We start from the raw sequence: 112,323 nt of genomic DNA on the forward strand, positions 1-112,323 counted from the left end.
GGTGACTGCACCGGTCGCGTCGAGGACGTCGAGCTGGGTGTCGGTAGCCATGACTACTTCCCCTTCACTGCGTTGCGGACGAAGACGATGCGGCCACGCGCGCCGGGCACTGCGCCCTTGACGAGCAGGAGGCCCTTCTCGGCGTCCACGCTGTGGACGACGAGGTTCAGCACGGTGACGCGCTCGCCGCCCATGCGACCGGCCATGCGCATGCCCTTGAAGACACGGCTGGGGGTCGAGGAGGCGCCGATGGAGCCGGGCTTGCGGTGGTTGCGGTGCGAACCGTGCGAAGCGGAGACGCCCTTGAAGTTGTGGCGCTTCATGACGCCGGCGAAGCCCTTGCCCTTGCTGGTGCCGACGACGTCGACCTTGGTGCCGGGCTCGAACGCGCCGACGGTGATCTCCTGGCCGAGCGTGTACTCGGCGAAGTCGGCCGTGCGGACCTCGGTGAGGTGGCGGCGCGGCGTGACGCCGGCCTTGTCGAAGTGGCCGGTGCTCGGCTTGTCGGCCTTGCGGGGGTCGATCTGGCCGTAGGCGATCTGGATGGCGCCGTAGCCGTCGACCTCGGGCGTGCGCACCTGGGTGACGACGTTCGGGGTGATCTGCACGACGGTCACGGGGATGAGCTTGTTGTTCTCGTCCCACACCTGCGTCATGCCCAGCTTCGTGCCGAGCAGACCGGTGAAAGTCCTGTTAGCGGTAGACATGGGTTCCCTTAGAGCTTGATCTCGATGTTGACGTCGGCCGGGAGGTCGAGTCGCATGAGCGAGTCGACCGCCTTCGGCGTCGGGTCGACGATGTCGATCAGACGCTTGTGCGTGCGCATCTCGAAGTGCTCGCGGCTGTCCTTGTACTTGTGGGGGGAACGGATCACGCAGATCACGTTCTTCTCCGTGGGCAGCGGCACCGGGCCGACGACCGTGGCGCCCGCGCGGGTCACCGTGTCGACGATCTTCCGGGCCGAGGAGTCGATGACCGAGTGGTCGTACGACTTAAGTCGGATGCGGATCTTCTGTCCCGCCATGTGTGACTCTCTCTCTTTCGTGCGTCATGCGGCCTCGGACCGTATTGGACGCGTGTGTCCCTCGCTCGGACGGTCGCGCCTCCTGGCGCGCCCGATCCGTCGTGCACCCGGGCGCGCATCGTGGGACGCGGCCTCGGGCAGCTCGTGCACCCGCCCGCATGCGGGCGCGGACGAGCGGTGCTCATCCTGTGGGTGTCGTGTGCTTCTGCTCTGCTGCCCGCGGCCTAACCTGCTCCGGGAGCGACGAGCGCTCCGGGCGGCTATGCACTGCCTGGCAGTGATCCGGTGTCTCGCGCGCAGGGCGGCGTGCACCGGAATGTTGAACTAGACGAGTTTGTCATAGTCCGGCCATGCGTGCAACCCGGGCGTGTCGCGCCCACTCCCCCGTGTTTCCGGGGCTCTCGGCGCCTCGCGCGGAGGGCGCGGAGCTGGCGCTGCGGTCACCGGAACAGCAGGTTCCTCAGCTCCGTCTCGCCCGAGGCCAGGCGCTGCGGGTCGATCGTGCGGCCGTGCACGTACTCGTCGACCAGCCGCGGATCCACGTAGCTGTTCTTCGCGACGGTCGGGGTGTTGCTGAGCACCTCGGCGGCGTCGCGGTACGCCTGCGCGAGCGCCCGCTGCCGCTTGCCCTTCGTCGCCTCGGGGCCGTGCTTCGCCAGGCTGATCGCCGCGGCGACCGTGCCGTGCAGCGTCCGGAAGTCCTTCGCGGTGAAGTCGCCGCCCGTGCGCTCGCGCACGTAGTCGTTGATGTCGGCCGCGCCGAGCGGGTGCCACTCGCCGCCGTCCTCGTAGGCCAGCAGCCGTGCGTTCGGACCGCGTTCCTGCAGACCGCCGACGACCTGCACGAGGTCGTGGTCGCGGATGTCGCTCGACCACTCCTGCCCGCTCTTCGCCGGGAACTCGAGGTGCACGGTGTCCTCGTGCACGGTGACGTGCGAGCACAGCAGCGTCGACAGGCCGTGGCTGCCGTTCGACTCCGTGTAGCGCTCGCTGCCGACGCGCAGGCTGCCCGTGTCCAGCATCCGGAAGCCGGCAGCCAGCGCGCGCTCGCGCGTGAAGCCGTCCTGGCGGAGGTGCATCGTCACCTGACGACGCGCGGCCGGGAGCGACTCGGCCAGCTGCAGCGAGCGGTCGAACTTGATCCGGTCCTTCTGCTCGCGCCAGGTCGGGTGGTAGATGTACTGCCGGCGGCCGGCGCTGTCCATGCCCGTCGCCTGCACGTGCCCGTTCTCGTAGGGCGCGATCCAGACGTCGGTCCAGGCCGGCGGGATGCCGAGGTGGTCCATGCGCGCGCGGAGCGCCTTGTCGGTGACGCGGTTCCCGTCGGCGTCGAGGTAGGTCCAGCCCTTCCCCGCCCTCTTGCGCGTGTAGCCCTTGCCGGTGGCGTCGCTGCGCCGGAGTCTGACCATTGGTAGAACCTACGCGCACCATCGCCATTGGTTAGGGCACGATGCGACAGCTCCCGGCCAGCTGTGACACCTCATGGCGCGTTAACGGCCGACAGGGCCGGGCCATGACGGCCCGACCCTGTCGGAGGTGGTGCTGGTGGAGCTGGAGCTGGAGCTACTTGACGATCTTCGTGACCGTGCCGGCGCCGACGGTGCGGCCACCCTCACGGATGGCGAAGCCGAGGCCCTCCTCCATGGCGATCGGCTGGATCAGCGCGACGTTCATGTCGGTGGTGTCGCCGGGCATGACCATCTCGGTGCCCTCGGGCAGCGTGATGACGCCGGTGACGTCGGTGGTGCGGAAGTAGAACTGCGGACGGTAGTTCGCGTAGAACGGGTTGTGACGCCCGCCCTCCTCCTTGGAGAGGATGTACGCGGTGCCCTCGAAGTCCGTGTGCGGCGTGACCGAACCCGGCTTGACGATGACCTGGCCGCGCTCGACGTCCTCGCGCTTGGTGCCACGGAGCAGGAGCCCGCAGTTCTCGCCGGCCCAGGCCTCGTCGAGCTGCTTGTGGAACATCTCGATGCCCGTGACGGTGGTCTTGACGGTGGGACGGATGCCCACGATCTCGACGTCCGAGTTGATGGCGAGGGTGCCGCGCTCGGCGCGACCCGTGACGACGGTGCCACGACCGGTGATCGTGAAGACGTCCTCGACGGGCATGAGGAACGGCTTGTCCTTGTCGCGGACGGGCTCCGGGATGGACTCGTCGACCGCGTCCATGAGCTTGACGATCTGCTCGACCCACTTCTCGTCGCCCTCGAGCGCCTTGAGGCCGGAGACCTGGACGACGGGGGCGTTGTCGCCGTCGAAGTCCTGGCTGGAGAGCAGCTCGCGGACCTCGAGCTCGACGAGCTCGAGGATCTCCTCGTCGTCGACCATGTCCGACTTGTTGAGCGCGACGAGCAGGTACGGCACGCCGACCTGCTTGGCGAGCAGCACGTGCTCGCGCGTCTGCGCCATGGGGCCGTCGGTGGCGGCGACCACGAGGATCGCGCCGTCCATCTGGGCGGCGCCCGTGATCATGTTCTTGATGTAGTCAGCGTGACCCGGGGCGTCGACGTGCGCGTAGTGACGCTTGGGCGTCTCGTACTCGACGTGCGAGATGTTGATCGTGATGCCGCGCTGGCGCTCCTCGGGAGCGGAGTCGATGGACGCGAAGTCGCGCTGCACGTTGGTCGCCGACGGGTACTTGTCCGCCAGGACCTTGGAGATCGCTGCCGTCAGCGTCGTCTTGCCGTGGTCGACGTGACCGATCGTTCCGATGTTGACGTGCGGCTTGGTCCGCTCGAACTTGGCCTTACCCACTGTGGGTCCTCCTCAGGACTCGGTTGCGGGGCGTCCGGGTGTTCCCGGACGCCCTGCGTGTTGGAGATCTTGCTTATGGTACTGAAACGGCGGATGCCGCTCGAACTGGAGGGCTACTCGCCCTTGTTCTTCTGGACGATCTCGTCGGCGACAGCCTTCGGGACCTCGGCGTAGCTGCCGAAGCTCATCGAGTACACCGCGCGGCCGGAGGTCTTGCTCCTCAGGTCGCCGACGTAGCCGAACATCTCCGACAGGGGGACGTTCGCGGTGATGACCTTCACGCCGCTCGCGTCCTCCATGGCCTGGATCTGGCCGCGCCGGGAGTTCAGGTCGCCGATGACGTCGCCCATGTACTCCTCGGGCGTACGGACCTCGACGGCCATGAGCGGCTCGAGCAGCACGGGCTTCGCCTTGCGCGCGGCCTCCTTGAAGGCCATCGAGCCGGCGATCTTGAACGCCATCTCCGAGGAGTCGACGTCGTGCGCGGCGCCGTCCAGCAGCGTCGCCTTCACGCCGACCATCGGGTAGCCGGCGAGGATGCCGACCTGGAGCGCGTCCTGGATGCCCGCGTCCACCGAGGGGATGTACTCCCGGGGGACGCGACCGCCGGTGACCTTGTTGTCGAACTCGTAGGTCTTCTCCGCGGTCACCTCCATGGGCTCGATCTTGATCTGGATCTTGGCGAACTGCCCGGATCCACCCGTCTGCTTCTTGTGCGTGAAGTCGTGCTTGTCGACCGTGCCGCGGATGGTCTCGCGGTACGCGACCTGCGGCTTGCCGACGTTTGCCTCGACGTTGAACTCGCGCTTCATGCGGTCGACCAGGATGTCGAGGTGGAGCTCGCCCATGCCCTTGATGACCGTCTGACCGGTCTCCTGGTTCTGCTCGGTGCGGAAGGTCGGGTCCTCCTCGGCGAGCTTCTGGATGGCGACACCCAGCTTCTCCTGGTCGGCCTTCGTCTTCGGCTCGATCGCGACCTCGATGACGGGCTCGGGGAACGTCATCGACTCGAGGACGATCTGGTCCTGCGGGTCGCAGAGCGTGTCGCCCGTGGTCGTGTCCTTGAGGCCGATGACCGCGTAGATGTGACCGGCGGTGACCGAGTCGACCGGGTTCTCCTTGTTGGAGTGCATCTGGAAGATCTTGCCGATGCGCTCCTTCTTGCCCTTGGTCGAGTTGATGACCTGCGAGCCGCTCGCGATGGTGCCCGAGTAGACCCGGACGTACGTGAGGCGACCGAAGAACGGGTGCACCGCGACCTTGAACGCGAGCGCCGAGAAGGGCTCGGTCGAGTCGGGCTTGCGGATGATGATCTTCTCCTCGTCGCGCACGTCGTGGCCCTCCATGGGGGGCACGTCGAGCGGGCTGGGGAGGTAGTCGATCACCGCGTCGAGCATCGGCTGGACGCCGCGGTTCTTGAACGCGGAACCGCAGAGCACGGGGTAGATCTCGCTGTTGACGGTGAGCTTGCGGATGGCGGCCTTGATCTCCGCCACCGTCAGCTCCTCGCCGCCGAAGTACTTCTCGAGCAGCGCGTCGTCGGTCTCGGCGACGGTCTCGAGCAGCTTGGCCCGGTACTCGTCCGCCTTGTCCTTCAGATCCGCGGGGATCTCCTCGATGTCGTACTTCGCACCGAGCTCGACGTCTCCCTTGGAGTCGCCGCGCCAGGTCAGCGCGCGCATCTCGACGAGGTCGATGACGCCCTCGAAGCCGCCCTCCGCGCCGATGGGCAGCTGGATGACCAGCGGCTTCGCGCCGAGGCGGTTGATGATCGTGTCGACCGTGAAGTAGAAGTCGGCACCGAGCTTGTCCATCTTGTTGACGAAGCAGATGCGCGGCACGTCGTACTTGTCGGCCTGGCGCCACACCGTCTCGGACTGGGGCTCGACGCCCTCCTTGCCGTCGAACACGGCGACCGCGCCGTCGAGGACGCGGAGCGAACGCTCCACCTCGACGGTGAAGTCGACGTGCCCGGGGGTGTCGATGATGTTGATCTGGTTCTTGTTCCAGAAGCACGTCGTCGCGGCGGACGTGATGGTGATGCCGCGCTCCTGCTCCTGGGCCATCCAGTCCATCGTGGCGGCGCCGTCGTGGACCTCGCCGATCTTGTGAGTGATGCCCGTGTAGTACAGGATGCGCTCGGTGGTGGTGGTCTTGCCGGCATCGATGTGAGCCATGATGCCGATGTTGCGGACCTTGTTCAGGTCGGTGAGCACGTCCTGTGCCACAGGTTCCTCCGAAAGGGGTTGGTGGTGCTGTCGAACGAGGTGGACGACTACCAGCGGTAGTGCGCGAAGGCCTTGTTCGACTCGGCCATCTTGTGGGTGTCCTCGCGGCGCTTGACCGCGGCACCGAGGCCGTTCGACGCGTCGAGGATCTCGTTGGTGAGACGCTCGGTCATCGTCTTCTCGCGACGCGACTTGGCGTACGTCGTGAGCCAGCGGAGCGCGAGGGTGTTCGCGCGGTGCGGCTTGACCTCGATCGGCACCTGGTAGGTGGAGCCACCCACGCGGCGCGAGCGGACCTCGAGTGCCGGGCGGACGTTGTCGAGCGCCTTCTTCAGCGTGACGACGGCGTCCTGGCCGTTCTTGGCAGCTACGCCGGCGAGGGCGTCGTAGACGATCTTCTCGGCGAGGCCCTTCTTGCCGTCGAGCAGGATCTTGTTGACGAGCTGGCTGACGATCGGCGCACCGTAGACGGGATCTGCGACGACAGGGCGCTTGGGGGCGGGACCCTTGCGAGGCATTACTTCTTCTCCATCTTCGCGCCGTACCGGCTGCGAGCCTGCTTGCGGTTCTTCACGGCCTGGGTGTCGAGCGCGCCGCGGACGATCTTGTAGCGCACGCCGGGGAGGTCCTTCACGCGACCGCCGCGGACGAGCACCATGGAGTGCTCCTGCAGGTTGTGGCCCTCACCGGGGATGTAGGCCGTCACCTCCTGGCCGTTGCTGAGCTTGACGCGGGCGACCTTGCGCAGGGCAGAGTTCGGCTTCTTGGGCGTGGTCGTGTAGACGCGGGTGCAGACGCCGCGCTGCTGGGGGTTCGCCTTCAGGGCGGGCGCCTTGGTCTTGACGACCTTGGGCGTGCGGCCCTTGCGGACCAGCTGCTGGATGGTGGGCACTACGGGACTCCTCGATGCTGCACGGTGACAGCGGGTTGATGGTCAGCATTCGACGCCCGCGAGCGGGGATCGAGTTCAACTGGACCCGCACGTCCGTCGCCCACGGGAGTGGGAGGCGCCGGCGGGTATGCCGTGGGGGCCGGCCGAATGGACGAACCCTGATCGGTGCGCTCCTGGCCCGCCCGGCGCACCGACTTCACGGCACGACACGAGCGCACGCCTGAGCGCACACCCCCGCTACGATACAGTTCCGCGACTCGCCGGTCAAACGGTGGACGAGGGGCCGCGGGCGGCCAACGCGACGGCGCCGAGGCCCAGGAGCACCGAGATCCCCAGCACGGCGACGCCGAACGGATCCACGAGGTGCCTGAGGGCGAACGCGAGGCTCGCGAACACGTCCGCGCCGGCCAGGAGGTAGAGGACGGCGCCGAGGATCCCGTACGCGAGCCAGGCGCCCACGCCCCAGCCGATGACCGGCAGGACGGGGATCCGGCGCTCGCGGTCGGCCTCGCGCGTGGTGCGGATGAGGCCGACGGCGAAGACCAGCGTGGCGCTCACGACCATCACGGGTCCGAGCAGGACGCCGGCATCTCGCTCGGGGATCACCTCGTCACCGCCGAGCAGGGCGACGAAGCCGAAGACGCACACGACGAGCGCGACGTGCATGACGGCGGCCAGGAGGGGGATCACTCCCCCAGCCTGACACGCGTCAGCGGTGGTCCGGCTGCTCCGCCAGCTTGCGGTCGTACTCGGCGCGGGCCTCGGCGTTCTTGGCCTTGATGCGGCGGCCGCGCGCGCTGATGCCGGCGCCGAGCCACGTGACGAGCTCGCGGGCGAGGAAGCCCGCGAGGATCCCGTCGGGGAAGGTCACCGTGCGCTGGAGCAGGAGCGCCTGCTCCGACGGGGCCAGGTCCACGACGCCGCCCTGGAGGAGGCGCGTGCCGACGTACGCGGCGTAGACGAGGATCGCGACCGGCAGGCCCCCGAGGACGAACGCCCACCACTTGCCCCGGTTGACCAGGAGCGCGAGCAGGACGAAGAACACGAGGAACGCGATCGTGGGCACGTAGAAGACGGGCGACGCGATGTAGCGGCCGAAGACGTCGCCGAACGCGTCGGGGTTGCGCACCGAGGCGAGGAGCGCCGTGCCCAGCGAGTAGAGCAGGGCGAAGAGGATGGCGGCGACGACGGCGATGAGCACGCCGAAGCCGCGGTTGCCGCGCTTCTCCGGCGGGACCGGGGCCTGCACGTAGATGGGCTGCGACTGCGACTGGCGCGCGGTCTCCTCGTCGCGGGCGCGGCGGTCGCGCTCCTCGCGCTCGCGGGCGTCGGCCTCGCGGGCCTCGCGCTCGCGGCGCTCCCGGTCCTCGACGTCGCGCTGGCGGGCCTCCGCCTCGCGTGCTCCTGCCTCACGCGCCTCCGCCTCACGCGCCTCGGCCTCGCGGGTCTCCGCCTCGCGGGTCTCGCGCTCGCGGTCGTCGCGCGCCCGGGCCTCGGCGACACGGGCCTCCGCCTCGCGTCGCTCGCGCTCGCGCGCGTCGTGGTCCTCGTCGACGGGGGCGGCGAACGCCGTCTGGTCGAAGGTGGAGGTGTCGGAGTGCGCGGACTCGGCGCTCCGGTCGGCGGGGCCGTCGTCGAAGGCGGCGGCGGCGCGCTCGTCCGGGGTGCGGGGATCCAGCGGCTGGTCGGCCTCGTCGGGCTGTCGGTGCGGGGCGGGCCTGTCGTCGGTCATGGCACGAACCTACCTCGGCGGCGCTCCGCCGCCCGGGCGGCGTGCCGGTGAGCGGCCAGTTGGCGGCGAGCGGCTAGAACGGCTCGAGGAGCCGCTGCAGGAAGCGGCGCGTGCGCTCCTCGGTCGGGTGCTGCAGGACCTCGGACGGGTGCCCGCGCTCGACCACGACGCCGCCGTCCATGAACACGACCTCGTCGGCCACCTGGCGGGCGAATGCCAGCTCGTGGGTGACGATCACCATGGTCCACGCCTCGTCGGCGAGCTCCTTGATGACGCTGAGCACCTCGCCCACCAGCTCAGGATCGAGGGCGGACGTCGGCTCGTCGAACAGGAGGATCTGCGGTCGGAGCGCCAGCGCGCGCACGATCCCCACGCGCTGCTGCTGCCCGCCCGACAGCTGGAACGGGTGCTGGTCGCGCTTGTCGGCGAGGCCGACGCGGGCGAGCAGCTCCTCGGCCTCGCGCGTCGCCTCGGCCACGGGGCGCCGCTGGACCTGCACCGGGCCCTCGATGACGTTCTCCAGCACGGTCTTGTGCGGGAACAGGTTGTACTGCTGGAACACCATCGCCGAGCGGTCGCGGAGGGCGAGCAGCTCGCGGTGCCTCGGCTTGGCGGCGAAGTCGACGCGGAGGGGGCCCGTCGTGCGGGACCGGGAGTCGGCGTCGGCAGCGGCGACCTCGACGACGCCCTCCTCCGGCACCTCGAGCCCGTTGAGGGAGCGCAGGACCGTGGTCTTGCCGGATCCGCTCGGGCCGATGAGCGCGGTCACGCCGCCGCGACGGACCTCGAGGTCGATGGAGCGGAGCACCTCGTTGTCGCCGAACGACTTGCGGAGGCCGCGGACGGTGAGGACGGGCTCCCCGGGCGTGCGGTGCGGGGCGGGCGCGGCTGCGGGGTCGACGGGATCAGTGGGCGACATACCGGTCGAGCCTCCTCTCGAGGCGGGTCTGCGCGAACGACAGCACGAGGCAGACGAGCCAGTAGATCAGGGCCGCCTCGAGGTACAGCAGCATGTACTCGAAGGTGGACGAGGCGATGAGCTGGGCCTGCTTGAAGAGCTCGGTCACGAGGATCACGGAGGCGAGGGACGTGTCCTTCACCAGGCTGATGAACGTGTTCGACAGCGGCGGCACCGACACGCGGGCGGCCTGCGGCACGATGATGCGGCGCAGCGTCAGCGCGCGGGACATGCCGATGGTGTGGCCGGCCTCCCACTGCCCGCGCGGCACCGAGAGGATCGACGCGCGGATGATCTCCGCCGCGTAGCCGCCGACGTTCACCGACAGGGCGATGACCGCGCTCGGCCACGGCGGCAGCACGACGCCGATGGACGGCAGACCGTAGAAGATCACGAAGAGCTGCACCAGGAGCGGGGTGCCGCGCACGACCGAGATGTAGAAGCGCGCGATGCCGGACACGAGCCGGTTGCCGTAGAGCCGCATGAGCGCGAGCCCCAGCGCGATCGCGAGGCCGAGGGCGAAGGTGACGAGGGCGAGCGGGATGGTGCCGCGGATCGTCTCGAGCGCGAGCGGCCCGAAGGACGACCAGAACAGGTCCCACTCCCTCGACATGCGATCCCCTCGTCTCGTCCTCGTCCGTCAGCGTACGCGGCGGTCTACTGCGAGACGTCCGCGCCGAAGTACTTCTCCGAGATCGACGCGAGCGTGCCGTCGGCGCGCAGGTCGGCGAGGGCCTGGTCGACCGCGGTCACGAGGTCGTCGCTCCCCTTGCGGAAGACGAGCGCGCTGAGCGACGGGTCGTCGGTCTCCGCGGCGACCTCCAGGTCGGAGTCGCCCTGCTGCTTCTGGTAGTCGAGGAGCGTGAGGCGGTCGTTGATCGTCGCGTCGACGCGGCCCTGCTGGAGGAGCGTCACCGCCTGCGCGAAGCCCTCGACGGCCTCGACCTTGGCGCCGCTCTGGGTCGCGAGATCGTTCCAGTTGCTCGTGAGCGACTGGGCCGTGGTCTTGCCCGCGAGGTCGGCGAACGAGCTGATGCCCGAGTCGGAGCCCTTCACGATGATCACGCCGGGCGAGACGGTGTACGGCTCGGAGAAGTCGTAGACCGTCTTGCGCTCGTCCGTGATGGAGATCTGGTTGGCGATGACGTCCCAGCGCCCGGCCTCGAGGCCCGCGAAGATGCCGTCGAACTGGGTCTCCTCGAAGACGAGCTTCACGCCCAGCTTGTCGGCGACCGCGGTCGCGACCTCGACGTCGTAGCCCGTGAGCGCGCCCGACCCGGATCCCTCGTGGAAGGAGAACGGCGAGTACGTGCCCTCGGTGCCGATGACGAGCTCGCCCTTGGCCTTGACGTCGGAGAGGCTCGTCGCGGCGGCGGGGGTGCCGGAGGTGCCGTCGGCGGATCCGGTGCCCGCGTCGCCCGAGGCGCAGCCCGCGAGGCCGAGGGCGGCCGCGGCCAGGAGGCCGGTGAGGGCGAGGGAGGGGCGGAGGCGGGAGCGGAGCGTCATGGGGGTCCTTGCGGTCACGGCGGACCCCTGGTGCGGGGTCGCCTCGTGCGGGTGCTGTGTTCGCGGTGATGGGGCGTCGGATGCCCGGAACCCGTCCGGGTGCGCCGACCGCCATGGTCTCAACGCCCTCGCCGTGTCGGTATTCCCGTGTCGCCGGATGACGGGCGGCGTCCGCCGGCCCGCTCGCCCTGTGGCTAGAAGAGCGGCTCGGGCTCGCTCCCGTCGCCGTCGTCGGCGACCTGCCCGATCTCGCCCTCGAGCTCCTGGAGGCGCAGGGCCACGAACCGGTCGAGCGCCTGGCGGATGACGGGCGCGAGCGGGGCGAGCTCGCGCGCCATCGCGTCGTCCACGACCCGCTGGATGTCGTCCTCGCGCTCCCCGTAGTCGACGAACGCGGGCATGCCGAAGGGGTGGTCGCGGTAGAGGGGACCCCGGGTCTCGCGGTAGAGGCGCTCCGCGGCATCGCGGGCCGCCTCGGCGCGTGCGACCTCGAGCGCGGCGACGAGCGGGTGGATCGCCGTGTGGGGCGCGTCTCGCGGGATCGCCTCCTGGTCCGTGAACGGCGATGCGTCGCAGGCCGGGCAGGAGCCGGATCCGCTGCCCGACGAGGTCGAGGTGTCCGTGGCGTAGCGGAGAGCGTGCGCCCGCCACGCCAGGACCACGTCCTCCAGCATCCGCACGACGCCTCCTCGGGTCCCCGTGCGTCGGCCGGCGCCGGGTCCGCCCACTGTATCGCCGGGACGGGCCCCGATCCGTGAGCCCGGCGGTGCGGGGCGGAGCGCGCGACCCGCGCCCCCGGGAGACGAGGAAGGGCCCCGCCGGAGCGGGGCCCTTCTCATCGTGCGCTCACGCGCCGGCGGTCCTAGTTGTAGGTGCCGGGCGTGTAGTCGTCCGAGCTGAAGCTGTCGAAGTCGACGAAGCTCAGGTCGGACTCGTTGAACACCGACTCATCCGTGAAGATGCGGTTCGGGTAGCGCTCGGCCTTGGCCTCCTCCGTCGCGGTGACGGTGACGTCGCGGTACTTCGCGAGCCCCGTGCCGGCCGGGATCAGCTTGCCGATGATGACGTTCTCCTTGAGGCCCATCAGCGGGTCGGACTTGCCCTCCATGGCGGCCTGCGTGAGCACGCGGGTCGTCTCCTGGAAGGACGCGGCCGACAGCCACGACTCGGTCGCGAGCGAGGCCTTGGTGATGCCCATGACCTCCTGGCGGGCGGAGGCGGTCTTCTTGCCCTCCGTCAGCGTGGCGCGGTTGACCTCGTTGTAGCGGGCCCGGTCGACCAGCTCACCGGGGAGGAGGTCCGTGTCGCCGTGCTCGACGACCGTGACCTTGCGCAGCATCTGCCGCACGATGACCTCGATGTGCTTGTCGTGGATCGGGACGCCCTGCGAGCGGTAGACGCCCTGGACACCGCCCACGAGGTGCTTCTGCACCTCGCGCACGCCCTTGACCCGGAGGACCTCCTTCGGGTCGATGGCGCCGACGTGCAGCTGCTGCCCGAGCTCGACGTGCTGGCCGTCCTCGACGAGGAGGGTCGCGCGCTTGAGCACCGGGTAGATGTGCGGCTCGTCGCCGTTGTCCGGGGTCAGGATCACCTTGCGGCTGCGATCCGTGTCCTCGATCGTGATGCGACCCGCGGCCTCCGCGATGGGCGACGCGCCCTTGGGGGTGCGGGCCTCGAAGAGCTCCTGCACGCGGGGCAGACCCTGCGTGATGTCGTCCGCCGATGCCACACCACCCGTGTGGAAGGTGCGCATCGTGAGCTGCGTGCCGGGCTCGCCGATCGACTGGGCCGCGATGATGCCGACGGCCTCGCCGATGTCCACGAGCTTGCCGGTGGCGAGCGAGCGGCCGTAGCAGGCCGCGCACACGCCGACGGCGGACTCGCACGTGAGGACCGAGCGCACCTTGATCTCGTGCACGCCGGCCGCGATCAGGTGGTCGATCAGGACGTCGCCGACGTCGCTGCCCGCGGGGGCGACGACCTCGCCTGCCTCGTTGACCGCGTCGGCGGCCAGCGAGCGGGCGTACACCGAGTTCTCCACGTTGGAGTCGCGGACGGACGAGCCGTCGGCGCCCTTCGTGGCGATCGGCAGGTCGAGCCCACGGCCCGTGCCGCAGTCGTCCTCGCGGATGATGACGTCCTGCGACACGTCCACCAGACGACGGGTGAGGTACCCGGAGTCGGCGGTGCGGAGCGCGGTGTCGGCCAGTCCCTTGCGAGCACCGTGGGTGGAGATGAAGTACTCCGCCACCGTCAGGCCCTCGCGGTACGAGTGGACGATCGGGCGGGGGATGATCTCGCCCTTCGGGTTCGACACGAGGCCGCGCATGCCGGCGATCTGGCGGACCTGCATCCAGTTGCCTCGTGCCCCGGAGGACACCATGCGGTTGATGTTGTTGTCGGCGGGGAGGTTGTCCTCCATCGCCTTCGCGACCTCGGCGGTGGCCTTGTTCCAGATCTCGATGAGCTCCTGACGACGCTCGGCGTTCGTCGTGAGTCCCTTCTCGAACTGGCCCTGGACCTTGGCGGCCTGCTTCTCGTAGCCCGACAGGATGGCCGCCTTGGTGGGCGGGGTCAGCACGTCGGAGAGGGCGACCGTGACGCCGGAGCGCGTGGCCCAGTAGAAGCCCGCGTCCTTGATCCGGTCGAGCGCTGCTGCGACCTCGACCTTGGGGTACCGCTCGGCGAGGTCGTTGACGATCTCGGAGAGCTTGCCCTTGTCGGCGACGGCCTCGATGTAGGGGTAGTCGACCGGCAGGGTCTCGTTGAACAGCGCGCGACCGAGGGTGGTCTCGAGCAGCACGGGTCCGACCGTCTTGCCCTTCTCGTCGAGCTCGACGCCCTCGGGCGCCTCGCCCTCGCCGAAGTAGATGTCGTGCAGGCGGATGCGCACCTTGGCGTTGAGGTCCAGTGAGAGCTGGTCCTTCGCCAGGATGGCCTCGGCCACCGAGCTGAACGCGCGACCCTCACCGGCGACGCCCTCCTTGAGGGTGGTCAGGTGGTGCAGGCCGATGATCATGTCCTGCGTGGGCAGGGTGACCGGGCGTCCGTCCGACGGCTTGAGGATGTTGTTCGAGGCGAGCATCAGGATGCGCGCCTCGGCCTGGGCCTCGACCGACAGGGGCAGGTGGACGGCCATCTGGTCGCCGTCGAAGTCCGCGTTGAACGCGGCGCAGACGAGCGGGTGCAGCTGGATGGCCTTGCCCTCCACGAGCTGGGGCTCGAACGCCTGGATGCCCAGGCGGTGGAGCGTGGGCGCGCGGTTGAGCAGCACGGGGCGCTCGCGGATGATCTCCTCGAGCACGTCCCAGACCTGTCCGCGGCTGCGCTCGACCATGCGCTTGGCGGCCTTGATGTTCTGGGCGTGGCTCAGGTCGATCAGGCGCTTGATGACGAACGGCTTGAACAGCTCGAGCGCCATCTGCTTGGGCAGACCGCACTGGTGCAGCTTGAGCTGCGGCCCGACGATGATGACCGAGCGGCCCGAGTAGTCCACGCGCTTGCCGAGCAGGTTCTGGCGGAACCGGCCCTGCTTGCCCTTCAGCATGTCGCTGAGGGACTTGAGCGCGCGGTTGCCGGTACCCGTGACGGGACGACCGCGGCGGCCGTTGTCGAACAGCGCGTCGACGGCCTCCTGCAGCATGCGCTTCTCGTTGTTGACGATGATCTCGGGGGCGCCGAGGTCAAGCAGACGACGGAGGCGGTTGTTGCGGTTGATCACGCGGCGGTACAGGTCGTTCAGGTCGCTGGTCGCGAAGCGGCCGCCGTCGAGCTGCACCATCGGGCGCAGCTCGGGCGGGATGACCGGGACGACCTGCAGCACCATCGCGGCCGGCGAGTTGCCGGTCGCGAGGAAGGAGCTGACGACGCGCAGGCGCTTGATGGCGCGGATCTTCTTCTGGCCCTTGCCGGTGGCGATCTGCTCGCGGAGCAGCTCCCCCTCGGCCTCGAGGTCGAAGGCCTCCAGGCGCTTCTGGATCGCCTCGGCGCCCATGTGGGCCTCGAAGTAGATGCCGAAGCGGTCCTGCAGCTCGTGGAAGACGGCGTCCTCGGGCTTGAGCTCGCCGACCTTGAGGCTGCGGAACTCCTCCCAGACTCGCTCGAGACGGGAGATGTCCTCGTCGAACGCCTTGCGCGTCTGACCCATCTCCTTCTCGGCGCCGTCCTTCGCGCGGCGCTTCTGGTCGCTCTTGGCGCCCTCGGCCTCCAGTGCGGCCAGGTCGGTCTCCAGGCGCCCGAGGCGCTCGGCGATCTGGCTGTCGCGCTGGTCCTGCAGGGTCTTGATCTCGAGCCGGAGCTCGTTCTCGAGGCCGGGCATGTCCTCGTGGCGAGCATCCTCGTCCACGCTGATCACCATGTACGCGGCGAAGTAGATGACCTTCTCGAGGTCCTTCGGCGCCATGTCGAGCAGGTAGCCGAGGCGCGACGGGACGCCCTTGAAGTACCAGATGTGCGTGACGGGCGCGGCGAGCTCGATGTGGCCCATGCGCTCGCGGCGGACCGCGGACTTGGTGACCTCGACGCCGCAGCGCTCGCAGACGATGCCCTTGAAGCGCACCCGCTTGTACTTGCCGCAGGAGCACTCCCAGTCGCGGCTGGGTCCGAAGATCTGCTCTCCGAAGAGGCCGTCCTTCTCGGGCTTCAGCGTGCGGTAGTTGATGGTCTCGGGCTTCTTGACCTCACCGTGCGACCAGCGGCGGATGTCGTCGGCCGTGGCCAGGCCGATCCGCAGCTCATCGAAAGTTGTTACGTCGAGCAATTTTCCTTCTCTCCTTGGAAAGCTTCGAGTCGAAAGTCTTGAGCGGGCTTAGATGTCGTCGATGCTGGACGACTCGAAGCGGGTGGAGATGTTGATGCCGAGCTCCTCCGCCGCGCGGAAGACCTCGTCATCCGTGTCGCGCAGGCTGACCGCCTGGCCGTCGGCCGAGAGGACCTCGACGTTCAGGCAGAGGGACTGCATCTCCTTGATCAGGACCTTGAAGGACTCGGGGATACCCGGTTCCTGGATGTTCTCGCCCTTGACGATGGCCTCGTACACCTTGACGCGGCCGAGGATGTCGTCCGACTTGATGGTGAGGAGCTCCTGCAGCGCGTACGCGGCGCCGTAGGCCTCGAGCGCCCAGACCTCCATCTCGCCGAACCGCTGGCCGCCGAACTGGGCCTTACCGCCCAGGGGCTGCTGCGTGATCATCGAGTAGGGACCCGTCGAGCGCGCGTGGATCTTGTCGTCCACCAGGTGGTGCAGCTTCAGGATGTACATGTAGCCGACCGAGACGGGCTCGGGGAACGGCTCGCCGGAGCGGCCGTCGAACAGGCGCGTCTTGCCGCTGGACCCGATGAGGCGGTCGCCGTCGCGGGTGACCGTCGTCGAGTCGAGCAGGCCGGCGATCTCCTCCTCGAGCGCTCCGTCGAACACCGGGGTGGCGACCTTCGTGCCGGCCGGGGCCTGGCGCGCGTGGTCCGGCAGGCGCTCGGCCCACTTCGGCTTGCCCTCGACCTCCCAGCCCTGCTTGGCGATCCACCCGAGGTGGGTCTCCAGGACCTGGCCGAAGTTCATGCGGCCGGGGATGCCGAGCGGGTTGAGGATGACGTCGACCGGGGTCCCGTCGGCGAGGAACGGCATGTCCTCGACCGGCAGGATCTTGGAGATGACGCCCTTGTTGCCGTGACGGCCGGCGAGCTTGTCGCCCTCGGTGATCTTGCGCTTCTGGGCGATGAACACCACGACCCGCTGGTTGACGCCGGAGCCGAGCTCGTCGTCGCCGTCCTGCGAGTCGAAGACCTTGACGCCGATGATCGTGCCCTGCTCGCCGTGGGGCACCTTCAGGGACGTGTCGCGGACCTCGCGGCTCTTCTCGTTGAAGATCGCGCGCAGCAGGCGCTCCTCGGCGCTGAGCTCGGTCTCGCCCTTCGGCGTGACCTTGCCCACGAGGATGTCGCCGGGGCGGACCTCGGCGCCGATGCGGATGATGCCGCGCTCGTCGAGGTCGGCGAGCAGCTCCGGGCTGACGTTGGGGAGGTCGCGGGTGATCTCCTCCTTGCCGAGCTTGGTGTCGCGCGCGTCGACCTCGTACTCCTCGATGTGGATGGAGGAGAGGGTGTCGTCCTTGACCAGGTTCTGGCTCAGGATGATCGCGTCCTCGAAGTTGTGGCCCTCCCACGGCATGAACGCGACGAGCAGGTTCTTGCCGAGCGCGAGCTCGCCGTTCTCCGTGGCGGGGCCGTCGGCGATGACCTCGCCGGCCTCGATGCGGTCGCCGGCCGAGACCAGGACGCGGTGGTTGTAGCTCGTGCCCTGGTTCGAGCGGTCGAACTTGCGCAGGTAGTAGGTCTGCGTGCCGCCCTCGTCGAGCTGGATGGTGACGACCTCGGCCGACACCTCCTGCACGACGCCCGAGGCGTCGGCCGTGAGGACGTCGCCGGCGTCGACCGCCGCGTAGCCCTCCATGCCGGTGCCGACGAGCGGGCTCTCGCTGCGCAGCAGCGGGACGGCCTGACGCTGCATGTTCGCGCCCATGAGGGCCCGGTTCGCGTCGTCGTGCTCGAGGAAGGGGATGAGCGAGGTCGCGACCGACACCATCTGGCGCGGGGAGACGTCCATGTAGTGGACGTTCTCCTTCGCGACGAGCTCGACCTCACCGCCCTTCGGGCGGACGAGGACGCGGTCCTCCGCGAAGCGGAAGTCCTTCGTGAGGGGCGCGTTGGCCTGGGCGACGAGGAACTCGTCCTCCTCGCTGGCCGTGAGGTAGTCGATCGTGTCCGTGACCACGCCGTCGACGACGCGACGGTACGGGGTCTCGATGAAGCCGAACGAGTTGATGCGGGCGAACGACGCCAGCGAGCCGATCAGGCCGATGTTCGGGCCTTCCGGGGTCTCGATGGGGCACATGCGGCCGTAGTGCGACGGGTGGACGTCGCGGACCTCGACGCCGGCGCGCTCACGGGACAGACCACCCGGGCCGAGCGCCGAGAGGCGGCGCTTGTGGGTGAGGCCCGCGAGCGGGTTGTTCTGGTCCATGAACTGCGACAGCTGGCTCGTGCCGAAGAACTCCTTGATCGCGGCGACGACGGGGCGCACGTTGATCAGGGTCTGGGGCGTGATGGCCTCGATGTCCTGCGTGGTCATGCGCTCGCGGACGACGCGCTCCATGCGGGACAGGCCGGTGCGCACCTGGTTCTGGATGAGCTCGCCGACCGCGCGGATGCGGCGGTTGCCGAAGTGGTCGATGTCGTCCACGTCGAGGCGCAGCTCGACGGCCTTGCCGTCGCGCGTGCCGTTCATCTTCGTCTCGTTCGCGTGCAGCGAGACGAGGTACTTGATGGTCGCGAGGATGTCCTCGACCGTGAGCACCGAGTCGGTGAGCTGCTTGTCGATGCCGAGCTTGCGGTTGATCTTGTAGCGACCCACCTTCGCCAGGTCGTAGCGCTTGGGGTTGAAGTAGAAGTTGTCCAGCAGCGCGCGGGCGGCCTCGGCGGCGACCTGCTCGCCCGGACGGAGCTTGCGGTAGATGTCCTTGAGGGCCTCCTCCTTGGTGAGGATGGAGTCCTTCTCGAGCGTGAGCTCGATGGACGCGACGCCCTTGAACTCCTCGAGGATCTGCTCGCTGGTGAGGCCGAGGGCCTTGAGGAACACGGTGACCGACTGCTTGCGCTTGCGGTCGATGCGCACGCCGACCTGGTCGCGCTTGTCGATCTCGAACTCGAGCCAGGCGCCACGGGAGGGGATGACGCGGGCGGAGTAGATGTCCTTGTCGGAGGTCTTCTCCTGCTGGCGCTCGAAGTACACGCCGGGCGAGCGGACGAGCTGGGACACGACGACACGCTCGGTGCCGTTGATGATGAACGTGCCCTTCTCCGTCATGAGGGGGAAGTCGCCCATGAAGACCGTCTGGGTCTTGATCTCACCCGTGAGGTGGTTCATGAACTCGGCCTCGACGTAGAGGGGAGCGGAGTAGGTCTTGCCGCGCTCCTTGCACTCGTCGATGGAGTACTTCTGCTCCTCGAGGTACGGGTTCGTGAACCCGAGCTGCATGGTCTCGCCCAGGTCCTCGATGGGGGAGATCTCCTCGAAGATCTCCTCGAGGCCCGAGTTGAGCGCCAGGTCGGTGCGACCCTGCGCGGTGCCCTCCTCGACGCGCCGCTTCCACGCGTCCGAGCCGACGAGCCAGTCGAAGCTCTCGGTCTGCAGGGCGAGGAGGTCGGGGACGGTGAGGGTGTCAGTGATCTTCGCGAACGAGAGCCGCGATGCGTCGCGACCGTTCTGGGGAGTGGGAGTTGCGTTGCGCGCAGCAGCCAAGGAAATTACCTCCGTGGGCCCCGTCGGGCTCCGATGTCGTCGATACGCCGAGACCGACCCGGGACGTGACCCGTGCCGATCCTGATGGAGTTGCTCGCCACACCTCGCGGGATGGGCTCGGGATGGACCCGAGCGCACACGATGACCGACCGCAATATGAAGGCAAAAGGGAGTGGGAGCGCAAAGGATCACCATACGGGTCGCGACGCGCCATGTCCAGCGGAATCTTGCATCCTCGGCGTGTCTCGGTGTATAACCTGCGGCTGCCCTGCCGGGCGACCCCTCGGGCCGCGTAGCGTCGGGGCATGAGCGCACCCTGGCACGTGTCCCCCGGCGGCCCCTCGCACGTGCACGTGGCGGGCGACGTGGAGGTCAGGAAGGCCTCCGTCGGGCCCATGGACAACGACGCGTACCTCCTCACCGACCTCGACTCCGGCGAGCGCCTGCTCGTCGACGCGGCGGCCGACGTCGACCGGCTGCTCGCCCTCGTGGAGGAGCCGGATCCCGCGGGCCGCCTCGCCGTCGTGGTCACGACCCACGGCCACGCCGACCACCACGGCGCGCTCGCAGCCGTGCTCGACGCGACCGGCGCGTCCTCGGCCGCGGGCGACGCCGACGCAGGCGACCTGCCCGTCGACGTCGACCGTCGGCTCGCGGACGGCGACCGGGTGGCGTTCGGCGGCGTGACGCTCGAGGTCGTCGCCCTCCGCGGGCACACGCCGGGCAGCGTGGCGCTCGTGCTGCAGCCGGGCGACGGCAGCACGCACCTCTTCACGGGCGACTCGCTCTTCCCCGGCGGCGTCGGGAGCACGCAGGGCGACGCCGGCCGCTTCCGGCAGCTGATGGACGACGTGGAGGAGCGGCTCTTCGCGCGCTTCCCCGACGACGCCCACGTGCACCCCGGCCACGGCGACTCGACGACGCTCGGCGCGGAGCGCGGATCCCTCGCCTCGTGGCGGTCGCGCGGCTGGTGACGGGTCGCCCGGCACCCGGGTCCCGGCGCCGGGCGGACGCCTAGGCTGAGGAGATGCCCGAGCACCCGTCGACCGTCCTGTCCCTGAGCGGGCACAGGGCCGTCATCGAGCCCGACCGGTTCGTGCCGGGCGCCTACCAGCTCGTGGTCGACGGCACCCCCCAGTCGCACGTCAACATGGACGACCCGGGCGAGCTGTTCTTCGAGTACGTGCAGCGCATGGGGCACGTCATCGACCTCGTCGGCGACCCGGGGCAGCCGATCACCGCCCTGCACCTCGGCGCCGGCGCGCTCACCATCCCGCGGTACGTCGAGGCGACCCGGCCCGGATCCCGCCAGCAGGTCATCGAGCTCGAGCAGGACCTCGTCGACCTCGTGCGCGAGCACCTGCCCTGGTCCAGGAAGGCCTCCATCCGGCTCCGCTACGGCGACGCGCGCGAGGTGATGGGGCGGCTGCCCGAGGGGCTCCGCGGATCCGTCGACCTCGTCGTGGTGGACGTCTTCAGCGGCGCGCGCACGCCCGCCCACATCACGAGCCGCGACTTCTACGCGGACGCCACGGCCTTCCTCGCACCGGGCGGGATCATGACGGTCAACGTCGCCGACGGCCACGGCCTCCGGTTCGCGCGCGGGCAGGCCGCCACGATCCAGGACGTGCTGCCGCACGTGGCCGCGCTCGCCGAGACGCAGGTGCTCAAGGGCCGCAGGTTCGGGAACGTCGTGTTCGCCGCGTCCGCGACGCCGCTGCCCTTCGACTTCGTGCCGCGCCTGCTCGCCGGGGGCCCGCATCCCGCCAAGGTCGTCGAGGGCCGCGAGCTCGCCGACTTCATCGCCGGAGCGTCCGTCGTGACCGACGCCACGGCCGTCCCGTCCCCCTCCCCCGCCCGCAGCGTCTTCCAGACGAAGCCGTGACCGGTCCGGGCACCGAGGCCCGCCGAACCACCGGAGTCCCCATGAACCGCCGCTCCCGCACCCGCCCGGCGCGCGTCGCCGCGCTCGGCTTCGCCGCCCTCGTCGCGCTGACGGGCTGCACGAACGACGACGGCTCGCCCGTGGACGTGCGCGCGACCGAGCCGCCCGCGCCCTCCCCCACCAGCACGGACGCCGCGCCGGCCGGCGTCGCGCCGTCGGGCACGCCCACTGCGCTCGCGTCCGACCTCGTCTCGCCGTGGTCCGTCGCCGAGCTGCCGTCCGGATCCCTGCTCGTCAGCGAGCGCGACACGTCGCGCATCGTCGAGGTGCTCGGCGACGGCACCACGCGGGTCGCCGGCACGATCGCGGGCGTGGGGCCGCAGGGCGAGGGCGGCCTGCTCGGGATAGCGGTGCGCGAGGCGGACGGCGGCACCCAGCTCTACGCGTACTACACGAGCTCCACCGACAACCGCATCGTGCGCATGGACGTGACGGGCGAGCCGGGGTCGCTCGGGCTCGGGGTGGCCGAGGACGTGGTGACGGGGATCCCGCGCGACACGACCCACAACGGCGGCCGCATCGCGTTCGGCCCCGACGGCATGCTCTACGCCACCACGGGCGACGCGAACCTCCGCGACGCCGCGCAGGACCCGTTCTCGCTCGCGGGCAAGATCCTCCGACTCACGCCCGACGGACAGGGGGCGGCCGACAACCCGACGCCGGGGTCGCCCGTCTACTCGATGGGCCACCGCAACCCCCAGGGCATCGCGTGGGACGCCGAGGGGAACCTCTGGGCGGCCGAGTTCGGGCAGGACACCTGGGACGAGCTGAACCTGATCGAGCCCGGCGGGAACTACGGCTGGCCGGTCGTCGAGGGCGCGACGGACGACGCAGCGGACGACGCGTACATCGACCCCGTCCGACAGTGGGCCACCGACGACGCGAGCCCGAGCGGCATCGCGATCTCCGGCGACACGATCTTCATGGCGGGGCTCGGCGGCCAGCGCCTCTGGGTGATCCGGCCGGGCGCGGTGGTCACCGACCCCATCCCCGACGACCGCGTGACCGAGTTCTACACGCGGGAGTTCGGCCGGATCCGGGACGTGCAGGCCGCGCCCGACGGCTCCCTGCGCATGCTCACCGGCAACACCGACGGCCGCGGGACGCCGCGCCCGGGCGACGACAAGCTGCTCCGGGTCGAGCTCATGCCGATCCAGGCGGGATAATCTCTAACTCGTGACAGGCACCGCGATCATCATCGGCTACGACAGGGACACCCTCCGGGAGAAGGTGGACCTGCGGGCGGCCGGCGAGCGCCTGGACGAGCTGGAGGCGCTCCGGAGCCTCTCCGCCATCACCGAGAAGGTCGCGCTGCTGCGCATGCTGGGCCGCCTCGACGAGGCGTGGGACATGGCGAACGCGGCCGTCCGCCAGGCGCGCTTCACGGGCGACCGGGAGACGCTGCTCGCGTGCCGGATCCGCCGCGCGCAGGTGCAGCAGTACCAGGGCAAGCTCGACATCGCGCTGCAGGACCTCGGCGGCTGCGTCGACGAGGCCCGCGCGCACGAGTGGTACGCGCTGGAGGCGTTCGCGCTGCAGCACCGCGGCAAGGTCCACTTCGACCGGGGCGACTACCGCCTCGCGCTCTCCGACTTCGAGGACGCGTACACGCTGCGCACGCGCGAGGGCCTGCCGAGCGACCAGCTCGAGAGCTCGGCGCTCGCGATCGACGTCGCCAAGGAGCGCATCGCCGCCCAGCCGGCGTGATGGGCCCGCTCGCTCCCCGGCCGACGGCGGCCGGCCGTGGCTGACCTCGCCCGGGTGCGGATCTGGGCCGACGCCCTGATCGCGCTGCACCTCGACCCCTCGTGGACCTTCGCGTTCGACCACGCCCGCACCCGCGCCGGCGCCTGCCACTACGGCGAGAAGCGGATCACGGTCTCCCGGCACCTGGCGGGGCGGTTCGAGGACGACGAGATCCACCAGGTCCTGCTGCACGAGGTCGCGCACGCGCTCGCCGGATCCCGCGCGGGCCACGGGCCGAGGTGGAAGGCGACGGCCGCCGAGCTCGGCTACGAGGGATCCCGGCTGCACTCGGGCGCCGTCGCCGAGGAGCTCGCCCCGTGGGTGGGCGCCTGCCCGGCCGGCCACGCCCACTTCCGCTACCGGAAGCCGACGCGCCCGCTCGCCTGCGGGCTGTGCTCGAAGCGGTTCGACAAGGCGCACCTCATCGCGTGGACGAAGCGCGAGGTGCCGTCGGGCGCCGCCGTGTCGCGGGCATCGGCCACCGATCGCCGCGAGGGGGCCGCGTGAGCCGGGCGCCGGGATCCGAGCGGCCCACCGGCCAGTGGATCACCGACCCCGACGGCCTGCGCTGGTTCCTCGACACGGGCGTCGTGAGCCTCGACCTCGCCTACACGGGCGCGCTCGGGGATCCGGAGCCGCGCGAGACGCTGCCGGACGCCGCGGCCCTCGGCGCGTGGCTGAGCGAGCACCTCGCGCCCGTCTCCGAGCCCGGCGAGCGCGACCTCGCGGACATGCGCACGCTCCGGCAGGCGATCGGCGACATCGCGGCGGCCATCGCGGACGGCGGGGAGCCCGCGCCGCGGGACGTCGACGTGCTCAACCTCTACGCGGCCACGCCCGACCTGCCGCCCGCGCTCGGCGGCGGATCCCGCCAGGCCGGCCGCGCGCTCGCCCGGCCCGCGCAGGCGCTCGCGTCGGCGGCGCGCGACGCGGTGATGGTGTTCGGGGCGGGATCCGAGCGGATCCACCGCTGCTCGGCCGACGACTGCACCGTGCTCTACCTCGACACCACGCGCTCGGGCACCCGGCGCTGGTGCTCGATGCGGCGCTGCGGCAACCGCGCGAAGGTGCGCGCCCACCGCGCCAGGCAGCTGCGGGAGCGGCGGACGGGGATCCCGGCGCGCGTCGCGCCCGCGCGTCCCGCGGCCTCCCCCGGGTACGACGACGGCCCGGGAGCCTGAGCCCCCGGGCCGTGCGCGCGGATCCGCGTCACTCGCTGACGCGGACCTCCTTCCAGAACGCGACGTAGCCGCTGTAGTCACGGCCGACGCGGTCGAACGACGACGGGATGGGCGTCGGGTACGACCAGGCGCGGTCCTGCAGCACGGTGTCGCCGTCCTTGACGGAGTAGTACTGCGTGTCGCCCTTCCACGGGCAGTGGTACGGCGTGCTGGTTTCCGCCAGGAGCGACATGTCGACGCTCTGGGGCGGGAAGTACCAGTTGCCCTCGATCTCGATGAGCTCGTCCTTGGGCGCCTCCGCGACGGTGACGCCGTTGATGAGTGCCTTCATGTGATGACCTTCCGGTTGCGTGGCGTCGTCCCGGGTGCGGCGCCTGATGCACAGGGGAACACACGCTCCTGGGTGCCCATTCCGGACGGGCGCTGAGCGGATGCCGCGCGGCGGCGCGCGGACTCAGGCGTCGCGGTGCAGGCGGTGCACGACCACGTCGACGGGGCCTGCGGCGAGCGCCTCGGCGACCAGCCCGTCGTGTCCCGCGGCGTCGAGCCGGCGCGCGGAGACGCTCGCGGTCACCAGGTGGCCGACGGCCGGCCGGAGCTGCTGGAACGCGGCGCACGCGACGGCGGCCTCGGGCGAGGTGGCGTCGATCCCCAGGGCGGCGAGCGCGTCCACCACGGCGCCGGCGGCGAGCTGGTCCTCGGCGCACGCGCGCCAGGATCCGTCGGCCTCCACCGTGCCGGCGGCGACGACGGCCACGAACGCGCGGCGGCCGAGCGCGGTCTGCAGGGCGAGGATCCAGTCGGCGACGGCCGGGGCGTCGGCGAGCCCGGCGCTCACCACCGCCGGGCGCGCGGGCATGGTCGCGAGGACCTCGTCCCTGCGGGCGGCCGTGGGCGGCGGGACGGAGGGCAGGGCGTCGACCCAGACGATGACGTCGGCCCCTGCGGCGATGCGGCGGGCGCCGGCCACGCCGCCGTCGAGCCGGACCTGGTAGCGGGCCTGCGTCGACGGGTCGGGGTGCGCGGCGTCAGCGGAGGAGGTCACGATCCGATGCTACGGGCGTCCACGGACCTGACCCGCCGCGGATGACGCGGCGCGACGGCTCGGGCGCCCCGCGGCGCATGGCCTGGCGGATCACCTCGAAGTCGTCCCGCGTGATCTCGAGGAGCCCCGGCGCGAGCTTCCGACCCCACTCGAGGGAGTCGCGCGTGAAGTCGAGTACGGGGACGAGCGGGCGGATAGGGGCGTCGACCGCGCCGAGGTCCCACTCCATCCGCCGGCGCCACGGCCGCCACTCGCCCACGCGACCCTGGTACGGCGCGGCGTCGGCGACACGGCCGATCGCGGTGAACGCACGGAGGAGCTGCCCGTCGGGGTACGACTCGCGCGGCGAGTAGTAGACGAACCCGTCGGCCTCGCCGAGCCGCTCGACCGGCTCGCGGGCGCCGCGGTTGACCTGCGCGATGCCGAGGTCCAGGCCGTCGAGCACGCGGTCGCGCGAGACGACGCCCACCCAGTACCTGATCATGTCCGTCCCATCCTGTCCCACGGCGGCGGGACGCCGGGCACGCCCAGCCGGGCGGAGCACACTGGTCCCATGCGCGTGCTGCTGAAGACCATCCTCGACTGCGATCCCGACGCCGCCTGGCGCGCGCTCCACTCGCCCACCGTGATGCGGGAGGTCGCGGGCCCGCTCGTCGACTTCGTGCCGCTCGAGGACGGCGGCTTCCCCTCCAGCTGGGACGGCCGCGAGCACGTCGCCGCGATGCAGACCGGACCCTTCACGGCGGGACGCCAGAGCATCCGGCTCCGCGACATGAAGCCGCGCGTCGAGGGCGTGCGCATCGTGCGCGACGACGGCCACGGGCTCTCGGGGCTCATGTCGATACCCACGAGCATGCGGCACAGCATGGCCGTCTCGGCGGATCCCGCCGGCCCCGACGCCGATGGCCGCGTCAAGACCCTCTTCCGCGACCAGCTCGAGTTCGAGGCCGGACTCCTCGGCCCCGCGATGTGGCCGACCTTCTGGGCCTTCTGGCAGTGGCGCGCGTTCCGGCTCCGCCAGCTCGCGCCGACGTGGGCGTACGACTGGGAGCCCGAGGCGGATCCCGACGCGGACCCCGCGGCCTCCGACGCATAGCGCCGGGTCAGCCCTCCGTCGGCCGCTGCTGGAGGAGCTCCCGCGACCCGACCGGCTCCGTGAGCGGGATGCGCGCGACCATCGGGAATCCCGCGTCGCCGCACGCGGCTCCACCGGCGGCGGGGCGCCGCTCCCCCCGCTGCAGGTCCACGACGACGCGGTCGCCGGTCTCCTGCACCCGCGCGCCCTCCACCTGCTCGCCGCAGCGCGGATCCCCTGCGATCCACGAGATGTCCACCCAGGGGCCGTCCGGCACGGCATCCGACGGGTTCCACGGCACGATCGCGTCGCCGTCGATCGGCGCGGAGGCGTCGAGGAGCTCGGGATCGGCGAACGGGACGCCGGCCGGGATCGGCCGTGCATCGCGGGCGACGAGCGGCTGGTCGTCGACGCCTGACCCCTCGGCCGTGCATCCCGCGAGGGCGGCCGCGAGCGCGGGCAGGGCGACGACGAGCAGCAGGCGGGGAGCGCGCATGGCCGGCATCCGATCCGCGGCACGACCTCCCGCGGACCCGCGCCGCCCGTCCGCGTACGGTGGGCGCATGCCCTCCGCCGTCACCGCCCTCCACGTCGCCGACTGGCGCCGCCGCACGCACGAGATGTACGCGGAGGTGCGCTGGGTCGCGCAGACGGATCCGGCCGCCGCCCACGACCTCTGGCGCCGCACGCGCGACGACATGTTCCGCGGCCACCCCGCGACGCCGCTCCTCCCCGAGCACCGCGACGGCTTCGACCGCCTGGACGTCAAGGACTACGACCCGGCCTGGCGGTTCGAGCTGGAGATCCAGGACGACCGCGGCGACGAGCGCCACGACGTCGAGACCGGCACGGACGGCGTCGTGCCGTTCGAGCTGCTCGGCTCCGTGCACCTGCCCGCCGCCGACGGCCGCGAGGCCGGCAACCTCGACGTCTGGCGCCTGGCGAGCTACGGCGGCGGCCTGCACCTGCCCGTCAAGGACGCGTCGCACCGGCGCGAGGGCGGCACCTACGGGGGCGGACGATACCTGCTCGACACGGTCAAGGGATCCGACCTCGGCCCGGGCGCGCCGGGCTCGATCGTGGTCGACCTCAACTTCGCCTACAACCCGTCGTGCGCCTACGACCCGGAGTGGGCGTGCCCCCTCGCACCGGCCGGCAACGTGCTCGGCTTCGAGGTCCCCGTCGGCGAGATGGGCTTCTCCCCGGCCTGACCTGCTACGGTGGGATGACTTGCGAGCACATCTGTGCTCCCTGCGTCGAGAGAACGCGTTCCCTCCTCGCCCCGATCAGATCGCCGAACAGGCCGACGGGGTCGAGTGACATCTTTCTTTTGGCGAACGGATGCGCCCATCGGCGCCTTCGCCATCCTCCGCTTCCGTGCGTCTCACGCACATCCCGAGAACGCACACCGGGGCGGACCCCTGCCTGGAAGGCAACTCCCCCGCATGACCACTGACACCTTCGGCGCGCTCGGCGTGCCCGCCCCCCTCGTCTCCGCCCTGACGGCGAACGGCATCACGACGCCGTTCCCCATCCAGGTGGACACGCTCCCCGACACCCTGAACGGCCGCGACGTGCTCGGCCGCGGCAAGACGGGCTCCGGCAAGACGCTGGCGTTCGCCATCCCGATGATCGCGCGCCTCGGCGGCGGGCTCGCCGGCGGCCGTCGTCGTCCGGGCCGCCCGCTCGGCCTGATCCTCGCGCCGACCCGCGAGCTCGCCACGCAGATCACCGCGGCCATGGCGCCGCTCGCCGAGGCCTACAACCTGTCCACCACCACGATCTTCGGCGGCGTCTCGCAGCAGCGCCAGGTCGCGGCCCTCAAGGCCGGCGTCGACGTGGTCGTGGCCTGCCCCGGCCGCCTCGAGGACCTCATGAAGCAGGGCTTCGTGAACCTCGACGCCGTGGAGATCACCGTGCTCGACGAGGCCGACCACATGGCCGACCTGGGCTTCCTGCCCGTCGTCACGCGGATCCTCGACAAGACCCCGAACACCGGCCAGCGCATGCTGTTCTCCGCCACGCTCGACAACGGCGTGGACAAGCTCGTCCGCCGCTACCTGCACGACCAGGTGCTGCACTCCGTCGACGAGGCGAACTCGCCCGTCGCCGCCATGACGCACCACGTCTTCGAGGCGACCGACGTCGAGGCCAAGCGCCTCCTCGTCCAGAAGCTCGCGGGCGGCACCGGCCGCCGCATCCTCTTCATGCGCACCAAGCACCACGCGAAGAAGCTCGCGAAGCAGCTCACCGACGCGGGCATCCCGTCGGTGGACCTGCACGGCAACCTGTCGCAGGTGGCCCGCGACCGCAACCTCGCGGCGTTCTCCGCGGGCGACGTCAAGGTCCTCGTGGCCACCGACGTCGCGGCGCGCGGCGTGCACGTCGACGACATCGAGCTCGTGATCCACGTCGACCCGCCGGCCGAGCACAAGGCGTACCTGCACCGCTCGGGCCGCACGGCGCGCGCGGGCTCCGCGGGCGACGTCGTCACGATCATGCTGCCGGCGCAGCGCAAGGACGTGCAGCTCCTGATGCGCAAGGCCGACATCCACGTCACGCCGCAGCAGGTCACCGAGTCCTCCCCCGCGGTGGCCGAGCTGACGGGCGCCGTCGCGGCGTACGTCAAGCCCGCGCCGCGCGAGACGAAGTCGGTCCGCGAGTCCACCCAGCGCCAGTCGCAGGGCGGCCGCGCGAACGGCGGCGGACGCTCGCAGGGCGCCAACGCGCAGCGGAAGCGCGCGGCCCGCGACGGCGCGCCCGTCGGCGGCGGTCGTCGTGACGGCGCCTCGTCCGGTCGCCGCGACGGCGCCTCGGGCGGACAGCGCGGAGGTGCGCCCCGCAACTTCAGCACCTCGTCCGAGGGCTTCGGCGGCGGCTCGTCCGTCGGCACCGCCCGTCCCCGCCAGGAGCGCCCCGCGGCGTCCGGCGGCGCCTCGGCCGGCGGCCGCGAGCGCACCCACCGCCGCGTCTCCAGCGGACGCTAGACCGCGCGGCGCGCACCGCGCGCGGGCATGACATCGAGGGCCCCCGTCCAGGGACGGGGGCCCTCCGTCGTGCCCGGAGGGACGCACGACGACGCGTCCGTGCCCCGAGTCCCCACAGCTGAGGCAGCGCCTGTTGACGGTCGCGCGGACGCCCGGCGGCATCCGGTTACGGTGAGCCAATGACTCGCGCCGCCCTCGCCACCCGTGGCCCGTACCGCAAGGGCGTGGAGCGCAGGGAGCTCCTCATCCGCACCGCCATCGAGGTCTTCGCCGAGCAGGGGTACCGCAGCAGCTCGCTGCGCGAGATCGCGTCCCGGGCCGAGATCACGCCGGCCGGCCTGCTGCACCACTTCAGCGGCAAGGAGGAGCTGCTGCTCGCCGTGCTCGAGCGCCGCGAGGAGCGTCTCGCCGCGGCCATCGAGCTGCACCGCCCGCGCAGCGTCGCGGAGCACGCGGCCGTGGTCATCGCGGACGGGGAGCAGAGCGCCTGCCTCACGCGCGTCATCGCCGTCGTCTCGTCGGAGGCCTCGGCCGCCGGCCACCCGCTGCACGAGCTGTTCCGCGAGCGCCGCGCGCGCGAGCTCGAGCGCATCACGGCGGGCGTCGTCGTGGACCAGGCGCGCGGCCTCATCGACCCCCACCTCGACCCGGAGGCGGCGGCCGCCGTCGTGCTCTCCGCCATGGACGGCCTGCACGTGCAGCGCTGCTACGGCGTCGGCGCAGCCGCGAGCCAGGCCTTCGAGGACCTCCGCCGGCACTACCTCGAGCCGCCGCAGTTCGCCGAGCGGGCCGCCGCCGTCTGATCCCGTCGGGCGCCAGCAGGCCGCCCGACCCCGGCCCCCGGCGTCCGGCCCTCCGAGGTCCCGGGTCCGCGGTCCGCCTAGGGCAGCACGCCCACCGAGGCGAGGGCCGCGCGGAGCAGCGCGCCCCGGCCGCCCTCCATGTCGGCCGAGACCGCATCGGACGCCGCCTCCTCGGGCGTCATCCACGTGATCTCGAGCGCGTCCTGGCGCGGATCGCACGTGCCGGTCACCGGCACCACGTACGCGAGCGACACGGCGTGCTGCCGGTCGTCCGTGTACGGGCTCGCGCCGGGGAACGGGAAGTACTCGGCGACCGAGAACGGCGTCGGGCTCGCGGGGAGCTGCGGGAACGCCATCGGCCCGAGGTCCTTCTCGAGGTGGCGGAAGAGCGCGTCGCGCAGTGTCTCGCCGTACATCACGCGGCCGGAGACGAGCATGCGGGTCATCTGGCCGGTGACCGTGGCGCGCAGCAGCACGCCGATGTCCTTCACCTGGCCCATGCCGTCGACCCGCACGGGCACGGCCTCCACGTAGAGGAGGGGCAGCCGCTGCCGGATCTGCGCGAGCTCCACGTCCGACAGCCAGCCGGAGTTCGGGTCGGGGATGTTCGGGTCCGGGGTGCGAACGGTCATGGTCCATTGTGACCCACGGCCGGAGCGCGGCGGCCACCCGGCGCGCGGACCGGCTGCCGGGGGCGGATGCGAGGATGGGCGGGCCCGACGACCCGCATCCCACCCGAACAGGACACCGTGACCGCTCTCCCGCTGGATCCCGACGCCGTCCTCTGGTCGGCCTCCTCCGCCGAGCTCGCGGACCGGCCGCTGCTCGTGCTGCTGCACGGCTACGGCTCGCACGAGGGCGACCTCTTCGGGCTGTCGCCGTACCTGCCGCTGGGGCCGGTCGTCGCGTCGCTGCGCGCGCCGATCCCGCTGCAGGGCGGGTTCGCGTGGTTCCCGATCGTGCCCGGATCCACCGGCAACCCGGATCCCGATGCCGCCGACGCCGCCGCGCAGGGCGTGCTCGACTGGCTCGACGCGCTGCCCGAGCCGCCGCGGTCGGTGGGTCTCCTCGGCTTCAGCCAGGGCGGCGCCACCGCGCTCCAGCTCCTGCGGCTCGCGCCCGGGCGGTTCTCGTACGCGGTGCAGCTCAGCGGCTTCTCGGTGCGGGGCGATCACGCGGGGGACGCGGCCAACGCCGCCGCGCCGACGCCGGTGTTCTGGGGCCGCGGCACTGCCGACCAGGTGATCCCGGACGAGGCGGTCGCGCGCACGGCCGCGTGGATCGGCGACCACAGCGCCCTCACCGAGCGCATCTACGAGGACCTCCCGCACTCCGTCTCCGCGGCCGAGCTGCGGGACGTGTCGGCGTTCATCCGGGAGCACGCGGGCTGAGGCGCGGGGCGGCCCGCGCGGCCGTCGTCCGCCGAGCGCCCGGGCGGACGCGTTGTCGGTGGTCCGGAGGAGGATGGGCAGATGGATCCCGTCCTCGCGCGCTTCTCCCCGGCCACCCGGGAGTGGTTCCAGGGCGCGTTCCCCGGCCCCACCGCGGCGCAGACCGGCGCGTGGGACGCCGTGCAGAAGGGGTCGCACGCGCTCGTCGTGGCGCCGACCGGATCCGGCAAGACGCTCGCGGCGTTCCTGTGGTCCATCGACCGGCTGGCCTCGCGGCCCGCGCCGGAGGATCCGATGCGGCGCACGCGCGTCCTCTACATCTCGCCGCTCAAGGCGCTCGCGGTCGACGTGGAGCGCAACCTCCGCTCGCCGCTCGTGGGCATCGTGCAGACGGCGAAGCGGCTGGGAGCCGAGCCGCCCGAGGTCACGGTGGGCGTGCGCTCCGGCGACACCCCGGCCGGAGACCGGCGCGCGCTCGCGAAGACGCCGCCGGACATCCTCATCACCACGCCCGAGTCGCTGTTCCTCATGCTCACCTCGGCCGCGCGCGAGACGCTCGCGGGGGTCGAGACGGTCATCGTCGACGAGGTGCACGCGGTCGCGGCCACCAAGCGCGGCAGCCACCTCGCGCTCTCGCTCGAGCGGCTCGACGCGCTGCTGGAGACGCCGGCCCAGCGGATCGGGCTGTCGGCCACGGTGCGGCCGCCCGAGGAGGTGGCGCGGTTCCTCGGCGGACGCTCGCCCGTCTCGATCGTGTCGCCGAAGAACACGAAGGAGTTCGACCTCCGCGTCATCGTCCCGGTCGACGACATGACCGAGCTCGGCACCACGGCGCCGCTCGAGGGGTCGGCGGCGCAGGGGGACGCGCCGCAGCAGGGATCCATCTGGCCGCACGTGGAGGAGGGCATCGTCGACCTCGTGCTCCAGCACACGTCGTCCATCGTCTTCACCAACAGCAGGCGGCTCGCGGAGCGGCTCACGGCCCGGCTCAATGAGATCTACACGACGCGCATCGAGGACGGGCGCATCGACGCGGCGGGGAACGCGGTCGTGGGCGGAACCGCGGCGGGTTCCGCGACGGCCGACGCCGTGCCCGTGCTGGCGGGCGCCGCGGCAGGATCCGGGTCGTCGCGATCCGCCGACGCCACCGCGTTCTCCGCCACGCGCCGCACCGCCGCCCGGCCGCCCGCCGAGGTCATGGCGCAGGCCGGGAGCACGGAGGGCGCGGATCCGGTGCTCGCCAAGGCGCACCACGGATCCGTCTCGAAGGAGCAGCGCGCCCTCATCGAGGACGACCTGAAGTCCGGCCGGCTCCGCTGCGTGGTCGCCACCTCGAGCCTCGAGCTCGGCATCGACATGGGCGACGTGGATCTGGTGGTGCAGGTCGAGGCGCCGCCCTCGGTCGCGAGCGGCCTCCAGCGCGTCGGCCGCGCCGGGCACCAGGTGGGCGAGGTCTCGCGCGGCGTCATCTTCCCCAAGCACCGGGCCGACCTCATCCACTCGGCCGTCGCCGCGGAGCGCATGGCGAGCGGGCAGATCGAGTCGCTGCGCGTGCCGGCGAACCCGCTCGACGTGCTGGCGCAGCAGACGGTGGCGGCCGTCGCGCTCGAGCCGCTGGGCGTCGAGGAGTGGTTCGACATCGTGCGGCGGAGCGCGCCGTTCGCGACCCTGCCGCGCTCCGCGTACGAGGCCACGCTCGACCTCCTGAGCGGCCGCTACCCGTCCGACGAGTTCGCGGAGCTGCGACCGCGCATCGTGTGGGACCGCGACGAGGGCACCATCGAGGGGCGGCCGGGCGCGCAGCGGCTCGCGGTCACCTCGGGCGGCACCATCCCGGATCGCGGCCTGTTCGGCGTATTCATGGTGGGCGAGAAGGCGTCGCGTGTGGGCGAGCTCGACGAGGAGATGGTCTACGAGTCGCGCGTCGGCGACGTGTTCGCGCTGGGGGCCACGAGCTGGCGGATCCAGGAGATCACGCACGACCGCGTGCTCGTGACGCCCGCGTTCGGCGAGCCCGGCAAGCTGCCGTTCTGGAAGGGCGACGGGCTCGGCCGGCCGCTCGAGCTGGGGCGCGCCATCGGGGCGTTCGTGCGCGAGCTCTCCGGATCCGCGGCGGACGACGCCAGGACCCGCGCAGGCCGCGTGGGCCTCGACGACCGCGCCGTGAACAACCTGCTCGCGTTCCTCGACGACCAGAAGAAGGCCACCGGCCACGTGCCGAACGACCGCACGCTCGTGGTCGAGCGCTTCCGCGACGAGCTGGGCGACTGGCGCGTGGTGCTGCACTCCCCGTACGGGATGCAGGTGCACGCGCCGTGGGCGCTCGCGGTCGGCGCGCGGGTCACCGAGCTGTACGGCATCGACGGCGCGACCATGGCGAACGACGACGGCATCGTGGTGCGCATCCCCGAGACCGACGGCGAGCCGCCGGGGGCGGACCTGTTCGTGTTCGAGCCGGACGAGCTCGACGCGATCGTCACGCGCGAGGTCGGCGGATCCGCCCTGTTCGCGTCGCGCTTCCGGGAGTGCGCCGCCCGCGCGCTCCTGCTGCCGCGCTACAACCCGGGCCGCCGCTCGCCGCTCTGGCAGCAGCGCCAGCGCGCGTCGCAGCTGCTCGACGTCGCGCGGAAGTTCCCCGCGTTCCCGATCGTGCTCGAGACCGTGCGCGAGGTGCTGCAGGACGTCTACGACCTGCCCGCGCTCACGTCGCTCGCGAAGGACATCGAGGCGCGACGCATCAAGATCGTCGAGACCACCACGGAGGACGCGTCGCCGTTCGCACGCAGCCTCCTCTTCAGCTACGTCGGCGCGTTCATGTACGAGGGCGACAGCCCGCTCGCCGAGCGCCGGGCGGCCGCGCTCTCGCTCGACGCGGGCCTGCTGTCCGAGCTGCTGGGGCGGGCGGAGCTGCGCGAGCTGCTGGATCCGGCGGTCATCGCGCGGACCGAGCTCGAGCTGCAGCGCACCGCACCCGACCGGCGCGCCAAGGGGCTGGAGGGCGTGGCCGACCTGCTGCGGATCCTCGGGCCGCTCGACGCCGAGGAGGTCGCCGCGCGGCTCGAGCCCGAGGAGACCGGATCCGCCGCCGAGCACCTCGACGCGCTCGTCGCCGGCAGGCGCGCTCTCCGGGTCTCGTTCGGCGGGAAGCCGCGGGTCGCCGCCATCGAGGACGCCAGCCGTCTGCGCGACGCGCTCGGGGTTCCGCTGCCCATCGGCACGCCGATGGCGTTCGTCGAGCCCGTGGCGGATCCGCTCGGCGACCTCGTCGGCCGGTACGCCCGCACGCACGGCCCCTTCACCATCGCGGACGCGGCCACCGGCATCGGGCTCGGATCCGCCGTCATCGCCGACACGCTCGCCCGGCTGGGCGCGCAGCGGCGCGTGGTCGAGGGCGAGTTCCGACCGGGTGCGTCCGGCAGCGAGTGGTGCGACGTCGAGGTGCTGCGGCGCCTGCGCAGCCGCTCGCTCGCGGCGCTCCGCAGCGAGGTCGAGCCGGTCGAGCGGGCCGCGTACGCCAGGTTCCTCCCGGCGTGGCAGCACGTGGCCGGCGCGGATCGCGAGCGCGGGCTCCGGGGGGTGGACGGCGTGCTGCAGGTCATCGAGCAGCTCGCGGGTGCGCCCGTGCCCGCATCCGCGTGGGAGACGCTCGTGCTGCCCGCGCGGGTGCGCGACTACACGCCCGCCATGCTCGACGAGCTCACGTCCACGGGCGAGGTCATCTGGTCGGGCGCAGGCACGCTCGCGGGCGCCGACGGCTGGGTGAGCCTGCACCTCGCCGACCAGGTCGCGCTCACGCTGCCCGAGCCCGACGCGCACGATACCGACGAGCTGCAGCGCGAGATCCTCACCACGCTCGGCACGGGCGGCGGCTACTTCTTCCGGCAGCTGAGCGACGCCGTCGGGTCCACGGACGATAAGGCGCTCGTCACCGCGCTGTGGGACCTCGTGTGGGCGGGCCTCGTCACGAACGACACCCTGTCGCCGCTCCGGGCGCTGCTCGCCGGCGGATCCACGGCGCACAAGACACCGCAACGGGCGCCGCGCGGGCGCATGTACCGGGGCGGACGCATGCCGCGGCCCGACATGCCCACCCGCACCGGACCGCCGACCGCGGCCGGGCGCTGGTCCATCGTGCCGCTCGCGGAGACCGACGCCACCGTGCGCGCGGCGGGCACGGCCGAGCTGCTGCTCGAGCGGTACGGCGTCGTCACGCGTGGATCCGTGATGACCGAGCGGGTGCCCGGCGGGTTCGCGCTCACCTACAAGGTGCTCGCGGGCTTCGAGGACACGGGACGCGCCCGACGCGGGTACTTCATCGAGACGCTGGGAGCGGCGCAGTTCTCCACGGGCGGCACGGTCGACCGGCTGCGCGGGTTCACGCGGGATCCGGACGCGGGCGAGCAGCCGCTGGTCGCGCTGACGCTCGCGGCCACGGATCCGGCGAACGCGTACGGGGCCGCGCTGCCCTGGCCGCGGCTCGACGGGTCGTCGCCCGACGGGGACGGCGGTGCGGTCACGGGCGCCGGCACGGAGGCGGGCGTCGACGCAGGAGTCGGCGACGCGTCGTCCGCGATCGCGGAGTCCGGCAGCGTCGACGCGCGCGGCGAGCGGCCCACCGGCCACCGCGCCGGCCGCAAGGCGGGCGCGCTCGTGGTGTTGGTCGACGGCGAGCTCGTGCTCTACGTGGAGCGCGGCGGGAAGACCGTGCTGCTCTTCGACGACGACGAGGCGGTGATCCGCGCGGCGGCCGAGTCGCTCGGCGGCATCGTCCGGCGCGGCGGGGTCGCGAAGCTCGCGATCGAGAAGGTCAACGGCGCGTTCATCCTCGGCACGCCGCTCGGCACCGCGCTCCAGGAGCACGGCTTCTCGGCGACGCCTCGCGGGCTGCGGATGCGGTCGTGAGCGGCCGCTCGATGACGGGATCGGCGCGTGCCTGAGGGCGACACCGTCTGGCGCACCGCGTCGCACCTGCACGAGGCCATCGGCGGCCAGGTGCTCACCCGCAGCGACTTCCGCGTGCCGAAGTTCGCGACGCTCGATCTCGCGGGCCAGGAGGTGGACGAGGTGGTGAGCGTCGGGAAGCACATCCTCCATCGCGTCGGCGACCTCACGATCCACAGCCATCTCAAGATGGAGGGCTCCTGGCACATCTACCAGCACGGCACTCCGTGGCGGCGGCCGGCGTTCGAGGCGCGCGTCGTGCTCGAGACGGCGGAGCGCGTCACGGTGGGCTTCGCGCTGGGGGTGCTCGAGGTGATCCCGCGCGACCAGGAGCACACGGTCGTCGGGCACCTGGGACCCGACATCCTGGGGCCGGACTGGGGCGACGAGGCGGCCGAGGAGATCGTGCGCCGCATCAGCGCTCAGCCGGATCGGGCGATCGGGCTGGCGCTGCTGGATCAGCGGAACGCCGCCGGCATCGGCAACGTCTACCGGGCCGAGCTCTGCTTCCTCCGCGGGGTGCTGCCCACGCGGCCGGTCGCCGAGGTGCCGGACCTGCCCGCGATGATCGCGCTCGCGCGCCGCACCATGCGCGCCAACCGCGACCGCATCGAGCGCACCACCACAGGCGACCTCCGCCGCGGCCGCACCGACTGGGTGTACGGGCGCAAGGGCAAGCCGTGCCTCCGCTGCGGCACGCGGATCCAGCAGGGGCAGCTCGGCGACCCCGTGCGTCCCGGCATGGGCGCGCAGGACCGGGTCACCTACTGGTGCCCGCGCTGCCAGACCTGAGGCGCGGCCCGCGGATGGATCAGTCCCGCGGCGTCGACGCCGTCGGCAGCTCGGGCGCGGGCGCGCCGCCCGCCGCGATCCGCGCCTCCTCCTTGCCGACCAGCGAGTGGCGGCGGCCGTAGAGGAAGTAGACCGCGAAGCCGAGTGCGAGCCAGGCGACGAAGCGGACCCAGGTGAGGGTCGTGAGGTTGAGCATCAGCCACACGCAGAGCACGGCCGAGAGGATCGGCAGCCACGGCATGAGCGGCACGCGGAACGACGCGCGGATGTCCGGGCGCTTCTTCCGCAGCACGATCACGCCGATGCTCACGAGCACGAACGCGGACAGCGTGCCGATGTTGATCATCTCCTCGAGCACACCGACGTCGGTGAACCCGGCGAGGGCCGCGACCACGACGCCCGCGATGATCTGCACCCGCACCGGCGTGCGGCGCTTCGCCGACGTGCGGCTGAGGCCGCGCGGCAGCAGCCCGTCGCGGCTCATCGCGAAGACGACGCGGGCGAGCCCGAGCAGCAGCACCATGAGCACGGTGGTGAGGCCGAGCAGCGTGCCGATGGAGATGACCTGCGCCGCCCATCCGGCGCCGACCGCGGTGAAGGCGGTCGTGAGCGACGGCTTCTCCGCATCCGCGAGCACCGTGTACGGGACCATGCCGGTGAGCACGAGGGTCACGAGCACGTAGAGCACGGTGACGACCGCGAGTCCCGCGAAGATCCCGCGTGGCAGGGTGCGCTGCGGGTCCTTCACCTCCTCGGCGCTCGTGGCGACCACGTCGAAGCCGATGAACGCGAAGAACACGAGCGAGGCGCCAGCGAGCAGGCCGTAGAGGCCGTACTGCGTGGGCTCCTGGCCGCTCGCCCAGGAGAAGAGGGACTGGGTCCAGACGTCGGCGGACGCGCCCTCGGCCGGGCGCTGCGGCGGGATGAACGGCGAGTAGTTCTCCGGCCTGACGTAGAACGCGCCCACGACGATCACGAACAGGACGACCGCGACCTTGAGCACGGTGAACACGCTCGAGACGCGGCTGGAGAGCTTGGTGCCGAGCACGAGCAGCACGGTGAAGATCGCCGTGATGAGCACGGCGCCCCAGCTGATCCCGAGCCCGAACACCGTGATGGTGGACGGGATGTCGAGCCCCGCGAGCTGCAGCGCCGACTCCAGGTAGATGCCCCAGTACTTGGCGATGACCGCGGCCGCCGTGAGCATCTCGAGGATGAGGTCCCAGCCGATGATCCACGCGAGGAGCTCGCCCATGGTCGCGTAGGTGAAGGTGTACGCGCTGCCCGCGACGGGCACGGCGGAGGCGAACTCGGCGTAGCACATGATCGCGAGACCGCACGTGACGGCGGCGAGCACGAACGCGAGCGTCACCGAGGGACCGGCGTAGCTGCCCGCGGCCTTCGCGCCGACGGAGAAGATGCCGGCGCCGACCGCGACGGCGACGCCCATGAGCATGAGGTCCCAGGTGCCGAGGGAGCGGGTGAGGCTGCGTTCGCCTCCCGCGGCGTCGGCCAGCGACGACTCGATGCTCTTCGTGCGGAACAGGCTCATGGGGCGTCCGTTCGATGGTGGCGGCTCGGGGAACGGGGATCGAGCCTACCGGCGGGCGGGCAGCGCCCCCGTCCGAGGGCGCTGCTCCGCGCTGGTGCGGATGCGCGGGCCATCGACACGCCCGGCCCGCGGAGAAGCCGGAGAAGCGCCGAGGAGAAGTGATCGGAGGACCTAGGCACCCTCGAGGAGCAGTGCTTCCCTGGAGGAGCGGTCAAGCAGCGTGCCGCATCCGACACGAGTCCGGAAGGTCCTCAGTGACCGCAACGCCGCGCACGCGCGCCCTCGCCGCCGCCCCGACCGCCACGTGCGGATCCTCCACCCGCGGATCCGCCGCGACGCTCCCGCGGGCGACCCCGCTCCCACGCCCGACGCCGCTCGCGCCCGACCTCACGGCGGCGCGCGCCGAGAAGCGCCGGCTGACGCACGACCGTTTTGTGCGCGCGGCCGCCGCGGCAGAGGATCCGGCGGGCGACGCCGAGCGCCGCCGCCTGCACGACCAGATCGTGCTCGACCACCTCGAGCTCGCCGATCAGCTCGCCCGCCAGCACTCCGGCCGCGCGCACGACTGGAGCGACCTCCGCCAGGTCGGCTACCTCGGCCTCGTGAAGGCCGCGCGCCGCTACGACCCGGGCTTCGGCGCGCCGTTCGTGTCGTTCGCGATCCCCACCATCTCCGGCGAGATCAAGCGCCACCTCCGCGACAACGGGTGGGTGGTCCGCCCACCCCGGCAGGTGCAGGAGCTGCGGCACGCGCTGCTCGCGGTCGTGCCCGCGCTCACGCAGCGCCTCGGCCGCGCACCCACCGACGCCGAGCTCGCGGCGCACACCGGGCACCCGCGCGAGGAGGTCGCCGAGGCGCTCGCCGCCCACTCCAGCCTCCGACCCGCGTCGCTCGACTTCACGGTGCACGAGGACGAGGGCATCTCCCTCGCGGACACCATCGGCGCCGACGACCCCGGCTACGCGCGCGCCGAGCGCACGGTGCTGCTGGACGCGGCGCGCGGCGTGCTCAGCGATCGCGACCGGCGGATCCTGCACCTGCGCTTCGTCGACGAGTGCAGCCAGAGCGAGATCGCGGCCGAGCTCGGGGTGACGCAGATGCAGGTGTCGCGGCTGCTCGCGCGGATCCTCGGGCAGTTGCGCGCGGAGCTGACCCGCGGCGAGGCGGAGGCCCTGCCCGAGGTGGCGCAGCTGGCCGCCGTGTCGCCGATCCGCCCGAGCGAGGCCGACCGCCGCACGGCCTGAGGCGGGCGCCGCCGGGCGACCGGACGGACGACCGGGCGGACGCCGGCGGATCCGCTCAGGCCTTCGGCAGCGCGCCCGTCTGCACGACCTGGCGCGCGACGTCCACGAGCTTCACGTTGCCGTCCTGCGAGTGGCGGCGGAGCACCCGGAACGCCCGGTCGGCGTCGAGCGAGAAGCGCTCCATCAGGATCCCCTGCGCCTGCCCGATGACGGATCGCGATGCGAGACCCCGTGCGAGGTCGTCCGCCGTGTCCCAGGCGGCGAGCGCGATGCGCGCGTGCACGGCGACCTCCTCGGCCACGGCGCGGTCGGCCGTGCCGAGCGCGCCGGTCGCGCGGTGCAGCGCGACGGCGCCGCCCGCATCCGGGCGAGCGTCGGCGGCGGCGTCCAGCGCGACGAGCAGCAGCTGGGAGCCGAGGGGCGGCACGGGCCCGGCGAGGAGCGCCCCGAGGACGGCGCCGCTCTCCCCCGTGACCGCGACGCCGGACGCGCGCGGCAGCATCACGGCGGCGCCCGTCGCGGACGACGCGTCGAGGAGCGCGGCGAGCAGCAGCTCGACGCCGGCGGCGCGGCTCGGGGCGGCGTGGAACGCGGCGACGACGCGAACGGGCAGGGCCGAGCGGTGCTGCTCCATCCGACCCCTCCGCGTGATGGGACGACGGCGGCTCCTCGGGCCACGCACGGCCCTCACCCGCAGCGTCGCGGGGAGACGCCGAGCCCCGGCTCGACCTTTCGAGTATTGCACCATGGGTTTGGGCCCAAAGCATCGGGGGCGAGAACTCTCGGGGAGCCGTTCGCGGGCGGCGCGGGCCGTGGCGGGTCGCCGCGGGCCCGCCGCGTCAGGCCGCGACGGTCGTGCTGCGCCAGGCGAGCGAGTCGCCGCCGACCTGCCACACGAGCGTGACCGCATCCGGCGTCTCGTCGTCGTCGGTCCAGGCCGAGGTGTCGAGCTCGAGCAGGCGGCCGGATCCCGCGGCGGCGAGCGCGACGGGCACCTCGCCGCCGTCGATCCACGCCCACGCCGTGTCCGGGTAGCCGATGAGCCCGCCGTCCTCCGTGCCGTCCTCCGGGGCGGCGAACGCGACCGACATCGGGCGCGCGGTGTCGACCGCGGGCGCTGGGTCGACGGACTCCTCGGGCCCGGCCGCCGGGTTCTGCCACTCGTAGGGCGTCGCGCCGGTCGGGGGCACGACGTGGTCGTCGAGCAGGAGCCCCTGGTCGGTCTCGCGCACGATCCAGGCATCGGCGAGGTCGCCGTCCACCGCGGACACCAGCGTGAACGCGCCCTCGGGCCCCTCCGCCGAGACGGGATCGACGGCGCGCAGCCGCTCCGCCTCCTCGGGCGAGACGGTCCCGGCCCGGCCGAAGTAGGAGACGTACGACTCCCGGGATCCCGCCGAGGCCTGCGCCTCGGGCGTGAGCATGGCCCACGCGGCGTCGACGTCGCCCGCCGCGACGGCGTCGAGGTACCCGGCCACGAGGGCGGTCTCGGCGGTGGCGGTCTCGGCGGTGCCGCCCTCGGCGGCGGACCCCGAGGCGGCCGAGGTCGCGACGGACGAGGGCACCGGCAGCGGGACGGGCGCGACCTCCTCCGGGCTCGAGCACGACGTCAGGACGACCGCGGACGAGGCGATCAGGACCAGGGGCAGGGTTCGGATCCTCATGCTTCGACGCTAATTCCGGTAAGCGAGGGAATCCAGTCATTCGCACGGGCTGCCCAGCCGCGGATCGCAGGGGCGCCCGTCTGGCGGCGACGCAGCCGCCCCTGCCATGCTCGATGCATGGCCTCCCTCACCCGTCCCCGTCGCGGCAAGATCATCGCCGGCGTCTGCGCCGCCCTCGCCGACCGCTTCGGCATCAGCCGCTTCCTCGTCCGCCTGCTGTTCGTGCTCTCGATCGTGCTGCCGGGCCCGCAGGTGCTGCTGTACCTGATCCTCTGGATCGTCTTCCCCAAGCAGCGCTGACCCGGGATCGTCCCGCGGCCGAAACGCCCCGGCAACACCTGATTCCCAGACTGGGGAGACACATCTCCCCCGCCTGGATGGATCCGCATGCCCGCTCGTCGCCGCGCCCGTGCCCGGATCCACGCAGGCGGTCGCTCCCTCGCCGCGGCGGCGCTCGCGGTCGGCCTGGCGGCGGGCGGCGGGATCGCGGCGGACCCGGCCCGAGCATCCGCCGACGCCGGGACCCCGTCCGCGTCGCCCGCGGCGAGCACCCCCGCCGTCGTCGACCTGGGCGTCGCCGACGCGGTCGCGCTCCTGGACGCCGGATCCACCACCTCCGTCGTGCTGACCCGCGCCTACCTCGCGCGCATCGCCGCGTACGACGACCGGGACGCCGCCGGGCCGGGCCTCCAGGCGGTCATCACCACGAACCCGGACGCGCTCGCGACCGCCGCCACGCTCGACGCGGAGCGCGCTGCCGGCACGATCCGCGGGCCGCTGCACGGCGTCCCGATCGTCGTGAAGGACAACCACGCCACGGCCGACATGCCCACCACCGTCGGCAGCGCGGCGCTCCGCGACTACCGCACGGCGGCTGACTCCACCGCGGTCGCGCGGCTGCGGGCGGCCGGAGCGATCATCCTCGCGAAGACGAACATGTCCGAGTTCGCGTGGCACGGCACGTACACGCTGAGCTCCGCGCGCGGCCGCACGGCGAACCCGTACGAGCGGTCGTGGAGCGCGAGCGGATCCAGCGGGGGCACGGCGGCGGCGGTCGCGGCCGCGTACGCGCCGGCGGGCCTCGGCACGGACTCGTGCGGATCCATCCTGGGGCCGGCCGCGCACCAGTCGCTCGTGGGCTTCCGGCCGACGATGGGCCTCACGAGCACGGCCGGCATCGTGCCGCTGTCGCCACGGCAGGACGTGTCCGGCCCGATGACCACGACGGTCGCCGACGCCGCGCTGATCACGGAGGTGCTCGCGGGGCGCGACCCGGCGGATCCGCTCACGGAGATCGCCGACCAGCAGGACACCGACGCGTACGTCTCCGGGCTGTCGACCGCGGCGCTCGCCGGGAAGCGGATCGGCTGGGTGCGCTGGGACATCCCGGAGGATCCCGAGAAGCCGGGCCTCGCCGAGACGACCGCGCTCATGGAGCAGGCAGTGCGCGATCTCGAAGCCCAGGGCGCCGAGGTCGTCGAGGTGCCGCTGACGCAGGAGTTCGTGGAGCAGACGCTGCGGAGCGGCGGGTGGCGCGACATGCGCCCGGCGATCGACCGGTTCCTCCGCGAGACGCCCGCCACCTGGTCGACGCGCGTGGCGGCGCGCACCGCACCCGCCGACGTGCTCTCCTTCGCCGACGTGATGGCCGACCGGCCGAGCGCGCTCACCGACAGCGACATCGCCTACTTCCTCGGCCACGAGGACGTCCCGAACCCCGACTACGACCGGTCGATCGCGGAGCAGGACGCGGGGAAGACGGCGATGGACGCGTTCTTCGTCGAGCAGGGCATCGACGCGCTCGCGATGCCGACGAGCGCCACCAGCGCGACGCCGACCTGGGCGGGCACCACGTTCTGCGACGTCGGCGCGAACACCGGGATCCCGACGATCTCCGTCCCCGCCGGCTTCACCTCGGCGGGCGCTCCCGTCGGCCTCGAGCTCGCCGCGCCCCGCAGCCACGACGGCGACCTGCTCGCGATGGCCTACGCGTACGAGCAGGCGACCGGGCACCGGGTCCCGCCGGGGACGACGCCGGAGCTGGCCGCGGATGTGGAGCCGAGGCCCGCGGCAGCGGAGGCCCCGGCCGCCGCGCCCGCCGACCCCGCTCCGCAGGCGCTCGGCGCGGTCCGCACGGCCGGCATCGGGGTGAACACCCTCGCCGAGAACCTCGCCATCGCCGCGGGACTCGCCGTCGTGGGCGTGATCGTGGTCGCCGCGGGACTCCTGCGCCGCCGACGTCGCGTGCCGGCCTGAGCCTCGCGGGCGCCCGCGTGACGCCGAGAGGGGCGGGCGGCCATCGGCCACCCGCCCCTCTCTCGCGAGGAATCGGATCCGGTCAGCGCTTCCCGGTCTTCACCAGCGACACCGTGCCGTCGGCCGTCACGACCACCTTCGCGGCCATGGCGGCCGGGAGGTCGATGCGCTGCCAGCTGCCCTCGGTGCCCTCGTCGAGCGGCTCGCCCGAGTCGATCGCGGTGAGCGCGAGCACCTGGCGGCGCTGCTCGGGCGTGAGGTCGGGGTGGCTCGTGATCAGGAGCGACTCGGCGCCCGTGGGGACCGTGATCGGCTGGCCCGTGTCGCCGACGCGCGGGAAGTCGTAGCTCATGCGCTGCTCGTAGACCTCGAGCGCCTGCGTGGTGGTCAGGTACGCCTTGTCCTTCGCGATGCAGACCGCGAGCGTCGCGCCGCACTTGGCCTCGAGCACGGTGCGCAGCTCGGTGGACGCCTGCTCGAACAGCGTGCGGAACTCGGGGTCGGACCAGCGGCGCTCGACGATCTTCTGGCCCATCATGCGGCCCGCCATCACGTCGAGCGGGTAGTGCGCGCCCATGATGATGCGGTTGTTGCCGGCGTCGGAGGCGCGGGCGAGGATCTGCGGGGCGAGCTCCGGCAGCATCGTCGCGAGCGCCGTGCCCTGCCAGAACGCCTGCGAGGTGTGGCCGCTCGGGTACGAGCCGTCCTTCCCTGCCCACGCGTTGCCGTTCGGCTTGTCGCGGTGCTTGAGCTTCAGCGGGAACGCGACGTAGGGCCGCGGGTTGGCGAAGTACGTCTTCACCGGGTTGGTGGAGGAGTACTTGCCGACGAGGCCGCCGTTCTTGGCGAGCAGCGCGTCCGTCTTCGGGAGCTGGCCCGCCTCGCGCGCCGTGCGGTAGATCTCGCCGAGGTTCTTGCCGAGGCCGTCCGACATCGTGATGGACATGTCGGCGTACTGGTCGATGATCGCCCGGGCCGACTGCGCCTTCGTGGCGGCCTGGTTGATCCTGATGGTCTTCGTGTCGTTGAGCTTCATGATGTCGGGCCGGTTCGCCTTCAGCGAGGTGAACTGGTCGAGCATCGGCACGAAGTCGTAGGTGCTGTTCGACGGGTACGGAGCGTCGAGCGCGGCCTGGTCGAAGGGCGCGATGGCCGGGGCACTGGTGGACGCGGTGGATGCGTCGGCGGCGGTCGCGGCGGTGACGCCGGTGCCGGTGAGCAGCAGGCCGAGGATCGCGGTGGACGACAGCAGCGTCGCGATACGGGCGCGGGGACGCCGGAACGGGGTGGGGATGATCGTGCCTCTCGTCGGGAGCGGGCGGCCGTGCGGCCTCCGGCACCGTACGGATCACGCGTGACGCGGACCCTTCCGGGAGGTGGAGCGGAGGTGGCCGGGCGGTTCGCGCCCGGCCGCCTGCTCGCGGGACGGCCTCAGGCGCGCGACCGCGGCACCATCACCCGGGTCCAGGGCTCCAGCGTCATGCCGCCGCCCGCGCGGATCCGGTCGACGGAGCCGTCCGGCGCCCGGTCGACCGTGACCTCCTCGCCGACGGATCCGAAGCCGTCGCCCTCGACGATGCGCGCCGAGGAGTCGCCCGTGCGCTCGAGCACGTCCACGGACTCGAGCGGGTGCTCCGCGGTCGGGTCGATGCGGAGGAAGCGGTCGCCGATCACCTGGAGGTCCTGCAGGCCCCAGACGTTCGCGAAGCGGCCGGCGAAGGGCGCGTCGACCGCGGCGCGCTCCTCCTCGGTGGCGGCGGAGTCGGCGAGCAGCAGCTCGAGGATGCCCGTGCTGAGCGCGCTCGCGGGGCCGTCGATCGCGTTCGTGAGGACGGTGACGGCCCAGCCGCTCGCGGGATCCACCGCCGTGCGCGTGATGTGGCCGGGGTACCCGCCCGAGTGGCCGACGACCGTGGCCTCGTGGGCGCCGGATCCGACACGCTCGATGATCAGGCCGTAGCCGTAGCGGCGGGTGCCGGCCGGATCCGTGCTGGAGGAGTACCGCGGCCGCTGCTGGACGCGCTTCGACGCGGCCGAGATGAGCCGCTCGTCGTCGGGCAGCACGAGCGCGGAGAAGAAGGTGACGAGCTCGGACGCGGTGCTCGTGACCCCGGTGGCCGCGGCCATGGCGCGCGTGTCGACGTGCGGGAGGACGGTGCGCTCGCGCGACGTGCGGAGCGAGGTGGACGCGGCCGCGTACTCGTCCGCGCGCTCCGGGACGTACTCGGCGGTGGTGTCGCGGAGGCCGAGCGGTGCGGCGATCCGCTCGGCGAGGTAGTCCGCGAACGACAGGCCGGACGCCGCCTCGATCACGAGGCCGAGCAGCGAGTACCCGATGTTCGAGTAGTTGAACGCGGTGTCGGGGGCGACCTTCGCGATGCCGGGCGAGGTCGCGATGGCGATCAGGTGCGCGCGGTCGGGGAACGGGCCGGAGTGCTGCCAGTGGTCGCCGTCGAACCCGTCGCGGAGGACGCCCGCGCCGTGCTCGAGGAGGGCGGCGATCGTGACGTCGGCGAGCTCGGATCCCGCCTCCGCCAGCTCGGGCACGTGCTGGCCGAGCGTGTCGTCGAGGCGGAGGGCGCCCTGCTCGGCGAGCTGGAGGACGGCAGCGGCGGCGAACGACTTGGAGTGCGACGCGACCCGGAAGAGGTGCGCGGGGGTCAGCGGCGCGTCGGTGGTGGGATCCGCGACGCCGAACGCCTCGGACAGCACGACCTCGCCGTGCCGGGCGATGGCGACCTGCGCGCCGGGGACGCGGGTCTGCCAGACGCGGTGGTCGAGCCAGGTGCGGACGTAGTCGAGGATCTCGGTCATGGGGGTGCTCCGGGGATCGGGGACGGCGGGCGTGCCGGACTCTACGCGACCCGCGCTCGCCCCCGCCTGATCCGTCGAGCGAACCGCGGGGACCCGGCCGCATCCGCGGAGCGAACGTCTGGCGCTCCCCGCTGGGCGCCTCCTGGACGGGCGGGACGATCGGCGGCCCCGTCCCGTCTGCTGGGTGACGCACCACCCGACAGGAGCAGCCATGAACGACCCGACCCGCGGATCCCGTGCCGCGCAGACCGCATCCGCATCCCCCCGCCCGACCGGCGCGGTAGCCGGCGGTGCGGCGGCCGTCGGCGCCGACGTCCGCGGAGCCGCGCGATGAGCGCCCGCGCTGCCGGCCCCGTCCTCCGCCGCCGCCCGCGGGCCACGCGCGCCGCCGCCGTCACCGGCCTCGTCGTGGTGATCGTGGTCGTGGTCGTCGCGCTGCTGCCCGTGCTCGGGTTCATCGGCGCGGCCGACGCGGCCACCGCCGGCCAGCTCGACGTGCCCGTGACGCTCATCGCGCTCGGCGTGGGCGTGTCGCTGGTGGTCGCGGTCGTGATGCTCGGGATCGCCGCCCGCACCCGGGACGGCCGCGTCGCCTGGGTCGCCGCCGTCTCCGCCGTGGTGGCGACGCTCGTGGGATCCGCGTGGCCGCTCGTCGCCACCGTGATCGCGAGCGTCGACCAGGTGCAGGACGCGATCCCCTTCGTGCAGGACCTCATCGGGCGCGTGCTCGGGGGCTGACACCTGCTCCCCGGGTGCCGTGCCCCGGACGCACGAGCGGCCGCCGACCCGTGGGTCGGCGGCCGCTGTCGTGAGCGGCGGCTACTCGCGGACGAGCACCAGCTCGGAGAGCGGGAGGCGCGAGCGCGGCGCGGTCTCGCGCTCGGCGAGCGGGCCCTCGAGCGCGTCGGCGGGCGCGACCGTGCCGACCGCGGTGACGGTGAGCGGCTGCAGGTTCTCGGGCAGGTCGAACGCGGCGGACAGCTCGTCGAACTCGACGCCGGCCATCTGGTGCGTGTGCAGGCCCTCAGCCTGCGCCTGGACGGAGAGGTGGGCGACGGCCTGGCCGAGGTCGTACGCGGCGTAGGGGCGCTTCTCACCCTCGACCGTGGAGGTCTCGGCGATCGCGACGACGAACGCGGAGGCGTTCACGGCCCATGCGGCGTTGAAGCCGACGAGCGCGTCGACGATGGTGTCGAACGCGTGCGTGCCGCGGCGGGCGGCGATGAAGCGGCGCGGCTGGTGGTTGCTGGCGGACGGCGCCCAGCGCGCGGCCTCGAGCAGCGCGTCGAGCTGCTGGTCGGAGACGGTGGCCTCCGCGTCGAAGGAGCGCGGGCTCCAGCGGGCGTCGAGCTCGCGCACGATCGGCACGGCGGTGTCGGCGGTGCGGGCGGTGGATGCGGAGGTGGTGGCGTCCTCGGTGAGGGTCATGGCGAATCCTTCGGTCGATGTCGGGGATGCGGCACAGCGTCGGGCCTCGCGGATCACAATGCGGGACGCCGCCCGGCTATTCCTGGGTGACGCCGAGCAGCATCCCCGCCGCGCGGCCTAGCCCGCCAGCGGGTCGCGCACGTCCTCGAAGAGGCCCGACTCCGCGGAACGGCCCGCCGCCTCCATCAGCGCGAGGCTGCCGAGGTTGTCGCGGCCGCTCGTCTCGGGCGGCGGGCCGCCGAGGATCGAGAGGGCGAATGCGCGCAGGCCCGCGGCCCGGCCGATGAGCGGCAGGGTCTCGAGGTCGAGCTCGCGCTCGGAGCCGTCCGCGTCCCGGATCCCGACCCGGTCGGCCGAGACGCCCTCGCCGCGGCTCGTGAAGGTCAGCTCGCCGTCCTCGCCGGAGATGCGCCACTCGCCCGCCCACGGCGTGACCGGTCCGCGGTGCAGCCAGCTGCCGCGGTAGTCGACGATCAGGCCGCCCTCCAGCTCGATGACCATGGAGGCGACCGCGGGGTCGCGGTAGTGGCTGAACGACGGGCGGCTGGTGCGCGCGAACACGCGCACGGCCTCTCGGCCGGTGACCATGCGGATCAGGTCGAAGTGGTGGATCGCCATGTCGTTGATGATCGGCTGCGGGAACCGGTAGTGCGGGTAGTCGTCGGGCTCGTCGTTGTCCCACTGGCGGAAGTCGATCTCGATGGTCGCGACCTCGCCCAGCGCGTCGGCCGCGAGCAGCTCGCGCACGCGGCGCGGTGCCGGGTACCAGCGGTAGTTCTGGCTGACCTGCACGATGAGACCGAGCTCCTCAGCCCTGCGGACCACGGCGGCGGCCTCGGCGGTCGAGTTCGCGAACGGCTTCTCGACGATCACGTGCTTGCCCGCCTCGAGCGCCTCCAGCGCGAGCGGGGCGTGCGTGACGGCCGGAGCCGTGACGATGACGGCGTCCGCCTCCACCGCGGCGAGCGCGTCGGCGAGCGAGGCGAAGGCAGCGGATGCGGGGAGGCCGAGCAGCGCGCGGACCTTCTCGCGGGTGGGCTCGCTCGGATCCACGATCGCGGCGACCTCGATCTCGGCGACGCGGGGCACGGCGTTGCGCGCCCAGTCGCCGCCCCAGCCGCCGAGGCCGACGTGGATCACGCGGACGCGGGGGCCGGAGTGGGAGGCCGCGGGCGCGGGCGACCCGGCCGGACTGGGCGCGTGCGCCGGGCCGGGCTTCGGTGCGGCGGCCGGAGTCGCGGGCGTGTCGCTCGCGGCGCTCATCGGGCGAGGAACCAGTCGCGCCGGTGCTCGTCGGCCGTGAGGTCGGCGCGGCCGTCCCGCGGCGCGACCCAGCGGGCGGCGTTCGCGAGCACGCGGCGGATGTCGGGGTGGTGGTACACGGGGTACTCCTGATCACCCGGCGAGAAGTAGAAGACCCGGCCGCGCCCGCGGTGGTACGCGACGCCCGAGCGGAAGACCTCGCCGCCCGCGAAGGTGGAGAGGAACACCTCCTCGTCGGGGCGCGGGATGTCGAACTGCTCGCCGTACATCTCCTGCCGGTCGATGACGATCGGGTGCGGGATCCCGGCGGCGATCGGGTGCTGCGGCGCGATGGTCCAGACCAGCTCGCGCTCGCCGTCGTTCCGCCACTTGAGCGAGCACGTCGTGCCCATCAGGCGCGTGAAGACCTTCGAGTAGTGGCCGGAGTGCAGGACGACGAGGCCCATGCCGGCGTGCACGTGGCGGATCACGCGCGCGACGACCTCGTCGGACACCTCGCCGTGCGCGACGTGGCCCCACCAGTAGAGGACGTCGGTGGCGGCGAGGCGCTCCTCGGTGAGGCCGTGCTGATCCTCCTGGAGGGTCGCGGTGCCCACGCGCGCGTCGTCGCCCAGCAGCTCGCGGAGGCCGTCCGCGACGACGGCGTGGATCCCGTCCGGGTAGTGCGACAGGACGGTCGCGTCCCCCCGGCTCTCGTGCACGTTCTCGTTCCAGACGACGATGTCCATGGCGCTCCTCATCGGGCGGTGGTCGGGGTGGTCGGGCGATCGCGCGACCGGCTCGACCCGTGATCGGCCGTGACGCGGCGGATGCCCGCGCCTACGATCGTACGCATGCCCCGCGCCGACGCGGGCGACCCGGGAGGCCGCATGACCGCCAGCGACGACGACCGCGGAGCGATCCGGTGAGCGGGCCGACCGGGGCCGCCGGGCCGACCGGCGCCGACCGTCCCACCGCGTCCACCCGTCCGACCGACAAGGCCGTGCACGCGTGGTCCCTCGACGGGACGCTCGGGCGGCCGCGCGTCCCCGGGCCCGATGGATCCGGCCCGAGCACGGCAGGCGGCCGAGCAGCGGACGCGCTCAACCTCCTCGACCTGCCCGCCGAGCTCGCGCGGCGCGGCTACCGGGCCGTGCAGATCACCCACTTCCAGCTGCCGACGCGGGACGCCGGCTACCTCGCGGAGCTGCGCGCGTCGCTCGCGGCGTCGGGGATCACGCTCGACGCGTTCCTCGTCGACGACGGCGACCTCACGCACCCGACCGATGCCGACCTGCACGAGCGGTGGATCTCGGACCAGCTCGACGACGCCGAGACGCTCGGCGCGCACCACGCCCGCGTCGTCGCCGGCCGGAGCGCACCGACGCCCGAGCTGCTCGCGTCGAGCGCGCGGCGTCTGTCGCGGCTGGCCGCCGCGCACCCGGCCGTCGCGGTCGTCACCGAGAACTGGCGCGAGCTGCTGCCCGACGCGGACGCGGTGCTCGCGCTCCTGGCCGACGCCGTCGACGTGCGCCTCCTCATCGACCTCGGCAACTGGACCATGCCCCACAAGCACGAGCAGCTCGCCCGCATCGCGCCGCACGCGGTCACCTGCCATGCCAAGGCCCACCGCGACGAAGCCGGCCGCCTCGACGACGTCGACTACGCCCGCTCCCTCCGCGTGCTGCAGGACGCGGGCTACCAGGGCGCGCTCGCGATGGTCAACGAGTCGACCCGGCCCGACGGATCCGACGAGTGGGACGGCCTCGAGCAGGAGCACGACGTGGTGCGGCGGGTCTTCGGGTGACGGGAGCCCCGGTGAGCTGAGCCCCTGGTGAGCTGAGCCCGCGTGGGGCGAGCCCGGATCAGCCCAGCGCCGACTCCGCATCCGCCGCGACGGCCTTCTGCACCGCGAACTGGGTGCGGTGCAGCTCCTCGTACCGGCCGCCCGCGGCCAGCAGCTCCTCGTGCGTGCCGCGCTGGACGATCGTGCCGTCCTCGACCACGAGGATCAGGTCCGCGTGGCGGATGGTGGAGAGCCGGTGGGCGATCACCAGGGCCGTGCGCCCCTCGAGCGCCTCGCTGAGCGCGGCCTGCACCGCGGCCTCCGACGTCGAGTCGAGCGCCGCCGTCGCCTCGTCGAGGATCACGACGCGCGGCTGGGCGAGCAGGAGCCGCGCGATGGTCATGCGCTGGCGCTCGCCGCCGGAGAGCCGGTAGCCGCGCTCCCCCACCATGGTGTCGAGCTGGTCGGGCAGCGAGCGGATGAGCGGCTCGAGCCGCGCGCGTCGGACGGCGTCCCACACCTCGTCCTCGGTGGCCTCCGGCCGCGCGAGGCGCAGGTTGGACAGGATCGTCTCGTGGAAGAGGTGGCCGTCCTGGGTCACCATGCCGAGCGTGTGCCGCATGGACGCGAAGGTCACGTCGCGCACGTCGGTCTCCGCGAGCCGCACGGCACCGCTGTCGACGTCGTACAGGCGCGAGAGGAGCTGCGCGATCGTGGACTTGCCGGCGCCTGACGTGCCGACGAGCGCGACGGTCTGCCCCGGCTCGATGCGGAAGGACACGCCGTGCAGCACCTCCTCGCCGCCGCGTGTGTCGAGCGTCGAGACCTCCTCGAGCGAGGCGAGCGACACCTTGTCCGCCGACGGGTAGGCGAAGCGGACGTCGTCGAACTCGACCGCTACCGGGCCCTCGGGGACGCGGACGGAGTCGGGCTTCTCCTGGATGAGCGGCTCGAGGTCCAGCACCTCGAAGACGCGCTCGAAGCTGACGACCGCGCTCATGATCTCGACCCGCGCGTTCGCCAGGCCGGTCAGCGGCGCGTACAGGCGCGTCAGGAGCAGCGCGAGGGTGACGACCTCGCCGGTGTCGAGCTGCCCGCCGAGCGCGAGGGCGCCGCCGAGCCCGTAGACCAGCGCGAGCGCGAGGGCGGAGACGAGCATCAGCGCGGTGACGAAGACGAACTGCAGCATCGCGGTGCGGACCCCGATGTCGCGGACGCGGGCGGCACGGACGCGGAACTCCGCGGACTCCTCGTCCGGGCGGCCGAACAGCTTCACGAGGGTCGCGCCGGGTGCCGAGAAGCGCTCGGTCATCTGAGTGCTCATGGCGGAGTTGTGGTCGGCGGCCTCGCGGCGGAGCGCGGCGAGGCGACCGCCCATGCGGCGTGCGGGGATCAGGAACACGGGGAGCATGATCACCGCGAGCACGGTCACGAGCCACGACGTGCTGAGCATGACGATCAGGGTGAGGATCAGCGACACGACGTTCGTGACCACACCCGACAGCGTGCCGCTGAAGGCCTGCTGCGCGCCGATGACGTCGTTGTTGAGGCGGCTCACCAGGGCGCCGGTGCGCGTGCGGGTGAAGAACGCGATGGGCATCTTCTGGACGTGGTCGAAGACGGCGGTGCGGAGGTCGAGGATCACGCCCTCGCCGATGCGCGCCGAGAACCAGCGCGTCACGAGCGACACGGCGGCGTCGGCCACGGCCACGAGCGCGATGACGACGGCGAGCCGGACGATCGTGGCGGTCTCGCCGCGGGCGACGATGACGTCGACCACCTGGCCGGCGAGCACCGGGGTCGCCACCGCGAGGAACGCGCCGACGACGGACAGCCCGATGAAGACGAGCAGCTTCGCCCGGTACGGCACCGCGAACGTCATGATCCGCTTCACGGACTCGCGGGAGATCCCGCGCGACCCGTCGCGGGCGCTGGAGATCTTGTAGAGCGAGCTCCAGGCGACGCCTTCCATGCTCATGGTGGTTCCTCTCGTGGGCGCCCGCTCGGTGCGCGCGGGGTTCGCCGGGGCTGGGTCCTCTGCGGCGGACCGTGCATCCGCGTCCATGCACCGACCGGGACGTGGTCGTCGTGACCGGATCCGCGGACGAGCCTGGACGGATCGTCGTGCCGGTGGGCGCATGCCCATCATGAGCCACGGACGGACGCGATCGCGCCCGTCGGGCGAAGCGTCACCGGATGGCCGTCGGGCGGAGGACGGATCCGGGTCCGCCGCGCGGACCACCTCGCCGCCGCAGGATGCGCCCTGGCGACTCCCGGAGTACCTCCTGCGCCCGGCGAGGCCGGCGCATCGTCGTTCCTAGCGTGAGGGCATGACCTCGATCACGCAGACACCGACGCCCGCACGCCCCGCCGCGGCCACCGCCCGCATGGGCACCGCCGCCGACTGGATCGCACACTTCCACGCGAACGCCGACCGGCACCGGACGCCCGAGGAGCTGATCCCCGACGACGCGCCCTCGCCGATGGACGCCCGCACCCGCCGCGCCTTCGTCCGCTCGTTCCAGCGGTTCGCGCTCGGCGAGAGCGGCGACGGCGTCCACCTCCTGCGGATGGCGACCGCGGCGGGCGATCCCGCCTACACGCACGCGCTCGCGCTCCTCGTGCAGGAGGAGCAGAAGCACGCGGCGCTCTTCCTCCGCGCGCTCGACCACCTGGACGCGCCCGCCCTCCCCGCGCACTGGACGGACGCCGCCTTCACCCGGCTGCGGCACCTCATCGGGCTGCGGACGGAGATCAGCCTGTTCCTCATCGCGGAGACGGTCGCGACGGGCTACTTCCACGCCCTCGCCGACCACGCCCCGGATCCCGCGCTTCGCGCCCTCGGGCAGCGGATCGCGGACGACGAGCGGGACCACGTCCGCTTCCAGATCGACCGCCTCCGCACCGGCTTCCGCGACACCCCCGCTCCCCTGCGCGCGCTCATCGGCGCCGCCTGGACGGTCGTCGCGGCAGGCGCGGCGACGGTGATCGTGGTCGACCACCGGGCGGCGCTGCGTGCGTGCGGGGTCGCGCCGCGCGCGTACTGGCGGCGGGCGATGCACGGCTTCGGTGCCGCGGCGCGCTCGGTGCTGGTGGATCCGCGGGCGCCGCTGCTGGGGCCGACCGACGCGGCGGGCGACCCCGCCCGCGCCTGACCCGGGCAGACGGAAAGGGGCGGGCCGCCTCCTCGGCGACCCGCCCCTCGTCGTGCTCCACTACCGGCGGTCCTCAGGAGCGCGCCAGCGCGTCCAGGGTTCGCCCGGCCGTGTTCAGCGGCGAACGGACTTGCGGCCGCCGACCTTCACGTAGATGAGCAGCACGATGATCGAGCCGATGATCGAGCCGATGATGCCGGCGGGCTGGAAGAAGCCGTCCATGGCGTCGCGCTGGAACAGCAGGAACGCGAGGAACCCGCCGACGAACGAGCCGACGATGCCGAGCACGATGGTCATGAGGATCGACATGCTCTGGCGTCCGGGGATGACGGCCCGGGCGATGAAACCGGCGATGAGGCCGATGACGATGAGGCTGATGATGAGTCCGAGCATGGTGATCTCTCTTCTGTGCGAGCACGTCAGGAAGACGCGCGGTGGTGCCCGTTCGGGGCGAAGGATCCAACGTCCCACCCTGCGGGGTGTGGCGGCACACCCCTGGGGGTGGGATGGTGGATCCATGCCCGCCACCCGCACCCGCCCCGTCACGATCGCGCTCGTCGACGACTACGACGTGGTGCTGACGGGCCTCGCCCATATGTTCGACGACTACCGCGACCGCGTGCTGGTCGCCGAGATCGACGCGAACGCGGCCCTCTCCGACGACATCGACATCGTGCTCTACGACTCGTTCGCGCAGCCGGAGTCGGACCACCACGAGATCGCGGAGCTGGTGCGGAACCCGCGGGCCCGCCGCGTGGTGGTCTACACCTGGAACTTCCAGCCCGAGCTGATCGCCGACGCCCGCCGGCAGGGCGTGCAGGGCTACCTCTCCAAGGCGCTGCCGGCGCGCGAGCTCGTGGAGGCGCTCGAGCGGATCCACTCCGGCGAGGAGCTGTTCAACGACGCGCCTCTCCGGGCCGCGAGCGCGCCGTCGCTCGACTGGCCCGGCAAGCGGGAGGGGATCACGGACCGCGAGTCGGAGATCCTCGCGCTCATCACGCAGGGTAAGAGCAACCAGGAGGTCGCGGCGCTCACCTACCTCTCCCCCAACACGGTGAAGAGCTACATCCGCTCGATCTACCGCAAGATCCAGGTGCAGAGCCGCACCCAGGCGGTGATCTGGGGCGTGGGGCACGGGTTCAGCCCGGACCACCACCGGATCGACCATTGGCTGGGCGGGCCGTAGGGCGGGACGCCAGCCGCGCCTAGAGGAAGCCTCATATGGCGTACGACCTGTCGTAGGTGGGATTCTCTCCGTCAAGGTGGACGACACGTTCGAGGCGCATATCATCTACAGGATTTATCTTGTATACTGTCAAAGCAGCTTGTGGATAAATTTGTGGACAACCTGTGCATAGACGAGGGAAGGATCGAGCCTTGATTCAGCGGACGCCAGCCCAAGACGCCTATAGCACGCATAAAAAGTTTTGGGCCGACACTGGTGACGATTTGGATATCCCAATTGACCCCTTTGTGATCGCCACGTCAATGGGAATCAAGGTGTACGACGCGATACTGGGCCCCGGTCGCTCTGGGTATCTCGATCTCGACCCGTCTGGACAACCAGTCATGTTCTTAAATGAGTCACATTCACTAACTCGCAAACGTTTTACGTGTGCGCACGAAATTGGTCATTATGTGGATGCGACAAACAGGGGCGCCAAGGCGGGCACTTTTGATCGTGACGAGCGCGCATCAACAGGAACCGATCCCGACGAAGTATATGCAAACAGGTTTGCCGCCGCTTTACTTATGCCCAAGCCTGCACTCGTAAAGCAGCGAGCGCTCGGCATGAGCGCATCTGAGCTGTCCAACAGGTTCCGTGTCTCCCGCGAAGCAATGGAGTGGCGTCTAACCAATCTCGGACTGATCTAACGCGAATGAGCACCGAAATCCCTGATCAGGTAGCGGATGAAGGGGAAGGCGCCGGCAGCCCCCTCCCTCCCCCTCAGGCGGGCGAAGACGACGCCGATCCCAGACCCGACTCCTTTCCCAATCGCGTCGTGAACGCTTGGAAAATTCTCACGGGTCAGGCCATCAGCCAAAGGATCACTGCTGATCCTGACGCGCAGTTGCGACACCGTAGGCTTACGAGCGAGAATTGGTGGCGTAATATATACGCATTCGTTTTACTTATAGCAATGCTTTGGCAAATCGGTAATGCCAACGTGTTTTTTGGCCATTATGCCCGCGCTAACGATTACGACCTAGACCCCTCTGTCATGGTCGCTTTCCTTAGTGCGGTTGTGGTGGAGGTAATCGGATTAGTGCTCGTCATCACCCGATCACTGTTCCCAAGAGACATGTCGCCCCCTGCGTTACAACCGCCCCCAAAGGAGTAGTAAGGGCAGCAAACGCAGCTTAAGGGCCTTGGATCTGAGTGCGAGTCGAAGATCAACGATCACCACGTAGCCCATGCCTTGATCTGGTTGCATGAGCGCATGATCCCCTCCACCTCGTCCCGGTTCCGCAAGTCCGTGCCCAAGGCGAAGGCGGGAGACAGGGTGGCGGTGCTGAGCCCTGCGTTCGCAGCCCCCGGGATCGCGCCGGAAGTGCACGAGCAGGCGATGCGGCGGCTGCAGGAGGCGACCGGGCTGATCCCCGTCGAGTACCCGACCACCAGACGTCTCGGTGCCAGCGCCGAGGACCGCGCGGCCGACATCACGGCCGCGTTCGCCGACGACTCGATCCGCGCGATCGTCTCGACCATCGGAGGGGACGACCAGGTCACGGTGATCCCGCACGTCGACATCGAGGAGCTGGCCCGGAACCCCAAGCCGTTCCTCGGCTACAGCGACAACACGAACCTGCACAACCTGCTTGCCGGGCTCGGCATCCCGAGCTTCTACGGCGGATCCACCCAGGTGCACCTCGGCGCGGGCCCCGGCATCGACGACGTGCACCTGCGCTCGCTGCGGGCGGCGCTGATCGAGGGCGGGGAGCTGGAGATCACCGAGCCCGGGGAGTCCGAGGACTTCGGGATCGACTGGACGGATCCCCGCGCGCTCACCGAGCACGGAGAGCGCCACGCGACCGAGCCGTGGAAGTGGGCCGGGCCGGCGCGCACGGTGGAGGGGCCGACGTGGGGCGGCTGCATCGAGGTGATCGACCAGATCGCCATGGCCGGCCGCATGCCCGAGACCGCGAAGCTCGAGGGCGGGATCCTGCTGCTGGAGACGAGCGAGGAGGTGCCGTCGGCCGACAGCGTGAAGCGTTGGGTCCGCGGTCTCGGCGAGCGCGGGATCCTCGACGTCGTCGCGGGCGTGCTCGTCGCCCGGCCGGTGACCATCGTCATGGGCGCGCCGGTGCCGTCGCCCGAGGAGCGCGCGCGGCTGCGTGCCGAGCAACGCGACACCGTCATCGAGCAGATCGCCCGCTACAACCCGCGCGCTGTGGTGTGCGTGGGCGTGCCGTTCGGCCACACGCGGCCGCAGTGGATCCTGCCGCACGGCGGGACGGTGCGGCTCGACGGGGCGGCGAAGACGGTGTTCGCGGACTTCAGCTGAGGACGGGGAGGGAGCGACAACCCCCGCTCCTCACTGGCCTAGCGCCCCGACCTTTCTGTCAGGGCTCGACGCCCGATCCGCGGCACAGACGACAGTCGGAAGTTCCGTTGAACGCGCTACAGGCGTTCTGCTGCAGCGTGCCCTCGGCACGCCAGCCGGTTCCGCTGCACGTTTCGCACGCCCCGGTTCCTGCACAGGCTGAGCACTTCATTCGGCTTCCTCATCCATATGTGATTCCGGTGCTGAGGAAATGGGCCCGTCAATCTTGTCTCGCGAGCGAAAACCTCGCCTCGATTAATGATTACCTCAAGGCCGACGCGTTAGTTTCGAGATACCCACTGTCGAAAACTCAATTATCAAAACCCCTCGGCGAACGAGTCATCTGATTACGAGTACGCCGCCAGTCAGCAACGCCTTGCGTATTGGACTCGCTCACGCTTCGTGGTTTCATGCAACGGGCCCTGTGGACAAGACCCGATCTTGATCGGACCAGGCCAGTACCTTGCCCTTGTAATCGCAAACCCTCCATCCAGCGAATGACTGGTTCATGCAACGCGCACGGAAGGCGCCAACATGCACAAAACAATCGGTGTCATTGCAAACATTGCCCTTGCGATGGCTGTCACCGCAGCTGCACCAGCTGCCGCGTACGGTGCAACCGCCGCACCGAGCAGACATGCCACCCATCACTATGTCGTAGTCACGGCAGCAATGCCTAAATCAATGATTGACGCAGCATTAAAGCATGAGGCAGTAGCGCAACCGGACGAAGCGAGCCCAGTTAGCACTCGCTGGCAGGATTATAAGGACCGGCTCGTCGTCCTGCGAATCGAGGCGCAGAATAAGATTTACTTCAAGCACAACTTGAGCTACACAGCAGTTCGTGTCGCGACCCAGCAACCCGATAGCGGACAACCGGACGCCGGTGACGCATGGAAGTACCTGACCACCTTTTTGAAGGTGGATCCCGAGACAGGGGAAATTGAAGACTCAGTAGTGGTCAAAACTATAGCCGATTTCCGAAACGTAGACGGAGATCCGCAAGGGGTGGTTACTTCCTACTGTGACGGAATTGAAGGAGCATGCCCTTCCTGGGTGAATGAGACAGTGAGCTGACGCCATGTTGCCGCGGGGCATCATGCCCCGCGGCAACGCTGCCGCATCGCGCAACAAGCGGCATCGAATCGTTGTTTAGCGTGGGTGTACCGTTCGGCAAACGCGGCCGTAGCTGATCTCACCCTACGGCGGTACGTTTCGGATCGACGGGGCGGCGAGGACGATGCTTGCGAACTACACTCGACAGCGTAAAGAGGGCCTGAAGATGGAACATTCGAACCTGCCGCGCGGCGCGACGTTCCGCGGGAACCTACTGTCGCGGCTGACGCTCGTGGAGCGGTCGCAACCGGAGGGCGTCGCGATCGTCGAGGGCATCGAGTTCGCCGACGCCTCGACGACGCTGCTCACGACCTCCGGGGACCGGATCCGCGTGCCGGGGTGGGCGACGAGCGAGGAGATCCATGAGGCACTCGCCGCCGTGATGCCGCTCGCGCTGCTGGACACGAACTGCTGGCAGAGCTTCCCTTCCGACATGACGCCGTGGGCGATCTGGCTGACGCTGCACTACGACCTCTCGTCGCTCGAGGGTCACCTCGACGACAACGTGCCGGGGCTGCACCTGGTCGAGGTGCATCGCGACGGCGAGCTCGCGCGCATCGTGACGGGGCTCGGCGACGAGCGCTTCCGGCACGAGGTGCCGCTCACGGAGCAGCCACTCGCGATCCCGGTGGACCTCGCGTTCGAGGTCATGCGGCTGCGGCGCTGAGCTGAGCGATCGGCCGGGCGGTGGCGCGGGTCCGCCCGGTGGATAGGCTTCGCGCGTGACGCTGCAGAACCACCCCGGCGAGGTCGAGTTCCCCGTTCGCGCGCGCGTGCGCTACGCCCAGATGCTCAACGCACAGCGGATGAAGCCGCGCGGAGGGAGTGGGAAGCGCGCGCTGCTCATCACGGCCTTCGCGCTGCCGTTCGGCGTCGTCGGCAGCGGGCTCGGGATCCTCGTGGCGACGTCCGGTGAGCCGGAGGGCGGCCCGGCGATGCCCATCGTGCTGTTCGCGCTCGGGCTGGGCATCGGCATGCTCGTCGCCTCGATCGTGTTCCAGCAGATCGACGCGCGGGCGCCTCGGCGGGACCAGCTCGATTACGTGGCCCAGGCGCGGATCCGACCGGTCACGCTCGAGGAGCAGCAGCTGCTCGCGCTCGACGCGGTGAGCGACTACTCGTTCGGTGGCTGGAACTCGTCGCTCGCGTTCCAGCCGACGTGGGCCGAGATGCCTGCGGAGCTGCGCGCGAAGCACGCCGACGGCGCGACCGGGCACGAGTGGGTCGGCCTGCCGATGACGACGCTCGCCCAGCATCGAGCCGCCCTCGACACGCAGTTCCGCATCGCGTCGCGCGACGACATCGAGCTGTTCGTGGCGGATGCGCTGGCGCAGGGGCCGCAGTCGGCGCGCTTCGCGGAGCTGGCCGCGTCCGAGGAGGCGGAGCGCATGGTGTCGCGCATGGCCGCCCTCACCGGCCGGAGCGAGTTCGAGATCATCGACCTGACCCGGCCGCACGACGGCCGGCCGCCCGTGCTGCTGCTCGCGGGCGACAGCGAGCGCACCATCGGCGCGATCCGCTACGCCTACATGGCCGGGTACCTGTCCGCGGACGACGCGTGGGCGCTGATCCGGCAGATCGGCGCCCGGGTGTTCGCGACCTACGACGGCTGGGACGCCTACTGGGCGGACGTGTCGCTCGCGCTCGCCTTCCGCACCGACAGCCTCGACGCGGTGATGTCGCAGCGGCGGGTGCGGGATGCGCTCGTCGCGTCCGCGTGGCCGGCGGCGACGGTGCCGTGGCCGGCCGGGGTGCGGGTCAGCTGACCGGATGCGTCGGAGCTGCCGCGGGCGTCGCGACCGCGGGCGTCACCGTCGAGGCAGCCGCGGCAGCCGCGGTCGCCGCGGTCGCCGCGGTCGCCGAACGATGCTCGCGGCGGCGCTGGCGGCGGGTGCGGGTGCTGCGGCTGAGCGGGTAGTGCGCATCCAGCCGCGGCTCCAGGAGGAGCCGCCGGAGGGCGAGCGCGATGAGCGTGCCGCCCAGCCAGTAGGCGAGGAAGAGGGCGAGGCCGTTCGAGATGGTGAAGGCCACGAGGGTCAGGACGATGCCGACACCGACGAAGAGCAGCACCCAGGCGCGCGTCAGGCGGTCGCGGTCGCCCTGCTGATCGCTCGTGCGGGATTCCAGGGAGTCGACGCGGCTGTTGAGGTCGGCGTCGTCGATGGCGGAGAAGAGGTCGCGGACGGTGACGCGCAGCGCCTCCGCCACGAGCGAGAGCGTCTCGAGGCTCGCGTCCTCCCCCGCCTCCAGCCGTTGGACGGTGCGGACGCCCACTCCGCTCTCGGTGGCGAGGCGCTCCTGGGTCCAGCCCTGCGCCTGACGTAGTTCGATGATCCGTGTCGTGTTCATGCGTCCCATGCTCGATCCGCCCCTCCCGCCAGCACCACGCCAGCGACCCGCCGGTGACCCGCCGGGCGGCCGCCATCGACCCGCCAGCCCATGCTCGCAGGGATACGCGGCCGCGTCGGGCCCCGGTTCGGGGCGGGAGGCAGCCGCGCGGATCAGTCGCGCGGCTCGCCCGTGAGGGGGCGGATCACGCGGTGGCCGTCGAGGGAGCGGGCCGCCTCGAGGACGTGGGCGGGCGTGATCGCGAGGAGCGCCGGATCCGGGATCGCGGAGAACGTGTCGCCGAGGCGCTGCGACGCGTCGGTCAGCACGATGTGCGGGCCGGACGCGGGCGGGCCCCACTCCTCGGGCGGGGCCGGGCCGAAGATCACGACAGAGGGGATGCCGTATGCGGTCGCGAGGTGGGCGGCGCCGGTGTCGGCGGAGATCACGAGGTCGGCGGCGGCGATGATGCCGGCGAAGGCGTCGAGGGCCAGCTCGCCCGCGAGCACGGTCGATGTGGGCATGCCGGCGAGGGAGGCGACCTCGAGGGCGCGTTCGCGCTCCTTGTCGGAGCCGGTGAAGACGACCGTGCGCCCCTCGTCGGCGAGCGCGCGGGCGACCTCGGCGAAGCGGTCGACGGGCCACTGGCGGGATCCGTAGGCGGCGCCCACGTGGATTACGACGGCGTGCTCGGCGACGGGCGGCTCGACGGGCACGAGGATGCCGACGTCCTCGGGATCCGCGGGCATGCCGTGCCACGAGACAAGCCGGGCCCAGCGGTACCGCTCGAGGACGTGGTCCTCCCAGGCGGGGCCGTCGGCGGCGGGCATCCCGTCGAGCTCAGGCGCAGCATGGCCGAGCGTGCGGTGCGCGCGCAGCTCGTGGAGGAGGGTGCGGCTCTCGATCCCGGCGCCGTGCAGGTTGATCGCGAGGTCGACCGTGCCGGGTTCGCGCGCGATGGGGTGGTCGAATCCCTGCTGCGGGAGGTGCTCGTCGACCATGCCGAGGAGCGTGACGACCGGCGCCAGCCAGCCGGTGGTGGCGAGCGAGATGCGGGCGTCGGGGTGCGCGCGGCGGATGGCGCGGAGCGCGGGGACGGCCACGAGGATGTCGCCGAGCTTGATGGCGCGGAGGACGAGGACCTCTTCCGGGTGCGGCTCCCCGGTCGCGGCGTCCGCGGATCCGGCGGTCGCGGGCCGGGCTTCGGGGAAGGCGTCGGGGACGCCGGGGGTCTGCATGGATTCCAGCCTGGCAGAGGGGACGTGCGGCGGTCGGGTCGTGCCGCCGCCGGGACCCGGGCGCCTGTCAGGCCGCCCGCACCCGACGGATCAGCCGCGACACCACGAACCACACCACGAGCAGCGCGATGATCCCGATGGCCGCGTAGGAGATCAGGCCGCTCCACTCCTCCAGCACCGGGCGGATCGCCGGGCCGAACGCGAAGCCGAGGCCCACCCAGATGGCGTTCCAGGCTCCGGATCCGATCACGGTGTAGAGGGAGAACCGCCAGATCGGCATGCGCTCGATGCCCGCGGGAATGGAGATGAAGGAGCGCACGAGCGGCACGCACCGGCCGAGGAGCACGGCCGTGCCGCCCCAGCGCGCGAAGAAGGCCTCGGCCTTGTCGAAGTCGGCGTGGTCGAGCAGCGGGATACGGCCGACGAGGCGGCGCGTGCGGTTCCGGCCGAGCGCGGCGCCGATCGCGTACCAGATGAGCGCGCCGAGGAGCGCGCCGACGGTGGCCGCCGCCCACGCGCCCCACGCGCTCATGCGGCCCTCGTAGGCGAGGAAGCCGGCGACGGGGAGGATCGCCTCGGACGGGATCGGCGGCACGAACGTCTCGATCAGCACCGCGAGGCCGACACCCACCTCCCCGAGCGTCTCGATGAGCGAGAGGACCCAGCCGACGAAGCCGTCGTAGCCCTCGCTCGGATGGATCTCGCCGGGGGTCACTGCCTGGATGGCGCTCATGCGGCCTCTCGTTCTCTCGGGGGGTCGGGCGTCGTCGTCCCGGGAATCCTAGGGAACGCATTTCCACGTCCGCTGAATCGGGCGCGTGGTCCGGCCGGGGCCCCTGCCTCCACCCCTCGGGGGACGACGTGCGCGTCGCCGCGGGAGAGGCTGGATCCGCGGCCGACGCGCCGCATCGCACCCGCCCGACGCCTCCCGAGGAGCTCCGCCGTGATCCACCCCGCCCCCTCCACGCGCCTCGCGCTCGCCGCGACCCTCGCGACGACCCTGCTCGCCGGATGCGCGGCCCCCGCCGCCGAGGCGCCGACGGCCCCGCCCGCGTCCGCATCCCCCGCGCCCTCCGCATCCGCCGCCCCCGCGGTCGACCAGGCGGCCGCCGACGCCGCGTTCACCGCGCTCGAGGGGCGCTTCGGCGCGCGCCTCGGCGTGCACGCGGTCGACACCGGCACGGGCGCGGAGGTCTCCTGGCGCGGGGACGAGCGGTTCGCGTACGCGTCCACCATCAAGGCCCCGCTCGCGGCCGCGCTGCTCGACCGCGTCGGCATCGCCGGGATGGAGCGCGCCGTGCCGATCGAGGCGGCCGACATCCTCTCCTACGCGCCCGTCACCGAGACGCGCGTCGGCGGCACGATGACCCTCCGCGAGCTCGCCGATGCCGCCATGACCCGCAGCGACAACACCGCCGCCAACCTCCTGCTCGAGGCGCTCGGCGGCCCGGCCGAGCTGGACGCGGCGCTCACCGCCCTCGGCGACGACACCACCGTCGTCTCCCGCACCGAGCCGGACCTCAACGAGGCCACCCCGGGCGACGACCGCGACACCACGACACCGCGCGCCGCCGCCGCGCTCCTCCGGGCGTACGCGCTGGGCGATCCGGGCGCCATCGCGGATCCCCTCGACGCCGACGAGCGCGCCCTCTTCACCGGCTGGCTGAAGGCCACGCAGACCGGCGCGACGCTCGTGCGCGCCGAGCTGCCCGCGGACTGGACGGTCGGCGACAAGTCCGGCAGCGGCGCCTACGCCAGCCGCGGCGACGTCGCGGTGATCTGGCGGCCCGACGCCGCGCCCATCGTCATCGCCGTGCACTCCTCCAAGGACCAGCAGGACGCGACGGCCGACGACGCCCTGATCTCCGGCGCCGCGAAGGCCGCGGTGCAGGCCCTCGGGGCGCTCGACTGACGCGACGGGACGCCGCCCGGCGAGCGCGCGTCGGGATCAGCGCCCGCCGTCCTCCGCGAGCAGCGCCAGCGCCCGGGACAGATCCCCGACCGCCCGCTCGGCAGCCCGATCGGCCCCGTCGTCCCGGCGCGCGAGCCAGGCGCCGATGATCCCCCGCATGCCCGCGACCGCGAGCGCCGCGCACCGGTCGGCGCGCGCGCCGTCGAGGCCGGCCGCCGCGAACCGGCGGCGCGTCTCCTCCACGTAGCGGCCGTGCTCCCAGGCGGGCAGGTCGGCGAGCGCCGGGATCCGCTGCACGGTCGCGGCGAGATCGATGAGCACGCGCTGGCGGTCGGGCTCGCGGCGCACGCGGTCGAGCTCGGCGCGGAGGGTCAGGGCGACGACATCGCCGAGCGGCGCGCCCGCGGGATCCTCGGCGGCCTCCAGCTGCGCGACGACCGCATCGACCTCCTGCCGCAGCAGCGCGCCGAGCAGCTCCTCCCGCACGCCGAAGCAGTAGTGGAAGGCGCCGTGCGCGAGCCCGGCCTCCGCGGTGATCGCCCGCGTGCTCGCTCCCGCGACGCCCGTCACGGCCATCACCCGCACCGCGGCATCGAGCAGCTCGGCCCGCCGGGCGTCCCGAGATCCGTAAGCGCGGGTGCTCTCGGAGGCGGCCTTCATGGGAGAAAGCTACCAAGCGGGACAGATTCGGCCATGTGGCCGAATCTCTGATCTAGCGTCGGAGCATGAGCACCGACCGCCCCATCTCACCCGCCATCCGCACGGCCCGCGTCGCCGACCTCGAGGACGTCACGCGCGTCCTCGCGGAGGCCTTCGCCGAGGATCCCGTGCTGGCCGGCTTCGTCCCCGCCGGCCCCCGGAAGCGCGAGCGCCTGGCACTGCTCTTCGCCGCGCTCCTGCGCAGCGGCCCGCTCCCCGACGGGACGGTCGACGTCGCGGTCGACGCGCGCGGCGGGATCCTCGGCGCGGCGGTCTGGGAGGCACCCGGCGGCATCCCCGCGCACCGGACCCTCCGTCAGGCGCCGACGTTCCTGCGCGCCCTCGGCGTCGCGGGCGCCCTCCGCGCGGCCACGCGCCTCCGCACCCTCGACCGCGCGCGACCGGGACTCCCGCACTGGCGCCTGGCCGAGGTCGGCGTGGGCGCGGCGGCGCGGGGTCTCGGCGTCGGATCCGCGCTCCTCGCCCACGGCCTCACCCGCGTCGACGCCGACGGATCCGCGGCCTACCTCGAGTCGTCGACCGAGCGGAACCGCGCGCTCTACCTCCGCAACGGCTTCGCCGAGCTGGGGCCGCTGACGGGCCTGGACGGCGCACGGCCGGTGGCGATGTGGCGGGCGGCGCGGGTGGAATTGCCGGTTCGCTGAGGCGCCGGCGCGCGGGATCAGACCGGGCAGCGCACCTGCGTGCGCGCTCCAGACCGGTCGATGTCGTGGTCGGGCATCGGCTTCCCGCACATGGGGCAGAGGCGCGACTGCGGCTCCGGCACCGGGTCGTCGGTGTACGGGCCGAGCGGGGGCGCGCCGAGGTACGGACGGAGCCGCTCGTTGAACCGCTCGACGGCCGCCCCGAACCCGCGCTCGCGCCGCGGGCCACCGTCTCGATCTTTACCTCGTGTCATAGTATTCAGTGTACGCGGTAATTCAGCAGGCGGCGAGGAGCTGGCATGGCACACGAGGGCGCGACGCGCACGGATCCCCTGGCGCTCGAGAGCCAGGTCTGCTTCGCGGCGGTGCTGGCGGCGAGATCGGTCGTCGCGCTGTACCGGCCGATCCTCGAGCCGCTGGGCCTCACGCATCCGCAGTACCTCGTGATGCTCGCCCTCTGGGAGCGCGACGGCCGCTCGATCTCCGACCTCGGCGGCGCGCTCGCCCTGGAGCCCGCGACCATCACGCCGCTCCTGAAGCGCCTGCAGTCGGCCGGCCTGCTCGAGCGCGCGCGCAGCGTGGAGGACGAGCGCGTCGTGCGCGTCACGCTCACCGAGGCGGGCCGCGCGCTCCGCGGCCAGGCCGAGCGGGTGCCCGCACGTGTGGCCGAGCGCACGGGCATGACCCCTGCGGAGCTCGGCAGGATCCGCGACGACCTGCACGCGTTCCTCGCGCGCATCGACGCCGCCCCGGATATCGCGGGCGCCTAGCCCTGGTACTGGATGGCCACCCCTGAAGTGCCACCGCCGTCGCCTCAGGCTCCGACCCTCACCTCTCTGAGGCGACCTCGAGCGCTCACTCCGACACCGCCGCCGTCGTCATCTCCGGCAGGAAATGATGATGCTCTCACCTCGTCCGACTGCCTTTCTCACCGCTTCTTGGTCATCCGACAGAAGCCTGAGCAACAACGGAATGGCGCATTCTTAAACGGCGAATGCGCTTATGCCAATTTCCAACGGAAGTTCGCCGATGAATGCCCCATCGAGTCGCACTTCGACCACATACGACCCTGCATCGACAATCTGCGGAGCTACGCCAATCCGTGCATCAGGGCGGCGGCCTTGTCGAACGAGCTGGGATAGGGATCGACGCCACCGAATCCGTTGAACGCCCTGCCGACTGCCGCGTGCACGCCGTTGGCATCCCGCACCCCGGCACCACGCCCGCCGAACTCCAGATTGATCTGGACGACCGCCTCGAAGGAGAGGGCGACGACCATCAGGCCAGGCGGCGGAGCAGCTCTGCGTGTCGCTTCGCGAGGATCCGGGCGACTCTCATGGTCTCCTCGACCGATGCGACACGGTCGTCGCGAGGAGAGTCGATCGCGGAGTCAGGCTGGCTGAAGCCGACCACCTGCTGCTCGCTCTCCCGCACACCCATGGCGTCTACGGTAGTCGACCGAGGTGAGGAGGTCCATGGATCCGGTCGCACCCGTGGACGAACGGCACGCTGTCACGTTCTCCGGGTACGCCCCAGGACCATTCGGCCAAGCCGGACCCCTGGGGCGGTCGTCTTCTCCGGCCACGAGGAGCACGCGCCCGCCCGTGACGGTTCCCCGCCAGGGACGCTCGGCACCGGCGCTCTGGGGGACGATGGACCCATGACCCTCAGCGCCGACGGCACCCTCACGGACGGACGGGCGCTCGTCGGCCCGGTCGACGCCCCCGAGCTGCACGTGATGACGTACAACATCCGGCGCCTGTTCCGCCGGTACCGGCCGGGCAGCCCCGACCGCTGGGCCGACCGCGAGCCGCTCATCGCCGAGGTCCTCCAACGCGAGCAACCGGCGCTCCTCGGCACGCAGGAGGCGATGCCCACACAGGGGCGCGCGCTGTCGCACGCGCTCGGGCGGCACTACCGGCGGATCGGGCACGGCCGCAACGCCGACGGCCACGGCGAGGGCTGCCCCACCTTCTACGACACCCGCCGCCTCGAGCTCACGAGCTGGCGCCAGGTCGCGCTGTCGGACACGCCCGCGGTCGCCGGATCCCGCAGCTGGGGCAACATGGTGCCGCGGATCGCCGTGGTCGCCGACTTCGTGGACCGCGCGACGGGCCTGCCGCTGCGGCACGTGAACACGCACTTCGACCACCTGTCGTGGCGGTCGCGCGAGGAGTCCGCGCGGATGATGCTCGAGATCGTCGCCGAGGTGCAGGTGCCCACGATCGTCTCGGGCGACACCAACGCGGGCGTCGACACCGCGCCGCACCGGCTGCTCGTGGAGTCGGGCGCGCTCGTGGACGCGTGGCCCGCGGCCCGCGAGCGCCTCACGCCCGAGTGGGGCACGTGGTCGAACTACAAGGCGCCGAAGCGCACGACCCGCCGCATCGACTGGATGCTCGTGACGCCCGACATCGAGGTGGAGCGGGTCGGCATCAACACCACGCGCGTCGGCGGGCGCGCGCCGAGCGACCACGAGGCGCTGCAGGCGGTGGTGCGGTGCTGACGGATCCCACGTCGCCGATCCCGCCGGACGCGCCGGCTCCGCCCGAGGACGTCGCGGCCTTCGCCGGGCTGGCCGGCCTCACCTTCCTGCAGCCGCCGCGCGGGATCACGGCGATCCTCGCCGACGCCGTGCGCGTGATCGGGCTGCTCACGTTCCTCTTCTCCGTGTTCGCGTGGACGGGCGTCACCTCGGCGATGTTCGCGCTCGCGCTGCTCGGGCTCGTGGCGCCGCGGGGTCTCGGGGCGAGGCCCGGGCTGGATCTCGCCATCGGGATCACGACGCTCGTCTCCGCCGCGAGCAACCGGCTCGACCTCTACGAGCTGCTGCCGTGGTGGGACATCCCCGCGCACCTCGTCACGACGGCGGCCCTCGCCGCGCTCGTGATCCTGCTGGCCGACCGCGCAGGCGTGATGGTCGACCGGCGGCCGCTGCCCCTCGGGTTCCTCGCGCTGACCGTGGGCCTCGCGCTCTCGGCGCTGTGGGAGCTCGGCGAGTGGGCGGGGCAGGCGTGGCTCGACCCGGAGATCCTCACCGGGTACTCCGACACCATCGGCGACATGGCGGTCGGCGGGCTGGGCGCGCTGCTCATCGCACCGCTCATGCCGATGCTGCTGGCGCGGTCGCGGTGGATCGCGGAGGCGCCGGCGCGCTGACGGCGAGGGGGCACGGAGGCGATCCGACTCCCCGAGGAGAAGTGCTCCGGGCTGGGTTTGGGTGGGGGAGCAGTCGGGTACGGGCCGATCATGCGCTCGCCCGGGAACGACCTCGAGGCCGTCCTGTTCGACCGGGACGGGACGCTCGTCGTCGACGTGCCGTACAACGGGGATCCGGCCCTCGTCGAGCTCATGCCCGGTGCCCGCGAGGCGGTCGACGCCGTGCGCGCCGCAGGACTCCGCATCGGGATGGTGACCAACCAGTCCGGCATCGCGCGCGGTCTCATCACGCGCGCGCAGGCCGATGCTGTCAACGCGCGCGTGCAGGAGCTCCTCGGCGCGTTCGACCTCGTGCTGCTGTGCCCGCACGGATCCGACGACGGCTGCGACTGCCGGAAGCCCCGGCCCGGCATGGTGCTCGAGGCCTGCCGGACGTGGGGCGTGGATCCGTCGCGCGTCGCGGTCGTCGGTGACATCGCGGCCGACATGGGCGCCGCCCGGGCCGCGGGCGCGCGCGGCGTGCTCGTGCCGACGCCCGTCACGCGCGAGGAGGAGGTGGCCGAGGCGGAGCTGGTGGCCCCGACGATCCTCGACGCGGTGCACCTGCTCATCCCCGAGCCCGCGCCCCGCCGCGTGCTCGTCGTGCGGCTCGACTCCGTGGGCGACGTGCTGATCTCGGGGCCCGCGGTGCGCGCGGCCGCCGCCGACCACCGCGTCGAGGTGCACCTGCTCTGCGGTCCGCGCGGCGCATCCGCCGGCCGGCTGCTGCCCGGCGTGCACGCGGTGCACGTCTGGGACGCGCCGTGGATCTCCTCCCCCGCGCCCGCCGCCGACGCCGCCTCGGTCGACGCCCTGCACGCGATCCTCGCCGAGGTCGACGCCGACGAGGCCGTGATACTCACGTCCTTCCACCAGTCGCCGCTCCCGCTCGCGCTGCTGCTGCGGCTCGCCGGCGTCGGGCGGATCACCGGTGCGAGCGTCGACTACGCCGGCTCCCTGCTCGACGTGCGGCTCAAGCCCGGCGAGGACCTCGACGAGGACCAGCCCGAGCCCGAGCGCGCGCTCGCGATCGCGGCGGCGGCCGGGCACGCGGTGCCGGCCGACGACGACGGGCGCCTCGCCGTCCTCCCGGCCGAGCTGCCGTCCGACGTGGACGCGCTCCTCCCCGAGGGCCCCTTCGCGCTCGTGCACCCCGGCGCCGCGGTCGGCGCGCGCTCGTACCCGGCCGACCAGCACCGCGACGCGGTCGCGCTGCTGGCCGCGCGCGGGATCCCCGTGGTCGTCACCGGCGGCCCCGACGAGCGCGGCCTCACGGCGCACGTCGCCGGATCCACCGCCCTCGACCTCGGCGGCCGCACCGACCTCGCCGGGCTGGGCGCGCTCATGCGCCGCGCGGCCGTGCTCGTGAGCGGCAACACCGGGCCCGCCCACCTCGCCGCGGCCGTGGGCCTGCCCGTCGTCAGCCTGTTCTCGCCCGTCGTGCCGCCGATCCGCTGGGCGCCGTACCGCGTGCCCGTGACCCTGCTCGGCGACCAGGACGCGGCCTGCAGGCTCAGCCGCGCGCGCGACTGCCCGATCCCGGGGCACCCGTGCCTCGCGGGCGTCTCGCCCGAGGAGGTCGCCGACGCGGTCGAACGGCTGATGGCGACGAGCCGGGCGGAGGTCCCCGCATGAGGATCCTGATGTGGCACGTCCACGGCGGCTGGACCGACTCGTTCGTCCTCGGATCCCACGAGATCCTGTTCCCCACGACGCCCGCGCGCGACGCATGGGGCCTCGGCCGCGGCGGCCGCGCGTGGCCCACGAGCGCGCGCGAGGTGGATCCGTCGTCCCTGTACGACGCCGACATCGACCTCGTCCTCCTCCAGCGCGTCGCCGAGATCGCGGAGGCGGAGCGCCTGCTCGGCCGTCGCCTCGGATCCGACGTGCCCGCCGTCTTCCTCGAGCACAACACCCCGCGCGGCGCCCCGACCGAGACCGTGCACGCGCTCGCCGACCGCGACGACATCCCGGTGATCCACGTCACGCGCTTCAACGCGCTCATGTGGGACACCGGCGTCGCACCGACCACGGTCGTCGAGCACGGCGTGCCCGACCCGGGCGCGCTCTACACGGGCGACGTCGCGTCGTTCGGCGCGGTGATCAACGAGCCCGTGCGCCGCGGCCGCATCACCGGCACCGACCTGCTGCCCGCGTTCGCGGCGGTCGCGCCCGTCGAGGTGTTCGGGATGGGCACGGATCTGCTCCCGGGTGCCTTCCCCGACCTCGGCGACCGGATCGTGCCGCGCGGCGACCTGTCGACGGCCCGCATGCACCCCGAGCTCGCGCGGCTGCGCGCCTACGTGCACCCGCACCGCTGGACCTCGCTCGGGCTGTCGCTGCTCGAGGCCATGCACATGGGGATGCCCGTGCTCGTGCTCGACGCGACCGAGGCGTCGCGCGCGGTGCCGCCGGACGCGGGCGCGCTCTCGTCCGACCCGGCCGACCTCGTGCGCGTGGCCCGTCTGCTCGCCGCGGATCCCGACGAGGCTGCCCGCCGCGGCCGCGTCGGCCGCGAGGCCGCGCTCGCCCGCTACTCGCTCGGCCGGTTCCTCCGCGACATGGACGCCGTGCTGCACGACGCGGTGGACGCCGCCGCCGCGCGCCGCGCCCGCCGGGCACTCGCCGGATCCGGCTCCCCGACTCCCCCGCATCACCCGCTCGACGAGAGGACGACACGATGAGGATCGCGATGATCTCGGAGCACGCCAGCCCGCTGGCGACGCTCGGCGGCGTGGACGCCGGCGGCCAGAACGTGCACGTGGCCGCGCTGTCGGCCGCGCTCGCGGACGCGGGCCACACCGTCACCGTCTACACGCGCCGGGACGACGCGGCGCTGCCCGCCCGCGTCGCGTTCGCGCCCGGCGTGGAGGTCGTGCACCTCGACGCCGGACCCGCCCGCGCGGTCCCCAAGGACGAGCTGCTGCCGCACATGGGCGAGCTCGCCGACGGCCTGCTCGCCGACTGGCGCACGGCGCGGCCCGACGTGGTGCACAGCCACTTCTGGATGTCCGGGGTCGCCGCGCTCGACGCCGCCGCACGCCTCGCGTCCTCCCCGGTCGGCGCCGCCACCGCACCGCCCGTGCTGCACACCTTCCACGCGCTCGGTTCCGTGAAGCGCCGCCACCTCGGCGCCGAGGACACCAGCCCCGCCGCACGCGCCGAGCTCGAGCCGGGCGTCGGCCGCCGCGCGGATGCGGTCATCGCGACCTGCTCCGACGAGGCCGCCGAGCTCGTGCGCGCGGGCGTCGACGCGGCCCGCATCACCGTGATCCCCTGCGGCGTCGACATCGGGCACTTCACGCCGCGCGCCGACGACGCCACCGACGCCGACCCGACGCGCCCGATGCGCGTCATGGTCGTCGGCCGCCTGGTGCCGCGCAAGGGCGTCGACCTCGCGATCGAGTCCCTCGGGATCCTCGCCCGCCGCGGCCTCCGCGACGTCGAGCTGGTGATCGTCGGCGGATCCGGCGACGCCGCCGACGCGGGCGAGGACGCCGAGGCCCGCCGCCTGATGGACGCCGCCCGCGGCGCCGGGGTCGCCGACCGCGTGCGCCTGCAGGGCCGCGTCTCGCAGGCCGACATGCCCGCCGTGATGCGCACCGCCGACGTCGTGGTCTGCGCGCCCTGGTACGAGCCGTTCGGCATCGTGCCGCTCGAGGCGATGGCTTCCGGCGTGCCCGTCGTCGCGTCGGCCGTGGGCGGCCTCACCGACAGCGTGGTCGACGGCGTGACCGGGATCCTCGTGCCGCCGCGCGACCCCGCCGCCATCGCCGACGCCCTCGGGGAGCTGCTCGCGGATCCCGCGCGCCGCCGCAGCCTCGGCCGCGCCGGCCGCGACCGGATGGAGCACGGCTACGCGTGGTCGACCGTCGCCGCCCGCACCGCCGACGCCTACCGCGCCGCGATCCAGGCAGCCGCACCCGACGCGCTCCCCGCCGACCCGACCGTGGTCGACGCGCACCTCGACGCGCTCGCCCCCGTGCTCGCCGACCTCCGCACGCACGCGCCGCGCCTCACCGCGTGGGGCCGCGAGATGGCCGACCGCATGAGCCATGGTGCGCGCCTGCTCGCGGCCGGCAACGGCGGATCCGCGGCCGAGGCCCAGCACCTCACGAGCGAGCTGGTGGGCCGGTTCGACGGCGACCGCCGCCCCTTCTCCGCGATCGCGCTGCACTCCGAGTCGTCCGCGGTCACGGCCATCGGCAACGACTACGGCTTCGACGAGGTGTTCGCCCGGCAGGTGCACGCGCACGCGAGATCCGGCGACATCGTCGTGCTGCTCTCCACGAGCGGCCGCAGCCAGAACCTCCTCCGCGCCGCGGCCGCCGCGCGCGCCGCCGGAGCCACCACCTGGGCGATGACGGGACCCGGCCCGAACCCGCTGGTGGAGGCGTGCGACGAGCACATCGCGCTCGACGGGCCGTCGGCCAACGTTCAGGAGGCGCAGCTCGTCGCCGTGCACGCGATCTGCCGCTCCTTCGAGAGCCGCCTGCGGGCGAACGACCGGGCGGCGGCGCGCGCGTCCGCCGCCCCCGCTCCGGTGTCGGGGGCCGCATCCGCGTCCGTCCCCGTGACGGTCGCGCCCGCGTCCGCCACGCCCGAGCCCGCCGAGGTGCCCGCGTGAGGATCGTCGTGGTCGGCGACGTCCTGCTCGACGTCGACATGACCGGCGCCGCGCACCGCCTCAGCCCCGACGCGCCCGTGCCCGTGATCGAGGTCGAGGAGTCGCTGCCCCGCGCGGGCGGAGCCGGCCTCGTCGCCACGATGCTCGCGCGCGACGGCCACGACGTGCGCCTCGTCACCGTGCTCTCCGACGACCGCCACTCCGCGACGCTCCGCGAGTGCCTGCAGCGGATCGAGGTGGTCGCCGGCCCATCCGGCGCGCCCACGCCCGTGAAGACCCGCGTCCGCGCCGACGGCCACGCCATCGCCCGCATCGACGAGGGCTGCGCGCCGCCGCCCACGCCGGCCGCGACCGACGCGATGCTCGACGCGATCGCCACGGCCGACGCCATCGTGGTCGCCGACTACGGCCGCGGCCTCACGCGCGATCCACGTCTCCGCACCGCCCTCGACGCGCGCGCCGCCCGGGTGCCGCTGGTCTGGGATCCGCACCCCGCGGGCGAGCCGCCCGTCCCGAACACCGCGCTCGCCACCCCGAACACCGCCGAGGCGCGCGCGTTCTCGGGCGTCGCCGGGCGCGACGTGGCCGCGGCCGCCGACGCGGCCCGGATCCTGCTCGAGCGGTGGGGCGTCCGCACGGTCGCCGTCACCATGAGCGAGCGCGGCGCCCTGCTCGTGTCGGCGCCCGCCCCGGGCTCGGGCTCGGAGGGCTCGGCCGGCGGATCCATGCCCGTCGTCGTCCCCGCCCCGCTCGTCGCGACCGGCGACCCGTGCGGCGCCGGCGACCGGCTCGCTGCCACGGCCCTCGCGGCGCTGGCCGCGGGATCCCCCGTCGAGGACGCCGTGCGCGACGCCGTCGCCTCGGCGGCCGAGTACGTGGACGCGGGCGGCGTGGCCACGCTCGTCGGCCCGCCCGCCGCGCGCCCCATCGGCGGCCACGCGGCGACCGCGCTCCAGGTCGTGCGCGCGACCCGCGCCGCGGGCGGCACCGTGGTCGCGACCGGCGGCTGCTTCGACCTCGTGCACGCCGGCCACGCCCGCACGCTCGCCGCGGCGCGCGCGCTCGGCGACTGCCTCGTGGTGCTCCTCAACTCGGACGACTCGGTGCGCCGCCTCAAGGGACCCGAGCGGCCGATCATGACCGAGGAGGACCGCGTCGACCTCCTCATGTCGCTCGGCGTCGTGGACGCGGTGGTGCTCTTCTCCGAGGACACCCCGGAGGAGGCGCTCCGCTCCATCAAGCCCGACCTCTGGGTCAAGGGCGGCGACTACCGCGCCGAGGACCTCCCCGAGTCGGCGGTCATCGCCGAGTGGGGCGGCCAGGCCATGACCGTGCAGTACCACCCGGGCCGCTCCACCACGAAGCTCGCCGGCGCGCTCGCCCGCGTCGGCTGAGCCCCTGATCCGCACGACTCCCCGAACCACCGCGCCGAACGGGCGCGATCCGCTCCACGGAAGGAACACCCATGACCGACTCCCCCCGCCCCAGCACCGGCCGCGTCCTCATCACCGGAGGCGCGTCCGGGCTCGGCGCCGCGGTCGCGCAGGCGGTCCTCGCGGCCGGCGGCGAGCCCATCGTGCTCGACCTCGACACCTCGAGCGTCACCGGCATGGAGGCGCACCGCGTCGACGTCTCCGACACCCGCGCCACCGAGGCGCTCGTCACCGAGATCGCCCAGGCGCACGGCGGCCTGGATGCAGTGGTCACCGCCGCGGGCATCGACCGCTGCGGCCGCCTCGTCGACGTCGCCCCCACCGAGTGGGAGAAGGTCATCGGCGTGAACCTCATGGGCACGGTCGCCGTCGTCCGCGCGGCGCTGCCGTTCCTCACCGAGTCGCACGGGCGCGTCGTCACCGTCGCGTCGTCGCTCGCGATCAAGGCCGTCTCGGATGCGACCGCCTACTGCGCCTCGAAGTTCGGCGTGCTCGGCTTCACGCGCGCCCTGGCCGCCGAGACGAAGGGTGAGGTCGGCGTGACCACGCTGATCCCCTCCGGCATGAAGACGCACTTCTTCGACGACCGCGACCCGAAGTACAAGCCCGGCTCCGACGCGAACCTCAACGACCCGGCCGCCGTCGCCGACTCGGTGATGTTCATCCTCGGCCAGCCGCGCGGCTGCGAGATCCGCGAGCTCGTCATCACCCACGAGCTCGAGGACAGCTGGCCGTGAGTCGCGGCTGATCCGCGGACACCGCGGCCTGCGCGCATGACACGAGCCCGGCCCCGCATCACGCGGGTGCCGGGCTCGTGTCGTCCGTCGGAGTCCGTCAGTGCATCGTCGCGAACCGCGTCATGATCTGCGCCGCCACGTTGACGCCGATGATCAGCACGATCCCCGTCGCCGGCGCCCACCACGCGTTCACGCGGCGCGTGCGGCAGACGACCGTCGCGATGATCGAGAGCACGAGCACGGCGATGGTGCCGACCACCCACAGCCGCGACGCCAGCTCACCGAGCGGGTAGTCGCAGCCGGGCACGGCGCAGACCACCGGGGTCCAGCTCGCGACCACCATCGCGACGAGGCCCGCGAAGGCGAGCACCCCCTCGGTCACGAGGAGGATCATCGCCAGCCGCGCGTCGTACGGCGGCCGGATCGGGTCGGGTCCCACGAGGCTCGGGCGCTGCGCGGTCTGCTGCTGGCTCATGGTGTCCTCCGTCGGTGTCGGACCCGCGCATCGGCGGGTGTGCGCGACGTTACTGGTGCGGGGTCCCGCGCGGAAGGGGCTTGCGACGCGGGCATCAGACCGGGACCGCCCATCACCTGACCGTCCGGCCGTGACCGGACATCGGGCGACGGGTCCAGGGAAGCGTCGGATAGCTTCCGGGGAGCGGACATCCGCAGGAAACTGGACGAAATGACGCACCACCCCCGCACCATCCGCACCGCGACCTCCCTCATCCTGGGTCTCGCCCTCACCGCCGGGATCCTCACCGCAGCATCCCCGGCCACCGCCGCCAGCGGCCCGGCCCCGACCGCCGCGAGCGCCGCGCCCCCCGTCTCCGACGCCCGGCTCCGCTTCGGCGTCGCCACCCCGGGCGGCCCGACCGACGGCAGCGAGCTCGACGCCGTCGCCGCGCTGGTCGGCGAGAGCCCGAGCATCGTGCTCTCCTACGCCGACTTCACGCAGGCGCCGCCCATCGCGGCCCTCGACTCGGTCGCCGCGCGCGGTGCCGAGACGCTCCTCACCTGGGAGCCGTGGAAGGCGGGCGCGGGCGCGGATCAGCCCGCGTTCACGAACGCGAGCATCGCCGCGGGCGACCACGACGCGTACATCCGCGACTGGGGCGCCGCCCTGGCGACGTGGGGCGGACCCGTCTACCTCCGCTACGCGCACGAGATGAACGGCGACTGGTACCCGTGGGCCGAGGGCGTCAACGGCAACGCGACCGGCTCCTACGCCGCCGCCTGGCGCCACGTGCACGACGTCGTCGTCGCACAGGGCGCGACCAACGTGAAGTGGGTGTGGACACCCAACGTGCCGTACACCGGATCCACCGACCTCGCCGGCCTCTACCCCGGCGACGCGTACGTCGACGTCGTCGGGCTCGACGGCTACAACTGGGGCACCGGCGTCGCCGGGCACGCCTGGACCTCGCCCGCCGACCTCTTCGGCCCGGGGCTCGCGCAGCTGCGCGGCATCGCCCCGGCGAAGCCCGTCGTCATCGCCGAGACCGCGTCCTCCGAGATCGGCGGATCCAAGGCCGAGTGGGACACCGACCTCGTCGCGTTCCTGCAGGCCCAGCCCGACGTCGTCGCCTTCGTCTGGTTCGACATGGACAAGGAGGCGGACTGGCGCATCGGCAGCTCCGCGTCGTCCGCCACCGCCATCCGGGACGCGCTCGCCGCCCGTCGCGCCTGATCCGCCCCACCCGTCCCCCGGATCCCGTCGCTCGACGGACATCCGGTGGACGCGGGGCGGAGGAGTGCATACGCTCGCACACATCCGTCGGGGGAAGGACCCTCTCGCCATGCCCAGACGCCGTCTCATCGAGCGCGCGGTCGTCACCGCCGTCGCCCCCGCGGTCGTGGTGACCGCCACCGTCCTCATCGCCCCCGCCTCCGTGGCCCGCACCACGGCGACACCCGTCGTGCCCGCGGCCCCCGCCGCCATCGTCCTCTCCGTCGCCTCCGGCCCGGTCGGCACCCCCGTGACGGTCACCGGCACGGGCTTCCCCTCCAGCAAGGCCGCGGTCGTCGCCGTCGGGTCGACCACGAAGCGCATCACGACCACCGCCACGGGCAGGTTCACGACCGCGGTCGCGATCCCGCGCACCGTGCTGTCGACCGTCCGCATCACCGCGACCGCGGGCGCCCGTGCGGCCGGATCCGCGTTCACCGTCACGAAGGCGACGTCGAGCGGATCCGCGCGCACCACCGCCCCGACGCCCTCGTCCACGAGCGCACCGGCGACCACCGCCCCCGGCGTCAGCTCCGCCCGCCTGCGCCTCGGCCTCTCGACCCCCGGCGGTCCCACGGCGAACGGCGAGCTCGACGCCGCGTCGGCGACCCTCGGCGAGAGCCCGTCCATCGTGATGAGCCACGTCGACTTCACGCACCCGGCGCCCATCGCGGGGCTCCAGAGCGTCGCCGCGCGCGGTGCCGACAGCCTCATCACGTGGGAGCCGTGGCAGGGCGGCGCGGGCGTCGACCAGGCCGCCTACACGAACGCGCGCATCATCGCGGGCGACCAGGACGCCCGCATCCGCTCCTGGGGCGCCGACCTCGCGGAGTACGGCAAGACCGTCTACCTCCGCTACGGACACGAGATGAACGGCAACTGGTACCCGTGGTCGGACGGCGTGAACGGCAACGCATCCGGCTCCTACGTCCAGGCGTGGATGCACGTGCACGACCTCGTGGTCGCGCAGGGCGCCACGAACGTGAAGTGGGTGTGGAGCCCGAACGTGCCGTACCCGGGATCCACCGACCTCGCCTCCCTCTACCCCGGCGCCGACCAGGTCGACGTCGTCGCGCTCGACGGCTACAACTGGGGCGCCGTCGCCGGCCAGCGCTGGACCGCGCCCGCCGACCTCTTCGGCCCCGGCATCGCGCAGCTGCGCGCCGTCGCGCCGGGCAAGCCGCTCGTCATCGGCGAGGTGGCCTCGAGCGAGACGGGCGGGTCCAAGGCCGCGTGGGACAGGGACCTGGTCGCGTACCTGCAGGCGCAGCCCGACGTGCTCGGCTTCGTGTGGTTCGACTTCCAGAAGGAGGCGGACTGGCGCATCGACAGCTCGGCCGCCTCCGCCACCGCCCTCCGCGACGCGCTCGCGCTCCGGCGGGGCTGATCCCGCGCGTCCGGGCGCCGCACAGTCGCCGCCCAGCCGGCGCATGGGCGTCATGAGGAGCGCGCGGCCTACGATCTGACCTGTGCCCGTCCGACCCGACGGCGGCGCACACGATGAGGAGGCGGTGGTGACCCGAGCCCACCGACGGCGCGAGACAGCGCTCGCCCTCGCCGCCGTGCTCGTCGGCCTCGTGATCCTGCCGGCCCCGCCCGGATCCGGCGTCGAGGGCGGCTTCGCCCAGCTCGACCGCTACGCCGCCCTCACCCAGGCGCAGGCCCGACGCATGATCCAGGCGCATCCGGCGCTCGAGCTGCAGGTGATGGACGCGTCGCCGGCGCGCGTCGTCTCCTGGTGGGCGGCCAAGGACCGCAAGCACCAGCGCGCGCTGATCCGGAACTCGCCGGCGCTCGTCGGCAACCTCGACGGCGTCGACTACGCCTCGCGCGACGCCGCCAACCGGCGCCAGCTGCGCGCAGAGCTGCGCACGGAGCGGGAGGCGGTCGCCGCCCACCCGGACGACGCCGACGCGCGCGACCGGCTCACCGCGCTCACGGCGATCCGCGACGCCCTCAAGCCCGAGGCACGCGCAAGCGGGCACGCCGAGCCGAAGCGCACCCTCGTGTCGCTCAGCCACCGGGATCCGCCGCTCGCCGCCATCGCGGTCGGCGACCTCGACACCGCCCGCCAGGTCACCTTCACGGTGCCGGGCATGGGCACCTACACCGACGACATGCAGCTCTGGACCGAGACCGCGCAGAACGTGTTCGACGCGCAGGCGTCGGTCGGCGCCCCGGCCGCGCACGCCGTGGTCGCGTGGATCGGCTACCGCACGCCGCCGCCCGGCATAGACGCGACGCTCGGCGACTACGCGGAACGCGGCGCCCCGATGCTCGCGAGCGAGATCGCCGGGCTGCAGGCCGCCCGGCACGGCGGCGACCTCGCGAGCGTCAGCGTCATCGCGCACTCGTACGGATCCACCATGGCCGCCGACGCCCTCGCCGCCCGCGACCTCGGCGTCGACTCCTTCGTGATGCTCGGCTCGGCGGGCGTCGAGGACGGCATCGACGACGCGCGCGACCTGCACGCCCGCCACGTCTACGCCGGCGAGGCCGCGGACGACGACGAGGCCGTGTGGGGCCGGCTCTCCCGGCAGGATCCGCGCGCGCCCGCCTTCGGCGCCACCGTCATCTCCGTCGACGGGGATCCCGCGCGCGGCCTCCTGCCGGTCACCACGCACGCCCCCGTCCTGCACTCGCCGTGGAACGACGACCCGGACTCGCGCGCCTGGACCACCATCAGGGACCCCGCCCAGCGCGCCGCCGAGTTCGCCGCGCACGAGAAGACGTACGGCTACCTCGACGCGGGCACGGAGTCGCTGCGGAACGCGGCCATCGCGACGACGCCGCACGCGACGGCACGGCTGGATCCCGCGGGCTGACGCGTCGCTCCGCCCGCGACGGAGCGCGGGCCTACGCCGTCACGCGCTCCCCGAGCGACGCCCGCCGCAGCTGCTCCACGTCCGCATGCACCTCGTCGACCCGCACCTCGGCCACATGCGACGGGTCGTGCGCGCAGCGCTCGGCGGTCCAGCCGACCTGGGTCACGTCGACGCCGCAGACGGGGCAGCGCGTGGTCCAGCCGATGTGGATCCGGTGCCGCGTCCGTCCGAAGGCCGCCGCGTTGATCACGTTGCCGAACCAGAAGACCCCGACCGTGCGCGCGCCGACGGCCTGCGCGAGGTGGCGCGGGCCGCTGTCGTTGCCGAGCACCACGTCGGCGTGCGTGAAGAGGCCGGCGAGCTCGCCGAGGGTGAGGGAGTCGGCGAGCGAGGTGATCCGCGCGGCCTGCTCCGCGGGCAGCCCGTCGCGGCCGAGCGCGACGATGCGGTCGGCATCGGCCGCATCCGTGGCGTCGCCCACGACGACCACCTGCGCGTCGTCCGCGGCGGCCCGGCGCGCGACCTCCGCGAACGACTCCACGGGCCAGCGGCGGCGCGGGTCGGTGGCGCCCGGGTGGATCACGACGAGCCCGCCCGGCGCGCCCGTCACGCGCTCGGCAGCCGCGGCCCGCTCGGCGTCCGTGACCCGCACCACCGGCTCGAGTTCGGCGACGGGCGCGCCCGCGAGCCCCGCGACCTCGAGCCCGCGCAGCACCTCGTGCTGGTAGTAGACGTACGGGATCACGCGCTCGAGCCGCTCGGCGTCGTCGGTCGCGGTGCCCACGGTGTGGCGCGCGCCGAGCCGCAGCAGGAACGGGTTCGAGTTGCGGCCGCCGCCGTGCACCTGCACCGCGAGGTCGAAGCGGCGCGCGCGCACCCGGGCCGCGAACGCCTCGATCTCCGCCGGGTCGGGATCCGTGCCCGGCACGTCCCGGACACCGTGCGCAACCGGCAGCACCTCGATCTCGTCGGGCCCGCCGGGTCGACCGCCGAGGAGCGCACGGTGCAGCGGCGTGCCGAGCAGCGTGATCCGCGCATCCGGGTACGCAGCCCTCAGCGCGGCGATCGCGGGCAGCGCGAAGATCAGGTCACCGAGCCCACCGCCGCGCAGCACGGCGATGGATCGGACGTCGGGGAATCTCTCGTGGAGCGGGGCGACGACGGGCACGGGGCGGCCTCCAGTTCGGGCGGGCGGGTCCCCCGTCCCGTTCCCCGCGGCGGCCGCATCGAAACGGCAGCGGACGGACCGCGGATCAGCGCGCGTCGCCCCGCGGCGCCCCCGCGCTCTCGCGCACCACGAGCCGCGTCGGCACGATGCGGTCGCCCGAGGGCTCGCGGCCGTCAAGCATCTCGAGCAGCACCTGCATCGAGCGGCGGCCGATCTCCGTGAAGTCCTGGTGCACGGTCGTGAGCGGCGGCCAGAACGAGCTCGACTCCTCGGTGTCGTCGAAGCCGACCACGCTGATGTCGCCCGGCACGTCGCGGCCGAGCTCGTGCAGCGCGTGGATGATCCCGAGGGCCATCTGGTCGTTCGCGGCGACGATGCCCGTGATGTCGGCGCGCTGCCCGAGCTCCTTCCCGATGCGGTAGCCCGACGCGGTGGTCCAGTCGCCCTGCGCGGGGTCCTCCGGCACGAGCCCCGCGTCGAGCATGGTCGCGCGCCACTCGGCCGCGCGGCGGGCCGCCGAGTAGGAGGTCGACGGGCCGGCGACGTGCACGATCGCGGTGTGCCCGAGATCCAGCAGGTGCTGCGTGACGAGCCGCGTGCCCTGCTCCTGGTCGGTGTCGACGACCACGAAGGGGTCGCCCGCGTCGGAGTCGATGATCACGACGGGCAGCCCCACGGGGATGATCACGTCGGCCCGGTCGAGCATGTGCGCCTCGATGATGATGACGACCCCGTCGACCGCCTCCTCCTGCAGCCGGCTGAACGCGCCGGCCACCTCGCCCTCGGTCGGGTGCGGCACGGGCATGAGCGTGATCGTGTACCCGGCGCCGGACGCGGCCGTGACGATCGCGTCGAGCGTGCGCATGTTGCCGAGGGTGGAGAGCGTGAACATGATGATGCCGATGCTGCGGAAGCGGCCGGTCTTCAGAGCCCGCGCGGCGCTGTTGGGCCGGTAGCCGAGCTCGGCCATCGCGTCCACCACGCGCTGCCGGGTCGTGGCCTCCACGTTCTGCGCGCCGTTGGACACGCGGGACACCGTCTGGGCGGAGACCCCGGCGTGCGCGGCGACGTCCGCCATCGACACGGTGCGGCCGCCGGGCATGCGCCGGCCACCCGACTTGACGGCCGACGGTGGAGATGTCATGGTTGCGAGCATCACAGATGTTTGCGCAAACACCCAATCCTCACGAGGTGGGTGACCGCCCTTTCGAAACGGGGCGACGGCGCGGAGATCCCCCGACGAAGTGGAAGCACATGACGACGATGTCGACCTCGGCCACCCGGCCGAAGGCGCCCGACGCGGCCCGCCCGAGCGGTCCCCCGATGCGACGCGACAAGCGACGCTGGACCGGACTGGGCTTCGTCGCCCCGTTCCTCGTGGTCTTCCTCGTCGTCCTCATCGCGCCCGTCGGCTACTCTATCTACCTCAGCCTGTTCCAGGAGCGGATGATCGGCGGCAACTCGTTCGTCGGCATCGCCAACTACACGCAGGCGCTCAACGACCCGAACTTCTGGGACGCGCTCGGCCGCGTCGCGCTGTTCCTCGTGGTGCAGGTGCCGATCATGCTGTTCATCGCCCTGTTCGCGGCCCTCGCGCTCGACTCGGCCCGCCTGCACCTCACGGCGTTCTTCCGCATCTCGATCTTCCTGCCGTACGCGGTGCCCGCGGTCGTCGCGGCGCTCATGTGGGGCTTCATCTACGGCAACCGCTTCGGCCTCGTCGGCAACATCGAGCAGGCCACCGGCTGGGACCTGCCCGACCTGCTCTCGCAGAGCTGGATCCTCGCGTCGATCGGCAACATCGTCACGTGGGAGTTCGTCGGCTACAACATGCTGCTGTTCTACGCGGCCCTCCGCGTCATCTCGCCCGACCTCTACGAGGCCGCCGAGCTCGACGGCGCCGGTCCGTTCCGCATCATCACGGGCATCAAGCTCCCCGCCATCCGCGGTGCGCTCGTCATCGGCGTGATCTTCTCCATCATCGGCAGCTTCCAGCTCTTCAACGAGCCGAACATCCTGCAGACGCTGGCGCCGAACGCGATCAGCTCGTACTTCACCCCGAACATGTACGCGTACAACCTGTCCTTCGCGGGACAGCAGTTCAACTACTCCGCCGCCATCGCGATCATCATGGGCGTCCTGACGATGGTGGTCGCCTACGTGGTGCAGCTCGTCGGCACCCGGAAGGACAGCTGACCGTGTCGACCCTCACCGGAACCCCCCTCGCCGCGCCCGACGCCGGCACGCCCGTCCGCGCCACCCCGGCGGACAAGACGCCCAAGCGCCGCAAGAGCGCCGGCGCCCCGCGCGAGCGCCGCAGCATCGTGCTCACGCTCGTCATGGCGCTGCTGCTCATCTACTCCGTGCTCCCGCTGTTCTGGCTCCTGGTCAACTCGACCAAGACGCAGGACGCGCTGTTCAGCTCGTTCGGCCTCTGGTTCTCGGGCGACTTCGCGCTGTGGGACAACATCCAGGGCGTGCTGACCTACGGCAACGGCGAGTTCGTGCGCTGGCTCGGCAACACGCTGATCTACGTGGTCGTCGGAGCGGGCGGCGCGACGCTGCTCGCCACCCTCGCCGGCTACGGCCTGGCGAAGTTCGACTTCCCGGGCAAGAAGATCGTGTTCGCGGTGGTGCTCGGCGCCGTCGCGATCCCCGGCACGGCCCTCGCGGTGCCGACCTTCCTGCTCTTCAGCCAGATGGGCCTCACGAACACCCCGTGGGCGATCATCCTGCCGTCGCTCATCAGCCCGTTCGGGCTGTACCTCATCTGGACCTACGCGGTCGACTCGGTGCCCGAGGAGATCCTCGAGGCGGCCCGGATCGACGGGTCGAGCGAGATCCGCACCTTCTTCACGATCAGCCTGCGGCTCCTCAGCCCCGGCCTCATCACGGTGCTGCTGTTCTCGATCGTCGCGACCTGGAACAACTACTTCCTCCCCCTGATCATGCTGAGCGACTCCCGCTGGTACCCCCTCACGGTGGGTCTCAACCAGTGGAACGCGCAGTCCACCACCGTGGGCGGCCAGCCGATCTACAACCTCGTCATCACGGGCTCGTTCCTCGCGATCATCCCGATCGTGATCGCGTTCCTCTTCCTCCAGCGCTACTGGCAGTCCGGCCTCTCGGCCGGCGGCGTCAAGGCGTAGCGCCCTCCGACAGCACCTCCGCACCTCCCCTCACCACCACGAAGAAGTGAAAGGCACCACCATGTCCATCTCGTTCCCCCGCAGGGCGAAGCGCGCCATCGCGCTCGGCCTCGGCATCGTCCTCGCGGGCTCCCTCGCGGCGTGCTCCTCCGGATCGGGCGGCGCCAGCGCCGACACCGCCTCCGCCGACGACCTCACGAAGGCCCTCGACACGCAGTCCTCCATCACCGTCTGGGGCTGGGCCCCCGCGATCAAGCCGATCGCCGAGGCGTTCGAGAAGGAGCACCCGAAGATCACGGTCGACGTGCAGAACGTCGGCACCGGCGCCGACCAGTACACGAAGCTCCAGAACGCCATCAAGGCGGGCAAGGGCGCTCCCGACGTGGCGCAGGTCGAGTACTTCGCGATCCCGCAGTTCGCGCTCGGCAAGTCCCTCGCCGACCTCTCCGGCTACGGCTACACGGACCTCAAGGACCAGTTCACGGCCTCCACCTGGAACGCGGTCACCGAGGGCGACGCCCTCTACGCGCTGCCGCAGGACTCGGGCCCCATGGCGATGTTCTACCGCCAGGACATCTTCGACAAGTACCAGATCGCCGTCCCCACCACGTGGGACGAGTACGTGGCCGCGGCGGAGAAGATGCACGCCGCCGACCCGAACCAGTACATCACCAGCGACTCCGGCGACGCCGGCTTCACCACGAGCATGATCTGGCAGGCCGGCGGCCACCCCTACAAGGTCGACGGCGACAAGGTCACCATCGACATGCAGGACGCGGGCGCCAAGAAGTACACGGCGATGTGGAACCAGCTCGTCGAGGGCGGCTCGCTCGCCCAGACCCCCGGCTGGACCGACGAGTGGTTCCGCGGCCTCGGCGACGGATCCATCGCCACGCTGATCACCGGCGCCTGGATGCCCGGCAACCTCGAGGCGCAGGCCACCGAGGGCTCCGGCCAGTGGCGCGTCGCGCCCATGCCGCAGTACACCGCGGGTGACACGGCGACCGCGGAGAGCGGCGGATCCTCCATCGCCGTCATGCAGCAGTCCCAGAACAAGCTCGTCGCGGCGGAGTTCGCGAAGTTCACGACCGCGAACGAGGAGGGTCGCAAGATCTCCTTCAACGCCGGCGGATTCCCCTCCACCACCGCGGACCTGAACAGCGACGAGTTCCTCAACGAGACGCCCGAGTACTTCGGCGGCCAGAAGATCAACCAGGTGCTCAGCGCGGCCTCGAAGGAGGTCGTCCCGGACTGGCAGTACCTGCCGTTCCAGGTCTACACGAACAGCATCTTCAGCGACTCGGCCTCGTCCGCGTACTCCAACGGCACGTCGCTCGACCCCGTCCTCGAGGCGTGGGGCAAGGCGGCCGCCGAGTACGGCCAGCAGCAGGGCTTCACCGTCGACGTGAAGTAGCACCACCGATCGACCCGAGGGGAGGTGCGACGCGAGTCGCGCCTCCCCTCTCCCATGCCCTCCCTCACACAAGGACACGACATGACCGGCCTCCCCGCCACCAGCAGCCGCTTCCGCATCGGCGCCGACGACTTCGAGCTCGACGGCCGCCCGCACCGCGTCATCGCGGGCGCGCTCCACTACTTCCGCGTGCACCCCGACCAGTGGGCCGACCGGATCCGCAAGGCCCGGCTCATGGGGCTCGACACCATCGAGACGTACGTCGCCTGGAACGCGCACTCCCCCGAGCGCGGCGCGTTCGACACGAGCGCCGGCCTCGACCTCGGCCGCTTCCTCGACCTCGTGCACGCGGAGGGCATGCACGCGATCGTGCGGCCCGGGCCCTACATCTGCGCGGAGTGGGACGGCGGCGGGCTGCCGGGCTGGCTGTTCGAGGATCCCGCGGTGGGCGTGCGACGTAGCGAGCCGCTGTACCTGGCCGCCGTCGACGAGTTCCTGACCCGCGTCTACGAGATCGTCGCGCCGCGGCAGATCGACATGGGCGGGCCCGTGATCCTCGTGCAGATCGAGAACGAGTACGGCGCGTACGGCGACGACGCCGACTACCTCCGCCACCTGGTCGACCTCACCCGCGACAACGGCATCATCGTGCCGCTGACGACCGTCGACCAGCCGACCGACGAGATGCTCTCCCGCGGCAGCCTCGACGAGCTGCACCGCACCGGATCCTTCGGCTCGCGCGCCACCGAGCGCCTCGCCACCCTGCGCCGCCACCAGCCGACCGGCCCGCTCATGTGCAGCGAGTTCTGGGACGGCTGGTTCGACCACTGGGGCGAGCACCACCACACGACCTCCGCGGCCGACGCCGCCGCCGAGCTGGACGCGCTGCTCGCCGCCGGCGCGTCCGTCAACATCTACATGTTCCACGGCGGCACGAACTTCGGATTCACGAACGGCGCCAACCACAAGGGCACGTACCAGTCGCACGTCACCTCGTACGACTACGACGCCCCGCTCGACGAGACCGGATCCCCCACACCCAAGTTCTTCGCGTTCCGCGACGTGATCGCGCGCTACCGGGACGTGCCCGACGAGGTGCCCGAGATGCGCGGCGACGCGCCCGCGTTCGAGGTCGCGTTCGACGCGGCCGTGCCGCTCGCCGACGTGGTGCCGGACGATGCGGCCGCCTGGCGCGCGACCGACGCCGTGCCGTCGATGGATCAGCTCGGCGTCTTCCGCGGGTTCGCGCTGCACCGGGTGGAGCTGCCCGACTCCGACCGCACGCGCGTGCTCGCGTTCGGCGAGGTGCGCGATCGGGCCGTGGTCTCGGTCGACGGCGTGCGGATCGGCGTGATCCAGCGCGACCAGCACGAGACCGCGATCGCGGTGCCGCCCGGCCGGATCCTCGAGGTGCTCGTGGAGGACCAGGGGCGCGTCAACTACGGCGTGCGGATCGGCGAGGCGAAGGGGCTCATCGGGCCGGCGACGCTCGACGGCGAGGAGCTCACCGGGTGGGCGAGCGTGCCGCTCGACCTCGACGCGATGGCGGGTGCGGTGTCGTCCGCCGCGTCCTCCGCTGGGGCCTCCGTCACGGAGACGGTCCGCTTCCTCGACGGGCCCGTACTCGCCCACGCGTCCTTCGACATGGACGCGCCCGCCGACCTCTTCCTCGACACGCGCTCGTGGGGCAAGGGCGTCGCCTTCGTCAACGGCTTCGCGCTCGGCCGCTACTGGACCCGCGGCCCGCAGCACACGCTCTACGTGCCGGGCGCGCAGCTCCGCGCGGGCCGCAACGACCTCGTCGTGTTCGAGACGGGCGCGGCGGCGGATCCGGTCGTGGCGTTCCTGGCGCAGCCGGAGCTGGGGCACCTGGAGTCGTAGGGGGCGGGAGCGCGGGCCGGCATCGGCACCTGCTTCGACGTGGTCAGGCCGAGGCGTCGCCCTCCGCCCATTCGAGGGCGGCGATGATCTGCTCCGCCGCCGGAAGCGCCTGCTGCTCAGCAGCTGGCAGGGTCTCGTACGTGTACGTGGATACGGCCATCGGCGCCGACGCCTGGCCCAGCGCATACCGGACGGTGTGCTCGTTGCGGCTGCCGCAGATGAGGATGCCGACGGTGGGCCGGTGGAAGTCGCGACGCATCTTGTCGTCGACGACGGCGACGTAGAAGCCGAGCTGGCCGGCGAAGGCGGGCTCGAACTTGCCGGTCGTGAGCTCGATGACGACGTAGCGGAGCTGCTCGGTGTGGAAGAAGAGGAGGTCGACGTAGAAGTCGTCGCCGTCGACGTCGAAATGGACCTGACGGCCGACGAACGCGAAGCCGGCACCGAGCTCGCGGAGGGTGTCGACGATCCGGTCCATGAGCGCCGGCTCGAGCCCGCGCTCTGAGACCGCCTCGGTGAGGTCGAGGAAGTCGAAGACGTACGGGTCCTTGCCCAGCTCGCGCGCGAGGTCGGAATCAGCAGGGGCGAGCTGACCGGCGAAGTCGGTCGGTGGGGCGCCGATCCGCTCGAGGGTGCGGTTCATGATCTGGTTGGTGAGCACGTTGCGCGACCACCCGTGCTCGGCGGCGCGTGCGGCGTACCAGTCCCGCGCCGCGCGGTCGTCGAGCTTCCCGAGGAGGACGGTGATGTGCCCCCACGGAAGAAGTCCAACAGCCTGTTGGACCACGTGGTCGCGGTCAGGCCATGCCTCCGCGAAGGCGCGCATGTAGAAGAGGTTCGACCGCGAGAAGCCCTTCATCGCCGGGATCTCGGCACGGAGGTCCCCGGCGAGTCGCGCGACGACGGCAGTTCCCCACCCCTCATCCGCCTGGCGCTCCAGGATGGTCGCACCGATCGACCAGTAGAGCTGGATGAGCTGCGAGTTCATACGACGCTACGCGCTGAGCTGCGCTGATCGGACCTAGTGCTTGAGCGCCGTGAGGACGCTGGCGTAGTCGGTCGGAAGCGGCAGCGCGTCGGGCACCGGATCAGGGTAGCCGCGGCGGCCCGAGGCCCGTGTGAGAGCGCAGGGAAGTGGGTACGGGCCGGGTGGCGCGCGAGCGCCCCGCCCGCGCCGCACCGCGCGGGCCGCCGACCCCGCGAGGAGACCCGTGACCCCCGACAGCGCACTCGACATCGACGGCCTCATCGACCCCGCGGAGGCCGAGGCGGGACCCGGGACGCTGCGGATCACGGATCCGCGCGACGGCTCGCTCGTGGGCGACATCGACGCGTCGACGCCCGACGAGGTCGAGGCAGCGGTGCGCCGGTCGGTGGAGGCGTCCGCCGCGTGGGCCGCGACGCCGCCCGCCGAGCGCGGTCAGGCCGTGCGCCGGGCCGCCCACGCGCTCGCCGAGCATGCCGAGCAGCTCGCCGAGCTCAACGCGCGCGAGACCGGCAAGCCGATCGGCGACGCGCGCGGCGGCGTCGGCGCGGGCGTCGACACGCTGCTCCAGTACTCCGAGCTCGGGCCGGTCCACCGCGGGAAGAGCCTGCTCGGCACGCTCCCCAACGTCGACTTCTCGGTGCCGCGGCCGCGCGGCGTCACGGTCGCCCTCACGCCGTGGAACGATCCCGTCGCGGTGGCCGCGGGCATCATCGGCGCGGCGCTCGTGATGGGCAACCCCGTGATCCACAAGCCGAGCGAGCGCTGCCCGCACACGGGCGAGCTGCTCGGCCGGATCCTCGCCGAGGCCCTCCCCGACGGCGTGCTCGTCTCCGTGGTCGGCGGCGGCGACGTCGGCGACCGGCTCGTCGCGCACGAGGACACGCGCGTGGTCGCGCACGTCGGATCCACCGCCGCCGGCGAGGCCATCGCGCGCCGCGCCGCCGGCACCCCCACCCACGTCATCCGCGAGAACGGCGGCAACGACCCGCTGCTCGTCGACGCCGGCGTCGACCCCGCGTGGGCCGCCGCGCAGGCCGCCCTCGGATCCTTCGCCAACGCCGGCCAGATCTGCACCTCGGTCGAGCGGATCTACGTCCACCGCGCCATCGCCGACCGCTTCACCGCCGCGCTCGTCGCGGAGGCCGAGCGCTGGAACTCCTCCGGCGACCTCGGCCCGCTCGTCGACGAGCGCATGCGCGACGCCGTGCACGAGCAGGTCGCGGAGGCCCTCACCGAGGGCGCCCGTGCTCTCGTCGGCGGCCACGTGCCCGACGGCCCCGGGTCCCGCTACCCCGCCACCGTGCTCGTCGACTGCACCGCCGACATGACCGTGATGACGGCCGAGACGTTCGGCCCGGTCGCGGCCGTGCAGGTCGTCGCGGACTTCGACGAGGCGCTCGCCCGCGCATCCGACGACCGGTACGGGCTCGCCGCCAGCGTGCTGACCGCGTCGATGGAGCACGCGCAGCGGGCCGCGGCCGAGCTGCCCGTCGGCACGATCAAGGTCAACGGCGTCTTCGGCGGCGCTCCCGGCGGCGCTGCGCAGCCCCGCGGCCGCAGCGGATCCGGCTTCGGCTACGGCCCCGAGCTCCTCGACGAGATGAGCACCACGACGGTCGTGCACCTGGGGCTGCCGGTGCTCGACGCGGGCGAGACCCGATGACCAGCGAGCTGCGCGGGATCATCGGCCTGCTCGCCGAGCGCCGGCCCACCGTCACGGTCATCGGCGACGTCATCCTCGACGAGTGGTGGCGCGGCCACAGCGACCGGATGACCCGCGAGGCGCCGGCGCCCGTCGTGGACGTGACCGAGCGGATCCAGTCGCTCGGCGGCGCCGCGAACACCGCCGTGAACCTCGCGAGCCTCGGAGGCACCGTGCGGATGGTCGGCCTCGTCGGCCAGGACGCCGCGGGCGACCGCGTGCGCGACCTGCTCCTGGCGGCCGGCGTCGACGTGTCCGGCCTCGTGCACTCGCCGCGCCTGCGCACCACCACCAAGACCCGCATCGTGGGCGACGACCAGGTGATCGTGCGGGTCGACGACGTGCACCGCGGATCCGTCCACCGGGACGACGCCCGCGCCCTCGCCCGCGCCGCGCTCGAGGCCACCGCGGGCGTCGACGCCGAGATCGTCTCCGACTACGGCACCGGCACGCTGCACGGCGTGGTGCTCGAGTCGCTCGCCGCGCGCGCGAGCCGCCCCGGCCTCACGGTGGTGGATGCGCATGATCCCGCCATCTGGGCGCCACTCCGCCCCGACCTCATCACGCCGAACGCGGGCGAGGCCGGCCGCATGATCGACCGGCCGCTCGCGCGCGACGAGGACCGCGCCGCCGTGGTCGCCTCGCTCGGCGACCGGATCCTGGCCGCCGCCGGATCCGCCACCGCCGTCGTCACCCTCGACCGCGACGGCACCGTCGTGCTCGGCGCGGGCGAGCCGTACCGCACGCGCGCGCACCCGGTGCCCGAGAAGCAGGCGTCCGGTGCGGGCGACACCTTCGTCGCCGCCCTCACCCTCGCGCGCGCGGTCGGCCTCCCGCTCGCGGTGAGCGCCGACTTCGCGCAGGCCGCGGCCGACGTGGTCGTGCGCCTGCCCGGCACGTCGGTCTGCTCGGCCGCGACCCTCGCGGACCACCTCGGCGAGACCCGATCCCGCACGGTGTCGCAGTCCGAGCTCGTGGACCTCGTGGCGGGCGAACGCGCCGCCGGTCGCCGCATCGTCTTCACGAACGGCTGCTTCGACGTGCTGCACCGCGGCCACACCACCTACCTCCGGCAGGCCAAGCGGCTCGGCGACGTGCTCGTGGTGGCGCTCAACAGCGACGACTCGGTGCGGCGGCTCAAGGGATCCGACCGGCCGGTGAACACCGCCGAGGACCGCGCGGGCGTGCTCGCCGAGCTGTCGTGCGTCGACGTGATCACCGTGTTCGACACCGACACCCCCATCCCGCTGCTCGAGGCGGTGCGGCCCGACGTCTACGCGAAGGGCGGCGACTACACGCCCGAGATGCTCGACGAGACCGACGTGGTGCGCGGGTACGGCGGCGAGGTGTCGATCCTCGGGTACGTGCCGTCGCAGTCGACGAGCTCGATGGTCGACCGGATCCGCGCGTCGGCACCCGACCCCGGCTTCACCCGGCCCGCCGGGACGGCGACGTCGGCGCCCGCGCAGCCCGCAGCGCCGGCCGATCCTGACGGCTCCCCGTAGATCGCGATCGTTCCCCTGCCCACTGCTCGACCTCGGGAGTCGACTCGATATGCGGGCGACGCAGCCCGCATCCACCGACGAGAGGACACCCCATGGCCATCGACCCCATCGAGCTCCAGAAGCACCTCAGCGGCCTCGACTACCCGGCGTCCAAGGACGCGATCGTGACGAAGGCGGAGGAGTCGGGCGCCGACTCCGACACCCTCGACGCGCTCCGCGGCATCGCCGACACGGAGTACGACGCCCCCACCGCGATCAACTCCGCGGTCTCCGACGCGAGCTGATCAGCGCGCGCGGATCCAGCGCATGACGCCGACGGCCCCGGTCCTCCTCGTGAGGGCCGGGGCCGTCAGCTGTCCTGAGCACGCGGAGCCCGGCTCGGCGTGCGGCGTGCGGCGTGCGGCGCTACGCGGTGAGCGCGTGATCCCTCGGGAGCTCCGCGGCGATCGTCGCGAGCGCATCCTCGACGGAGGCGAACCAGTCGCAGAGACCGGGCACGGGCCGCGGCGCCACGATCGATGGCCACGAGGGCCGCGACATGAACCGTCAGTTGCCGGGATGCGGCGACTGACGGGGAGGACTCGCGGGATCCGTCGATCAGGGCCGGTACTGCTGCGGCTTGTCGAACCCCATCGGGTCGCCGTTGGACGGATTCTGGCCGCTGCCGCCGATGCGGACCTTGCCGAGCACGTAGAGGACCCGCGTGAGCACGCGGCCGAGGAAGCGGAGGACCGTCATCTCCCGACCGTACCGGCGCCGGTCGTCGAGGCGGAAGGCGCCGGGCAGGATGGGGGCATGGACCACATCGACCCGCGCCGCCTAGCCGCGGTGCTCGCCGACGCCGAGATGCGGGCCGCGTACGCGCGCGTCGTGCTCGGATCCGGCCTCGACGACGCCCTCGCCCACCTCTCCCCCGCCCGCGCGCGGAAGGCCCGGGCGGCGCTCACCGGATCCGGCCTCGTCGCGCTCGCCGCCGACGGCACCGCGACCGCGCCCGACACCGTCTTCCGCGCGATCCTCGCCCAGCAGCCCGCGACGCCGCCCGCCCAGGGCGTCGAGCGCTTCCTCCGCGACGGCCGCATCGCCCAGTGGCCCGCGGGCCCGGTCGACCTCGACGACCTGCTGCGGCACGTCGTCGCCGAGGTGCTGGAGCCCGACGAGGTGCTCGACGAGAAGGCCCTCACCGAGCGGCTCGTGCGCATCACCGACGACCACGCGCTGCTGCGCCGCCACCTCGTGGACGCGGGCCTCGTGCTGCGGACGCGCTCGGGATCCGAGTACGCGCGGGCCGGTGCGACGGCCGAGCCGGCGAGCCCTCAGGCGCCGCCCGCGTAGCGCACGCACACCGCCGACACGTCGTCGCCGAGGGTGCCGCGCGCGGCGGCCGCAGCTGCCGCGTCCGCGATGCGGCCCACGGTCTCGGCCGCGCCCCCCGCGTCCCGCACCAGGTCGATGAGCGGCGCGACCGAGTCGAGGGATCCGTCGAAGAGGTCGAGCGCGCCGTCGGTGAACGCGAGGAGGCGATCCCCGGGCCGCAGCTCGCCGGTTCGCGCCGCCCAGGAGGCGCCCGGGATGACGCCGAGCGGCAGGCCGAGCGACGGCAGCATCTCGTGCGTGCCGTCCGCGCGGATCACCACCGTGAGGCCGTGGCCGCCGTCGGCGTACGCGAAGCGGCCGGTGGATCCGTCGACGCGGCAGTGCAGGAACGTCGCGAACGTCTCGGTCGCGTCGAGGTCGGCCTGGAGCTGGGCCTGCACCGCGGTGACGGTGCGCGCGGCGTCCGGCCCCCGGTGCGCCTGGAAGCCCGAGCGCACGGCCGACGCCAGGATCGCCGCGCCCGCGCCCTTGCCCATCACGTCGGCGACGGTCACGTGCAGGCCGTCGGCGTCCTCGCCCCAGGCGTAGAAGTCGCCGCCCACGCCGCGGGCCGGGCGGCTGATGCCGGCGAGGTCGAAGTCGGGCCAGAGCGGCCGGTCGACGGGCAGGAGCCGCTGCTGGATCTCGCCCGCGAGCTCATCGTCGCGGCTGTCGCGGAGCTCGCGCTCCACCCAGGCGCCCATCTCGTCGAGCAGCTTCTCCTGCGCGGGCGCGAGCTCGCGCGGCTCGGTGTCGACGAGGCAGAGGGTGCCGACGGTCTGGCCGCCGGAGATGAGGGGGCGTCCCGCGTAGAAGCGGATGTGGCGGGGGCCGGTGACCGTGGTGCGCTCGGCGAAGCGCGCGTCCTGCGTCGCATCGGGCACCACGAGGATCTCGGGCGAGCGGATCGCGATGTCGCAGAACGACTGCGTGCGGTCCGACAGCAGGGAGACGCCCGCGGGCTGCGGCGACTTCGTGAACTGCTCGGCGTCGTCGACCAGGTTGATCTCGGCCACCGGCACGCCGAACACCTCGCGCGCGACGCGGGTGACGCGGTCGAAGCGCTCCTCCGCGGTGGATCCGACGAGCCGCAGGTCGTGCACGGCCCGGAGTCGCGCCTCCTCGGCCGGACCGCGCAGGGTCGGGGCGTCGCGGCTGGCGCGACCCGCGGGATCCGAGCCACTCGAGCGCGCTACGGTCTCCGGCATGGCCATGTGCTCCCCTGATGGATCGGGCGTCGGTCGCGCCGGACGGTGATCCGCCCGCCGCACGATCCCCCCGGACCGCGGCGCCTTCGTCGAGTGTATGCGCTGGTATTCGGAGCCGACCCCGGATCGGAGAGGCTCCACGGCCCGCCGGGCGAGCCGTCACGCCTCCCGGCGCACCACCACCACGGTCACGTCGTCGGGGTTCGCCTGGCCGCCGGCGAGCGCGGTGATCCGTCGCACCAGGTCGTCCGCGGACGCGGACTCGCGCGCGAGCTCCGCCACCCGGTCGACCGCGCGGAGGGTGCCGTCGTAGAGGTCGAGCACGCCGTCGCTGAAGGTGACGATGAGGTCGCCCGGGCCGAGCGCGACCTCGTGCGTGCTCCAGCCGGCCGCGCCCGGCACGCCGACGGGCAGGTCGGTGGACTCGAGCCGCTCGTGGGAGCCGTCCGCGCGCACGACGGCCGAGAGGCCGTGGCCCGCGTCGGCGTAGAGGACGGTGTGGTCCTCGGCGCGCACCCGCGCGTGGAAGACGGTGGCGAAGGATGCGGCCCCGCTGAGCTCCGCGGTGAAGCAGTCGGCCGTGCGCTCGACGGCGGCGACCGGATCCGGCACGTTCTTGGCGCTGCGCACGACCGCGCGGGCGGTGGCCGCGATGATCCCCGCCCCCACGCCCTTCCCCATCACGTCGCCGAGGGTGAACGCCAGGCCCTCCTTCACCGGGTACCAGTCGAAGAAGTCGCCGCCCACGGCCTTGGACGGCAGGCACGCGCCCGCGACCTGGTACCCGGCGAGCAGCACGGTCGTCTTCGGCAGGAGCGCCTGCTGCACGATGGACGCGCGGGTCAGCTCCTCTTCGCTCACCCGCTCCCGGTCGCGGGCGGCCTCGAGGCTGAAGCGGGTGCGCCGGGACAGCTCGTTGACCACGAGCGCCGCGACCGCGAAGGCCAGGGCGCTGAAGAAGCCGCGCCACAGCTCGTTCGCGTTCTGCGAGCCGAGCCCGAGGAGGAGCGGGAGTCCGAGGGTCGCGTAGACGCCGACGAACGCGACGAGCACGTTCCACCTGCTGGGATTCAGGCTGAACCAGACGACAGGGAGGATCACGAGCGACCCGAAGATGGACGCGTTCTCGCCCGTCGCGATGCGCAGCATGCCGACGACCAGGAAGTCGAGCGCGGGCACGGCGTCGGCGTAGCGGGCGAGGTCGCGACGCACGGTCGCGAGGACGGCGAGCAGGGTGCCGACCACGAGGATCCCGCACGCGATGAGGAGCGAACGCGGCGCGGTGACCCCGAGCGACGGCACGCTGACGCTGGCGATCACCGCGAGGACGAAGAGCACCAGCATCGGCAGCTGCTTGACCACGGGAGTGGGGCCGGGCGTGCCGGAGGATCCGGACCGGGCGGCGGACTCCGGGATCCAGGCCAAGCGCCCGACCCACGCGGGCAGCGGGAGCGCGGCCGGCTGCGGCGCGTGCGCGGGCAAGCTCATCAGGACGCCTCGGGCTCGATCCGGGTCCGCCGGACGCTCCACACGTTCTCGCCGCCGACCCGCTCGTAGGTGAGCTCGTCGCAGAGCATCTGCACCATCGCGAGTCCGCGGCCCGACTCGGCGTCGGCGCCGGGCATCTCGCGCGTGGTGAGGCGGAAGTCGCCCGGCTCGGATCCGTCGCGCAGACGAGCGCTCATCACGCCGTCGTCGACGGTGACGCTCACCACGCACGTGACGCCCTGGCCGTCGTCGGCGTGCTCGATCACGTTGGAGGCCAGCTCGATGAGCGCGGTCTCGAATGCCATCCGGTCGAGCGCGCCCACGTCGGGGCGGTCGTCCCAGAGGCCGGCGACGAGCTCGTGGACCGCGTCGACGTCGTCGGGCGGGGACTGGAGCGTGAGGCTGCGGGTGGTCTCAGTCACGGTAGGCCGCCTCGGCCGTCGGGGTGGAGATCAGCACACGGTCGAGGTTGGAGAGCTGCAGCACCATCTGGACCTGCGGGCCGGGCGCCGAGATGCGGAGGTCGCCGCCGGCGTCGCGCGCGGAGCGGAGGCCGGCGATGAGGACGCCGAGGCCGGAGGAGTCGATGAAGTCGACGCCGGCGAGGTCCACGACGATGCGCGCGGGCGCGGGATCCAGCGCGTCGTGGATCGCCTGCCGGAGCTCGGGGGCCGCGGCCATGTTGAGCATCCCTGCGGCCGTGACGACGGTGACGTCGTCCTCGCGTCGTGCTGTGGCGGTCGTGAGCGCCATGCGTCCCCCTCAGGTGGTCCGTGCGCCGACGCCGACATCCCCCGATGCGGCCGGCGGGTGGCGCCGGTCCCCCGCGGTCCCCCGCGCGGATCCCCTGCCTCCACCGCGCCCATCCTCTCATCCATCGCCCGAGGAAATACGATGGGTACGGCGTCCCGTCGCATGTCCGCGCGGCGCATCCCCATGGTGAGGTGGCCCGCTCCCGGTTACGGTGCGGCTGACCCCACGTACGAGCACGGCCGCACCGGCCGCACGAGGAGAGACCGTGTCGACCGCACCCGAGCACGTCCCGACCGAGCGCCGCATCACGCGGCTGGCGATCGAGACCTCCGTCGCGCTGGCCTGGAACGCGGAGGGCGCGATCCGCGGCCTGCCGCCGCTCGCGTGGCAGCTCGGAGGCCCGTGGGAGGGCGTGCACTTCTCGGGCGACGCCGACGCGTACGCGCCCGAGGCGCGGCGCGAGGTGATCGAGGCGTGGATCGCGGGGCTCGGCCTGGCCGACGCCATCGACCTCACCGACGGCCCGCTCGCGCGCCGCGGCGAGGACATGGTCTGGACGGGCGCGATCGACGAGGTCGTGTTCGAGCTGCGCTACCCGGCGGAGTGCGCGGACCCGGCCGGCCCGGACGACTAGCCGACGGGAGCGGCCGGGGCGCTGGCGTCCCGCTCGCGCCACCCGGATCCGTCGCGCTCCAGCTCGATGAGCTGCCCGTTCGCCCACACCAGCGAGCGCGTGAGCGCGGGCGACCGGCCGAGCGCGGTGAGGTAGAGCACGCGCAGCAGGTAGCCGTGCGCGACCACGAGGGTGGTGCGCGGATCCGCCGCGACGTCGTCGAGGATCGCGCGCGCCCGCAAAGCCGCGGCCGCCCACGTCTCGCCGCCGCCGGGTGCCGCGGGCTCGCCGTCCTCGCCCGTGAGCCAGGCCGCGAACGCCTCCCCGTGGACGGGTCCGCGGAGCTCGTCGCGCGTGATCCCCTCGAAGGCGCCGAAGTCGAGCTCCACCAGCTCGGGCCGCGCCTCGGGCACGACGCCCGGCGCGACGCCCTGCTCCTGCAGGATCCGCGCGGTGCTGCGGGCGCGCGACAGCGTGCTCACGAGGATCCGCTCCACGCCCTCCCCGCGCAGCCGCGCCGCGAGGGGCGCGAGCTGCTCCGCCGCGTCGTGGTCGACGTCGATGTCGGTGCGCGAGTCGTACCGGTACTCCCGGTTCCAGGGCGTGGGCGCGTGCCGGGTGAGGAGCAGGCGCACGGGTGCCGCCGGGGGTGTCTGCATGGGTCCATCCAACCGCGAGCGGGGGCGGGCCGGGCGGGTGCGGGCGGAGGACGCGCGCGCCTCGTTCTGGGGGCGCGGGCGGGCGCCTGCGGGGCCGTCGCCGCGGATCCGCGCCCGTAGGGTCGGAGCATGGCCAGCGGCGCGTGGGTGCGCATCCCGTCCCCGAGCGTGCAGCAGAGATGGCTCCTCACCGCGGCGTCTCTCGCCTTCGCCGGGATCCTGCTCTGGTCGCCCGTCGGCGCCGTGACCCGGCTCGTGGACCGCGCGATCGGCCCGTCGCCGCTCATCGCGGTGGGCCTGCCGATCCTCCTCGTCGTCGCCGTGGTCGGCATCGCGTACCTCGTCGTCTCCGAGCGCAGCGCGCCGCCCGCGATCGACGTCGCGCGCAGCGTCCTCCGCATCGGACGCAAGGAGTGGGGCTTCTCCGAGGTCACCGGCGCGCGCATCGAGCTCGCGGGCGGCCCGGGCGACGACACCCTGATCCTCCGCTTCTCGACGACCGGCGGCGAGAGCTGCACCGTGGTCGTCTCCACCCGCGAGGGCGTGCGGATCGACGACGCGCAGCGCGACGCGCTCCTGGCCCTGGTCGCGGGATCCCGCATCGCGCCGCCCCGCTCGAAGGACGACCCGCACGGCAAGTTCGCGCACGTCGAGTTCCCCGGCCACCTGACCCTCGAGGACACGGCGGCGCTCGTGGACGGCAGCGGGGTCGCGGAGCCGATGGCCGCGCGCGGGCAGCGCGGCCAGGGGTCCGGTGCACGGAACGTGCGCCCCGCGGGGACGCCCAGCCGGAGCCCTGTGTCGATGCGGGCGCAGTACGTCATCGCCGGCATCGTGACGGCGATGGGCGTCTTCTTCGCGGTCGTCGCCGTGCGGAACCCGACGGCGCTGTTCGGACGCACGGAGACCCCGGTGGTCGGGCTCGCCCTCTTCTTCCTGGTGGGCGGCATCGTCGTGCTCGTCATCACCCGCCGCGACGCCCGCCGCGCGGCCGAGCAGCGCACCGCCGCCGATGCGGCCCGCGCGGAGGCCGACCGCGACGGGTCCGCCGAGCCGCGCGACCCCGCCCGCCCCGCCGACGGGAGCTGACGCGTGGCCGACGACGGATGGGTGCGGATCCCGGCGCCCACGTACCGACAGCGGCTGCTCTTCGGGAGCGGCTGGTTCCTCCTGGTCGCATGGCTGAGCATGAACCCCCTCGGTCTCCTCGGCCGACACGTCGAGGACTCCCTCGGCGGCGGGTGGGTCACGGTCGCCGCCACGGTCCTGTCGGGCGTCGTCGCCGCGGGGGCGATCCTGCTCCTCGCCATCACGCGGCTGTCCCCCGGGCTCGACATCGACGTCGGCCGCGGCGTCCTCCGCCTCCGCGGGAGAGAGCGCCCCTTCGCCGAGCTCGTGGGCGCGCGCATCGAGGTGGCGCCGGTGCCCCGGGAGTCGCGGTACGACAGGCCCCGGAAGCGCCCGCGGCGGGATCCCCTCGTGATCCGGCTCGACCTCGCCGACGGCGCCCGGTTCCGCGTCGTGCTCGCGATCGGCGCGACCGACGCGCTCTCGCCCGAGCGGGCGGCGGCGCTCGTCGCGGCTGTGCGCGGGTCCCGGATCATGACGCCCACCGCGTCCTACGACCCCGACGGCCGCTTCACCCACCTCAACTTCCCGGGGAGCCTCGACCGGGACGACGCCGTGACGCTCATCGAGGATCCGCAGAGCGCGAGCGTCCTGCCCCGCTGACGCGCGCGGCGCCCGCTCACACCCGCAGCGAGAACGCCGCGAGCCCCTGCTCCGCGTGCGGCGCGAAGCCGAGCGCGCGGTAGAAGGGGTGCGAGCGGTCGCCGTCCTCGGTGCCGCCCGCGTCGGTGGTGAGCACGAGCAGGACGCCGGCCGCCTGGCCCGCGCGCACGTGCTCGACGAGCGCGCGTCCGACGCCGCCGCGCTGCCGGTCGGGTCGCACGAGGAGGTCCTGCACGTAGCAGATCGAGACCCCGTCCCCCACGGCGCGCACGAGGCCGACGAGCCGGCCGTCGGCGTCGCGTGCGGTGGCGACGAGGGCGGATCCGGCGAGCGCCCGCTCGAGCCGCTCCGGGTCCCGCGTGTAGACGGTCCAGCCGACGGATCCGTAGAGGTCGAACAGCTCGTCGCGGGAGGGGATCTCGTCGGCGAGGAGGGTCACCCCCACACCGTAACCGCCTGTGGACTCGACGCACGCGCCCTGACCGCCGCTCGATACGGTCGCGGTTCCGCCCGCCAACCCTTCCGACGAGAGCTGTCCATGCACCAGTCGCGCCACGCCTGCACGTCCTCATCCCGTCGGAGCCGGTCCGGATCCCTCGCCGTCGCATCGCTGGCCGTCGCGGCCGTCGCCGCCTCCGGCCTCGGAGCCGCCCTCCTCGCCCCGGCGAGCGCCTTCGCCGCCACCGCCACCGTGGGCCTCGGCACCGCCGCGACGTACTCGGTGCTCGCCGGCCAGGGCGTCACGAACACCGGCCCCACCACCCTCTCGGCGGATCTCGGCACCAGCCCGTCCGCCGCCGTCACTGGCTTCCCGCCCGGGGTCGTCGGCGGCGCCACGCACGCGGCCGACGCCGCGGCCGGCCAGGCCCAGTCCGACCTCACCACCGCGTACGACGACGCAGCCGGCCGGCCCACCACCGCCGCCGTGCCCGCCGACCTCGTCGGATCCACCCTCACGCCCGGCGTCTACACCGCGGCCGGCCCGATCGGCCTCACCGGCACCGTCACGCTCGACGCGCAGGGCGACCCGTCGGCCGTCTTCGTCATCCAGGCCCCGTCCTCCCTCACCACCGGCTCCGGCAGCCGGGTGTCGCTCGTCAACGGCGCCCAGGCCTGCAACGTGTTCTGGCAGGTCTCGAGCTCCGCGTCGCTCGGCACCAACTCGGGCTTCGCGGGCACGATCCTCGCGCTCACGAGCGTCGCGGTCGGCACGGGTGCCACGGTCGACGGTCGCACGCTCGCCCGCAACGGCTCGGTCACCCTCGACGACGACGCGTTCATCTCCTCCACCTGCGGCACCAGCACGTCGCCCGTCGGCTCGGGCACCACCCCCGTCGTCACCCCGACGCCGACGCCCTCGTCGACGCCGGCGCCGTCGCCGGCGCCGTCGCCGACCGGCGGATCCACCGGCGGCACGACGGGCGGCACCACCGGCGCATCCACGCCGACGCCGTCGCCCACCTCCGGCGTGCCGACGTCCAGCACCCCGCCCGGCGACGTGCCGCCTCCCTCCGGCCACCTCCCCCGCACGGGCGGCGACGGCGTCCGCCTCGTCATCGAGCTCGCCCTGGGCACGGCGGCCCTCGCGGCCGGCGTCGTCGCGGTGATCGCCGTGCGGGCCCGTCGCCGCAAGCACTAGCCGCCGCAGCAGCGCCGCGCCACCCGACGCCCGTCCCCGCCTCGCGCGGGGGCGGGCGTCCGTCGTGCGCACGGCCCTGTCGCCGAGGAGAAGCCGGTCTAGGGTCGGCAGAGAGGAGCGACGATGCTCCGATCCACCAGTCGACGAGGACCACCATGACGACGACGAGCCGCCCTCCGCGCAGCAGCACCGCCGACCGGCCGCCCCGCCCCCGCCCCCGCCGCTCCCGCATGGCCCGCCGCGAGGCCGTGGCCGGCTACCTCTTCATCAGCCCGTGGATCGTCGGGTTCCTGGTCTTCACGCTCGGCGCGATGGTCTACAGCCTCGTGGTGTCGTTCAGCGACTACAACCTCGCCACCGACGTGGCCACCCCGGTCGGCACGGAGAACTACGCGCGGCTGTTCTCGGATCCGCGCGTGGCCCTCAGCCTCGGCAACACGCTCTTCTACGCGATCCTCGCCGTGCCGTTCGAGGTCTGCCTGGCGCTCCTGCTCGCGATCCTCCTCGCCCGCCTCGGCCGCGGCGCCGGCATCTTCCGCACCCTCTACTACCTGCCCAAGATGACCCCGACGGTCGCCACCGCGAGCGTCTTCCTGCTGCTGCTCAACGGCAACTCGGGCGCGGTGAACAAGGGGCTCGAGGCGATCGGCATCGACGGCCCGCAATGGCTCATCGACCCCGCATGGGTCAAGCCGTCGATCGTGCTCATGACGCTGTGGGGCGTGAGCGGCACCATGGTGATCTTCCTCGCGGCCCTCAAGGACGTGCCGCGCGAGCTCTACGAGGTCTCCTCGCTCGACGGCGCCGGCCCGGTCCGGCAGTTCTTCTCCATCACCGTGCCGATGATCTCCGGCGCCATCTTCTTCAACGTCGTCGTGCTCACGATCGCCGCGCTGCAGGTCTTCGACCAGGCCTACCTGCTGTTCTGGCGGGATCAGACAAACGCGTCGCCCGACTCGTCGCTCTTCTACGGCGTGTACCTCTTCCAGCAGGCGTTCCGCTCGTTCGACTTCGGGTTCGCGGCCGCGATGGCGTGGCTGCTGTTCGTGATCGTGCTGCTGATCACGCTCGTGCAGGTCAAGCTGAGCAACCGGTTCGTCTACTACGAGGGGGACCGCTGATGGCCGTCACCGACAGCACGCCCGGCGCCGCCGCGACGCCCGCTGCCGCCACCGGGGATCCGCGCCTCGCCGCCGCCCTCACTCCGCTGCCGTCGCGGGATCCGTCGCCCGAGCGGCGCGATCCCGACCGCGTCCGCCGCGTGCGGTCCCGCATCGGCCGCGCCCTCATCACCGCGCTGCTCGTGGGGTTCGCGCTCCTGTTCCTCTACCCGTTCGCATGGCTGCTCGCCGCGAGCCTCAAGCCGCGCGGCGAGGTCTTCGACAACTCGCTCTGGCCCCGCACCTTCACGCCGCAGAACTACGTCGAGGTGTGGGAGCAGCTGCCGCTGCTCGGCTGGATGGGCAACAGCCTGGCGATCGCTCTGCTGTCCGCGGCGCTCGTGTCGATCTCGAGCGCGCTCGTGGCGTTCGGCTTCGCGTACTTCCGGTTCCCGGGCCGCAGGATCCTGTTCGGCCTCGTGCTCGCCACGATGATGCTGCCGGGCGCCGTGACGATGGTGCCGCAGTTCCTGATCTGGAAGAACCTCGGCCTCATCGGCACGTGGATCCCGCTGTTCGGCATGAACCTGTTCGGCTCGGCCTTCTACATCTTCCTGCAGCGCCAGTTCTTCCTCGGCCTGCCGCGGGAGCTGTTCGAGGCGGCCCGGCTCGACGGCGCCAGCTACTTCGGGATGTTCCGGCGGATCGCGCTGCCGCTGTCGATCCCGTCCTTCGTCATCATCTTCATCTTCGAGTTCCAGGCCAGCTGGAACAACCTGCAGGCGTCGCTGATCTACCTCAACGCCGGCAGCGTCGAGGGCTTCACCGTGCCGCTCGGGCTGTCCTACGCGATGACCGCATTCAGCCCGACGAACGGCGGCCAGGGCGACTACCAGCTCGTGATGGTGGCGGCGCTGCTCGTGACCCTGCCGATGCTGCTGCTCTTCGCGTTCGGGCAGCGCTACTTCGTGGAGGGCATCGCGACGCAGGGGCGGAAGGGCTGATCCGTCCGGCCCGCGCCGTGCGGGCTCAGTGCCCGGTGTCGACGACCTTGAGGCCCACCACGCAACCGACGAGGCCGAGCAGCAGCAGGACCTTGACGACGCTCGCGGGCTCCTCGCCCGTGACGATCGCGTAGGTCACGGTGAGCGCCGCGCCGATGCCGACCTACACGGCATAGGCGGTGCCCGTGCTGATCTCGCGCATCGCGTAGGCGAGCCCGATCATGCTCAGCACGACGGCGACGCCGAAGACGATCGACGGCCCGAGCTTCGTGAACCCGGCGGACTTCCCGAGGGCGGTGGCCCAGACGGCCTCGAGCACCCCGGACACGATGAGGACGATCCACGACATGGCACTTCTCCTGGCCAGTCTTGTCGCGTTCCGGGTACTGGTCCCTCGTCCGGGAGCGCGGGAAGGCGCCCGACCACCACGGTAGCCGGGCGCCCTGGTCACCCCATGTGCAGGTCCGCGCCGGATCAGCGCGCCGCCTGCTCGTAGGCCCGCATGGCCGCGGTCTGCGCGTCGGCGAGCGCCTGCTCGGGCGTCTTGTCGCCGAGGAGCGTCGAGGCGACCGCGTTCTGGAGCTCGCTCTGGATCTGCTGCCCCGCCGGGGATCCGCCGATCGACCGGCCCTCGGCCACCACGTCGTAGAACGTCGCGATGGCCTGGTCGATCCCGTCGTCGCCGCTCGGGACGACGTGGGCGTCGCGGATGGCCTGGTCGGCGGCCGGGGATCCCGTGAACAGGCCCGTGTTGATGCCGCCGTTCTCCGTCACGGTCGCGGCGCGCACGTCGCCCGCGGCCTCCCACGACTCCTGGCTGGTGAGGTCGAGCATCCACGCGCAGGCGGCGTCCTTGTTCGCGGCGCCCGCGGGGATCACGAACGCGGATCCGCCGGCCACCGCGAACGGCTCGCCGTCGCTGTCGCGGAAGGGCACGGCCGAGATGTCGATGTCGTCGCGGTAGGGCGCGACCACGTTGAGGTACCACTGGGCGTCGATCTGCGCGCCGACCTGGTCCTTCACGAACTGGTTGCCGTCGCCGAAGGTGTCGAAGGCGTCGCTGAAGCTCTTGCCCTTGGCGTAGCCGCCCTGCGCATCCGAGAGCTGCTTGAGGAACTCGAGGCCGGGCAGGTTGGCGTCGTCGTCGAGCGTGGGCTTCCCGTCGGCGTCGACGAGCTGGCCGCCGAAGCCCAGCATCCAGAGCGCGGCCTGCGCGGTGGGCACGGCGTCGAGGCCCAGCACCGCGGGGTCGCCGCCCGACTCCCGGTAGACCTTGCCGACGGCGTCGAGCAGCTGGTCGGGCTTCGAGGTGTCGAACTGGTCGCCCGAGACGCCGGCCGCGGAGAGCACGCGCTCGTTGAGGAGGATCGCCGGCGGCTGGAAGAACTGCGGCACGGCCCAGATCGCGTCGTCGTAGCGGATGTCGTTGGTGACGGACTCGTAGAAGCGCTCCGCGGGATCCACGTCGTGGGCGGAGTAGCACTGGTCCAGCGGGAGGATGAGGTCCTGCGCCGCGTAGGTCGCCACGAACTGGCGGTCCATCTGCACGACGTCGGGCGTCTGGCCGCTCGCGACGCGGGTGGTGAACTTCTGCGCGTCGAACGCGGTGGAGTCGAGGTCGATCTCCACACCCGAGAGCGCGTCGGCCGCGTGCGCGAGGCGGGCCTCGCCCACGTCGTCGGCGCCGTCGAAGGCCCAGGCCTTCAGGGTGCCGGCGGCCTCCGTGGTGAAGGAGGCGTCGGCCGCGCCGGTGCCGCCGGATCCGCATCCCGCGAGCAGCGTCGCCGTGGCCGCCGCCGCGACGACCGCGAGCGTCCTGTGTGTCCTGGTCATGGGTACCTCCGAGAGCACGGCGGGCCTCGTCACCCGCTCCTCGAACGTACGCCGCATCTCCCGCGGCGTTCCGGGCGGCGGCGCCGGACGCGCGCGGCGGCGTCAGGCGAGGAGCAGGTCCACCATCGCGTCACGCGCGCGGGCGCCCTCGGGGATGGGCATGAGCGCGTACACGTGCAGGAGGTTCGGCTCCACGTGGATCCGCACCGGGTGCCCCACGGCTGCGGCCTTGCGCTCGAAGGCGCGCGCGTCGGCGAAGAGGATGTCGTGCGTGCCCGAGAACACGGTCACGCGGCCGAGGCCCGCGAGCGATCCGTGCATCGGGCTGACCCGCGGGTCCTCCACGGGAAGGTCGCCGCGCCACGACTCCACGGCGGCGCGCATGCCGTCGACCGCGAGCCACGGGTCGGTCGGCTGGATGCGGGCGATGAGCGGATCCGTGAACGACAGGTCGAGCGCGGGCGAGAGCAGCACCACGTCGCGCGGCGCGGGCACACCGCGGTCGCGGAGCACCATCGCGGTCGACAGCGCGATCTGCCCGCCGGCCGAGTCGCCCAGGAGCGTGACGGCGCCGGGGCCGACCTCGGCGACGAGCGCCTCCGCGAGATCCGCCGTGCGCTCGACGACCTCTGCGGCCGTGGCCGACGGGACGAGCGGGTAGATGGGCACGGTGAACGTCGTGCCCGTGCGCCGGGCGAGCCCCGCGACGAGCCACCAGTGGAACGGGCTGATCTCGTGGGTCCAGCCGCCGCCGTGCGCGTACAGCGCGCGACGCCGGGACGCGGGACCCGTCGGGGACACCTCGTACACGTGCCAGCCGCCCTGGATCCGGGCCGTCACGCGCACCCCGCGGAGGAGCGGCGGCGGCGCGAAGCCACCCGGCCGGATCACGCGCCGGTGCGCGCCGCCCATCGTGCGCGCGGGCGACGCGAACTCCGCCTGCCCGCCCACGAGGGCGATCACGGGCCGGGCGATGCGGGACAGCAGGCTGCGGCGGGTGCGCGTTCCGGTCATGTCAGTGCCGGATCAGCTGGCGGGGCTGTACCACTTGGAGACCAGGTGGTCGGCCTCCACGCGGCGGATGGTGCCCGAGTGGGAGCGGAGCACGATGCTCGAGGTGCGGATCATGCCGCGGTGCCGGGTGACGCCCGCGACGAGCGCGCCGTCGGTGACGCCGGTGGCGACGAAGTAGGCGTTGTCGCCGGTGACGAGGTCGTCCTGGTCGAGGATGCGGTCGAGGTCGTGGCCCGCGTCGACCGCGCGCTGCCTCTCGGCGTCGTCCTTGGGCGCGAGGCGCGAGAGGAGCACGCCGCCGAGCGCCTTGATGGCGCACGCCGTGATGATGCCCTCGGGGGTGCCGCCGACGCCGACGCACATGTCGATGCGCGAGTCAGGGCGGGCCGCGTTGATGCCGCCGGCGACATCGCCGTCGAGCAGGAGGCGGGTGGATGCGCCGGCCGCGCGGATCTGCGCGATGAGGTCCGCGTGCCGCGGCCGGTCGAGCACGGCGACCTGCATGTCGTCCACCGCGAGGCCCTTCGCGTCGGCCAGCGCGCGGATGTTGTCGCCGATGGGGCGGTCAAGGTCGACGACGCCGCGGCCCTCGGGTCCGGTGACGAGCTTGTCCATGTAGAAGACGGCCGACGGGTCGAACATGCTGCCGCGGTCGCTGACCGCGATGACCGAGAGGGCGTTCATGCGGCCGGCGGCGGTGAGGCTCGTGCCGTCGATGGGATCCACCGCGATGTCGCACGCGGGGCCGAAGCCGTTGCCGACGTGCTCGCCGTTGAAGAGCATCGGCGCCTCGTCCTTCTCGCCCTCGCCGATGACGACGAGGCCGTCGAAGGCGACGGTGCCGAGGAACTTGCGCATCGCGTCGACCGCGGCGCCGTCCGCGGCGTTCTTGTCGCCCTTGCCGATGAAGGGGGCGGAGCGGATGGCGGCGGCCTCGGTGGCTCGGACGAGCTCCATCCCGAGGTTGCGATCCGGATTCGAGTAGTTCTCCTCGGTCATGTGGGTCCTCCCGTAGAGACGTGCGCGGGCGGCTCCGTCGACTCCGCAGATGCGTCCCTACGATCCTACGGCGGGGGTGCGGGCCTTCCAGCTGCCGCCCGCGATGTACCGCACCATCACGTTGACGGTGGCGACGAATGGCACCGCGAAGAGGGCGCCGGCGACGCCGCCGACGTAGGAGCCCGCCGCGACGGCGAGCACGACGGCGAGCGGATGCACGTGCACGGCCCCGCCCATCACGAGCGGCTGCAGCACGTGCGACTCGAGCAGGTGCACGCCGATGACCGCGGCCAGCATGATCACGGCCTGCAGCGGCCCCACGAACACGAGCGCGATGACCACCGCGAACGCGCCCGACACGATGGCGCCGACCACCGGGATGAAGGACGCGAGGAACACGAGGACCGCGATGGGGACGGCGAGCGGCAGGCCGAGCAGCCATGCCGCGATGCCGATGCCGACCGCGTTGCCGGCCGCCACGAAGATCTGCACGCGCGTGAAGGCGGACAGCGTGCCCCAGCCCGCGCGGCCCGCGCCGTCGATCGCCGGACGCGCGCGGCGCGGGAAGACGGAGACGACGAAGCGCCAGATGCCGCGGCCGTCGATGAGCACGATGACGATGGTGAAGAAGGCGAGCAGCGCGCCCGTGACGAGGTGACCGACGCCGAGCCCCGCGTCGAGCGCGCCGGTGAGGAGCGCCTCGCGGCTGTTCTCGAGGGCATTGCCCGCGGACGCGAGGAGCGCGTCGTAGTCGGACGGCACGACGTTGAACGGCGGCTGCGCGAGCAGGTCGCGCACGGACTCGAACCGCTCCATCGCCTCGCGCTGCAGGGTGGGGATCCCCGTGCGGATCTGCGTGATGAGCAGGAGCACCAGCCCCGAGATGACGACCGCGGTGCCGAGCAGCGTCGACGTGATGGCGACCCAGGCCGGCCACCTGCGCTTCCGCAGCGCACCCACGAGCGGCTCCAGCAGGGCGCAGACCAGGAGGCCGATGAGGAACGGGATGACCACCTCCTTGACCGCGATGAGGATCCACACGGCCGCCGCCACCGCGATGCCGATGACGAGCAGGCGCCACGACCACTCGGCCGCGAGCAGGACGCCCGGGGTGACGCCGCGCTGGGCGGCGCGGTCGGCGTGCGGGGCGGCGGGAGCGGGCTCGCCCGGCGTGGGCTCGACGTCGTGGGACATGGCGGTGCTCCGATCTCGGTGCGGGGGAGGTCACCTCGTGCGGAGGAGGGCCAGGCGCCCATCATGGCGGTGCGCGATGGACGGCGGCCCGACATGTCCCGCATGCGTGCGCATGCGGATCCCCCGCGCCGCTGAGGGGGATCCGCGCGTCGCCGCGGATCCGCCGCGCCCCGGGCCGCCGCGCGGGTCAGCGCGTCGCGGCGACCGCCCCTGCCGCCCGCACGCCGCCGGCCTCCTCGACGCCCGCGATCCGCCCGTCCACCACCCGGACGAGCCGGTCGAGGGCGGCGCGGTGCACGAGGTCGTGGGTCACGAGCAGGGTCGCCGTGCCCTGCTGGTGGCTGAGCTGGGCGATCAGGTCCATGATCTCGGCGCCGCGCTCCTGGTCGAGCGCGCTCGTGGGCTCGTCGACGAGGAGCACGGACGGGTCGTTCACGAGCGCGCGGGCGATGGCGACGCGCTGCCGCTGCCCGCCGGAGAGCTGGGCGGGGCGCTTGCCGGCGTGGGCGGCGAGGCCCACGGCGTCCAGCAGGGCGTCGGCGCGGCGACGGACGGCGCGACGCCGGGCGGATCCGCCGCCGCCGAGCTCCGCCATCACGAGCAGCTGCTCCCGTGCGGTGAGCGACGGCACGAGGTTCGACTGCTGGAACACGATCCCGATGCCGTCGCGCCGCAGCGCCGTCGCCTCCTTCCTGCTGAGGGTCGCGGCGTCGACGTCGCCGATCAGCACGCGGCCGGAGTCGGGCCGGATCAGCGTGGCGGCGACCGCGAGGATAGAGGACTTGCCGGAGCCCGAGGGCCCGGTGATCCCGGTGACGACCCCCGCGGGCGCCGTGAGCGTCACGTGGTCGACCGCGGTGATGCGGTTGTCCCCGTCGGGGAAGGTGAGGGTGACGTCGTCGAGGTGGATCATCGGTTGCTCCCGAGTGCGGTGAGGGGGTCGGCGTGGGTGACGGTGCGGAGCGCGACGGCGGCGCCGGCGAGCCCGAGGACGGCCATGGCGGCCGCCGGCAGGAGGGTGGTGAGCGGGCTCAGCAGGAAGGGGAGGGTGCCGCCGGCGAGCGCGCCGAGGCCGACCACCACGGCCATGCCGACGCCGATCCCGAGCACGAGGACGACGAGCGCCTGGCCGAGCGCGTCGCGGATCAGGGACGCGTCGGACGCTCCGAGGGCCTTCAGCACGGCGATGTCGCCCGCGCGCTGCATGGTCCACACGGTGAAGAAGGCGCCGACGACGAGGGCGGAGACGCCGAACAGCATCGCGATCATGAGGGCGAGGGATCCGATCTCCGATTTGAAGGTCTCGAGGGCGCCGAGGCTGGTGAGCGCCGGCTGGGCGACCGTGTGCGTGGCGGTCTGGGCGACGTCCCAGTCGGGGGATCCGGAGACGGCGAGCACCGTCGCCTCGCCCTCGCCGCCGAGCCGATGGTCGGCCGCGGCCCACGCGGCCGGGGTCAGCGCGACGACGGGCGTGTGGCTGTAGGAGGCGTCGCCGCCGATCGAGGCGACGTCGTACGCGGCGCCCGCGATCGTGATCCGGTCGCCCACCGCCGCGTGCAGGGCGTGCGCCGCCTCGGACGACAGCCCGACCTCGTCGTCAGCGGTGGGCGCCAGGGCGGTGACCGTGGAGGACGGCGCGCCGTGCGGGACGCCGAAGAGCGCGACCGCGACGGCATCCGCGTCCGCGCCGCCGTCCGCTCCCGCGCCGGTCGCCCGACCCTGCGCGATGCCGATGGGCGTCACGGCGGTGACCCCCGCGGTGCCGCGCCAGGCGGCGACCGTGGCGTCGTCGAGCGAGGACTGGGAGAACGACGGCTGCGCGGAGTCCGGCTGGGCGAGCACGAGGCGGTCACCGGGGAGGCCGAGCACGGCCGACACGTCCTGCGCGGCGAGCCCGCCGGTCAGGCCCGCGAGGAACCCCACGAGCAGGGTGATGAGGGCGACGACCGCGCCGATGAGCACGAACCTGCCCCGGGCGAATCGGAGATCACGCCAGGCGACGAACACGATGGATCCTTCCGGCGCCGGGGTCCTTCCCCGCCGCCGTGGTCAGCCTCGCCGTCGGGCTCCCCGCATCCATCGGGGAGAGGTTCGCTCCCTGCTTCCCACTTTCGATTGATCCGGACGGGCCGCGCCCGCCGTACGCTCCAGGGGACATGGCCCACAGCACCCTCTCCCCCGTGTTCGTGGGGCTCCGCACCGGACTGCACGTGCTCGTCGCCGCGCTGCTCGCGCTCGTGGTCGTGCGCGTGCTCGTCGCGGACTCGCCGCGCACGGCGGCGGCGCTCGCGCTGGCCGCGGCGTTCGCGGTGCTCTACCTGCTCGGCGCCCGCGTGCGCCTGGTGCGCGAGTCGCGCCGGGCCGCGGTCGGGGCCGTGTGGATCACCGCGCTCACCGCCGCGTGGATCGCGCTCCTCGTGCTGGTGCCGGATGCGGCCTACCTCGTCTTCCCGCTCTTCTTCCTCTACCTGCACGCCCTGCCGCGCGCCGCAGGGCCGATCGCCGTGATCGTCGCGACGCTCGTCGCGGTGGTGGCGCTCGGGCTGCACGGCGGGTTCACGATCGGCGGCGTGATCGGCCCGCTCGTCGGCGCGGGCGTCGCCCTGCTCATCGGCCTCGGCTACCGGGCGCTCGCGCGCGAGTCCGCGGAGCGGGAGGCGCTCCTCGCGGAGCTCATCGCCACGCGCGACCTGCTCGCCGCGACCGAGCGGGAGCAGGGGGTGCTGACGGAGCGCGCGCGGCTCGCCCGGGAGATCCACGACACCGTCGCGCAGGGCCTCAGCAGCATCCAGATGCTGCTGCACGCGGCCGAGGCGGCCGATGGCGACCGGCCGGGCCTCGACCACATCCGGCTGGCCCGTGCGACCGCGGCCGACGGGCTCGCCGACACGCGCCGCTTCATCCGGGAGCTCGCACCGCCCTCGCTCGACGCGGGGCTCGCCGCGGCGCTCGGTCGGCTGAGCGCGCAGTGGCGCCGGGAGGGGCTCCGCATCGACGTCGCCGTCCCGCCGCTCGAGTCGCCCCTGCCGATGGACGTGCAGACGGCGCTGCTGCGCATCGCGCAGGGCGCCGTCGCGAACGTCGCGCAGCACGCCGACGCGAGCGTCGTGGGGATCGGCCTCGCGGTCACGAAGACCCACGCGACGCTCACGGTGCGCGACGACGGGGCGGGCTTCGACCCGGCGCGCGTCGGCGCGGATGCCGGCGCCTCCGACTCGTTCGGCCTCCGCGCCATGGCGCAGCGCGTCGACCAGCTCGGCGGCAGCCTCGACGTCGACAGCGCGCCCGGCCGGGGCACCACCATCACCGCGATCCTGGGGGTCGAGCCCTAAGTGATCCGCATCGTCATCGCCGACGACCACCCCGTGGTACGCGCGGGCCTCCACGCAGTCCTCGACGCCGCGGCCGACATCCACGTGATCGGGGAGGC

At 72.7% G+C, this 112,323-nt stretch carries 109 protein-coding genes, 2 pseudogenes and 1 riboswitch (2 of these 112 only partly in view); of the genes and pseudogenes, 55 read left to right on the top strand and 56 right to left on the bottom strand.

Features of this window, described 5'->3' with window-relative positions:
* From rplD to rpoB, 16 genes are all read right to left on the bottom strand, one after another.
* On the bottom strand, positions 1-51 hold the 5' portion of the coding sequence (gene rplD, locus FGD68_RS00315; protein ID WP_119372179.1) for a 50S ribosomal protein L4. It extends 606 nt beyond the left edge of the window; only the first 51 of its 657 coding nucleotides appear in the window; the start codon lies at positions 49-51; the stop codon falls past the left edge of the window.
* A gap of 2 nt (positions 52-53) precedes the next feature.
* Positions 54-707 (bottom strand): 50S ribosomal protein L3, encoded by a 654-nt coding sequence (rplC, locus tag FGD68_RS00320; protein ID WP_012297754.1) that lies wholly within the window; start codon positions 705-707, stop codon positions 54-56.
* Between the two features lie 8 nt (positions 708-715).
* Positions 716-1,024, bottom strand: coding sequence for a 30S ribosomal protein S10 (rpsJ, locus tag FGD68_RS00325; protein ID WP_012039307.1), 309 nt, complete (start codon positions 1,022-1,024; stop codon positions 716-718).
* A gap of 440 nt (positions 1,025-1,464) precedes the next feature.
* Entirely contained in the window at positions 1,465-2,433 is a 969-nt protein-coding gene (locus FGD68_RS00330) for a DNA topoisomerase IB (protein WP_119372178.1), read from the bottom strand.
* 154 nt (positions 2,434-2,587) lie between these two features.
* The gene (tuf, locus tag FGD68_RS00335; RefSeq protein WP_012039309.1) at positions 2,588-3,781 is read right to left on the bottom strand and encodes an elongation factor Tu; all 1,194 of its coding nucleotides are present in this window, start codon (positions 3,779-3,781) and stop codon (positions 2,588-2,590) included.
* Positions 3,782-3,894: 113 nt separating this feature from the next.
* Positions 3,895-6,009 (bottom strand): elongation factor G, encoded by a 2,115-nt coding sequence (fusA, locus tag FGD68_RS00340; protein ID WP_119372177.1) that lies wholly within the window; start codon positions 6,007-6,009, stop codon positions 3,895-3,897.
* A gap of 47 nt (positions 6,010-6,056) precedes the next feature.
* Positions 6,057-6,527: a 30S ribosomal protein S7 gene (gene rpsG / locus FGD68_RS00345; RefSeq protein ID WP_012039311.1), complete on the bottom strand. Its 471-nt coding sequence runs from the start codon at positions 6,525-6,527 to the stop codon at positions 6,057-6,059.
* The gene (rpsL, locus tag FGD68_RS00350; RefSeq protein ID WP_012039312.1) at positions 6,527-6,901 is read right to left on the bottom strand and encodes a 30S ribosomal protein S12; all 375 of its coding nucleotides are present in this window, start codon (positions 6,899-6,901) and stop codon (positions 6,527-6,529) included. Before rpsL ends, rpsG begins: the two co-directional genes overlap by 1 nt.
* A 264-nt stretch (positions 6,902-7,165) precedes the next feature.
* Positions 7,166-7,591: a DUF6121 family protein gene (locus tag FGD68_RS00355; RefSeq protein ID WP_237609638.1), complete on the bottom strand. Its 426-nt coding sequence runs from the start codon at positions 7,589-7,591 to the stop codon at positions 7,166-7,168.
* 19 nt (positions 7,592-7,610) lie between these two features.
* Positions 7,611-8,633: a hypothetical protein gene (locus tag FGD68_RS00360; protein ID WP_119372176.1), complete on the bottom strand. Its 1,023-nt coding sequence runs from the start codon at positions 8,631-8,633 to the stop codon at positions 7,611-7,613.
* Positions 8,634-8,706: 73 nt separating this feature from the next.
* Positions 8,707-9,552, bottom strand: a complete 846-nt coding sequence (locus tag FGD68_RS00365) for an amino acid ABC transporter ATP-binding protein (RefSeq protein ID WP_104235972.1) — start codon at positions 9,550-9,552, stop codon at positions 8,707-8,709.
* On the bottom strand, positions 9,539-10,204 hold the full coding sequence (locus FGD68_RS00370; protein ID WP_012039316.1) for an amino acid ABC transporter permease: 666 nt from the start codon (positions 10,202-10,204) through the stop codon (positions 9,539-9,541). The genes FGD68_RS00365 and FGD68_RS00370 overlap by 14 nt, the downstream gene beginning before the upstream one ends.
* Before the next feature lie 44 nt (positions 10,205-10,248).
* Positions 10,249-11,097 carry an amino acid ABC transporter substrate-binding protein gene (locus tag FGD68_RS00375; protein WP_119372175.1) on the bottom strand — a complete coding sequence of 283 codons (849 nt, stop codon included), beginning with the start codon at positions 11,095-11,097 and terminating at the stop codon, positions 10,249-10,251.
* A gap of 194 nt (positions 11,098-11,291) precedes the next feature.
* Entirely contained in the window at positions 11,292-11,771 is a 480-nt protein-coding gene (locus FGD68_RS00380; protein ID WP_237610014.1) for a hypothetical protein, read from the bottom strand.
* Between the two features lie 188 nt (positions 11,772-11,959).
* The gene (locus FGD68_RS00385) at positions 11,960-15,859 is read right to left on the bottom strand and encodes a DNA-directed RNA polymerase subunit beta' (protein WP_104235969.1); all 3,900 of its coding nucleotides are present in this window, start codon (positions 15,857-15,859) and stop codon (positions 11,960-11,962) included.
* Between the two features lie 48 nt (positions 15,860-15,907).
* Positions 15,908-19,396, bottom strand: coding sequence for a DNA-directed RNA polymerase subunit beta (gene rpoB, locus FGD68_RS00390; RefSeq protein ID WP_104235968.1), 3,489 nt, complete (start codon positions 19,394-19,396; stop codon positions 15,908-15,910).
* A 305-nt stretch (positions 19,397-19,701) separates the two neighbouring features.
* Here rpoB and FGD68_RS00395 point away from each other — a divergent pair, with 305 nt between their 5' ends.
* Genes FGD68_RS00395 through FGD68_RS00420 form a run of 6 tightly spaced genes read left to right on the top strand, consistent with a single transcriptional unit; the run spans position 19,702 to position 24,268 of the window.
* Positions 19,702-20,370, top strand: a complete 669-nt coding sequence (locus FGD68_RS00395; RefSeq protein ID WP_237609639.1) for an MBL fold metallo-hydrolase — start codon at positions 19,702-19,704, stop codon at positions 20,368-20,370.
* A 53-nt stretch (positions 20,371-20,423) separates the two neighbouring features.
* Positions 20,424-21,281 (top strand): spermidine synthase, encoded by an 858-nt coding sequence (locus tag FGD68_RS00400; protein ID WP_104235966.1) that lies wholly within the window; start codon positions 20,424-20,426, stop codon positions 21,279-21,281.
* Positions 21,282-21,322: 41 nt separating this feature from the next.
* Entirely contained in the window at positions 21,323-22,507 is a 1,185-nt protein-coding gene (locus FGD68_RS00405; protein ID WP_104235965.1) for a PQQ-dependent sugar dehydrogenase, read from the top strand.
* Between the two features lie 10 nt (positions 22,508-22,517).
* Positions 22,518-23,048 carry a hypothetical protein gene (locus FGD68_RS00410; RefSeq protein WP_043561078.1) on the top strand — a complete coding sequence of 177 codons (531 nt, stop codon included), beginning with the start codon at positions 22,518-22,520 and terminating at the stop codon, positions 23,046-23,048.
* Positions 23,049-23,084: 36 nt separating this feature from the next.
* Positions 23,085-23,594, top strand: a complete 510-nt coding sequence (locus FGD68_RS00415; RefSeq protein ID WP_104235964.1) for a SprT-like domain-containing protein — start codon at positions 23,085-23,087, stop codon at positions 23,592-23,594.
* The gene (locus FGD68_RS00420; protein WP_237609640.1) at positions 23,591-24,268 is read left to right on the top strand and encodes a CGNR zinc finger domain-containing protein; all 678 of its coding nucleotides are present in this window, start codon (positions 23,591-23,593) and stop codon (positions 24,266-24,268) included. Before FGD68_RS00415 ends, FGD68_RS00420 begins: the two co-directional genes overlap by 4 nt.
* A gap of 28 nt (positions 24,269-24,296) precedes the next feature.
* Here FGD68_RS00420 and FGD68_RS00425 read toward each other — a convergent pair whose 3' ends face one another.
* The 3 genes from FGD68_RS00425 to FGD68_RS00435 all read right to left on the bottom strand — a co-directional run bounded on the left by FGD68_RS00425 (position 24,297) and on the right by FGD68_RS00435 (position 25,797).
* On the bottom strand, positions 24,297-24,599 hold the full coding sequence (locus FGD68_RS00425) for a DUF427 domain-containing protein (protein ID WP_119373943.1): 303 nt from the start codon (positions 24,597-24,599) through the stop codon (positions 24,297-24,299).
* 123 nt (positions 24,600-24,722) lie between these two features.
* Positions 24,723-25,313 (bottom strand): 2-phosphosulfolactate phosphatase, encoded by a 591-nt coding sequence (locus tag FGD68_RS00430; RefSeq protein WP_237609641.1) that lies wholly within the window; start codon positions 25,311-25,313, stop codon positions 24,723-24,725.
* Complete coding sequence (locus FGD68_RS00435) at positions 25,297-25,797, bottom strand: EVE domain-containing protein (RefSeq protein ID WP_041464307.1); 501 nt, start codon at positions 25,795-25,797, stop codon at positions 25,297-25,299. Before FGD68_RS00435 ends, FGD68_RS00430 begins: the two co-directional genes overlap by 17 nt.
* Positions 25,798-25,866: 69 nt before the next feature.
* Between FGD68_RS00435 and FGD68_RS00440 the strand changes: the two genes are divergently transcribed.
* The gene (locus FGD68_RS00440) at positions 25,867-26,409 is read left to right on the top strand and encodes a hypothetical protein (RefSeq protein WP_119373527.1); all 543 of its coding nucleotides are present in this window, start codon (positions 25,867-25,869) and stop codon (positions 26,407-26,409) included.
* Positions 26,410-26,416: 7 nt separating this feature from the next.
* On the opposite strand, the gene FGD68_RS00445 is transcribed toward FGD68_RS00440, so the two are convergent.
* Positions 26,417-26,884: a hypothetical protein gene (locus FGD68_RS00445; protein ID WP_147361708.1), complete on the bottom strand. Its 468-nt coding sequence runs from the start codon at positions 26,882-26,884 to the stop codon at positions 26,417-26,419.
* A gap of 67 nt (positions 26,885-26,951) precedes the next feature.
* On the opposite strand from FGD68_RS00445, the gene FGD68_RS00450 reads away from it, so the two are divergent.
* From FGD68_RS00450 to FGD68_RS00460, 3 genes are all read left to right on the top strand, one after another.
* Complete coding sequence (locus tag FGD68_RS00450; protein WP_119373529.1) at positions 26,952-27,599, top strand: DUF1684 domain-containing protein; 648 nt, start codon at positions 26,952-26,954, stop codon at positions 27,597-27,599.
* Between the two features lie 234 nt (positions 27,600-27,833).
* Positions 27,834-29,375, top strand: coding sequence for a DEAD/DEAH box helicase (locus tag FGD68_RS00455; RefSeq protein ID WP_237609642.1), 1,542 nt, complete (start codon positions 27,834-27,836; stop codon positions 29,373-29,375).
* 179 nt (positions 29,376-29,554) lie between these two features.
* Positions 29,555-30,178, top strand: coding sequence for a TetR/AcrR family transcriptional regulator (locus FGD68_RS00460; RefSeq protein ID WP_237609643.1), 624 nt, complete (start codon positions 29,555-29,557; stop codon positions 30,176-30,178).
* Positions 30,179-30,255: 77 nt separating this feature from the next.
* Here FGD68_RS00460 and FGD68_RS00465 read toward each other — a convergent pair whose 3' ends face one another.
* The gene (locus FGD68_RS00465; protein ID WP_012039335.1) at positions 30,256-30,810 is read right to left on the bottom strand and encodes an NUDIX hydrolase family protein; all 555 of its coding nucleotides are present in this window, start codon (positions 30,808-30,810) and stop codon (positions 30,256-30,258) included.
* Positions 30,811-30,927: 117 nt separating this feature from the next.
* On the opposite strand from FGD68_RS00465, the gene FGD68_RS00470 reads away from it, so the two are divergent.
* The 3 genes from FGD68_RS00470 to FGD68_RS00480 all read left to right on the top strand — a co-directional run bounded on the left by FGD68_RS00470 (position 30,928) and on the right by FGD68_RS00480 (position 37,302).
* On the top strand, positions 30,928-31,569 hold the full coding sequence (locus FGD68_RS00470) for an alpha/beta hydrolase (protein WP_119373002.1): 642 nt from the start codon (positions 30,928-30,930) through the stop codon (positions 31,567-31,569).
* Positions 31,570-31,650: 81 nt separating this feature from the next.
* Positions 31,651-36,471 carry a DNA glycosylase AlkZ-like family protein gene (locus FGD68_RS00475; RefSeq protein WP_119373001.1) on the top strand — a complete coding sequence of 1,607 codons (4,821 nt, stop codon included), beginning with the start codon at positions 31,651-31,653 and terminating at the stop codon, positions 36,469-36,471.
* 27 nt (positions 36,472-36,498) lie between these two features.
* Positions 36,499-37,302, top strand: a complete 804-nt coding sequence (locus FGD68_RS00480; RefSeq protein ID WP_119373000.1) for a DNA-formamidopyrimidine glycosylase family protein — start codon at positions 36,499-36,501, stop codon at positions 37,300-37,302.
* 19 nt (positions 37,303-37,321) lie between these two features.
* On the opposite strand, the gene FGD68_RS00485 is transcribed toward FGD68_RS00480, so the two are convergent.
* Positions 37,322-38,854, bottom strand: coding sequence for an amino acid permease (locus tag FGD68_RS00485; RefSeq protein ID WP_237609644.1), 1,533 nt, complete (start codon positions 38,852-38,854; stop codon positions 37,322-37,324).
* 254 nt (positions 38,855-39,108) lie between these two features.
* Here FGD68_RS00485 and FGD68_RS00490 point away from each other — a divergent pair, with 254 nt between their 5' ends.
* Positions 39,109-40,098: a sigma-70 family RNA polymerase sigma factor gene (locus FGD68_RS00490; protein ID WP_237609645.1), complete on the top strand. Its 990-nt coding sequence runs from the start codon at positions 39,109-39,111 to the stop codon at positions 40,096-40,098.
* A gap of 55 nt (positions 40,099-40,153) precedes the next feature.
* On the opposite strand, the gene FGD68_RS00495 is transcribed toward FGD68_RS00490, so the two are convergent.
* The gene (locus tag FGD68_RS00495) at positions 40,154-40,732 is read right to left on the bottom strand and encodes an ANTAR domain-containing protein (RefSeq protein ID WP_104235951.1); all 579 of its coding nucleotides are present in this window, start codon (positions 40,730-40,732) and stop codon (positions 40,154-40,156) included.
* 205 nt (positions 40,733-40,937) lie between these two features.
* Entirely contained in the window at positions 40,938-41,762 is an 825-nt protein-coding gene (locus tag FGD68_RS00500) for a hypothetical protein (protein ID WP_147361805.1), read from the bottom strand.
* Positions 41,763-41,879: 117 nt separating this feature from the next.
* On the opposite strand from FGD68_RS00500, the gene FGD68_RS00505 reads away from it, so the two are divergent.
* Positions 41,880-42,062 (top strand): PspC domain-containing protein, encoded by a 183-nt coding sequence (locus FGD68_RS00505; protein ID WP_012039344.1) that lies wholly within the window; start codon positions 41,880-41,882, stop codon positions 42,060-42,062.
* An 87-nt stretch (positions 42,063-42,149) separates the two neighbouring features.
* On the top strand, positions 42,150-44,018 hold the full coding sequence (locus FGD68_RS00510; RefSeq protein ID WP_237609646.1) for an amidase family protein: 1,869 nt from the start codon (positions 42,150-42,152) through the stop codon (positions 44,016-44,018).
* Between the two features lie 82 nt (positions 44,019-44,100).
* Here the strand turns inward: FGD68_RS00510 and FGD68_RS00515 are convergent, their stop codons facing one another.
* Positions 44,101-45,099 (bottom strand): acid phosphatase, encoded by a 999-nt coding sequence (locus FGD68_RS00515; protein ID WP_119373621.1) that lies wholly within the window; start codon positions 45,097-45,099, stop codon positions 44,101-44,103.
* 350 nt (positions 45,100-45,449) lie between these two features.
* Complete coding sequence (locus FGD68_RS00520) at positions 45,450-46,832, bottom strand: serine hydrolase domain-containing protein (protein WP_119373619.1); 1,383 nt, start codon at positions 46,830-46,832, stop codon at positions 45,450-45,452.
* Between the two features lie 330 nt (positions 46,833-47,162).
* On the opposite strand from FGD68_RS00520, the gene FGD68_RS00525 reads away from it, so the two are divergent.
* The gene (locus FGD68_RS00525; protein ID WP_237609647.1) at positions 47,163-47,570 is read left to right on the top strand and encodes a hypothetical protein; all 408 of its coding nucleotides are present in this window, start codon (positions 47,163-47,165) and stop codon (positions 47,568-47,570) included.
* A gap of 81 nt (positions 47,571-47,651) precedes the next feature.
* On the opposite strand, the gene FGD68_RS00530 is transcribed toward FGD68_RS00525, so the two are convergent.
* From FGD68_RS00530 to FGD68_RS00540, 3 genes are all read right to left on the bottom strand, one after another.
* Positions 47,652-48,260: a nitroreductase family protein gene (locus FGD68_RS00530; protein ID WP_119373746.1), complete on the bottom strand. Its 609-nt coding sequence runs from the start codon at positions 48,258-48,260 to the stop codon at positions 47,652-47,654.
* Positions 48,261-48,377: 117 nt separating this feature from the next.
* Entirely contained in the window at positions 48,378-49,523 is a 1,146-nt protein-coding gene (locus FGD68_RS00535) for a Gfo/Idh/MocA family protein (RefSeq protein ID WP_237609648.1), read from the bottom strand.
* Positions 49,520-50,251 (bottom strand): ThuA domain-containing protein, encoded by a 732-nt coding sequence (locus FGD68_RS00540; RefSeq protein WP_119373860.1) that lies wholly within the window; start codon positions 50,249-50,251, stop codon positions 49,520-49,522. The genes FGD68_RS00535 and FGD68_RS00540 overlap by 4 nt, the downstream gene beginning before the upstream one ends.
* 176 nt (positions 50,252-50,427) lie before the next feature.
* Between FGD68_RS00540 and FGD68_RS00545 the strand changes: the two genes are divergently transcribed.
* Positions 50,428-51,309, top strand: a complete 882-nt coding sequence (locus FGD68_RS00545; RefSeq protein WP_237609649.1) for a sugar phosphate isomerase/epimerase family protein — start codon at positions 50,428-50,430, stop codon at positions 51,307-51,309.
* 58 nt (positions 51,310-51,367) lie between these two features.
* On the opposite strand, the gene FGD68_RS00550 is transcribed toward FGD68_RS00545, so the two are convergent.
* Positions 51,368-53,266, bottom strand: coding sequence for an ABC transporter ATP-binding protein (locus FGD68_RS00550; RefSeq protein WP_119373581.1), 1,899 nt, complete (start codon positions 53,264-53,266; stop codon positions 51,368-51,370).
* Positions 53,267-53,618: 352 nt separating this feature from the next.
* Between FGD68_RS00550 and FGD68_RS00555 the strand changes: the two genes are divergently transcribed.
* Positions 53,619-54,443, top strand: coding sequence for a ferritin-like domain-containing protein (locus tag FGD68_RS00555; protein ID WP_237609650.1), 825 nt, complete (start codon positions 53,619-53,621; stop codon positions 54,441-54,443).
* A gap of 114 nt (positions 54,444-54,557) precedes the next feature.
* Here FGD68_RS00555 and FGD68_RS00560 read toward each other — a convergent pair whose 3' ends face one another.
* Complete coding sequence (locus FGD68_RS00560) at positions 54,558-54,836, bottom strand: GlsB/YeaQ/YmgE family stress response membrane protein (protein WP_119373176.1); 279 nt, start codon at positions 54,834-54,836, stop codon at positions 54,558-54,560.
* Between the two features lie 124 nt (positions 54,837-54,960).
* Here FGD68_RS00560 and FGD68_RS00565 point away from each other — a divergent pair, with 124 nt between their 5' ends.
* The 6 genes from FGD68_RS00565 to FGD68_RS00590 all read left to right on the top strand — a co-directional run bounded on the left by FGD68_RS00565 (position 54,961) and on the right by FGD68_RS00590 (position 60,870).
* A complete protein-coding gene (locus tag FGD68_RS00565) occupies positions 54,961-55,629 on the top strand; it encodes a response regulator transcription factor (protein WP_119373175.1) in 669 nt (222 codons plus the stop codon).
* 191 nt (positions 55,630-55,820) lie between these two features.
* On the top strand, positions 55,821-56,318 hold the full coding sequence (locus tag FGD68_RS00570) for an ImmA/IrrE family metallo-endopeptidase (protein ID WP_119373174.1): 498 nt from the start codon (positions 55,821-55,823) through the stop codon (positions 56,316-56,318).
* 566 nt (positions 56,319-56,884) lie between these two features.
* The gene (locus FGD68_RS00575; RefSeq protein ID WP_119373173.1) at positions 56,885-57,949 is read left to right on the top strand and encodes a S66 family peptidase; all 1,065 of its coding nucleotides are present in this window, start codon (positions 56,885-56,887) and stop codon (positions 57,947-57,949) included.
* Between the two features lie 573 nt (positions 57,950-58,522).
* The gene (locus tag FGD68_RS00580) at positions 58,523-59,065 is read left to right on the top strand and encodes a hypothetical protein (protein WP_147361669.1); all 543 of its coding nucleotides are present in this window, start codon (positions 58,523-58,525) and stop codon (positions 59,063-59,065) included.
* Positions 59,066-59,270: 205 nt separating this feature from the next.
* The gene (locus FGD68_RS00585; protein WP_119373172.1) at positions 59,271-59,771 is read left to right on the top strand and encodes a hypothetical protein; all 501 of its coding nucleotides are present in this window, start codon (positions 59,271-59,273) and stop codon (positions 59,769-59,771) included.
* A gap of 55 nt (positions 59,772-59,826) precedes the next feature.
* Positions 59,827-60,870, top strand: coding sequence for a DUF1266 domain-containing protein (locus tag FGD68_RS00590; protein WP_119373171.1), 1,044 nt, complete (start codon positions 59,827-59,829; stop codon positions 60,868-60,870).
* On the opposite strand, the gene FGD68_RS00595 is transcribed toward FGD68_RS00590, so the two are convergent.
* The 3 genes from FGD68_RS00595 to FGD68_RS00605 form a co-directional block, all read right to left on the bottom strand.
* Positions 60,863-61,453: a helix-turn-helix domain-containing protein gene (locus tag FGD68_RS00595; RefSeq protein WP_237609651.1), complete on the bottom strand. Its 591-nt coding sequence runs from the start codon at positions 61,451-61,453 to the stop codon at positions 60,863-60,865. The two genes, FGD68_RS00590 and FGD68_RS00595, sit on opposite strands and share 8 nt — an antisense overlap.
* 152 nt (positions 61,454-61,605) lie before the next feature.
* Positions 61,606-62,670, bottom strand: a complete 1,065-nt coding sequence (locus FGD68_RS00600; protein ID WP_119373554.1) for a glycosyltransferase family 9 protein — start codon at positions 62,668-62,670, stop codon at positions 61,606-61,608.
* Positions 62,671-62,737: 67 nt separating this feature from the next.
* Complete coding sequence (locus tag FGD68_RS00605) at positions 62,738-63,403, bottom strand: DedA family protein (RefSeq protein WP_119373553.1); 666 nt, start codon at positions 63,401-63,403, stop codon at positions 62,738-62,740.
* Between the two features lie 210 nt (positions 63,404-63,613).
* Between FGD68_RS00605 and bla the strand changes: the two genes are divergently transcribed.
* On the top strand, positions 63,614-64,582 hold the full coding sequence (bla, locus tag FGD68_RS00610; protein WP_119373552.1) for a class A beta-lactamase: 969 nt from the start codon (positions 63,614-63,616) through the stop codon (positions 64,580-64,582).
* 36 nt (positions 64,583-64,618) lie between these two features.
* Here bla and FGD68_RS00615 read toward each other — a convergent pair whose 3' ends face one another.
* A complete protein-coding gene (locus FGD68_RS00615; protein WP_237609652.1) occupies positions 64,619-65,242 on the bottom strand; it encodes a TetR/AcrR family transcriptional regulator in 624 nt (207 codons plus the stop codon).
* Between the two features lie 65 nt (positions 65,243-65,307).
* Between FGD68_RS00615 and FGD68_RS00620 the strand changes: the two genes are divergently transcribed.
* Positions 65,308-65,946: a GNAT family N-acetyltransferase gene (locus FGD68_RS00620; protein WP_237609653.1), complete on the top strand. Its 639-nt coding sequence runs from the start codon at positions 65,308-65,310 to the stop codon at positions 65,944-65,946.
* 17 nt (positions 65,947-65,963) lie between these two features.
* On the opposite strand, the gene FGD68_RS00625 is transcribed toward FGD68_RS00620, so the two are convergent.
* Entirely contained in the window at positions 65,964-66,200 is a 237-nt protein-coding gene (locus FGD68_RS00625) for a hypothetical protein (protein ID WP_104235356.1), read from the bottom strand.
* Between the two features lie 45 nt (positions 66,201-66,245).
* On the opposite strand from FGD68_RS00625, the gene FGD68_RS00630 reads away from it, so the two are divergent.
* Positions 66,246-66,716, top strand: a complete 471-nt coding sequence (locus FGD68_RS00630; RefSeq protein ID WP_119373448.1) for a MarR family winged helix-turn-helix transcriptional regulator — start codon at positions 66,246-66,248, stop codon at positions 66,714-66,716.
* Between the two features lie 320 nt (positions 66,717-67,036).
* On the opposite strand, the gene FGD68_RS00635 is transcribed toward FGD68_RS00630, so the two are convergent.
* Positions 67,037-67,225 (bottom strand): hypothetical protein, encoded by a 189-nt coding sequence (locus FGD68_RS00635; protein WP_119373449.1) that lies wholly within the window; start codon positions 67,223-67,225, stop codon positions 67,037-67,039.
* Positions 67,225-67,386: a hypothetical protein gene (locus FGD68_RS00640; RefSeq protein ID WP_181036643.1), complete on the bottom strand. Its 162-nt coding sequence runs from the start codon at positions 67,384-67,386 to the stop codon at positions 67,225-67,227. Before FGD68_RS00640 ends, FGD68_RS00635 begins: the two co-directional genes overlap by 1 nt.
* A 220-nt stretch (positions 67,387-67,606) precedes the next feature.
* Here FGD68_RS00640 and FGD68_RS00645 point away from each other — a divergent pair, with 220 nt between their 5' ends.
* From FGD68_RS00645 to FGD68_RS00685, 8 genes and pseudogenes are all read left to right on the top strand, one after another.
* A complete protein-coding gene (locus FGD68_RS00645) occupies positions 67,607-68,452 on the top strand; it encodes an endonuclease/exonuclease/phosphatase family protein (protein WP_119373450.1) in 846 nt (281 codons plus the stop codon).
* A complete protein-coding gene (locus FGD68_RS00650; protein ID WP_119373451.1) occupies positions 68,446-69,105 on the top strand; it encodes a hypothetical protein in 660 nt (219 codons plus the stop codon). The genes FGD68_RS00645 and FGD68_RS00650 overlap by 7 nt, the downstream gene beginning before the upstream one ends.
* A gap of 90 nt (positions 69,106-69,195) precedes the next feature.
* Positions 69,196-69,687, top strand: a pseudogene (locus FGD68_RS00655) (D-glycero-alpha-D-manno-heptose-1,7-bisphosphate 7-phosphatase); the annotation flags it as partial.
* A gap of 27 nt (positions 69,688-69,714) precedes the next feature.
* The gene (locus tag FGD68_RS00660) at positions 69,715-70,779 is read left to right on the top strand and encodes a glycosyltransferase family 9 protein (protein ID WP_237610015.1); all 1,065 of its coding nucleotides are present in this window, start codon (positions 69,715-69,717) and stop codon (positions 70,777-70,779) included.
* Positions 70,776-71,828 carry a glycosyltransferase gene (locus tag FGD68_RS00665; protein ID WP_119373751.1) on the top strand — a complete coding sequence of 351 codons (1,053 nt, stop codon included), beginning with the start codon at positions 70,776-70,778 and terminating at the stop codon, positions 71,826-71,828. The genes FGD68_RS00660 and FGD68_RS00665 overlap by 4 nt, the downstream gene beginning before the upstream one ends.
* Positions 71,825-73,771, top strand: coding sequence for a glycosyltransferase (locus FGD68_RS15535; RefSeq protein ID WP_317207884.1), 1,947 nt, complete (start codon positions 71,825-71,827; stop codon positions 73,769-73,771). Before FGD68_RS00665 ends, FGD68_RS15535 begins: the two co-directional genes overlap by 4 nt.
* Positions 73,768-75,165 (top strand): PfkB family carbohydrate kinase, encoded by a 1,398-nt coding sequence (locus FGD68_RS00680; RefSeq protein ID WP_237609654.1) that lies wholly within the window; start codon positions 73,768-73,770, stop codon positions 75,163-75,165. The genes FGD68_RS15535 and FGD68_RS00680 overlap by 4 nt, the downstream gene beginning before the upstream one ends.
* A 71-nt stretch (positions 75,166-75,236) precedes the next feature.
* The gene (locus tag FGD68_RS00685; protein WP_119373193.1) at positions 75,237-75,941 is read left to right on the top strand and encodes an SDR family oxidoreductase; all 705 of its coding nucleotides are present in this window, start codon (positions 75,237-75,239) and stop codon (positions 75,939-75,941) included.
* Between the two features lie 97 nt (positions 75,942-76,038).
* Here FGD68_RS00685 and FGD68_RS00690 read toward each other — a convergent pair whose 3' ends face one another.
* Entirely contained in the window at positions 76,039-76,416 is a 378-nt protein-coding gene (locus tag FGD68_RS00690) for a hypothetical protein (RefSeq protein ID WP_119373192.1), read from the bottom strand.
* A 210-nt stretch (positions 76,417-76,626) separates the two neighbouring features.
* Between FGD68_RS00690 and FGD68_RS00695 the strand changes: the two genes are divergently transcribed.
* The 3 genes from FGD68_RS00695 to FGD68_RS00705 all read left to right on the top strand — a co-directional run bounded on the left by FGD68_RS00695 (position 76,627) and on the right by FGD68_RS00705 (position 80,495).
* Positions 76,627-77,631, top strand: coding sequence for a glycoside hydrolase family 26 protein (locus tag FGD68_RS00695; RefSeq protein ID WP_119373191.1), 1,005 nt, complete (start codon positions 76,627-76,629; stop codon positions 77,629-77,631).
* A gap of 109 nt (positions 77,632-77,740) precedes the next feature.
* Positions 77,741-79,057, top strand: a complete 1,317-nt coding sequence (locus FGD68_RS00700; RefSeq protein ID WP_119373190.1) for a glycoside hydrolase family 26 protein — start codon at positions 77,741-77,743, stop codon at positions 79,055-79,057.
* Positions 79,058-79,184: 127 nt separating this feature from the next.
* Entirely contained in the window at positions 79,185-80,495 is a 1,311-nt protein-coding gene (locus tag FGD68_RS00705) for an alpha/beta hydrolase (protein ID WP_119373194.1), read from the top strand.
* A 31-nt stretch (positions 80,496-80,526) separates the two neighbouring features.
* Here the strand turns inward: FGD68_RS00705 and FGD68_RS00710 are convergent, their stop codons facing one another.
* Entirely contained in the window at positions 80,527-81,663 is a 1,137-nt protein-coding gene (locus tag FGD68_RS00710; RefSeq protein WP_237609655.1) for a glycosyltransferase family 9 protein, read from the bottom strand.
* 85 nt (positions 81,664-81,748) lie between these two features.
* On the bottom strand, positions 81,749-82,807 hold the full coding sequence (locus FGD68_RS00715) for a LacI family DNA-binding transcriptional regulator (protein WP_237609656.1): 1,059 nt from the start codon (positions 82,805-82,807) through the stop codon (positions 81,749-81,751).
* A 110-nt stretch (positions 82,808-82,917) separates the two neighbouring features.
* On the opposite strand from FGD68_RS00715, the gene FGD68_RS00720 reads away from it, so the two are divergent.
* From FGD68_RS00720 to FGD68_RS00735, 4 genes are all read left to right on the top strand, one after another.
* Positions 82,918-83,859, top strand: a complete 942-nt coding sequence (locus FGD68_RS00720) for a carbohydrate ABC transporter permease (protein WP_104235340.1) — start codon at positions 82,918-82,920, stop codon at positions 83,857-83,859.
* 2 nt (positions 83,860-83,861) lie between these two features.
* Complete coding sequence (locus FGD68_RS00725; RefSeq protein ID WP_104235339.1) at positions 83,862-84,812, top strand: carbohydrate ABC transporter permease; 951 nt, start codon at positions 83,862-83,864, stop codon at positions 84,810-84,812.
* Between the two features lie 61 nt (positions 84,813-84,873).
* On the top strand, positions 84,874-86,226 hold the full coding sequence (locus FGD68_RS00730; protein WP_119373080.1) for an ABC transporter substrate-binding protein: 1,353 nt from the start codon (positions 84,874-84,876) through the stop codon (positions 86,224-86,226).
* An 81-nt stretch (positions 86,227-86,307) separates the two neighbouring features.
* Positions 86,308-88,107, top strand: coding sequence for a glycoside hydrolase family 35 protein (locus FGD68_RS00735; RefSeq protein ID WP_119373079.1), 1,800 nt, complete (start codon positions 86,308-86,310; stop codon positions 88,105-88,107).
* 43 nt (positions 88,108-88,150) lie between these two features.
* On the opposite strand, the gene FGD68_RS00740 is transcribed toward FGD68_RS00735, so the two are convergent.
* Positions 88,151-89,095 (bottom strand): PDDEXK nuclease domain-containing protein, encoded by a 945-nt coding sequence (locus tag FGD68_RS00740; protein WP_317207885.1) that lies wholly within the window; start codon positions 89,093-89,095, stop codon positions 88,151-88,153.
* 223 nt (positions 89,096-89,318) lie between these two features.
* Here FGD68_RS00740 and FGD68_RS00745 point away from each other — a divergent pair, with 223 nt between their 5' ends.
* The 3 genes from FGD68_RS00745 (at position 89,319) to FGD68_RS00755 (ending at position 92,586) form a co-directional block, all read left to right on the top strand.
* The gene (locus FGD68_RS00745) at positions 89,319-90,758 is read left to right on the top strand and encodes an aldehyde dehydrogenase family protein (protein ID WP_119373433.1); all 1,440 of its coding nucleotides are present in this window, start codon (positions 89,319-89,321) and stop codon (positions 90,756-90,758) included.
* A complete protein-coding gene (gene rfaE2 / locus FGD68_RS00750) occupies positions 90,755-92,302 on the top strand; it encodes a D-glycero-beta-D-manno-heptose 1-phosphate adenylyltransferase (RefSeq protein ID WP_119373432.1) in 1,548 nt (515 codons plus the stop codon). Before FGD68_RS00745 ends, rfaE2 begins: the two co-directional genes overlap by 4 nt.
* Positions 92,303-92,394: 92 nt before the next feature.
* Entirely contained in the window at positions 92,395-92,586 is a 192-nt protein-coding gene (locus FGD68_RS00755) for a DUF2795 domain-containing protein (protein ID WP_104235333.1), read from the top strand.
* 313 nt (positions 92,587-92,899) lie between these two features.
* Here the strand turns inward: FGD68_RS00755 and FGD68_RS00760 are convergent, their stop codons facing one another.
* Positions 92,900-93,040, bottom strand: coding sequence for a hypothetical protein (locus tag FGD68_RS00760; RefSeq protein WP_182480951.1), 141 nt, complete (start codon positions 93,038-93,040; stop codon positions 92,900-92,902).
* Positions 93,041-93,097: 57 nt separating this feature from the next.
* Here FGD68_RS00760 and FGD68_RS00765 point away from each other — a divergent pair, with 57 nt between their 5' ends.
* The gene (locus FGD68_RS00765; RefSeq protein ID WP_237609657.1) at positions 93,098-93,637 is read left to right on the top strand and encodes a DUF2087 domain-containing protein; all 540 of its coding nucleotides are present in this window, start codon (positions 93,098-93,100) and stop codon (positions 93,635-93,637) included.
* On the opposite strand, the gene FGD68_RS00770 is transcribed toward FGD68_RS00765, so the two are convergent.
* The 4 genes from FGD68_RS00770 to FGD68_RS00785 form a co-directional block, all read right to left on the bottom strand.
* Positions 93,619-94,866, bottom strand: a complete 1,248-nt coding sequence (locus FGD68_RS00770) for a PP2C family protein-serine/threonine phosphatase (protein ID WP_237609658.1) — start codon at positions 94,864-94,866, stop codon at positions 93,619-93,621. The two genes, FGD68_RS00765 and FGD68_RS00770, sit on opposite strands and share 19 nt — an antisense overlap.
* 159 nt (positions 94,867-95,025) lie before the next feature.
* Positions 95,026-96,354, bottom strand: coding sequence for a PP2C family protein-serine/threonine phosphatase (locus FGD68_RS00775; protein ID WP_119373205.1), 1,329 nt, complete (start codon positions 96,352-96,354; stop codon positions 95,026-95,028).
* Positions 96,354-96,776, bottom strand: coding sequence for an ATP-binding protein (locus FGD68_RS00780; protein WP_043584032.1), 423 nt, complete (start codon positions 96,774-96,776; stop codon positions 96,354-96,356). Before FGD68_RS00780 ends, FGD68_RS00775 begins: the two co-directional genes overlap by 1 nt.
* Positions 96,769-97,107 (bottom strand): STAS domain-containing protein, encoded by a 339-nt coding sequence (locus tag FGD68_RS00785; RefSeq protein WP_104235329.1) that lies wholly within the window; start codon positions 97,105-97,107, stop codon positions 96,769-96,771. The genes FGD68_RS00780 and FGD68_RS00785 overlap by 8 nt, the downstream gene beginning before the upstream one ends.
* Before the next feature lie 265 nt (positions 97,108-97,372).
* On the opposite strand from FGD68_RS00785, the gene FGD68_RS00790 reads away from it, so the two are divergent.
* Positions 97,373-97,741: a hypothetical protein gene (locus FGD68_RS00790; protein WP_104235328.1), complete on the top strand. Its 369-nt coding sequence runs from the start codon at positions 97,373-97,375 to the stop codon at positions 97,739-97,741.
* On the opposite strand, the gene FGD68_RS00795 is transcribed toward FGD68_RS00790, so the two are convergent.
* Positions 97,738-98,379, bottom strand: coding sequence for a histidine phosphatase family protein (locus FGD68_RS00795; protein ID WP_119373206.1), 642 nt, complete (start codon positions 98,377-98,379; stop codon positions 97,738-97,740). The genes FGD68_RS00790 and FGD68_RS00795 overlap by 4 nt on opposite strands.
* A 129-nt stretch (positions 98,380-98,508) precedes the next feature.
* Between FGD68_RS00795 and FGD68_RS00800 the strand changes: the two genes are divergently transcribed.
* Positions 98,509-99,468: a hypothetical protein gene (locus FGD68_RS00800; RefSeq protein ID WP_237609659.1), complete on the top strand. Its 960-nt coding sequence runs from the start codon at positions 98,509-98,511 to the stop codon at positions 99,466-99,468.
* A 3-nt stretch (positions 99,469-99,471) separates the two neighbouring features.
* Entirely contained in the window at positions 99,472-100,110 is a 639-nt protein-coding gene (locus FGD68_RS00805; RefSeq protein WP_237609660.1) for a hypothetical protein, read from the top strand.
* 16 nt (positions 100,111-100,126) lie between these two features.
* Here the strand turns inward: FGD68_RS00805 and FGD68_RS00810 are convergent, their stop codons facing one another.
* On the bottom strand, positions 100,127-100,549 hold the full coding sequence (locus tag FGD68_RS00810) for a GNAT family N-acetyltransferase (RefSeq protein WP_119373743.1): 423 nt from the start codon (positions 100,547-100,549) through the stop codon (positions 100,127-100,129).
* Between the two features lie 99 nt (positions 100,550-100,648).
* Between FGD68_RS00810 and FGD68_RS00815 the strand changes: the two genes are divergently transcribed.
* From FGD68_RS00815 to FGD68_RS00825, 3 genes are all read left to right on the top strand, one after another.
* Positions 100,649-101,749 (top strand): ice-binding family protein, encoded by a 1,101-nt coding sequence (locus FGD68_RS00815; RefSeq protein WP_237609661.1) that lies wholly within the window; start codon positions 100,649-100,651, stop codon positions 101,747-101,749.
* A 155-nt stretch (positions 101,750-101,904) separates the two neighbouring features.
* A complete protein-coding gene (locus FGD68_RS00820) occupies positions 101,905-102,870 on the top strand; it encodes a carbohydrate ABC transporter permease (RefSeq protein WP_119373391.1) in 966 nt (321 codons plus the stop codon).
* Positions 102,870-103,853 (top strand): carbohydrate ABC transporter permease, encoded by a 984-nt coding sequence (locus tag FGD68_RS00825; RefSeq protein ID WP_119373392.1) that lies wholly within the window; start codon positions 102,870-102,872, stop codon positions 103,851-103,853. Before FGD68_RS00820 ends, FGD68_RS00825 begins: the two co-directional genes overlap by 1 nt.
* A 25-nt stretch (positions 103,854-103,878) precedes the next feature.
* Here the strand turns inward: FGD68_RS00825 and FGD68_RS00830 are convergent.
* The 7 genes and pseudogenes from FGD68_RS00830 to FGD68_RS00860 all read right to left on the bottom strand — a co-directional run bounded on the left by FGD68_RS00830 (position 103,879) and on the right by FGD68_RS00860 (position 110,900).
* Positions 103,879-104,202, bottom strand: a pseudogene (locus FGD68_RS00830) (DMT family transporter).
* Between the two features lie 9 nt (positions 104,203-104,211).
* A riboswitch (guanidine-III (ykkC-III) riboswitch) is annotated at positions 104,212-104,276 on the bottom strand.
* A 51-nt stretch (positions 104,277-104,327) separates the two neighbouring features.
* Positions 104,328-105,686: an ABC transporter substrate-binding protein gene (locus FGD68_RS00835; protein WP_104235319.1), complete on the bottom strand. Its 1,359-nt coding sequence runs from the start codon at positions 105,684-105,686 to the stop codon at positions 104,328-104,330.
* 102 nt (positions 105,687-105,788) lie between these two features.
* Complete coding sequence (locus FGD68_RS00840) at positions 105,789-106,700, bottom strand: alpha/beta hydrolase (RefSeq protein ID WP_237609662.1); 912 nt, start codon at positions 106,698-106,700, stop codon at positions 105,789-105,791.
* 12 nt (positions 106,701-106,712) lie between these two features.
* Positions 106,713-107,699, bottom strand: coding sequence for a class II fructose-bisphosphatase (gene glpX, locus FGD68_RS00845; protein WP_119373735.1), 987 nt, complete (start codon positions 107,697-107,699; stop codon positions 106,713-106,715).
* A 57-nt stretch (positions 107,700-107,756) separates the two neighbouring features.
* Positions 107,757-108,893 (bottom strand): AI-2E family transporter, encoded by a 1,137-nt coding sequence (locus FGD68_RS00850; RefSeq protein WP_237609663.1) that lies wholly within the window; start codon positions 108,891-108,893, stop codon positions 107,757-107,759.
* 187 nt (positions 108,894-109,080) lie between these two features.
* On the bottom strand, positions 109,081-109,806 hold the full coding sequence (locus FGD68_RS00855; protein WP_237609664.1) for an ABC transporter ATP-binding protein: 726 nt from the start codon (positions 109,804-109,806) through the stop codon (positions 109,081-109,083).
* Entirely contained in the window at positions 109,803-110,900 is a 1,098-nt protein-coding gene (locus FGD68_RS00860; RefSeq protein WP_237609665.1) for an ABC transporter permease, read from the bottom strand. Before FGD68_RS00860 ends, FGD68_RS00855 begins: the two co-directional genes overlap by 4 nt.
* Before the next feature lie 149 nt (positions 110,901-111,049).
* Here FGD68_RS00860 and FGD68_RS00865 point away from each other — a divergent pair, with 149 nt between their 5' ends.
* Positions 111,050-112,225 (top strand): sensor histidine kinase, encoded by a 1,176-nt coding sequence (locus FGD68_RS00865; RefSeq protein ID WP_119373787.1) that lies wholly within the window; start codon positions 111,050-111,052, stop codon positions 112,223-112,225.
* Positions 112,226-112,323: the beginning of a response regulator gene (locus tag FGD68_RS00870; RefSeq protein WP_237609666.1), read on the top strand. The gene runs 523 nt beyond the window's last position; 98 of the gene's 621 nt are visible here — the first part of the coding sequence; it begins with the start codon at positions 112,226-112,228; its stop codon lies beyond the right edge, outside the window.

The sequence above is a fragment of the Clavibacter californiensis genome, assembly GCF_021952865.1.
Classification (GTDB): Bacteria; Actinomycetota; Actinomycetes; order Actinomycetales; family Microbacteriaceae; genus Clavibacter; species Clavibacter californiensis.

Excerpts from the sequence above, each read along its gene's own strand:
- FGD68_RS00450 (WP_119373529.1), top strand. The coding sequence starts at position 26,952 with ATGCCCTCCGCCGTCACCGCCCTCCACGTCGCCGACTGGCGCCGCCGC.
- FGD68_RS00695 (WP_119373191.1), top strand. The coding sequence starts at position 76,627 with ATGACGCACCACCCCCGCACCATCCGCACCGCGACCTCCCTCATCCTG.
- FGD68_RS00580 (WP_147361669.1), top strand. The coding sequence starts at position 58,523 with ATGCACAAAACAATCGGTGTCATTGCAAACATTGCCCTTGCGATGGCT.
- FGD68_RS00795 (WP_119373206.1), bottom strand. The coding sequence starts at position 98,379 with ATGCAGACACCCCCGGCGGCACCCGTGCGCCTGCTCCTCACCCGGCAC.
- FGD68_RS00825 (WP_119373392.1), top strand. The coding sequence starts at position 102,870 with ATGGCCGTCACCGACAGCACGCCCGGCGCCGCCGCGACGCCCGCTGCC.
- FGD68_RS00740 (WP_317207885.1), bottom strand. The coding sequence starts at position 89,095 with ATGAACTCGCAGCTCATCCAGCTCTACTGGTCGATCGGTGCGACCATC.
- FGD68_RS00735 (WP_119373079.1), top strand. The coding sequence starts at position 86,308 with ATGACCGGCCTCCCCGCCACCAGCAGCCGCTTCCGCATCGGCGCCGAC.
- FGD68_RS00715 (WP_237609656.1), bottom strand. The coding sequence starts at position 82,807 with ATGACATCTCCACCGTCGGCCGTCAAGTCGGGTGGCCGGCGCATGCCC.
- FGD68_RS00840 (WP_237609662.1), bottom strand. The coding sequence starts at position 106,700 with ATGACCGGAACGCGCACCCGCCGCAGCCTGCTGTCCCGCATCGCCCGG.
- FGD68_RS00525 (WP_237609647.1), top strand. The coding sequence starts at position 47,163 with ATGAGCGCCCGCGCTGCCGGCCCCGTCCTCCGCCGCCGCCCGCGGGCC.
- FGD68_RS00520 (WP_119373619.1), bottom strand. The coding sequence starts at position 46,832 with ATGACCGAGATCCTCGACTACGTCCGCACCTGGCTCGACCACCGCGTC.
- FGD68_RS00865 (WP_119373787.1), top strand. The coding sequence starts at position 111,050 with ATGGCCCACAGCACCCTCTCCCCCGTGTTCGTGGGGCTCCGCACCGGA.
- FGD68_RS00685 (WP_119373193.1), top strand. The coding sequence starts at position 75,237 with ATGACCGACTCCCCCCGCCCCAGCACCGGCCGCGTCCTCATCACCGGA.
- FGD68_RS00365 (WP_104235972.1), bottom strand. The coding sequence starts at position 9,552 with ATGTCGCCCACTGATCCCGTCGACCCCGCAGCCGCGCCCGCCCCGCAC.
- FGD68_RS00535 (WP_237609648.1), bottom strand. The coding sequence starts at position 49,523 with ATGAGCGCCGCGAGCGACACGCCCGCGACTCCGGCCGCCGCACCGAAG.
- FGD68_RS00575 (WP_119373173.1), top strand. The coding sequence starts at position 56,885 with ATGATCCCCTCCACCTCGTCCCGGTTCCGCAAGTCCGTGCCCAAGGCG.
- FGD68_RS00500 (WP_147361805.1), bottom strand. The coding sequence starts at position 41,762 with ATGAGGATCCGAACCCTGCCCCTGGTCCTGATCGCCTCGTCCGCGGTC.
- FGD68_RS00760 (WP_182480951.1), bottom strand. The coding sequence starts at position 93,040 with ATGACGGTCCTCCGCTTCCTCGGCCGCGTGCTCACGCGGGTCCTCTAC.
- FGD68_RS00495 (WP_104235951.1), bottom strand. The coding sequence starts at position 40,732 with ATGGAGCAGCACCGCTCGGCCCTGCCCGTTCGCGTCGTCGCCGCGTTC.
- FGD68_RS00605 (WP_119373553.1), bottom strand. The coding sequence starts at position 63,403 with ATGAGCGCCATCCAGGCAGTGACCCCCGGCGAGATCCATCCGAGCGAG.
- FGD68_RS00505 (WP_012039344.1), top strand. The coding sequence starts at position 41,880 with ATGGCCTCCCTCACCCGTCCCCGTCGCGGCAAGATCATCGCCGGCGTC.
- FGD68_RS00600 (WP_119373554.1), bottom strand. The coding sequence starts at position 62,670 with ATGCAGACCCCCGGCGTCCCCGACGCCTTCCCCGAAGCCCGGCCCGCG.
- FGD68_RS00565 (WP_119373175.1), top strand. The coding sequence starts at position 54,961 with ATGCCCGCCACCCGCACCCGCCCCGTCACGATCGCGCTCGTCGACGAC.
- FGD68_RS00615 (WP_237609652.1), bottom strand. The coding sequence starts at position 65,242 with ATGAAGGCCGCCTCCGAGAGCACCCGCGCTTACGGATCTCGGGACGCC.
- FGD68_RS00595 (WP_237609651.1), bottom strand. The coding sequence starts at position 61,453 with ATGAACACGACACGGATCATCGAACTACGTCAGGCGCAGGGCTGGACC.
- FGD68_RS00395 (WP_237609639.1), top strand. The coding sequence starts at position 19,702 with ATGAGCGCACCCTGGCACGTGTCCCCCGGCGGCCCCTCGCACGTGCAC.
- FGD68_RS00540 (WP_119373860.1), bottom strand. The coding sequence starts at position 50,251 with ATGGACATCGTCGTCTGGAACGAGAACGTGCACGAGAGCCGGGGGGAC.
- FGD68_RS00465 (WP_012039335.1), bottom strand. The coding sequence starts at position 30,810 with ATGACCGTTCGCACCCCGGACCCGAACATCCCCGACCCGAACTCCGGC.
- FGD68_RS00635 (WP_119373449.1), bottom strand. The coding sequence starts at position 67,225 with ATGGTCGTCGCCCTCTCCTTCGAGGCGGTCGTCCAGATCAATCTGGAG.
- FGD68_RS00785 (WP_104235329.1), bottom strand. The coding sequence starts at position 97,107 with ATGGCGCTCACGACCGCCACAGCACGACGCGAGGACGACGTCACCGTC.
- FGD68_RS00530 (WP_119373746.1), bottom strand. The coding sequence starts at position 48,260 with ATGACCCTCACCGAGGACGCCACCACCTCCGCATCCACCGCCCGCACC.
- FGD68_RS00330 (WP_119372178.1), bottom strand. The coding sequence starts at position 2,433 with ATGGTCAGACTCCGGCGCAGCGACGCCACCGGCAAGGGCTACACGCGC.
- rfaE2 (WP_119373432.1), top strand. The coding sequence starts at position 90,755 with ATGACCAGCGAGCTGCGCGGGATCATCGGCCTGCTCGCCGAGCGCCGG.
- rplC (WP_012297754.1), bottom strand. The coding sequence starts at position 707 with ATGTCTACCGCTAACAGGACTTTCACCGGTCTGCTCGGCACGAAGCTG.
- FGD68_RS00620 (WP_237609653.1), top strand. The coding sequence starts at position 65,308 with ATGAGCACCGACCGCCCCATCTCACCCGCCATCCGCACGGCCCGCGTC.
- FGD68_RS00445 (WP_147361708.1), bottom strand. The coding sequence starts at position 26,884 with ATGCGCGCTCCCCGCCTGCTGCTCGTCGTCGCCCTGCCCGCGCTCGCG.
- FGD68_RS00550 (WP_119373581.1), bottom strand. The coding sequence starts at position 53,266 with ATGAGCATGGAAGGCGTCGCCTGGAGCTCGCTCTACAAGATCTCCAGC.
- rpsG (WP_012039311.1), bottom strand. The coding sequence starts at position 6,527 with ATGCCTCGCAAGGGTCCCGCCCCCAAGCGCCCTGTCGTCGCAGATCCC.
- FGD68_RS00435 (WP_041464307.1), bottom strand. The coding sequence starts at position 25,797 with ATGATCAGGTACTGGGTGGGCGTCGTCTCGCGCGACCGCGTGCTCGAC.
- FGD68_RS00585 (WP_119373172.1), top strand. The coding sequence starts at position 59,271 with ATGGAACATTCGAACCTGCCGCGCGGCGCGACGTTCCGCGGGAACCTA.
- FGD68_RS00765 (WP_237609657.1), top strand. The coding sequence starts at position 93,098 with ATGGACCACATCGACCCGCGCCGCCTAGCCGCGGTGCTCGCCGACGCC.
- FGD68_RS00425 (WP_119373943.1), bottom strand. The coding sequence starts at position 24,599 with ATGAAGGCACTCATCAACGGCGTCACCGTCGCGGAGGCGCCCAAGGAC.
- rpsJ (WP_012039307.1), bottom strand. The coding sequence starts at position 1,024 with ATGGCGGGACAGAAGATCCGCATCCGACTTAAGTCGTACGACCACTCG.
- FGD68_RS00380 (WP_237610014.1), bottom strand. The coding sequence starts at position 11,771 with ATGCTGGAGGACGTGGTCCTGGCGTGGCGGGCGCACGCTCTCCGCTAC.
- FGD68_RS00515 (WP_119373621.1), bottom strand. The coding sequence starts at position 45,099 with ATGCTCGACCAGTTCACCTCGCTGAAGGCGAACCGGCCCGACATCATG.
- glpX (WP_119373735.1), bottom strand. The coding sequence starts at position 107,699 with ATGACCGAGGAGAACTACTCGAATCCGGATCGCAACCTCGGGATGGAG.
- FGD68_RS00455 (WP_237609642.1), top strand. The coding sequence starts at position 27,834 with ATGACCACTGACACCTTCGGCGCGCTCGGCGTGCCCGCCCCCCTCGTC.
- FGD68_RS00720 (WP_104235340.1), top strand. The coding sequence starts at position 82,918 with ATGACGACGATGTCGACCTCGGCCACCCGGCCGAAGGCGCCCGACGCG.
- FGD68_RS00700 (WP_119373190.1), top strand. The coding sequence starts at position 77,741 with ATGCCCAGACGCCGTCTCATCGAGCGCGCGGTCGTCACCGCCGTCGCC.
- FGD68_RS00360 (WP_119372176.1), bottom strand. The coding sequence starts at position 8,633 with ATGACCGACGACAGGCCCGCCCCGCACCGACAGCCCGACGAGGCCGAC.
- FGD68_RS00625 (WP_104235356.1), bottom strand. The coding sequence starts at position 66,200 with ATGACACGAGGTAAAGATCGAGACGGTGGCCCGCGGCGCGAGCGCGGG.
- FGD68_RS00640 (WP_181036643.1), bottom strand. The coding sequence starts at position 67,386 with ATGGGTGTGCGGGAGAGCGAGCAGCAGGTGGTCGGCTTCAGCCAGCCT.
- FGD68_RS00560 (WP_119373176.1), bottom strand. The coding sequence starts at position 54,836 with ATGCTCGGACTCATCATCAGCCTCATCGTCATCGGCCTCATCGCCGGT.
- FGD68_RS00855 (WP_237609664.1), bottom strand. The coding sequence starts at position 109,806 with ATGATCCACCTCGACGACGTCACCCTCACCTTCCCCGACGGGGACAAC.
- FGD68_RS00375 (WP_119372175.1), bottom strand. The coding sequence starts at position 11,097 with ATGACGCTCCGCTCCCGCCTCCGCCCCTCCCTCGCCCTCACCGGCCTC.
- FGD68_RS00730 (WP_119373080.1), top strand. The coding sequence starts at position 84,874 with ATGTCCATCTCGTTCCCCCGCAGGGCGAAGCGCGCCATCGCGCTCGGC.
- FGD68_RS00405 (WP_104235965.1), top strand. The coding sequence starts at position 21,323 with ATGAACCGCCGCTCCCGCACCCGCCCGGCGCGCGTCGCCGCGCTCGGC.
- FGD68_RS00370 (WP_012039316.1), bottom strand. The coding sequence starts at position 10,204 with ATGTCGAGGGAGTGGGACCTGTTCTGGTCGTCCTTCGGGCCGCTCGCG.
- FGD68_RS00820 (WP_119373391.1), top strand. The coding sequence starts at position 101,905 with ATGACGACGACGAGCCGCCCTCCGCGCAGCAGCACCGCCGACCGGCCG.
- FGD68_RS00485 (WP_237609644.1), bottom strand. The coding sequence starts at position 38,854 with ATGAGCCTGTTCCGCACGAAGAGCATCGAGTCGTCGCTGGCCGACGCC.
- FGD68_RS00510 (WP_237609646.1), top strand. The coding sequence starts at position 42,150 with ATGCCCGCTCGTCGCCGCGCCCGTGCCCGGATCCACGCAGGCGGTCGC.
- FGD68_RS00630 (WP_119373448.1), top strand. The coding sequence starts at position 66,246 with ATGGCACACGAGGGCGCGACGCGCACGGATCCCCTGGCGCTCGAGAGC.
- FGD68_RS00815 (WP_237609661.1), top strand. The coding sequence starts at position 100,649 with ATGCACCAGTCGCGCCACGCCTGCACGTCCTCATCCCGTCGGAGCCGG.
- FGD68_RS00460 (WP_237609643.1), top strand. The coding sequence starts at position 29,555 with ATGACTCGCGCCGCCCTCGCCACCCGTGGCCCGTACCGCAAGGGCGTG.
- FGD68_RS00645 (WP_119373450.1), top strand. The coding sequence starts at position 67,607 with ATGACCCTCAGCGCCGACGGCACCCTCACGGACGGACGGGCGCTCGTC.
- FGD68_RS00775 (WP_119373205.1), bottom strand. The coding sequence starts at position 96,354 with ATGAGCTTGCCCGCGCACGCGCCGCAGCCGGCCGCGCTCCCGCTGCCC.
- FGD68_RS00770 (WP_237609658.1), bottom strand. The coding sequence starts at position 94,866 with ATGCCGGAGACCGTAGCGCGCTCGAGTGGCTCGGATCCCGCGGGTCGC.
- FGD68_RS00755 (WP_104235333.1), top strand. The coding sequence starts at position 92,395 with ATGGCCATCGACCCCATCGAGCTCCAGAAGCACCTCAGCGGCCTCGAC.
- FGD68_RS00475 (WP_119373001.1), top strand. The coding sequence starts at position 31,651 with ATGGATCCCGTCCTCGCGCGCTTCTCCCCGGCCACCCGGGAGTGGTTC.
- FGD68_RS00835 (WP_104235319.1), bottom strand. The coding sequence starts at position 105,686 with ATGACCAGGACACACAGGACGCTCGCGGTCGTCGCGGCGGCGGCCACG.
- FGD68_RS00665 (WP_119373751.1), top strand. The coding sequence starts at position 70,776 with ATGAGGATCCTGATGTGGCACGTCCACGGCGGCTGGACCGACTCGTTC.
- FGD68_RS00555 (WP_237609650.1), top strand. The coding sequence starts at position 53,619 with ATGACCTCGATCACGCAGACACCGACGCCCGCACGCCCCGCCGCGGCC.
- FGD68_RS00440 (WP_119373527.1), top strand. The coding sequence starts at position 25,867 with ATGCGCGTGCTGCTGAAGACCATCCTCGACTGCGATCCCGACGCCGCC.
- FGD68_RS00800 (WP_237609659.1), top strand. The coding sequence starts at position 98,509 with ATGGCCAGCGGCGCGTGGGTGCGCATCCCGTCCCCGAGCGTGCAGCAG.
- FGD68_RS00850 (WP_237609663.1), bottom strand. The coding sequence starts at position 108,893 with ATGTCCCACGACGTCGAGCCCACGCCGGGCGAGCCCGCTCCCGCCGCC.
- FGD68_RS00690 (WP_119373192.1), bottom strand. The coding sequence starts at position 76,416 with ATGAGCCAGCAGCAGACCGCGCAGCGCCCGAGCCTCGTGGGACCCGAC.
- FGD68_RS00400 (WP_104235966.1), top strand. The coding sequence starts at position 20,424 with ATGCCCGAGCACCCGTCGACCGTCCTGTCCCTGAGCGGGCACAGGGCC.
- FGD68_RS15535 (WP_317207884.1), top strand. The coding sequence starts at position 71,825 with ATGAGGATCGCGATGATCTCGGAGCACGCCAGCCCGCTGGCGACGCTC.